The organism is Enterobacter sp. WCHEn045836, from assembly GCF_003965585.1.
GTDB classification, from domain to species: Bacteria; Pseudomonadota; Gammaproteobacteria; order Enterobacterales; family Enterobacteriaceae; genus Enterobacter; species Enterobacter dissolvens.
In genome coordinates this window covers 287,600-397,625 of sequence record NZ_RXPT01000002.1, presented here as the reverse complement: position 1 = coordinate 397,625, position 110,026 = coordinate 287,600, and the positions used below count along the sequence as shown (strand labels likewise).

Sequence of the window (110,026 nt, the reverse complement as noted above, 5' to 3'; positions counted from 1 at the left end):
TTCTGTAGAGGGTCTGGCCGGTGAAGAAAATGCCAGCTCCACACTGAGACTATGCTTATCACCAGCATGGTACACATCCCGGCGACAAAGGATTTCCACTTTTTAACCGGAACAGGCATTGTCGACAGCACTTCTACATTCGGCTGTTGTTCCTGTTGCGCAACGTAAACCCACTTCACTGCACTCTCTGACATATCTTCATCTGGTCCACCAGCAAAGTCTCTCTTGGATGCTGTCGTATCATTCATAACGGTGGCAGGCAACACGATACCCGGCTGAATATTTGACCCGGTGCTGGTAATACCATCGCAGCTTTCCAGCCGGAGAGCACTGTTGTGCATCAGGGTACGCAATGTATCGAGCTGGCTCAGATGCTTAAGCTCTAGACGCTGCAGTACCTCTCCTAGTCCGGTAAGCAGTTGCTCCGCCCGGTACAGCTGGCTGAGGTCACTGTAATTCAGCGGGAGCGAACGCATTCGTTGCTGCAGGCGCTGACTAAGACTGCTGAGGATTTCCATCCGGGCATGGACTTGCTGCGGCCACAGTGCCTCCCACTGATGACTTATCAGGGCCTCGAGTATCGTCAGCCCTTCATTGAGCCCGAATAAACCGGCCAATTGTGTACGCGCAAGCGTATACCAGGCTACCGTTTGCAGTTCCACACCGTTCTGCTCAAACAGTGAGAGACAGAGTTTTTCCGCATAACGCCAGTTCACATCGGGGCGAGCCGGATGTGTCAGCTTACTCAGCTCATCGCGCAGGGCAGCATAATCCGGTAGCGTGCGCGGGTCGCCGCCGGTTTTGATTTTACGCGGGGTGATGTTATTCATGACCAGTTGTCCATTTGACGAATAAGGAGCTGTTGAAAGTTATTGCTTATGCGGCTTCGCTTTCTGCATATTCGAGACTCTGCAGATACTGTAGCGCCACCGGATCAGCGATATATTCAACCTGCCCGTGATGACGCTCAACCTCATCGATAATTTTACTGAGTTCAACCCGGAAAAACTCCTTACGCAGGTTGATTCGGTTAATCCGGTAGCTTTCCAGATGGTCATGCAGTATCTTTTCAAGCGCAGGGGCGTCATCGCAGGAAATCATGGCGTGGACGTCAAAATCAAACGGCACAGCTGCCCCGCTCAGTTCTTTCACGCGCTCCATAGGCTCCAGCCGTCGGGTCATAACGATTTTGAAGACGTTTTCACCGAAGGAGCCAATATTCGAAATCACATACACGTGTCCCTGCTTCGTGAGCTGAGCCATGGATTTGGCGCGTTCATACTGCTGATGCACGTCCTGGATTTTCTGCTCCAGCTCCAGACGCTGTCTTTCCAGCTCTTTCCGGTGCGCACCTTCAGCGGCGAGCAGAGCTTCTTCCAGTAAAAGCTGCTGCTCAGCAAGGCGTTGCTCCTCCTCTTCCGCTTCGCGTTGCTGCTGCTCCAGCTCATCCTGACGCTGCTTTTCTTCCCGCATTTGACGCTTGAGCTCAGCCTGATATTCTTTTTCTTCCTGCGCTTTTTCCAGCAAGGCGACCTTATCCAGAAACTGCTGTTTTACGCCTTCCCAGTCGGCATTATCTTCCAGCTCCAGAAAGGTGATTTTCTCGCTGATGGCCGCGTAAGCGTCTCTCTCCTTCCTGAGCTGGTCGTACTTGCTTTGCCAGTTATTCACCGTAGTGCCGGAAAGCAGGGTTTTGACTTTGAATTTATAAGCGGAGTCCACAATACGCTGCAGTGCCCGGGAGGCTTTATTTCTGGCATTGCGAAACTCATCCCACTGACCGGAAAGCTGCCTCTTTTCCTGATACAGGCCACGAGCCACTTCAGTACTGACCGTTTCTTCCAGGGCTTTCTCTTTCCGGGCCAGGTCAGACGCAGCCTGTTCGAGCTCCGCGGTTTTCTTCCGGAAGCCCCGATAAATGAAAACCCGTATTATTAATGCAACGGCTATCAGTAAGCCAAAGAACAGACCGATAACTCCGGCCGGATTCGACACAGATTCAATAAATCGCTCATTAATATTGATTAATGCTCTTACCGCGACATAAATACCCCAGGCAATGACGCCAATAATAACCAGGATAATACCCGCAGTACTGTCATCTTTTTTTCTTCGCGTCATCTTTTATATCCTGCCACTGTCAATTCAAATACTATAAAAAAGAGTGAGGGCGCATTTAAGAATGAAACCCTCTCTCTTCAAATGGGGAGCGCAGACTATATCATAAGCTCACAGCACGCATTCGCTCATCACTATTAAGTCCGTACCCCATACTATTTGACAGCCAGCTTAATTTTATCGACAATTTCCTCACTAACGCCTGTTAATATTGCCTTGTTGGCTTCATCACCCCAGGAATTACCGATGACATACAAAGAATATGGCCCTGGCTCAGCTTTTTCATTTAGCTTACAGTTAATGATAAATATTTGTTCGTCTCCTTCCCTGGTAAATAGAACTTCTATTCTGCCTAATTCAATTGTGTCACCACCAGGATTTTCTATAACAACTCTCAAATCCCCATAAAAGTAAGCATCCCCATCCATTCTGCACTGAACAGGGAGTTCAAATTCCGTCCCCTGACTTATTTCCTCTGGAGCAACAAGATTTTTAGTCAACTTTACAAACCGCGCAGCCGTATCCGGGAGAACGGTAAATACTACTTGATTGACAATGCTATCATCCCCCGGGGAGAATATATCAATTTCATAGGACTCCCTGGAAGTAAGGGTATCATTAACCTGTAAAGACAGTACATACGGACCAATATCCATATTTGTCGGAAGAGCAATATCGAGCTCCAGTGAATATTGTTGCCCCGGCCCCATACCGACCTGAGAGTGACTATGGGTAAATGGATAACGCCTGTTTAATTCATCCAATAGAATTAAAGTTAATACTCCATCTGGATTAAATATCAACTCTTCCCCGATGTTTTTTACAACAAGTGTTGTTCTGAAACTGCTCTCCCCCCTAATTCCTGACGAAGGTACATCCAAAGATTTCATAAGTCTGGCATTACAAGAAGAACGTATAATGTTCCTGACTTTTACCAGCCTGGTATTTTCAGCATTCGTGTCATCGAAAGGGAGTATTTCCCATGATAGCTCAGATAAACTCCCGGCATTGTCATAAATCGCTGCAAGATGATAATTACCCACCTCAAATTCTTTCGAAAGAGAAACGTCAATAACTATTTTTTTAACCTCATTACTGCCCATGGATATATAATGACGCTCACTCACCTTATGTAGAATGTTCCCATAACCATCAATAAAGCATAAAATCACCCCACCTGAAACGTTTCCATCCGACTGGTTTGAAATATGAATTTCAGCCTCTCCCTCCCATCCGGGATGCAGATTATCTTCAATACCAATTTGCGAACATATAAAAATACCTGAGACTGACACTTTCCGGCGATGAGTCAACCGTAATGGCTGTCTGTCAACATATCGCCATTCGGTATTATCTTTAGTATTCTTAGCCATAAAGTAAAGAAATAACTCACCAAATCCATAACCATCCGGAATTGACTCATTAAACCTGATAAAGACTTCACCCTGAGAGGATATTTTCTCTGTGGAAACAACAGCGAATACATCAAATACTGCTGACCAGTCTCTTGTCACAACATAGTTGGCCGGATTTAAATTCACCCCCAAACCCAATTCACCTAAAAAGTCACATGAACTTGTATTTTTGAAGTTTGCATTAACTTCTACAGGTTCACCATAGATAATGTCTTCAGAAAACTGAGAGTGTTCCACCAGAGAAAGATAATCTGGCTCCCGGGGTTTGACATTAAACCCTGCAATCATATCGATGGAATAAGCAATATCAAAAATATCGAAGTAACCATCACCATTACCGCCCCAGCCAAAGTTAAAGTAGACAAAACCGTCAATGTCAATACCACATGCAATAAAGTAATGAGTGGTTTTAGTCCCCGACTTGGCACCACCAACGGTAACTGGTCTTTTCTTTCTCAGGGAGTTATTTATTAATGCTAATAACTCCTCTTTTGTCACAGTTTCGTTACCTGTTTTACTAAAAGTAAAAAGCAAGTCTTCAATATCATACCCAAAATACTCATGCATTTTTTTATAATATATATTAGCATCAGTCGCAGTCTCAAAATAATCAAATTTAATATTCATGGATGCACCAATGTGGTACATCAAGTCAGCCACGCGTTTTAAAGACTCCTCCGTCGTATTCTCATCAACAACCTGAGGCATTTTGTCCCACTCGTAAGTTATTTCAGGCAGGTTTATCTCAGGAATATTTATAACATTCCCCTCTGAGTCGTTGTATGAATACTCAGTAGTTGCTTTCAGGCCGTGCAGGGGATGTCGGTAGTAATACGCTATTTGTGCTAACCCAGCAGGAACGCACCCTGAAACCATACCTCTCTTCGGTAATGATTGCCCGTACTGGTTCCATTTTGTTTCTATCAGTGGTGATATAGGCTCGAATTTATGATTCGTTTCACAACGATTATTCAAAGACACTGCATGATTGTTAGCTGCAGATATAATACTCTCAATCACCGGGTTGCTTTTGAAACTACCACACTGAGAGTACCCTATCACTCTGAAAGATGAATTATCATCCACAACAATTAAAAAACCCGATGGTACAACATCAAAAATAACAACATTGCCTTTACGCTCCAGAAAAACCACGTCTTCTGAAGATAATTTACCCTTCACGTAATCAGTTGCGAATCTGGATATTGCATCGATATGCGTCATATTAAACCTCATTGATTAGACAATAAAAACCTTTATATTAGCAAGAACTTTACATATAACTACCAGTTTGTAACCGCCGACATTGACAACGTAGTAACACCCAAAGACTCTGCCTCCTTTAAAAACCTCCTGAAAATAAAAAATGGCTATCCCCCATAGATTTTCCCGTGTGCAAATATCTCATCCTACACATTGCCCTTTATATTAATATTCCCCTGAACAAATCGGTAAATGAGTGTATCCGGGCTTGCTGGCCATATAGAGGGGAGCGCATGTGGGATGTCGGGGTTGGGTACTGACCGGTTCGTCGTTTTCTGCAGCACGTTGCAGTTTCTGCTTTTTCGCAGTACTCACCTTTTTCGTCTGCGTTTTTCGGGTGGAAGTGGATGGTTTTACCCGATTGCTGGCTTCTGAGGAACCATACCCGGAACAGAATCGTTTCGACTGACTCAGACTCCCGTCATTACAGACAAAGCGGCCATCAGATGTGCAGTGCGCTATACCGCCTTTTGAACCTGAGCAGGGCTGCCTTCCACGCGCCGCATCGGCTTGTGCCGTAAACAGTATCCCTGAGACCAGAAGAAAGATTAATTTTCTCATTTCCATATCCGTAATTTATTTCGTAATTTTGTGGCTCGGTTCTCCGTCAGCCATTAACTGTTTCGCCAGGTAATTATGCAATGACTGACAGGCAAAGAAATATATAACTATTGCTCATTCCAGTTGCACTATGGAATGAGCGCCAGAATCAAACCAAAAAAAGTGCTCTCATCAAAAACCTGTCCAGAGGGGGATAAAGCACCAGGCGGAACAAAGGTCCAGTTGTTCACCGTGGCTGACCGCATAAATAATCGACCCAGAGGCGTCACGAGTCCTCCATTATGGAAGGTCACCTCCACGCACCCGGTTACACCCTGACCATAAAGGAATGCCGGCACAAATTTTACGGACCGGTCGTCGATACGCAGAACGAGGGCGGTAATATCAAAACATCCCCTCTCAACCAGCAGGTCCGTAACGGGTGTATTGTGTGTCTCCGCATTCAGTCCGGTACCCACCAGCCACGCGTCCATTTGCTCCTGAAGCTGTGCCATTCGGAGGCGAAACTCAGCAACATCAGCCTGAGTCTTGCTGACGGATGAAACCGGAGCAGACTGTCTCGTCTGCAATTTTTCGAGAAACTGTGATTTTACTGACATGGTGTTAGCTGGCCTTACAGACGGGTTGTGGTGTCGAGATAATGCTGTTGCTTCAGGTGTCTCAGCATCACTCGTCCCTCGGGCATAAACTCGGTGCCATAGCGTACGAGACCAATGCCCTTCAGCTCGGCATCAATGGCGTAACGCAATTCGCCGGGGACGTTCTGCTCCAGCAGGACGACAGTAATTTTTTTCAGACGCGGTTCATATTTGAGCAGGACAGCAAACAGGGTGCCCATCAGCTCATGTGCGGTGCCGGGCATGCCCTGCAGTATTTTTGTCATATCGGGCAGGCCATAGTCCGGCAGATGCGCAAGCGTCCCGGCTCGACAGTTGAGGATGCGCTGCATGTTATCGAGCACGGACAAAATCACCTGATTTTGTTCACTGACCTGATGGAGATCGAGGCCGCCGGTGAAGTTGCCGGTCAGCATTTCATACAGTGAAGGTGTGTTGTGTCCCTGGGGCATCAGTCGTCCTTGAGAGGCTGCAGTGTCAGATGATTGTTACCGGCTTCCAGAACGCGCGGCTTATCCGGGTCAAGTTCTTCACGCCCCATCACCAGCTTCCAGGTGTTATTGACCATATCCGGGTGACGGAACAGACCCACCACCGCCACAAACCGTGCATCGGCTTCCATCGGCATATTCAGGTTCGCATCTCCACCCGGCTTCACCACCACTTCACGGCTTGCCAGCAGGTCAGCTTTCAGGATGGTCTCCCCGTCTTTCAGCAACTGCTGGTAGACCGTTTTGTCGAAGATTTTGCGGTCTTTCAGCTGGTAGACACGGATAATCACCGGCTCAGACAGCGAGTTACTCTCGCGGGAATCGGTGTTCAGCGCTTCACGGGCGGTGAAATCCAGGTGCAGCACCTTAATTTTTTTGTAGAACACGGCGTTAAATGCTGATTTGGTGCCATCGGTGATGCTTTGCGTCACTCCGCAGCCCGCCAGACTGAATGCCAGCAGGGGTAACAGCCAGCGCGCAGTTTTAGTTAAACTTGTACGTAACACGTCGGTTTCCTTGTTGTGGTGTCGCAGGCTCCAGCCCAGTGTAATAACCCAGTTCGGTCGTAAAGGTCTCAGGGATATCCTTCAGGAGATCATCCCCCTCCACACCCAGTACGCCGTTCATGCCCAGCCAGAAAGGACCATTGCCGAGTGGTGGAGCGGCCAGCAGTCGGGTCCGGGTAGTCAGGGTGATTTTTGCCTTAAAGCGCCAGCCCAGATAGACACGCAGCATCACGAGAAAGTCCTGATACAGCAGACCATCAGGTTTCCAGCCCTGCGATTCCTGTTCGTTATCGGTGGACAGGGCAATCAGCAACTGACTGTTAGCATCCATAGCTTCTTCACCCAGCGGCGTGTTGCCATCCAGAAGAAAATCGTCATCACCATAAAAGCCCAGCGGCTGACTGACCTCCACCGGCCGCAGGCAGTACGGGCTAACCTGTACGGTGGTATCCGGTGCCAGCAGACTCACCAGCGCCTGCATCCCCTCCTGGGTTTTACCTGGCTGCTGCAGTACGCCAAGCAGCGACAGAAAGCGCGATACCGGCGTGGCGATGTGCTCTGCGGTGCCCGGAATGCCCAGCCCCACCAGACCCAGCAACGACTGAGAAATGCTGTCGGTGCCGCCGGGCTCAAACGTGGCCGGGTAGGAATATTTTCGCCAGATGCGATAAAACTGCGTCAGGATGCGGTGGCTGAAGATATCCAGAAAGCCCTGTAGCGCCTCATGCCCTTCCCGACGCTGGGTGATGTCGTCGAGATAGGCGGTCGGTAGCGGCGAATCCACGCCGTACATGCCCATAAACGTGGCGCGGATGAGCGGTGGTTTACTGTCACCCTCTTCGTCATACTCCACGGCTTTGAGTTCGCTCGCCGGGAAGCCCATCCCGGGGTGTGGCGCAAAGCGCACCGGGTCATCCGCCGGATGACTGGTAGAGCCCATCAGTGGCCTGCCCGGGTTACGCTTCTCCAGCAACTGACATAAACGGTAAAAGTTGATGCGGTGAAGATCAGCCTCCAGCCGCGGGGTCAGCCGGGAATACGGCGGTTGTGCTTCTCTTCCCATTCCAGGCGTTCTCCGGTCGGTTGCAGGATGATAATCAGGCGGTTAAACAGATAGATATCGGTATACAGCGCAAAGAAACGGCTCAGCATCTCACCAAAAAGGCAGATGTCGCCGCGTCCGGCAAAGCCGTGGCTGTCCAGCGTCACTTCAATCTGCACGCCGCGCACCAGGTAGCCCTGCTCGAAGCGCTCGGTTTCACTGTGCTTCACATCAATGATGGCTTCCAGACGACGGCGGTTCATCTCGCTGTCGGTCCACTCGTAAAGCGCCAGGGTTCCGCGTAACACTTCCGCATTGTCCATCATCGACAGGAAGCCGCTGCCAAGATGACTCAGCACGCGCCAGTGGAAACGGTCCTGCGCCGGGGGATAACAGGGTAACGTCGGCGCACACAGATTATGCACAGCGATGCTGGTCGAGGTGGTTTTCATTACCGTATCAAGCACGGTGCTCTGCAGTGCACGGCGAGGTAGCTGTCCGTTGGTGCCCGTGAGCGTCAGCGACAGGCTTTCATCCTCCGGCACCGTATGGTTATCAAACGCTTCGCCGCCGAGGATAAGCCAGGTGTTATGAAGCCCGGACGGACCGCGGCGCACGCGGGTGTGGTAGTAATATTCCGGCGCTTCATGACGCATCATTCCGCCTTTGTGACGGAAGCTGGAGAACGGCACGTAGGTATGCTGGCTCGATGACATCACAGAATCGACAGCGTATATCTCGGTATGGCCATCCTGTACGCGCATCGGGCGCAGCATGTATTCGGTCTGCAGGGAGTTGAGCGTCAGCGGGTCGGATTCCAGCGGGAACAGGTTAATCACCGGCACACAGTTCAGGCGCAGATGCTTTTCGGTAAAGCTGAAGTCGTGCTCCCAGCGCTCCGCCAGTACCACGTCGATTTCAAACCAGGGGAGCTCAGCCGGAAAGACCACGGTCTCCAGCCCACGCAGTCCCGTGAACATGAATTTCTCACGAAAGGTGAAGTACTCCAGCAGCAGCTGGTAGCCGCTAAAGCTACTGCTTCCCTTCGGCCACAGGTCATCATCATCGCCAAAACCCAGCGCGGTGAAATACCCTTCGAGCGGTCTTCTGTCCGTGTCGCCCGGCATCCGCAGCCAGAGACGCGCAGTGTTTATGGTAAAGGCTTCATGCATGGCGCAGGCCAGCGGGGCGTCTGCATTGAAGTAGAACGGGATCTGACTGAGATCGACACGACTCCAGTCGGCAAGATGGCTGCAGTTAAAGCGCAGCGTGATGACCGAGCGACCATCCGGATCGGTTGCCAGACGCGCACTTTCAAGTGACAGCGGCTGAAGTGTGATCTCTTTGGTGGTCGTATACCGGCAGCGAGTGCCCTTCTCACCGATCGGCCGCGAGTTCACCTCGAAACCTTTGACAATGCGCATCTGCTCTTTCATCTCACGCCAGTCAGGGGTGAACTCCACCACCGACATCGACGGAATGGTGCGCAGGTAATGCGGCCACAGCAGGCTGACCAGCCCTTCAGTCAGCTCAGGCAGATCATCATCGAGCTTTTCACGCAGCCGGCCCATCAGGAAGGCAAAGCCCTCAAACAACCGCTCCACGTACGGGTCACGCGCCCCCGCTTTATCGAGATTGAGCATTGCCGCCTGCTCGGGGTGAGCACGGGCAAACTCTTCGCCGGCTTCCAGCAGATAGCGCATTTCAGCGTCATAATAACGCAGGGTTAAATCATCCATATTTATTCTGCTTAGTAAATTGCTGCGTGTTAAACACTGAAGCAGACTCCGGGAGTCTGGTACGGGTAATCATAGAGTTAAGAGAACCATCAATGCTGAGTACAAAGGGATGGTTTTATGGCATATTTTTTAGCCATACTAGGCATCCAACCCGAAGGAATCCCCTGGCATTCTGTGTAACCTTTATGCATTAAAGATGTTGTGTATTTTTCTTGAAAGATAAACATTCCCAGGACAGTTAACCCTAAGATGACAAACGTGGTTTTCAGTAATTTTTCACCTGATGCAATGGTTATCAGCTTCCCGGTAAAAAAAACAGGAAAAATCATCGCCAATAACGGTGAGAAAAAAAGAAAAATGCGGCAGCAAAAGTTACCCAAAAAGAGAAGTTAACGACATCGGGGTAAGAAAGGTATTCACGCAACTTAAAAATACCGAGATATGAAATCCCGATGGAAACCACCAGGAAAAACATCACCCCACAAAATGCGATGACTCGTTGTTTAAAAGGATACATTGTATTTACTTGTCACTTACATTGCACAAAGACGAATCACGGACATAACGAGTTGCCGTTCCAGGCATCCATCCTGACGGGATGCCACTACACCGAAGATATCCTTTTTTTACCAGAACTGTTGGGTAAAAAACTGAATACATAACCCCAACAATTACTAAAGCAATACAACCCCATTTTAAATATATCACATAGGCATCCATCGTTTTGAATGCATATTCTTTACCTTTTAATAAAAGCAAAATGAAATATATAAATGGAAAGATCATTACCACAGGTAAAGCGATAAAAGAAACTGACAACCACGAAAAAACGATGTTATCACCAAACGAAAAATACTCATTAAACGTATCGTTCCCAAGGTAAACACAAAGACTACACAACCCCAGTATGAGCAACATGGCTAAAATAGGCCGAACCTTTGTTTCAAACATCAATACAACCTCCGCTGGATACTCATTAAATCATTTCTGATATAACGTTGAATCTGCTCAACAACAACTTCTCTACCCTTTTTGAGCATACTCTCTGCGAACATTGCGCCAAGATCAATCAAGTCTCTTTCAGTATCTTTAATTTTTTCTCTGGCTTTATTCGCGAATTCCTGTTGCGCAGACTCGATGTAAGCAACAATTTTGTCTGTAAAACCGAATTTATCATCGAGAGCATTAAGAGTAATTGAGGCAACGGCACCGACAACCACAACAATAGCCAGGTTCGCAACTATCCATGGTGTAACCAAAACCAATCCAACACCCCATACTATCGCTGAACCAATTCCAATCTTCACCATATCTGTTGCGAGACTACCAATAAACTCGGCCAGAGATGTCTCGTCATTCATCAAGAAATCAACAGTTCGATAAGCTGCAGCCACATAAAATGTTAATCTGGCACCTTCAATAATTGTTTTGGCAAGCCCATACTTACCGATTCCTATATCTACGATCTGAGGGTTTTTTGCAGCAAAAACTGGTGCATTCAGAATCTTGCGAATCCCCGGATATCCACTTATCTTTATCAGTTCAGTACCCTTATGATTGACATACACTGTAGCCTTTATGCCAAAGCTTCCAAGTTGGCTAACAAGCATTGATGTCGTAACAACATCTTTTATATTTAAACCATAATTGATGACGATTTGTGCTGGTTCATTTTGGGTAATATCAACCCATCCATGTTTCCAAGCTCCCCAGGATGATAGTATTTCAAACACTTCTGGAAGTGTAAGTAGCATCAGATCTTGGTTATTTTGCCTCATTAGTGATCTTAACTTTTCATCAGGGAAATCATGTGTATTTATTAGCACAGGATAATCAGGCACAAACCCTGTCGGCTTTTGCTCACCGGTCAGATAACCTGGCAATTCAGGAGAAGCCTGCGTCGGAGCCGCTGTAAAGCCTGCTGCCGATTCTCCAGAGGAAGATCCACTGCTCTTCTCGTACGTATCATCCATCATTGATGGAATAAACTTCGCCTTGCAGGGGCAGGTACTGTAGCTGTCGAGGGTTCCGGCCATTCGCCGGTCATGAATGGTATCGTTGTCGATGCCACCGGCTATCTTGAATAGCCCGGCATGTTTACCACATGTCACACTGTCCTGTTCCCGGGCTGCAGGTTTATCAAACAGAGTGTGATCCTCTGCGCCCGTGGTGATTTTCCCGCCGCAGGTCGTCTTGTCGCCCTGCACCAGGTAAAAGCCTTCTGCTGCCATATTTTCCCCTTTAGCTGAATTCTGTCCGGGTTATCCGCAAAGCACTGCACTGCTGGCCGGATCGAGCGCAATCAGACCGGACAGAAGCAAATCCATCTCGGGCTGAAGTCGTGATTTATCGGTTTCACTGCGCGTGGCTTTCATGCGCAGCAGTCTGAGGCGACGTGATTTCACTTCAAACAACAGTGCAGGAGTCCACTGTGTGAGGGTGATTGACTGTGCCGCACCATCGAGCTCACCCAGCAAATGCAGCGCCAGTTCATTCTTACCTTTCTGCTCGGCCACACGGGCCATCAGCAAACGCAGCAGCCATTTGTCTTTCGCGGAATCCGCACCCGGGCGCGTCTGGAGCCAGTGGAGTGTGGCGTCCAGACCGTCAGTGTCCGCTTTCTCCAGCGCTTCCGGCTCAAGAGCCAGAATATCGTTATTATCCCCACTGTCGGCACTGACTGGCTCATCCCGCCAGCCGGACATCTCGTCCAGCACGCTCTGGTTTATCCAGTTCAGCGTAACCTCATCGGCAAACGGCGTACCGTCATTAAAGGCCAGGGTTTCAAGCCCGGTAAGGCGACGCAGCAGCCCTTTCAGGTCGGCGGCGATGATATCAGCCAGCACATCCTGTCCCGATTTCATCAGGGCCTGGTGGATATACCACTGCAAATCCAGCCAGAGGTGATTGGCGCCACGCGAGAAGGTGCTGTCCGCCTGCTCCAGTATCTCCAGCCAGCTCTGCTGCAGATACAGGCGTTTGAGCATGGCCCGCTGATCAGCGCGCGGCGGTTCGATGCGCGTTTTCCCCTCGGCATCCGGTGCCGGAATAGCACTCAGTGTGTCATGACGCAGGCTTTTCATCAGCCGGTGTGCGGCAAGCCAGCCATCGGGTTGATCACGCAAATATCCTGTCAGTGTACGGGCCTGGGCCAGCAAATCCTGACCGGAGGTAATGCGACTCAAAACTGGCGCGTCAGGCTCCGTCATGTGCGTGGAGGTCTGTGACTGTGCCTTGTTACCGGCGTTCTGTGGCACCACAGCATCCACACCACCGGCTTTCATCAGGCGAGATTCCAGCGCGCTGTACAAAGCATTCAGCTCTGGGCGTGACGCTTCCGGCTCAGTCTCCTGACTGTCGCGAATAAGCAGCAGCGCACCGGCAGTGCGCAGTGCATCGTCGCGTACCACTTCCGGCCAGAGTGACAGGCTGTCCAGCACACGGGAGCCTGCGAGCCACTCCAGCGCCGGTTTACGGCTCCGCTCACGCTGAGGATGAAGCTGCGTTCCATAGCGCTGTAGCAATCCCGCCAGCAGTTCAAGCCCTTCGGCAAATCCGGTTTCCCCGTCCTGATGCAAACGCGCCCAGCAGTAGTAGGTGGCGATCCGGATATCTTTGGCAGTGCTGGTCAGCAGTTTTTCGGCAAGCGTGCAAATCAGCCCGGTATCGATGCCGGAAAGCTTATTGACCTCCTCCCGGATACGCTGAAAATCGTCGTCATAGCCAGGGTCTTCTCCGGCAGGACTGGTGTCACTTACCGGAGCAAGCCAGGCCTGCCAGTTTTCCGTGCGTGTCTGCGCCTGTTGCCGCACCTGCGTGTCGTCAGCCTGACAGGCCAAAACCAGATTCTGCAGTGTGCTCATTATTCGACTCCATCCATGTCACTTTTTCCGGCGCTGGCCATCAGCGCCTGAGCCGTGGCTGCGCTGTCGACATTGAATATCTGATCCGGCAGCGTGAAACCGCGCAGATCCAGCAGCGCCAGCGGACCTTTTCCGAGTTGTGAGCGCAATACCCACTGCAGGGTGCGACCGTCCGGGGCAGTGAAGCTCATCATCCACTGGCTGCGGTCAAGCTGCTGGCGCTTGCCCTGGTCCAGCCAGCGAATAAAGCCCCAGGTCCCGCTGTAATCCCCGAACAGGCGCGCACCGGCGTTGACTGTAGTCCAGGTCAGCATCGTCCCCGGCTTGTAAGTCTCTCCCGGCCAGCGGAAGCTCTGCCAGTCAGCCATCTGATTGAAGTAGTGCAACGGCTGGCCATCAATGGTCAGCTGTGTTTCGACAACCTGCGGCACAGGGCGCGCCTGCAGCTCAAAGCTGATGCCCTGGCTTCCGTCGGTGAACAGAATGTCCGACAGCTGGCTCAGTTGATTAATCGCCCGCAGGAAAGCCGGGTTAAAACTCAGCCCCTGGCTGTTGACCTTATCCGGTACCCACTGGCTGCCCTCTTTGTGCAGCACCCCGCTAAGCTCAGTCGTCAGGAAGCGTTCAATACGTCCGCTGTCGTTGCGCAAAAACTCGGCCAGCATTGGCAGGGAGGCATCATTTTTACTCGCCGCAAACGGGAAACGTCCGTCAAAGGCGGTGTGCCAGTTCGCCACAACCGACCGGCTCCATTTGTCATTCAGACTCGCCGCCGAAGGCTGAAGCACCGTCTCCCAGGCCTGGGTCAGTGGCTGCACAAACATCGTGCTGCCAAAACCGCTCCACTCTTCGCCAAGGCTTGCCGAAATCAGACTGCCGTACTGTTGGGTGTCGGTCAGATCCACACTTTTGCCCTGGAATACGGTCTGCGCCAGGGTCTGCATCATCTCCTGCGGATCAGAAGCACTGGCTACCTGTTGCAGACGCAGACGCACGCGGGTGATGCGGGTCAGGTAGGTCTGCAGGCTCAGGGAATTGTCAGCCGACATGACGTTGCTGCCTTTATTTTTCCCCATCAGCGTCAGCAGTGGACCAAAGGTTTCATCGAGCGGTCCCTGCGGCCCTGACGCAGACTGGTCAATCGCAGGTTTGTCTTTCCCGCCTACGAGATCTTTAGCCGATTTGATGATGGAATCCGAAAGGCCTTCGCTTTGCTGGCCGGTCTGCCCCTGCCAGGCGAGGGTATTCATCAGGGCAATCAGTGGCGACTGACGGACATCACTCATCAGCGTCAGCTGGTCAGTCACATCAGCAATGTTGTTTGCCGGATTCCAGTGCAGGCTGTTGAGGAAGCTCAGCCAGCTGCCGGCAAAGTCGGTGAAGTAACGTTGCGTCAGACGTGCTTTCAGGGCTTCCGGCGACAGGTCTGAGGAAACAGCTTTCCGGCTGTCGCTCAGCACCCAGTCAATTTCATCCCGGCGGGAATTTGCGGCCTTTTCGATAGCCTGCTGAATGCCCCCTTCCCACGCCTGGCGGGTAAACATGCCGGGCACCACTTCCTCGGTGGTGAACAGTCGCCGCGCATCGGTACCGCCGGTCATGTCTTCCAGAGACACATCGGCGAAGTTACGACGCACGGATTTGAGCATGTTCTCATACAGAGTGCTTTCAGCATTACGCCGCCCGATTTGCTGCAACAACACCTGACGGCTCTGGCTCACCAGCTGCGCATCCGGCGTGATTTTCCACTGTGGCTGTTTTGGCAGTTCGGAAATGTAGAAGGCCCACAAATCCGGTGACATGCTTTGCCACAGGCCGGTTGAAATGCCCATCCGCGTCGGCTGCACGGCTTTCATGGTCTGAGCGTAATACACACCATCGGCTTCATCCGGACGGGCCATCATCAGCCAGGCCTTCAGCTGGTCATAGCCCGGCTTCGCCAGCTGTGCACGCTGGTCGCTGCCGGGAGCGGAGCCTGCCAGCTCGCTGAGCTTCTGCGTCAGGGCGGCATTTGCCGGGTCGCGGATCAGGCGGTTGTTCGCCACGCCGTACCAGGGCAGCATCGCGTCGAGCAGTTGCTGATTATGGTCCAGACCGAAGCGCTGATACCATGGCGCGCCTTCCTGAATTCGGTGCTGCAGGCGGCCGGCGTCATTACGCAGCGTATGCAGAGCCGTCAGCTGATAATCCGATACGGAGGGATGCTCCACCAGAGCATGCGCCTGCTGCGCCACAGAGACAATCTGCAGGCGGTTGACCGCAAACGACAGCAGCGTCCCCGCCCCCCAGACACCGATAATGGCCATCAGCGTCCAGGCCAGCGTCTGTTCCCACGCCATACCGACACGGCGGCCACGCACGCGGGTACAGTCATCCACAATGCCCTGCCAGGTTATCGGCAGGGTCAGCGCATGGCGTTGTGATTCCGGGATATATTTCTCAGTGTCGGCAGGTGAAGCACCGGCTGTTTCTCCTGCGGTAGCGGCGGGTTTATTCTCCGGCAGGCTGAACATCAGGCCTCGCAGCGGAACGCGCTGCTGAGAGGCAGCCAGCCATGGCACCAGTTGCTGAGCCCAGCGGGCGATGCCGCCGTCTTTAAGGTGCTGGCCCAGGCGCAGCAGGAAGTCGTGGCCATTGTTCTCAGCGACTTGACTCACGCCCTGCGTTCGCAGGGCCGGCAGCATCAGCTCAAGCTGGCGGGTAATATCGTCGGGCTTAGCACGCAGTGGGAAACTGGCCCCGACCGGCTGCTCAGTACGTTTTGCCTGCGACCAGGTGCTGTCGCACAGCTGCCACAGCCAGACCGGGGCGGAATAACGGAGCAGTTCGCTGATTTTTTCCAGTCCGCGTAAATCGTTGTCACTGATTTGTGGGGTCAGATTAAGCGACTGCGGCATGACGCGGACAATACCGTCCAGTGGACGCCCGCGACGCAGTTTACGCAGCGCGGCGTATTTTTCCTTATCGGGCTCAGCAGTCAGACTGCCGCCATAAATCAGAACGGTACGGTTACCTTCAAGCCACTGGTTTTCCTGCAGGCCAGGTACCAGCAGTTCGATTGCCGCCTCATCGCCAGTGATTAACAGCAGACGGGTTTTACGACGCCAGTAAAGGCCAATACGGGAGCGGAGATGTCCCCGGATCTTGTTACACATGACCACCGCAGGGTGAACAGGCGCTTTATCATTTTCCCGCTTCTTTTTCTCATCATCACCGTTGGTGTTGTCGACAAGCGAATTAAACTCCTGTTTGCCGGCATTGCATACCGCCGCCAGAAGCACTACGGATACGATAAGGGCGCAGCCTGAAATACATCCGCCGGCAATAAGCCAGTAAATTTGCTGCTGACTTCCGTCTTCAATCCCGGCTATATCCGGATGCTTCCAGACCATGAAAGTCATAACGGCTAACAGCAAAAAGAAAATCAATGCGACAGCAAGATAGCGGCCTTCCGTAGTCTTCGGTGCTAAAGGTAGCTTCACGGATCCATCTCCTGTCGGGAAGCAATCGGGGTAATGAGCGTGCTCCACAGCACATTCTGTGTGGTATCACCGCAAATAATCATCTGTGGTAACTGAGTTTGTCGGGCGATTTCGGTGGCGGCAGCGATAGCCAGCCAGGGGGCCGCGGCACCGGCATGTCCCATAGATGTATCGAGCGAAATGACGGCCTCGTCCTCTACAGACTGCGCAGGGTGCACATTCTGGCACTCAATAACTTCTGCACGCTGCTCACCTGTCAGCCCGGCAAGCCATAAATTTTTGACGATGCTTTCTTTGAGAGGGACGTTATAGGCGGCCATGTTCATCCCCTCCCTCAGCTCACCGGTTGGAGCAGCATCTGGTCGGTGCAGCAGCGCGAGAGGTTCGAGTGTTTCCTGGGTCAGGCGATTACCAAGAAGCAGAGCAACGGCAGCTTCAGCAGTATTGTTTGAAACAACCGGATCAATCTGGAGGCCAACAATCAATAACATCGCATCATCTTTAATGCGGTGATCCAGCCAGTGGTTGACTACCCCCGGCCCATTGCTGTCTGTGTATTCAAGCGAGCAGGCTATGCCACTCTCCTGCCAGGCTTCCTGCCAGATATCTCTGATAGCAGGGAATGACAGAGATGACGAGACATCGAGGATGACAACAAGCGAAGCGGTCTCCGGAAACTGGTGAACTGGAAGTTCAGCAATCAGCTCTGAAAACAGGCGTGAGATAACCAATCCAGGAGTATCTTCCGGTTCTGTCAGGATACGGCTCAGCCTCCGGCTTTCTTCGCCATTCCAGTCCGACTGCGAAATGATAATGCTGTGGTTATTGAGCATTTCAACTGCAACAGAAACTTGTTCATTTGCCAGATGGGCCGTAATAAATGTCGTATTCAACACCTGAAGCGCACGACGTGCCCTACGGGTCTCACCTAAGATCCATTGCTCCCGACGTCGGTCAAAACCATTCGCTTTACTGTCTTGTAATGACCACGCCCACATGCGAATAATGAAACTAACAGTCCATATAACGACGGGTGTGCCTATGGCAATTAACCAAAAGTGCCGGGTATCAATGTAGCGTCCGAATATGCGCATGAGGATCACGCTAATGACCAACATTGCTGCCAGGACGGCAAACCAGCGCGATACTTTTGGATGATCTGGACGTGGATAACAATCAGGAAGATGTTTAAGGGAATACAACATTAATTATCTCGATATGAAAATACCACAAACGAATTTTTTGATTATGAGTAATGCTCATCGCAATAAAAATCAGTCAATAATGAGTTGCCAAAGCGTCTACTCAGTAGAAACCTTGGACAAAACCCTTTTAGGGAAGTGGTTCAGGCATTCAGGGCTTACAGTTACATTAAAATGGCTAACGTGACCTATATTACTAATATACATAGCACTTACATCAGGCGATCCATCTTTAGCAAAATCACGATAACCCCCCCCCTCCAACCCCGCGATTAGATTTACTTAAATATATAACTTCGTCAGTTTGGTTGCCATTTTCCATACTATATATGGTCAAGGAATCTAATTTTAAAAGGGCGCCATTAAAAATATATGCATGCCCATCGATAGCTAACCTGTCGTCACCCCAAGAATAATTTGCTTCACTGGCACTTGTTACAAGGAGGTAAGAATTATCTTCACTCGCTTTAGCACTCATGCTTTGATAAACATCAGAAATAGCATCAATGGGAATCACAGCACACATTGATACAGATTCTTTGTCAGCGTTATCATTAGCAAGGCAATAAGTTGCCGGCAAAATAATCAATAGACCACACGAAATCGAGTTTGATATCGACCTGCTAAATGTGAAAGAATAATTGATTGTCCATTTCATGATTCACCCCTTCCAGTTAACAGTAATCACCGACCCTCAGCCATCTATACTAATATTTAATTTCCTCAAGCGTTTTGAGTCGAATATAGCATGATTTGTGGGTATTGCCGTCATAAATAACATTAACCATACTATCCCTCTCAACTCTGATATTGACAAACTCATCCCCGCATGATGGCTTTATCTCTTTGAATTGTTTATCACCAGGGAAAAAGACAAATAACCTATATATTTTATAAGTTCCCATCCCCTCATCCATGTGCCAAATACTAAAATCCCTATAACCATCATGGTTGTAATCTTCAAATGATATGTGGTTTTTTTATCAGATGAAACATCAATTCTTTCTATATTAACCTGTTTACCTGCATCTAAAACGGATACTAACAACGAATCATTATCAACCAGCAAAATCTCTGCAGAAAGCTTTTTTCCATTATTAACATCTAAAATGCAATTATCACATCCAATTGCAATCTTTGTAAAAATGCACAGGAAGAAAAAAATATATTTCATGATAGTATCATTAGGGATATTGAGTAATTATCCAGCAGGGCTTAGACGGGCTGTGGCTTAAGGATATCTATTAAATTCCCAAGAGCTATTTTTCTTGCACGTTTCAAAGTTATTATCATCCGTAGGATCAAATTCTGACCCAACTGGCTTCAAATTTCCATTTGCAAGATTTAAAAACAACCCCTGATTGGTTCCGATATAAGCGAGATCCTTTCCTTTTATAAAATCAATGCTAAAAACACCTTCACTCACACTCTTTTCAATTTTTTTATATCTGTGATCCAAATCTACAAGAATCACATTTGTATCCTGAGGATTGCCCTCATTAATTATTTTCGGCTTACCCCAGAGAATTATTTTATCACCGCTACATTTAACACTATAGCCATTGATAACAGTATCAAACTTAAGAGTCTTTGTATGATTGTTAATGTCAACGGTTATTGAGTCAGTACCATTTAATGTAACTCCTGATGCATATGCATTAAATGAAATAAAAAATCCGGCAATTGTTGAAATAATAAGATTCATTAGTTAGTCCATCAAAATATGAGAGATTCTAGTGGTTTCTTTCCAACGACGTTCTTCGTCAGTATACGCACCATTAATAGCTTTGGTTACAACCTTGGAGTGTTCATGTGAAACATCAAACTCCACAATTTTCGCATTTATTGGACGAAAACCAGCGGTACGAGCACCGGCAATCCAGTACCACGCCCCAGCGTCAATACAGTTGTATGGGGAAATGGATAGAAGCTGTGGGTCGTCAATAGCAGGAGCTTTGCTCAAATTAACAGGTCTCCACCATCCATTTATAAATCCTTCATAGTTCATAGGGTATTTCTCTAAGTCAATCCATCCCCTATAACCCCAGTATTTACTATAATTTTCGCGGCCTGTAAGCTGTTTCATCCCCCGACCTCTAAATTTCGGACCATCTCCTGGCTCAATATTTCCAAGTCGTCCATTAAGATAATCAAGATAGCCTCCAGGCGGAGGGTTATAGTACCCATTTATCTCAGAAGCAAAACTTGAATGAGTAGGATTTCGTGAAAAACTTGCTGCCCCTTCAATCATTAGCGATAACATCCCTGACTCAATTGCACCCTGCCCAAAAAAATGTGATTTTCTTGTCGGTGTGGTAATGAAGTATTTTTCAAGGCAACGGTTGATGATCTCTCTATATTTTTCTCTAACCTCCTTTGGAGACGTGCCTATCTTTTGCAACGCCTTAAGAGGGTAGAGGTTATCTGGATAGACCTTTTCTAATTCTTCTGCTGAAAGCCAATTACATTTCCGAAATAATGTAATAAACGCTCTGGGGTCAAAATGCCATACCCTGTTTTTAGGGACATCACCACTTATGCACAGAGCTCGAGCATGATCTAGTAATTTAACCCAAGAGTCGTTATCTAATGGAGGATCAACAGTTTCATTTTTCTCCTGCAACCATCCAAGTCGCTGCTCTAGCGTATTTTGATCCCATTCAAAGGGGAATCGACAAATTAATCGGCTTCTGCATTCATTTTTTGAATTTAGTACAATGTTTGAATTGCACTGGCTATCCATATCTGAATCATCTGTTACTAAAATCCAGCCCAGCCAATGGGGGAAATCCGCATCGCTATATTTTTTTACCGAATCTGATGCGACATTTATGAAACCGCACCCACCAGGATAATTCACCTTCAGCCAGTAGTTATTGCTTTTATCGGACAAAGGCTTACTTTCAGAATTTATAACACGGCCAAACCTGAGTAATTCATAGCCTGATGAAATGGAATCTGGATGCCCTTTAAGGGCATATTCATACATATTGTTTTCATTCAAACCGCTGGTATCATTAATAGGCTCGCCAACGATATCAAACTGCCCATCTTCTTTAGCATTCTGCCTAGTGGTTATTACACGCATCTCTCCTTTAGTTTCGATAGTTACAAATAGCTCAGAACTATTAGTGTATATTGGTGTACTTTCGTCAACGACAGTAACACCATCTATGCTTTTGCCATTATAAAAAGAGGTGCCTGACGGAATGTAGAAATGAATATCACCAAAACATACATCAACCCTTCCATTTTTTGATGTATCAAGGTGCGGTTGTGATCTTCCAGTGATTTTTTCTATATACTGGTCTTCACAGTATATTTGCACGTGTGTAGCATTCACGCCATCGACCATGCCGGTTGTGCCTAATGAATCTTTTCTTCCGACCACTCCCCCAACAGAAAGTGTATTCGATATGAAATTCAAATGCATATACATTGAAAAAAACGTGATTTTACCGTTTTCCCCAGAACCGATTTCAGTTTCATGTTTTATAACAATACAACCATTATCCGTATAACCATTATAATTCAAAGGTTCTTTCTTTGTTTTTTCTTTTTCGGCAGGCTCTCTAATGAACACTATAGTCCCATCAGCTATCGCACGTAACATTTCTGGAGGATGACTCGAATCATTATGTTTTATATGTACGCCGCCGTGCCATGATTCTTTCCCATTAATCGGAAACCCACGACTAACATCAACGGGCATCATTTTGCCCACCCATCCTTCATCACTTTCATTTTTGGAATGAGGCCTTAAATATGGAGGACTAATAATCATGTTTAAATCCTTTATGAAAATGTAAACTTGCCAGATGGAGTATTTTGCTCTGGAGTTAATGCAGGCACAGCTTCTTTATTATTGGCTTTATCCTTTCGTCCATAATGCCCTGCTTTTGTTCTGTACTCACCCAACGTGGCTGATTCAATAGCATTACCATCTAAAGTGATGTAGCTTCCTCCACCATTCAGGGTCAGCTTCTTCTTCGCGATGATTTTGATTTCATCTTCAGTACTGACGATACTAATTTCCTTACGAGCAAGCAGAGCCATCAGGTCGTTCTGCGCCTGTACCTGCACCGGCCCCTGGTTCGCGATGAGCTTGATCCCCAGCTTACGAACAAACACGCTCAGGGCATTACCTACCCCGACGAACAGATTTTTCACCACGCTGACGTCGGCATTTTTACCGGCCGTAGCTATCAGGTTCTGCCCGGCTGATACCTGCAGATGTTGTCCGCTGGTCAGCGCCATTCCATCCGGTGCACTGAGCAGCAGCACTGATTTTTTGAGGTCTGTCAGCTGCTGTTCCAGCAGTTTGATTTGCGCCTGGAGATCGGCCGGGTTCGCGGTTGCCTTCTGCGCATCATCCGAGATAGACGTCATCTGCTCCCGGGCATCACCCAGATTGCTGACCGCTGGCTGCATCTCCAGCACCTGACCCTGTGCTTTCGTCTGGCCATCAGCGCTGATGAACATCCCTTTCTGTGCCCGGATGGCTCCCCAGCTGTCGGTTCTGAGCTCAAAACCCTCACCGCGCTTCTGCTTCTCAGCATCCACTAAATGTCCGAGATTCAGCTGACTCTTGCCGCCGTACTCCGTGGAGACCTTGATATGCTCCTGGTCGCGGCTGTCATCAAGGCGGATTTTGTTGTTCGCCGGGGTGCGCAAGACGTTACGTTTGTAGTTTCGGATAGTGACATGGTCACCGTGCGCCGAGTCGTGAAGTACGCCAGAAATGTACGGTCTGTCCGGGTTACCGTCCTCGAAACCAATCGCCACTTCGGTGCCTGCCAGCAGCGGCAGATGCAGACCGTAGGTGTCACCGGCATACGGACGGGACTGGCGCACCCACAGGCTCTCGAACCCGGTTTCCCAGTTATCACGGTCAAACAGCATGTTGACGCGATAGCGGCCGTCTTTATCGATGTGGCCGTAGGTGTCGTTCTCGGTGGTGCTCGTGACGCGTGCCGGCAATGTGCCGGCCATCACCGGACGTGAGCCAGGCTCAGGACGGAAACTAAAATCAGTGCTGTCCGGGATGCCGTCGAAGTTGACGCCAAAGTCTTCATCCCGTCTCGCATGGCTGTGCATCGCCGTGACGACCACGCCCTGAGCAAACACATCTGCCACTTCGTACCCACCGGTGACTTTCATTACCTGACCCGGAGAGAGGGTCGGGCAGCTGGTGATGGCGCGGGTCTGCGTCTGGCCATTCAGATAACGCTCATGACGAATGCGGGCAAAAAAGGCCCCGGACTCCGGGGCCGGATTGCGGTCATAGGTACTACCCGGTGTCAGATAGTTATCCGCATAGTGATAGGCATCACCGTAGGTGGTGGCATCCCCGCGGGTCGCATCGACCTGGGTGTTCATGTCATCCGTGGCCTGGCGGTAGTTGTAATCACGGGTGCTGACCTGCTTTTGCACCACGTTATGATGGCTCTCCATGCCCCATACCGAGTCCACACCGTCCGAATGCTGTCCTGATGGCGGAACAGAGGGCAGCGTCAGGCCTTTTTCATACCCCTCCTGACCGTCGTAAAACTCCACCACGTCGATGTTCAGGCGCGTATCAGTGGTAAAGCGGAACCAGATACCGACCTCACCCAGCAGGCGGGTAATAAAGTGCAGGTCATCCTCGCCGTACTGCATCACCTGTTCACGACGCGGGTACTCTTTTGAGAGTGAGAACAGAAAATCCTGACCGCGCATGTTGTGACGCTCGCGCAGAATTTTTTCAACGATTTGTGGGACCGACATGTCCTGATAAATGGCGTTCTGGTGCGAACGATCGAGCAGCGCCAGGCGTGGCTGCAGCGTCAGGGCATAATGGGTTTCATCTTTTGAGGTGTTGAGACGTTCAAAGCCGCTCACCACTCCCTGAAGAGTTCGCGCGGCCTGCTGCATTTTGATGCCGTAACCCTGGTCCACCGGGGCCTGCAGCGTCAGGGAGGCTGCTTTCACCAGCATCATTTCTTTGCTGATGGCATGGTCAGCGCTTGTGAATTCAATACGGTAACTGAACGGCGTGCTCAGAGCTTCATCGCCTTCAAACGCCAGTACATCGAGCTCTGCGTCACATCCCTTCACTGACAACTGGTGATGGTTGTGGCTGAATCTGATCGGGGGATTGTTGCTCATGCGTGCACTCCTTGTGTACGGTCAAACTCCAGCCCGATACCCTCTTCCTCACTCCAGCTAAGGCATAGCGACTGTGGTTTCTGTTTCACAGCCATGTGGGTCAGCAGCTGTTGACTCAGCACCGGCAGAATTTGTTGATTGAGCAGACTGTCGACGTTACGTGCACCGGTGTCCGGCAGCAGGCAGGCGACAGTCAGCGCGTCATACAGGTTTTCATCAATGTGCGTGCTCAGGCCGTAGTGGCGATGTAAGCGCTTGCTGACCTGCGCGAGTTTCATCTCCACGATGGTACGCATGGCTGCTTCTGCCAGTGGGCGGTAAATTACGGTCTGGAAGCGGGCCAGCAGCGCCGGCTGGAAGTGGTCACGCAATATCGGACGCAGCAGTTCGTGCAGATCTGCCTCGGTGGCTTCCGGCTGCTCATCAAGCAACTGCATCAGGTGGTCGCTGCCGAGGTTCGAGGTCATCAGAATAACGGTGTTACGGAAGTCAATTTCACGCCCTTCGCCGTCGCGCATAAAGCCGCGGTCAAAGACCTGATAGAACAGGTTCATCACGTCGCGGTGAGCTTTCTCCACTTCATCCAGCAGCACCACGCTGTACGGGCGCTTGCGCACGGCTTCGGTGAGAATACCGCCCTGACCGTAGCCGACGTAGCCCGGCGGGGAACCTTTGAGCTGGGAAACAGTGTGCGGCTCCTGGTACTCGGACAGGTTGATGGTAATCAGCGATTTTTCACCGCCATACAGCACGTCCGCCAGCGCCAGTGCGGTTTCGGTCTTACCGACGCCGCTCGGGCCGACCAGCAGGAACACACCCTGCGGGCCGTTCTCGGACGTCAGCCCGGTTTTGGCCGCGCGCAGGCGCTGGGCGATAGCCTCAAGAGAAACATCCTGACCGACGACACGCTGGCCGATTTCATTTTCCAGGGTCAGCAGTTCGGTCTGTTCGTCTTTCATCAGGGAAGAGAGCGGCACGCCGGTCCAGTCGGCAATCACGTTGGCAACCGTGCGGGTGTCCACATCCACCTGAACCAGCACGTCGCCCTGTTGTGCCTGTTCGAGCTGCTGCTGCAGGTCGGAAATCTCCGCCTGCTGGCTGATGTCCTGGCGGCTGGTCATCAGCTGCTGCGCCAGCGCCTTTTCAGTGCTGAAACGCGATTCCTGCTCCGCAATACGCGCTTCCAGTTCAGTCCGCTGCTGCTCAATGGCACCCAGGCAGTCACCATGGCGGTTGCTGCCGGCGGCGATATCTTCCAGCAGTGCCTGTTCTTCCAGTTCCAGCGCGGTCAATTGTGCTTTCAGGCGCACAATCTGTTCCGGCACGGTATCAAGGCTCATGCGCACACGTGCCGCGGCGGTATCCAGCAGGTCAACGGCCTTGTCCGGCAGCTGGCGTCCGGTCAGATAGCGGCGGGACAGCGTGACGGCAGCACGTACCGCATCATCGGTGATATGGACGTTGTGGTGTTCGGCATAGCGGGATTTGAGGCCACGCAGCATCAGACACGCGGTGTCGTCGTCCGGCTCGTCGACCTTCACCATCTGGAAGCGACGTTCCAGCGCGGCATCGCGCTCGAAGTACTGTTTGTACTCGCTCCAGGTGGTCGCGGCGATGGTACGCAGTTCGCCGCGCGCCAGTGCCGGTTTCAGCAGATTGGCCGCATCTGCGCCACCTGCCTGGTTACCTGCACCGATAATGGTGTGGGCTTCGTCGATAAACAGCAAAATCGGGGTGGGCGACTGCTGTACAGCATCGATGACGTTTTTCAGGCGCTGTTCAAATTCACCCTTAACCCCTGCACCCGCCTGCAGCAGGCCGAGGTCAAGGATACGCAGGATGACTGGCTTGAGCGATTCAGGCACGTTGCCCTCTGCAATACGCAGCGCCAGACCTTCGACCAGCGCAGTTTTACCGACGCCCGGTTCACCGACCAGAATTGGGTTGTTCTTGCGACGGCGCGAGAGAATGTCCACCATCTGACGAATTTCAGTATCACGACCAAAGACCGGATCGATTTTGCCTTCTCTGGCTTTGGCGGTGACATCGAGCGTGAATTTATCCAGCGCATTCTGCAGGGCCGGGGTCAGTTCCCCCTCTTTCAGTTCTGCACCCACCGGACGGCCAACAAACTCCACGTCACTGCCATGCTCCTGGGCCAGTTCAGCCTCAAACTGCAGCTCCGGGCGTTCATCAGATTGTGCATTCAGCAGCGGACGCAGGCGGGAGAGTTGGCTCATCCCGAGCGTCAGCAGTGGCCACAGACCGTCGCAGTGAGCAAGTCGTGGGTTTTCCGTCAGCGCCATCAGCAGGTGTACACTGCGGATATTTTCCTCTCCGGCAAGTGAGGCCTGCATCCAGGCTTCCTGCATCAGTTTCTGAATATCTGCGGACAGCTGCGGGCGGCGGCGTACCGAACGCGGTTGATTATCCAGCCAGCCGAGCAAATCCTGCCACAGTGCATCCATATCCCACTCGTAGCGGCGTGCCAGCACTGTCAGGTCACCTTCCCCCTGTTCGAGCAGCTTCAGCAGCCAGTGCTCCGGCAAAATTTCCGCATGGGCACGGGTCTGGCAGAGCGAAGCCGCCCCTTCCATCGCACGGGCACAGTAAGGGTTCAGACGTCGCAACAGGATGGCTGGATTTTCCATGAATCTCTCTCTTTGTCGGTTCCTGGACACGCTACCGCCCATCGCTGTTTCCCGTGAAGGGGACCAAAGCGCATACGGTCGGGCTGGCAGTTTGTGGGTTTCTTTGCTGAAAGCCCGTTTCATACAGGCACTCAGCAAAAAACTGCGGACAGGAAACCCCGTCCGCATCGGGCTTACGCGGTGGCGCGTTCGTTCCAGGAATCGGAATGAATGATGTTGCCGTCTTTGTAGGTCCAGGTGATTTTTTCGTAACGCAGTTCAATGCGCTCAAGGTGGTTGTGCTTCTCTTTAGAAGGATCCTTGATGTCATACATTTCAGGATTCACTTTCACCACTTTCACGTTTTCCAGTTTGGTGTTGAAGTACTCCACTTCCTGGCCCGCGTCGTTGATTTTGTACCACTTGAATTCCGCAGACTTGAGGGTCTGACCGGTGGTCACAGCCTTGTACAGGTACGGGCTGGACGAGTCGATTTCCTTGGTGAACAGGAACGGGGTGTGGATACGGGTACCGGTCAGCTTGCCGGTGTTGTTGTCAGTCGGGATGTACAGGTTATGCTCCTGAGCGACAACTTCGATGCTGCCTTCACGATCCTGAACGTCCACAGAACCTTTGATGTCCGCGCCGCCGTCGTCTTTCAGCCAAAGATAAACAGGAATTGCCATGGAATTACTCTCCATTGTGTTGTGATGCGCCATCATCCTGCGATGACGCCTGGGTGTGGCCCGGTATCTGACAGGCATTGGCCTGCGGTACCAGACTGATTTCGACACGGCGGTTGAGCGCGCGCCCATCCGGGGTGTCATTGGTTGCGATCGGACGGCTCTCGCCATAGCCCTGCACCGCAAAACAGCTTTCCGGTACATCACCGGTATCACGCATCCAGTTGCGCACCGCTTCGGCACGCCTGAGTGAAAGCGTCTGGTTAAGTTTTGGATTGCCGGTGTTGTCGGTATGCCCGGCGACCACAATCAGCCAGCCTGGCTTCGCTTTGATACCGACCAGTGAGTTGACAAGCCATTTGGTGGAGCCAGCCTTCAGCACGGATTTGCCGGAATCGAACAGCGACATGCTGTCGAGGCGGACAATTTTCGGTACCGGTTCAGGTTTCGGCTGTGGTTTAGGTGGTGGCGGTGGAGGCACGTACGAACGGATCGCATCCAGCACAGGCATTCGCAGACGCTCCCCCTGATACAGACCAAGGCCCATACGCGCCGGTACGCCATTGCGCGCCCGGTCATCCAGCTCTGCCGCATCGTCACGCAGGACAGCAACGGCATCGGCTTTGGGTCCGAAATCATGCATCGGGATACGGTCATAGCGGGCAATATCGAAGCTCACACGCTGCAGCAACTGGTGATTGTTCCAGCCACTGCTGAGCAGCGCAGCAATGGCCGCCAGCGTGAAAATCCCGAGAGCACAACGGAAGGTTCGCCCACGTGGCGTCAGGCCTCGCCCTTCGGGCAGCAGTGGCAGGATAAAATCCGGGAAGGGGGAGATAACCGTACTGTCCGTTCCAACCGGCTGCCAGCCCGCCACCTGCTGCATCGCAGTGTGACGGCAAAGCCATGCAGTCCAGGCAGATGTGGCCAGACTCCCGGCAAGGATCGGCCCCATTCCCCACAGCACCGCTGTAGGTGCAATGACAGGAACGTCGGGGTTCTCATCCATAAAGACAGCCTGGACATGCTGATGGAACCAGCTCATCAGGCTGTTCATCAGCACCTGTTGCTGCATCGAAGGCGCCCCGCCGGTGGTGACCCATGCCGCGATTGAGGCAGGTGCAGAAGACTCACGCCAGACCCTCACCCCTTCCCCAGGGATAGCCGCCTGCCACAACATGTCATTCGTCATCGCACTGCCAACCTGACCATTCAGAACCAGCGGCACAGAATGACTTGTTTCTTTTCGCAATCGGCTGATTTGCCAACGCAAAGCCAGCAGACGACTTGTCAGGACTTCGCTATCGATGTGTTTCTGAGGACAGACGCTGACCATCACCGACAGCTGACAACCCCAGTCAGGGCGCAACTCCAGTACCTGGCGAGCAACCTGCTCCAGATCCTGATGATCCTCCACGCGGATCCAGCATCCCTGCGTGACAGTGAGCACCGGTGACTGCTGCATACATGCCAGCGGCAGATCGCCACAGACCAGCACCACGGGCTGACGGTAAGTGGCTTCAGGGAGGTCATCCAGACGCAGGGTGGCGTCATGCCCCGAACGACGAAAGGCGACAGTCCAGAGCACCAGGATTAGCCCCAGCAACGCCAGCAGAGCGAGCACAGAAACCAAGCGGTTGCCCGGCAGGAAACCCATGCAGACCACAGCACTCAGCAGGGCGGCCCACAGCGCAAGCCCGCGCTGTTGTGCGGGACTCATTTCACGGCTCCCGGCAGCAAGGTCAGCAGTGTCTGATCCAGCCAGTGGCTCAGTCCCCACCACAGCGCAGCAACCACCACCACGCTCAGGCCAATTCGCACGGGCCATGACGCCAGCCAGCCGCCCATTCCACGCCCGGTACGACTTTCCGCCAGGACAGGATGGGTTTGTGGATAGCTGAACGGCGCGACATATTCACTGAGTGCGTTGATGAGTTTCTGGCGCTCCGGGTCGTTCAGAGAACGGAAACTGCCGAGGAAACCCAGCATCATGACCCGCTGAAAGCAGGTCACAATGGCGAGGTCAGGCGCCGGTTCGCGCAGCACATCGCGCATCCGATCGCACAGCGTATCACCGGCGTCCATGGTGCCGAGGAAGTGTCCCTGCAGGGGAATGTCATACCACTGCACGCAGGCATCATCCTCCACACCGCGACCTTTGACGGCTTCATCAAGCAGCGCACACTGTGCAGTGAGAATATGCTGACAGATGGCTTCATCGAGTTCGCTCGCTTTCAGCTCACGCTGCACACGCTCAACATCAGCAATGCAGCGTTCCCACAACGTGCGCCCTTCTCCATCCTGAAACGTCGGACCGTGACGCAGGCTTATCACCTGCAGCCAAGTGTCCTGCAGCAGGGCATCAATATCAATGGACGCGGCCGGGCCGCGTTTGCGCTCACTCATGTTCTCAGTACCGCAAAGAGTTCAAGTTCAGGCTCGCCGAGCATGCCCGGAACGTAAAACATACAGGTGCCGCCCTGAAGCATTTCGCTGGCAAGAGGATGAGAGACATCGAGGCTGAAATACTGGTTTTCCAGACGCAGTGGAATGGCGGCCGGCACGTGACGCAGCGGCGTCAGCGGCACACCCACCCGTGAAGAATTGACGATACTCCTGACATGATCCGGACTGCCGACCTTGCACTGGCGCGGGAACTGCTCCTGCAGCTGTGCCACCGGCATCGGTGAACGTACGGAGAGGTAGTAATCCGCCCCTTCGCGCAGACGTGGGTCATGCAGACGGGCCTGCCAGAAGTGAAGCCGGGCATCATGCTCAAGCTCGATCGCTACCACCCGCGACGGCAGGCTGGCTTCCAGCAGGTCGCCCAGCAGGTCAAAGAGTGGCGGGAAGACGTTATTCAGCTGCTCATGCTGCCAGACAGGAATGGCACTCACCTGGTGTTCCAGCGAGAAGGTCAGCAGGCTGCCCGCAAGGCGTGCCAGCTCCGGGTACAGACGCTCCGGTGGACTTTGCGGGTAATGCTGAAACTGCCCGAGCACGGGTTCTGCGCTGTTCAGGGCATTGAGCAGCCAGAACAGAGACACATCTGCCACGGCAAAATCCGCCATGCGCTCGTTACTTTCGCGACGCATGTCCATCAGGCGACTCAGACGGGCACGCAGTTGCGTCATCAGCTGTTCCAGCTGGGTCACCAGCCAGCGACTGCCCTGCAGAGCCAGCAGTGGCGGAAGAAAGGTTTCATCGAGTGCCCAGCTCCCCTGCGAATCCTGCTGCAGACGGGCGACCGGACAGGTCAGGTAATCACTGTTGTTCTGATGGGCGAAACGCAGCGTCAGCTCGGGCTGCATCACCGCAATCTGGCGGGTATCGTCCCCAAAGGTATTGCGGACATCCCGCCAGTGCTGGCGATAACGCACAGGGCGCTCGGCCACTTCATCAGGTTTAAGGCAGTTGCCGCCATTTGCCCGCAGTAGCGGCAGCGCCAGAACCACCACCACTTCATGTGATTCGCCCTCAAGCGCCAGCACCGGCGGCAGGGAGTCGGCATTATCCGTGTCTATAAGCGTGCCATCGGGGAAACGGATGTGCAGATGACGGGCCTGCAGGCGGCCCAGTTTCAGCGCATCCGGTTCGAAAGTGGCCTCAATCATTCCCCAGGGATGGGAGAGTCCCAATCGGGCAATGCATTCCGCGGACCAGGCCGCATACGCGGCCTGTTGCTGGAAGTGCTGGGGAGAGACCATAACGCCCCTGCCCCATAACGGTTGTTCCGTTCTCATTGGCTTCCTGCCTTAGCTTATGATTTCGCCTTCGGCATCTGGGAAACCAGTGACAGATTGACGTCCATCCCTTCCACCTGGAAGTGCGGGATCGCATACAGCTTCACACGGAAGAAGCCCGGGTTGTCCTCAATGTCTTCCACCACCACTCTGGCGTCACGCAGCGGGTGAGAGGCCTGCAGCTCGTCGCCCGGGTCGGTCATTTCGGTCACCAGACTGCGAACCCAGGTATTGAGCTCAAGCTCCAGCAGACGACGGTCTTTGGTTGTGCCGATATTTTCACGCTGAATCAGCTTCAGGTAGTGTGCAATACGCGATAGCAGGAAAATATACGGCAGACGCGCATTGATACGGCTGTTGGCCGTGGCATCCGCTGTGTCATACAGGGCCGGCTTCTGGGTGGAGTTAGCGCTGAAGAAGCAGGAATAATCTCTGTTTTTATAGTAACTTAATGGAATAAAGCCCAGGTTCGCAAACTCAAACTCACGGGTTTCCGGGATCATCACTTCTGACGGGATCTTCACCTGATTGCCGGTACCCAGATCGTACAGATGAATAGGCAGGTCCTGCACGGCACCACCGGCCTGTGGGCCACGAATTTGTACACACCAGCCGTTGTTGATGAAGCTGCGAACCATGTTGGATGCAAAGGCGAAGGATGCGTTAGTCCACAGGTATTTATCGTGATCCGGGCCTTTGACTTCTTCCACGTAGTTAAAGCTGCGTACGGGCACGGTATCCGGGCCATATGGCAGGCGACCCAGCACACGTGGCATTACCAGACCGATATAGCGGGCATCGTCCGTCTCACGGAAGGATTTCCACTTGATGTACTCCGCACGGTCGAAGTAGTTACCAATGTCCTTGATGGCCGCAACTTCCTCCATCGAATCCTTGAGGAAAAATTTCGGGCCGGCAGAGCCGATAAACGGCATATGCGCTGCGGCAGACACTTTTGAAATGTTGCGCAGCAGGGCAACATCCTGCGCAGACGCATCAAATTCGTAAGCGGAAATCAGCGCGGCAATCGGCTCACCGCCCGGGGTGTCATACTCATCAATATATGTATGTTTATACAGTCCACTCTGGATAATTTCCGGACTGTCTTCGAAGTCCTGACGCAGGTCTTCTTTTGACATATCCAGCAACTCAACCTTCACGTTCTGACGGAAATCGGTTTTGTCGACCAGGGATTTCACGCCGCGCCACAGGCTCTCCACCGCATGGAATTCTTCGCTGTGCATTACCGCGTCCAGCTGACGGCTAATCTGGTAGTCCAGCTCTGCGATATGGTGGTCAATCAGATTTTTGTCGAGTTTTTCAACTTTTGAGCCCGATTTTGTCAGACACTCCAGGAACACCTGCATCCCCGCAGTTAAACGTTCATCCGCAGTCGCATCCGACATCGCCTGTGCGTCCTGCCAGATGTCCAGCGCACTCAGCTCAGAGACCGGGTTCAGGTTGATTTTTTCAAACAGGGACGCATAAACCCCACCTGCCGCAGGACGTTCCAGCACCACGCTTTCGCCACCAGCCGCATTCTCATTTTTTACAGACATCAGCATCTTCCTTTTTAATCCGTTAAATCATCGTGACCGTTATGGCTGTTTTGGGGCCAGGGCTGAGAGTTCGGCTCGGAGTTCTGCACTTAACGCAGGGTCGAGCAGAATTTTTTCCAGCTCCTTTCGGAAAGCCTGATTGTCCAGCAGGTTCGCTTTTAAATCGCGAAGCAGATTGCGCATGGAAAGCATTGCCTTCAACTGAGGGATTTGCCGGGAGACCTGCTCCGGGGTGAAATCCTTCATGCTCCGGAAGGTCAGTGAAACACTATTTTCGCTGCCGTCATCAGCCAGCGTGTTTTTAACGGTCAGACTGACTTTTGGGGAATATTCGGCCAACACTGAGTCGAAATTATTTTTATTCAAATCAACTTTTTTACGCTCAGACAAGGGGGCTGACTCCTGGCCATGACTGAAGTCGCCTGCTATGAGCAATTTCAGGGGGAGCTCCGTTTTCTTGCTCGCGCCCCCCGTATGCAAATCAAGTTTTAAATTAATACGCGCTTTAGGGATTTCGGACTGAAAGGAAGAGTTAGACATGGCTGTCCCTGTTCTATGGAGTAATAGAAACGGTCAATGCCAGTGAGAAATAAATAAGAAAAAATTACCCTGCCAGAACAACTTTCCGGTTCGCGTCATCCGACGTAAATAAAAATCCCGGAGATAAAAGCGGGCGTATTCCATCCACCAGCATGCCGACACTGTATTTTTGAGTGTTTGTCTGAAATGAAAAATTTCGGATAAAACCCAATAGCCGGAGTGTAGGAACGTTTCCTGCCTGATCGGAAATGAAAAAATGTAACAATATTTTACATTTTCATTTTTTAACAATTTAAGATCATCTTTATGATTTATAAGAACTTTCTCGCATAAACCTTTCAGGCCTTATGCGATAAGGGTGTGCAGCAAATGATCGATTTAGCTTAGGGGAAGGTTTTGTACAAAATACAATCAAATACGTGAAATATCTGATTTTGTACTTTTATCAAAAATGAGAAGCAGGACGTGACTGAGCAAGTGAAAAATTGACGACATTTTCAGGTTTTCATCATTTCTTATTATTCACTTAAACGGGGCTTATTTGTTTTCGTCAGAATAAAGGAAATTTCACGACAGCCCTTTACACATGCCTCAATACCAGGAGGTGAGCACGATCTGGATACCTGCCATTCAGGGAATTTCAGATTAACTGATGCGTTGAGAATATTTGTCCTATTGCTCAGGTTGTAATGAGATCCGGTTCAACTCCACCATGACCGACGGTAGGACATGGGCCTGAAAAACCTCTGTACATGCTGACAGGTTGCCCGTCACCAGAAATTCCACCGGTGTAACCAGTTTGCCCTCTTCCGAAAATCCACAGGTCAGAGCCGACTTCCTTACCAGCAGTGCATTCGTATTGATGTATTCCTGAACTAAAAGAGCTTCATTGCCCCAGTCTTCGTCACTCACCGCTGCATTGACCCAGCCCTGCGATTTAAGCTGTTCAATGGCATACGTCAGCCGGTACAAATCCGACTGTGCAGACACAGGTCCGGTGCACGAAGACCAGAGATATTCCAGACGACTGGATAAGCTTGCGGCAAGACCTTTCTGGCGCCCCAGCACCACCAGACTCTCAATATCGGATGCGATTGCACGCGTAAACCGTTTTTGCTTATACGCCACCGTTAACCAGCGCAGTAAAAATGCGTGCGTGCTGAGTGGCGACAACGCATGACCATCCTGCTGTACGGTACGTAAGGCGACAAGCGCACACCATGCAAAATGCGCCAGTGCCGTGACAGTTTGTTCCGGGGGTAGGGTATCGTGGGTTTTCTTCATTCAGGGATTATATCGGCGCAGCAGAGATCGGGGAAGTCCGGGATAAGGTGCGTATTTTCAGACCTGAATTAACTGTCATCTCCTTTGTTTACAGAGACCATTACTTTCACGGACAAACCACACCCGTTCTGGCTGTCATCACGGGAGATACCATTTCATTCACCCTGGTCTGTAGCTGACTGAATGGCTGTGAAAATGAACATCTTTCTGTGCGACTGATAATGAAAGACGCCATACTGGTGACGTTGCTATCAGTACCCGTCACCGTGCGCCATGCCTCTCTGAGTATCACGCTCATCTCCTGCTGTACGACCTTATCGCGCCAGGCCCCCAGCGTATCAAGATTCATCAGCAGCACAATTTTACACTCTGGTGCACTGACAGACTCCCACAGCCAGCGCAGTACTGTGGGAGGTGAATGACGGCGTGCCTGCTGACACTGGCGCGAATATTGGCCGGTCCGCTGCCAGACTTCGGTGTGAAAACGCAGAATCAATGACCGGTATTCACTCATGGCTTCACGATACGGCAATTTCAGCGTAAAGCTGAATGCTACCAGTCGCGGGTAATGGTCAACGGCCTGTTGCAGAAATGCGCGAATGTTCGCTGTACCGACAGTATTACTGCCCGATGCAACTGGTGAATAATTGCTCATAATATATTTTCCCGATATTGAAGGAAGAATTACTGATTCGTATACAGCAGGAGTGTCAGTCAAACAGGGCTGCCTCTTGTACCTGCGCAGATAAAAGATGCCTGAATCGCTTTTATATAAATGTTGATGATTATGCAGTCAGACACCTGAGCAGGAATGTTCGTCTGGCTACTGGTTAATGTCCCTTCAACAGGTCTACTTCCTCACTCGCTTTTGCTTACCATTTTGCTTTATCCTGATGCGTATGTTCCTGATACCGTAAATTGAGTAATTACAATGAGTAATCTTAACAACTACCCTGTTGAAATTTTTCCTGGAAAGTTACGTGATGTTATTGAAACGCTGCATGAGGATACCCTTATCCCCATAGAAATGATTGGTAGCACGGCGCTGGCGGCGTTATCTCTGGCTTTACAACCTCTTCTTGATGTGGCCTCTCCTTATGGAAATAAAAAATCTGAACCCTGCTCGCTTTATTTTCTGACACTCGCAAAATCTGGTGAAGGGAAAAGCCCCCTCCGTGAATTGCTTATGTCCCCTTTCGATGAATTTGCTTCTGAGATGCATGAGGAATATGAAAAATTTCTCGATGTCTATAAAAAAGATTATGCTATATGGTCATCAAAAGAAAAGGCACTAAATCGTAATTATCAGAAAGCAGTAAAAAATGGGGGGGAAGGTGATATTGAGGAGCTTCTTCTGCGTGAACATCAGGCCGCTGAACCGAAAAAGCCAAGGGCCTTTGAAATGTTTTATGAAGATGCCACACCGGAAGGTATCATTAAGGGGCTGAGTGAATATCCGTATGCTGGCGTATTTGCAGATGAAGCCATTACTTTCTTTACAGGCCAGCTAAAAAACAATCTGGGATTACTTAACAAAATATGGAAAAACGAACCCCTTCAAGTCTCCCGAAAAAAAGAAGGTACTCTACGCATTAATGCATACCTGACCTTTCTTCTAATGGTTCAGCCCGAAGTATTCGAAGAGTATCTGGAACGACATGGGAAAAAAGCCATATCCAGCGGTTTCCTTGCACGTTTCTTATTTACGGAAACAGTGAGCACTATAGGTCAACGAAGAATAACACTGAACCAGGAGAAATCAAGACATGCACTTGATGCCCTCTTTGAAGTCATTCATAAATTACTGAAAGCTCAAAAAGAACACTTTTATGATACCAGTAAATCCAAAAAAACACTGGTATTAACTGACGATGCCAGATCGCTTTTCGCTGAAAAGATAAATCAGTATCAGTTACAAATAGCCCAAAACCAGTGCTGGGAGCATATTCCGGAATTTGTGTCTAAAGCAGGTAGCCATGCAATACGTATGGCTGCCATTTTTGAATATGATTCTGATAAAAACATTTCAGAGCAATGCCTAAAGAAAGCATTTATTATTACTGAATGGTATCTTAATCAAGCCGCTAAATATTTTTACAAAATGAGTGCGCAATATCAGCTTCAGCAGGATGTGTACCTGTTATTCGACTGGATAAAAAACCGTTTTATTAATCCGACAGGGGTAATGAAAACAATAAATCCACAAACGGGCCAAACCATTGATGTAAAGCTACAACCCTGGCAGCCGTTTTCAAAAAATGAACTGGAGACACACGGCCCCGCCAGACTCAGAAGAGTTGAGAATCTGACACCTGTTCTTAACCAGCTTATCCAGTTGGGACTGATTGCCACAATATGCTATCCACCAAGTCGGGCACTTTATATTGCCATGGCAGGAACTGATATGAATGGTCATATTTATGCGAGCAGGCCATTTTTTTCCAGTTTCATGCCTGTGGATTACAAAAATAATGCCTCACCACCACTAAGTGGTTATGATTTCACCAGGTTACAATGGTGACAATTGTTGATTTATTGTTACCGCGATAGGTAGTCGGTCTGGAACGTCACCAGGGATAAAGTATGTTCACTTCGTAGCTTCAGGCAGGAAAAAACAAACACCATATTCAACACGCGCGCTAAAGCTGCTAAAATCACTGTATTAGCAGCTTTAGCTGTTGATTATGAAAAATAAAAACAATTAATTTGAACGCATTTCATACAGACGTAAACTTTTAGTCCAGTTCCCACAACTCGCCTCATGTGAACGCATTTCACTCAAATGTTAAATTATTTTCAATGAATCCCCGATGTATTAGTCAACAGACCGGATATTCTGAGTCATTAACAATTTGTATAGCCACTTACAGAATGACGAGCGGGATTATTGCCAAAAAGAGAATTCACATTGCCGCATATTTATATGCAACAAGCTATGAGCGAGACTGATTTATACGTTTCTCAATCCAGCTCTCGACTTCACTCTTTAGCCAGCGTGAGCTGCGACCCAGTTTAATTGGCTTTGGAAATAAACCATCCTGAATTAATTTATAAAACCACTTGTCACTGCACCCGGTATATTCCGTAATGAATGCCATATCGACCATTTTATCAATGAGCAGGCTGCGGGTGGTTGTATCTGTCATGATGACTTCTCTCTGTCTTAAGGGAATGAAAGACAGGAGCACCAGAAAGGATCTATTTATCATTAATCTGGTACTCCGCCATAACATTCCTTTCGCCAGTAGAAAAATACTTATGATTTAATCAGTACTGACTGCAGCCAAAGTTACGCTGGCTGTCTGAATTATCTTTGCTGTACTCCTTGGCCAGATAGTTAAGCCTGTCAGTGACATTTGATAACTGGGCAGTAAAGTCACTATGGTTTCTACTCAGGTGGTAGTAACAACTGGCAGGAAACTCTACCAGGGGATAATATTGCTGATGATTAACCGCAGTATTCAGTCCCAGAGCCCGTACCCAGGCCTCCATAATCATCAGGGCCAGATTGTGAGTATATTCTCCGTCCGTGCTGGTATAGCTTCCTGGATAAGCATACACTTCACGATTAAAGAGCAAGGCCACGTGATAATGCTTTTTACCGTACTCATTAAATTCCCTTGCCCAGATATGACGGACACGACAAGGGTGAATCCGTTTACCTGTATGTTGTTTTTTCAGTAGGTCAGCCTCAATCTGAGCTTTGAGGGAAACAATAAAACGGGTGACTATACCTGAATCGTGCTTATATGAGCCTGTTTCAATCTCAGGCAAACGAAGGTCTACCCTCAGGACCATTACACGGGGATAATCATTCAGGGCTTTAGTGATAGTATCCTGAATACGCTTAGCATAGTTATGGTTCAGTTTACCGTAGCTGTTGGTATTAATGCTCATGAGGAAATTACCTTGTGTTAGTGAGTTTGTTCAATAGGATATACACAGACAGTAATAAATTACTTTCTGTTCTGCAGAGTAATATCAGGAAGTGATTAAGTACGAATGTGTGTTACTGGTACCACGACAGGTATAGTCTTGTTGATTGATCATATTTATTGAATTGGTTTGTTATCTGGTATTACTGATATAACCGTTACTCTGTCTGATAAACTTATTGATATAATCATACAAACTCCAACAACTGTGTCTATATTAATATATTACCAACCCGACAAGCATTGACGTATTTTTATAAGAAAATACAATAGAAGAAGGACACACTTAAAAAACGTATTTTCACATCAGATAACTGCTTGCTTTTACTCTCAAGTTAGCACTCCTGTCACATATAATACCCAGCATAAAAACTGGTCTGTTACCTCTGCTCTGTCATACTCTAAACTGTCCTTTCAACAGGAACAGTTCGTCTCCCTCAAAAATTACATTCAAAAAAATTTCAGACCTATATTACCCCTGTGAGAACGGCAGCAGAAATGCTGCTGTTTTGCTATTTCACTCACGGAGGTTAATGTGTCCGATAAAACTGAACAGGGTCTTGATGCCCTGAAGCAACAGCTGTCTCTCCTGCCCGAAACTCTCTCCCGCACAATACTGAACCGCATCCGTCAGCACATCCATTATGAGCCAGTCATCGGCATCATGGGTAAAACAGGGAGTGGAAAAAGTTCGCTCTGCAATGCCCTCTTTCAGCAGCCCCTCAGCCCGGTCAGCGATGTCCAGGGCTGTACCCGTGAACCGCTTCGCTTCACGCTCGATATTGGCGGGCGCCGCATGACGCTGGTCGATTTGCCCGGTTCAGGCGAATCTCTGGACTATGACCGTGAATACCGGCAGCTGTATAAGGAGCAGTTACCGACGCTGGATCTTATCCTCTGGGTGATGAAAGCGGATGACCGGGCCTGTGCCACGGATGAAGCGTTCCACCAGTTTCTGCTCAAATGCGGTGTCTCACCGGGCAGCATTGTCTTCGTTATTAACCAGGCCGACAAGGCGGAACCCTCGCTGGAATGGGACAGGGCAGCATGCCAGCCCTCCACCGGCCAGCTGCTGACGCTGACCGCCCGAAGCGCAGCTATCTCACGGCAGTTCTCCTGTCCTTATCCGGTGCATGCGGTGTCAGCCAAAACCGGCTACAACCTGGCCCGTCTGGTCGAAACCATTATATTTGCCCTGCCACCGGAAGCCAGCAGCGGCGTGTTTCGTCAGGTCAGGGAAGAGCACCAGACTGCGGAGGCAGAGAGTACCGCCCGACAGGATTTTGGCGATCTGCTGGGTGAGTTGTTCAGCCGGATAGTGGATGCCATTCCGCTGCCAAAGCCGGTCCGTGAAGCGCTGGGAACAATCCGCGACGGCATTGTGAATGCCGCTTCTGCGCTGTGGCACTTACTTTTTTGAGGAGGTGGAAAATGATACTCAGGAAGCTGACACGGCTCCTGTTGCGCATGCTGCTGCGCTATATCCGAAGACAGATTGTAACCCGGCTCCTGGATTACTGCCGGCGCGCAGGCTGGCCTGAGAAAGAGATCCACAGCGTCCGTTGTGCCCTCGTCATTCTGTTTCGCCTCTTACTGCGTTTGCTCAGATCGAGATTAATAAAACGCCATACTACAGCCACCTTCAGCCCTGACAACGCGTCCTGCTGACCGGCTTTATGACAGGGTATGACCACCTGCAGCTCACTCACTGAACAATGTGAAATTATCCACGTATATTCAGTCAGTTAACGCGGGAAAAAAATTTCATCTTTTCTGCCGCTCACTCTCATCACTGGTCATAACCTGTCCACCCTATCCTGCATAATAACCGCATGAGTTATCTCAGTATTTTCCATTCACGGAGGGTATATGCGCGCGACGGACTCTGCGCACCGACACGACAGGCTGGCCCTCAGGCTGTCAGTTATTATCAGCCGGCTTCTTGCCGGTGAATCTCTTTCACTGAAAGCGCTGTCCGGTGAATTTGGCGTATCTGAACGCACCCTGCGCCGGGATTTTTCTCAGCGTCTGCTGCATCTGGATCTGAGCGGCGATAACGGCTGCTGGCGGCTACGGACGAACCCGATGCGCGATCATACTCCTGGTGCGCTGGCATTCGCCCGCAACACCGGAATAGCCCGCCTCATTCCCTCACAGAGCCGCCAGTTGTTGCATCTGCTGATGGATGAAAACGGCACATCGCCGTGTCTGATAGGCCATGTACAGCAGCCAGCGGGGATCCTCCCGGACTGCTTTCAGCGGCTTGCTGAAGGTATTTACCATCACCGGATGGTCAGCCTGCTGGTTAAGGGGATTCGTCACGACCACCTTGAGCCCTACCGGCTGATTTTCTCACAGGCGTGCTGGTATCTGGTGGCCAGCCAGTATGGCGCGATACGGGTATTCAGGGTTGAGGAGGTAACGTCGGTCTCCCTGTCTGAACGCTCTTTCCACCGGCGCAGTGAGACCAGCGCACTCATTGTGGATGCGGACTTCATCAATGCCCTTCCGCATTTTCACTTTATCAGCAACGTCATTCACACCTTCCGGGAGCATTCTCCCGAACCTCAGACCAGACCAAAAGGAGTTAAAACATGAAATACGGTAAAGCCCTGCTGCTCAGCGCAGGAATGATGCTGGCATCGCTGTCGGCCGTAAATGCCGCTACGCCCGACGCGCTTATACAGGCACACCACCAGCGCTGCGGAAAGCCCGTCTTCTATGCGCAGACTGCTAACCACAAAAAGGAGGTTGAAATTTGCATCATCTCCCCGTCGGTATCGTACTCATTCGGCAGGACCGGTGCAGAACATAAGGAAATGGACATTACCGTACCGGCAAACACCACCACGTATGCATACCAGAGCAATCAGGTAATCAGGCTGCAGGAATTCACCGTCCGGAACGGCGACACCTCATACCTGGTATCTGCCGGGACAAACGATGAAGGCAGACCGTTCGCGTCCCTGGACGTTTACAAGGGAACACCTGAGACGGGTAAGCATCTGGCGGAAATCCGGCTCGACCCGGATACGGTGGTGAACAACATCAGCCATGCACTTGAACAGGAAGGCGTGGCGCAATCGGACAGCCTCTGAGCAGAGGTGTCTTAACGTATGGATATTAACACAATGATTAATAAGCAATTAAAAATGACGATGGCTTCCAGGAGCGTATTACTGGCCGTCACGCTGCTGTCAGCGCTGGCCCTGAGCGGCTGTGGTGACAAAAACGAACGTGAGTTTATCCGGGGTTGTAAGTCCGGTGGCGGGACAACCGCGGTCTGCGGCTGTATCTGGGATGAGCTGAAAACGAAATATACCCACGGGGAACTGGAGAAAATGAACCAGCAGTACGGCTATGTACCCCCGCATTTTATGGACAACATGCTGAGCGCCGCTCAGCAGTGCAGACAATGAGGACTGAACAGAATGCCGCTAGTTATTAAATATTTCGCAATTGCCTTCGGCATCGCGCTTGCTGTTGTCCTGTTTAACGTAATCGGGAATACGGGCGAAATCCGCAGTTTCGGGCAGGGAATGGGGTATCTGTTCTGGATGACGCTTGGCCCGGGAGCCGGTATGACCATCGGCGCGTTCCTGCGCCTGTGGCTGATGCCGGACAGCGTCTATACCACCGGTGGAATGGGCGGCCTTTTAAAAGCCCGACTGTTCTGGCTTGCGGGTCCTCAGTGTATCGGCTGGCTGGCCGGTCTGATGACGGTTGGTAAACAGCTGATGTAGTGCCTTACGCGAATAAACCCACCTTAATACCATACAAGAATGGTATTAATTTAATTATCGTCATAAAGGAAAGATTCTCATGTTTAAACATGTTCTGACCGCCGCGCTGCTCATTATGAGCATCAGCGCCTCTGCCCTGGCTGACACTGCCCCTCTGTCCGTAAATTCACAGGGAACGTATCTGATTAATAATCCGAATCTCCCCGTCTGGCAGCTCACCCTGACCAGCCTGGAAAACGACATCACCATAGAGTCACTCACGCTCAACCGGGGCAACTGCCTGATTTCCATCGCGGGCCGGGGTAAAAATATGAACAAACGTCTGGGCTACGGGCAGACATTCTCTTTCACCACACCGAGTAACAGTAACTTCACTCAATGTCGCCCACTGGAGCTGACAGTCCAGACCAGCAAGGGACCGTACACCTTTAACTGGCAGTAAGGGCAACCGCCTGCTCTGCACTCAATATCTGAATTCATTCTCTGATAAGGAAATTATCCCATGACCGACATCACTGCCCTCAGCCAGCGGCTGAATACCCCGACGCTTCATTTTGTCCTGCTCAGCATGGCCACCTGCGGCGTCTGGCCCCTGCTATGGCTCTATAAAAAGCAGGATATCATCAGCGACACCACGGGCCACCCGCTATACGGAAACCTGTTTATTATCTGGCTGACCGTCTGCTTCGGGCTCAGCCGCCAGCTGGGTGCTATGGCAGCGCCTGACCCGTACGGCTATGACTCAACCGGCGATATCCTGCTGGCCATCAGCGGGCTGCTCTCAGTGGCCAGCGGAGTGATGTATGTGGTCTGGGCCTTTAAGGCGAGAACGGCTCTGCGTCACTATGCGCTGAACACGTTTCGCTTTGACCTGAAGATGAACGCCTTTTATACCGTGCTGTTTAACGTCTTCTACATCACGTACTGCATCAATGACATGCAGCAGGCGCTGGCGAAGCACCAGATTATTCACGGCACTACTGCATCATCCAGCGAACCCGCGCCGATCGGGGCAGAACAGACGAACCAGCCCTGACAACTGCCACCACACCGGTATTACACACCACCGACGCCCTGCTCATCCAAGCGGGGCGTTTTCTTTTGTCTCTCAGAAAGGAAATTTCCATGCGCTTAGCCAGCCGTTTTGGCGCTGCCAGCCTCGTGCGCCGCGACCGTCCGTTGACCCGCGATGAACTGGCGCACTATGTGCCCAGCGTCTTCAGCGAAGAAAAACATGAATCCCGCAGCGAGCGTTACACGTACATCCCGACCATCACCCTGCTGGATAACCTGCAGCGGGAAGGCTTCCAGCCGTTCTTTGCCTGCCAGACCCGCGTGCGCGACCTGAATAAACGCGACCACACAAAGCACATGCTGCGCCTCAGGCGTGAAGGCCAGATTACCGGCAAACAGGTCCCCGAAATCATTCTGCTTAACAGTCACGACGGCTCCAGCTCATACCAGATGCTGCCGGGCTTGTTTCGCTTTGTCTGCCAGAACGGGCTTGTCTGCGGCGAAACCTTTGGTGAAGTGCGCGTGCCGCATAAAGGCAATGTGGTGGAGAAGGTCATTGAAGGGGCTTATGAGGTGCTGGGGATATTTGACCGGGTGGAAGAGAAGCGGGATGCGATGCAGTCGCTGTTACTCCCGCCACCGGCACAGCAGGCTTTTGCAAAAGCCGCGCTGACGTACCGCTTTGGTGAAGAGCACCAGCCGGTGACGGCATCCCAGATACTGACGCCCCGCCGCCATGAAGACCGTCAGGACGACCTGTGGTCAGTTTTCAATCGTTGCCAGGAGAACCTGCTGAAAGGCGGTCTGCCAGGACATACCGCCAGAGGCAAACGCAGCCATACCCGCGCGGTTAAAAGCATAGACGGCGACGTTAAGCTCAACCGGGCGCTCTGGGTAATGGCAGAAGAACTGCAGCAGGCGCTGAGCTGATGCCACCGCTGCCTGATAACGCCCGCCAGACCCCCCTTTATCCGACCGCTCTGGAAAACAATCCCTGCAGCCGCTCCATCTCCGATGACGACCTGTGCGCCTGGTGCTCGCACCTTCTTTACCGACCCGGTGAACTCAGCCTGTGCAGCTTAAGCCTCCCGGAGGGGCACTGGCCGTCACGCTGTGATGAGGATGGCTATTCGCAGTCCTGCCCGTCACTCCGGCTTAACCAGCATCCCCAACCCGATAAATAAACAAGGAAAAACCAGCATGAACGACATTATTAACCTTAACGATACCCTCCCGTTACCGCCACAACCTGCCAGTTCTTCGCCAGCGCTGACCGCCACCCTCGTACAGGACGAGCAGCGGATCAGCTTCTGGCCGCAGCACTTCGGCAGTATCCCACAGTGGATAACTCTGGAGCCGCTTATCTTCGCCTGGATGGACCGCTTCTGCGCAGACTACAGCGGGGGTATCTGGGATTTTTATACACTGAATAACGGCGGTGCGTTTATGGCCCCGGAATCGGAGAACAATGAGCCCTGGCCGTTGTTCAACACCCTGAACGGCAATGGTGGTGAGCTCAGTGCTGAAGCTGCCGGAGTTGCCGTCTGTCTGATGACGTACAGCCATCACGCTATGCGCACCGAATGCGACGCCATGACGGAGCACTACTACCACCTGCGGGACTACGCGCTTAACCACGCGGAATGCAACGCCATCATGCACATCATCGACTGAGGTCAGTTGCTATGGAACAACAGTTACCACTGTTTGCCCGTGAATTAGCCCCTGCCGACCAGCAGGCGGTCAGGGAAGCCTTAACCCTGCTGGAGGGTCAGCTACGTGAGCCCGGCACGTCATTTACTTCCAGCCATGCTGTCCGCGACTGGCTGCGCCTGCAGCTCGCGGCACTGGAAAGAGAAGCACTCTCGGTTCTCTGGCTCGACAATCAGCATCGCCTGCTGGCCCACGACACGCTGTTCCTCGGGACGATTAACAGCATCACCGTCCATCCGCGTGAGGTCGTTAAATCCGGACTGAAAAATAATGCCGCCGCAGCGGTTCTGGCTCATAACCATCCGTCGGGAGAGGCAGAACCCAGCCAGGCCGACAGGTTAATTACAGAACGCCTGAAACAGGCGCTGGACCTGGTTGATATCCGCCTGCTGGACCATCTGGTGGTCGGCGGGATGGATATTGTCTCTTTTGCCGAACGCGGCTGGCTGTAAGGAGAATAGCGATGAAAATCATCAGCAAACGCCAGGCAATGACGATTTACCGTCAGCATCCTCAGTCCCGCCTGTTTCGCTTCTGTACCGGAAGATATAAGTGGCCCGGAAGCATCTGCCACTATACCGGCCGGGAGGTACAGGATATCGCCGGCGTGCTGGCCGTATTCGCTGAGCGTCGCCAGGACCGCAATGGCCCGTATGTCGTATTGCGCAGCGTTACCCTGAATTAACACACAGTTAAGGATTACTTAAATGCAGAACACAACACCTGTAGCAAACCATGATATTGCCGAACCCTGGTGGGGACTTAAACCCACCGTCACGCCGAGCTTTGGCGCACGGCTGGTACAGGAAGGCAACCGGCTGCATTATCTGGCTGACCGCGCCAGTATCACCGGAGCCTTCAGTGATGCGGATTTACACCATCTCGATCAGGCGTTTCCGGTACTGCTCAAACAGCTCGAGTTAATGCTGGTTTCCGGTGAACTCAATCCCCGCAATCAGCATAGTGTCACGTTGTATGCTAAAGGGCTGACCTGCGATGCAGATACCCTCGGCAGTTGCGGTTATGTCTATATTGCGATTTATCCGACGCAACCTGTAGCACGGCCAGGAGGTTAATAGCCATGCCGCACACCTGTAAAATCAGCGAGGTTATTGAACTGTTGCAACAGCATCAACATGACGACTTCGTTTTATGTTCACTCTGGTACGAAGACGATGTACACAATGTGAATGACTCTGTTACGACAGAAGCGGCCAGAGCGGCATTACGCCATGCTGCCAGCCATCACGACGCAGAACAGGGTATTAACTGGTTCACACTGGAGGCCGCACTTGACGCCATCCGGCAGTAAGTGCTTTCCCTGAAAAACACCGTAACGCACCGGCCTCTTTCACCGTCATACGTCCCCTGCCACCAACGCCTTAATTACTTAACAGAGATCACCTTTATGCAAACCTTACCCACCATCCCAACGCGGAAGGTACCGTCACGCCCGTCACCAGTAGAAATCTGGCAGCAACTTCTTACGTATCTGCTGGAAAGGCATTACGGCCTTTCGCTTAACGACACACAGTTTGGCAACGACGGTGTCATTCAGCAGCATATTGACGCCGGGATTTCACTGGCAGATGCACTCAATTTTCTCGTTGAAAAATCTGAACTGGTACGAATTGATCGTCCCGGTTTCTCCATTCAACATCAGTCTCCGTTCATCAGCGCTATTGACATACTCCGGGCCAGAAAGGCCACCGGCCTGATGCAACGTACCGGCTATAAAGCGGTGACTTGCGCCATCAGTGGACGGTCTTCCGGAGGGCCACAATGAAACTGTCCCTCACAGTGGAAGCCGATGCTATCAACGTACTGGCCCTTAACATGGGCCGGATCGCCGTTGATATCGATGGTATTGAACTGGCCAATCTAATAGATGTGGTCTGTGATAACGGTTACTCGCTTCGTATTGCTGATGCCCCCGGAAAGCTGGTCGTGGAAGATCCGCTTCCGCCCTTAGCCCACGTTAACGGGATCCAGTGCAGTACCGCACATATAACCGAGGCCGATAACACTCTGCTGTTTACCCTTTCGCATCAGTACGAAGACTTTGGTGAAAGCGAATGGATTATGTACACCGGCTCCGGCTATCTGTTGCGCCTGGATGCGTGGTCATTTCCGGTGTTGCGGCTAAAACGCCTCGGTCTGTCAAAAGCCTGCCGCCGGTTAGTGGTGACGCTTATGCGTCGCTACGCCACTGGTATTGTTCATCTGGATGCCTTTGGCGAAGTACTGCCCGGCTTTACCACTTTTGACTGGTAACCCCATCGCGATTACCACAAGGTTCTCACATGCCGGAATTAACCACTGAAACTGCCCTTAACATTCTGATTAGCTGGCTGCAGGACAACATCTATTGTGACAGCGAGATTATCTTCGACAACGACGAAGACAACACCGACTCAGCAAAGTTGTTACCCTGGATTGGGCAGGCACGAAATGATGCTCGTAACCTCCGTCATCTCCAGCTTCTGCAACAGACCAGAACTGATTAGCCATCTGACAATACTCATCACCCACATACAAGCGCCAGCCCTTACCGGCTGGCGTTTCGCTTTATATAAAGGAAATTACTGATGTCAGAACTAACTCTCACCGAACCCGTAGTATTAACCAACCATACCGATGTGATTTGCTCCACCAGTATTGAACATCTATTCACAGGTCAAGATTCTGGACTACAACAGACAGGAACACTGATTCGTCAGCTTGATAAGTTTCACGAGGGAACCCATTCAGTGATGGTGATACAGTGGACGCTGGGCAATAAGACAAGGGTGCTACCCCATAATAGAGGTAGCAACATTTGATCTGTTCCGATTCTGAAGCCCGGAATAGTGATACTAAAGAATACTGAAGCTCATCGTCCGTGGGTAAAGAACCTCCCCCCCAGCAATCAACAAAGTTAAAATTTTTTTGGATATTCTACGGGTAAGTACATGATGCATTTTTAAAAACACACTACAGTTTTAGCTTAGGCTCTGATTGTGTTTTAACTAATAACATAATAAATACGCTGCACTTTTTCTTTTTTTGATGAGTTCAACTTATGAACAAAAGTATTGACTTTGTCTCATTTAAATGAGACAAATGAACAAACAGTTATGGTGGAAAAGGGCTATGAGTGAATCATTACTGTGTAATAAAGACATCAGTGAACTGGTAAAGGCCAGGCTTAAGACCCACAAATGGACGCTCAGAGATTGTGTTAATGCCTATAATTCACGTCGTAAAAACGACACCTCGCTGCAAGAAGCTCCGGAGCTTAACAAAGATTTCCTGCTGCGAATCAAGAATAATAATTTCGAAGTAACTAACTTACGTGTCTTAAAATTATGCGATTTTTTTAATATCCCGGTGAGTGTGAGTGGGCCCAGACGTGTTTTTCAGAAAGAATTTGCTCGCGTTGAAGCATTAGCCGAAGGCGATCCGGCATTACGTTTAAGAATTAGTGCGCTACTGATGAACATTGCGGATCTTGCAGAACAAATGGACAGGACTGACAAATGAAAGAACATTTCAGAGTTGCTGAACTTTTTGCCGGTGCCGGATTAATGGGGGGGGGGTTTCATGCAGCAGGATTTAAAAGCATATTTGCCGCTGAACTTGATTCCAGAGCAGTGGCCACTTATAACAATAATCTCTCTCCGGTTGCGGAAGTACATGATGTCACCGTTGTCCGGGAAGGGTTGGAATATGATGTACTTGTCGCTGGCCCACCCTGCCAGGGATTCAGTACTCTAGGACGTCGGGACCCTAAAGATGTAAGAAACGCACTTTCCCTGACCGTGTACGAATGGGCTAAAGCACACCATCCCAAAATGGTGGTGATTGAAAATGTCCCTCAGTTTCTTGAGTCAGACTACTGGCAAAAATTACACTGTCTTTTCACCGGTGATGGTTATGAATGCGTGACCTGGATACTGAACGCAAGTGACTATGGCGTGGCGCAACATCGGCGCAGAAGTTTTACCATCTTTTCCCGTATTGGCCTGCCAGAATGTCCGCACCCACTTCCGGGGAAACTGACAGTTCGGGATGCGTTCTCAGGTCTCAGTTCGGTTCCAGATGGTGAAAACTACCATATATCACCCGAGCCAACTGAAATTGGTTTGGCAAGGATGAAGCTCATTCCTCCCCATGGAGACAAGCGTGATATTATGCGTAATGCGCCAGAATTGTGTCCACCAAGCTGGATGAGAATGGGTAATCAGGCAGTAGATGTATGGGGACGAATGGACTGGAACAAACCGGCTAATACTTTACGGTGTTCGTTCCAGTCCGCTTCAAAGGGGCGTTATCTGCACCCCGAGCAACACCGGGTCATTTCAATTCGCGAAGGAGCAAGGCTGCAGGGGATTCCGGACAACTGGGTATTTTCAGGTGACCGGAGTTCAATAGCGCGTCAAATTGGTAATGGTGTACCAGTGCCGCTTGCTCGCGCTGTCGCGGATGCAATAGGAAAGGTCTTAGCTACGCAACACCATTAATACCTGTTCAGGAGGAGAAGCCTGACTTACTCCTCCTCTTGCTCCTCTTTCAGCAGTGCGTCTATACCTGCTTCATGCGCCTGTTTCGCAGAGATGACAAGTTCAAGCAAATCAATAACATTTACTGAAGAACTGGCGCCGAAATTACTCATCGCGAAAATCAAGTCCTGCTGCCCATCCCCCTTCGAATCGGGAGAAGGTTTTTTGCCGATCAAATAACCCACTACTTCAATCTTACGATCATGGAATTTAGTTCGTAGATGTTGATCGGTTTTTCGTATGTAACGAGTTAATTGTTCGAGATGATCTTTTACCAGATCAATCCCCGGTGACTTGAGTTCAACAATGATCACTTTCTCACAGGCGATGCTGTTCGCCGCAACATAAACCAAATCGGGTCGTGTTTCGTCATCCGTAACTCTCGCATTGTCGTCGATTTCAAGCACACGATTGAGCTCACGGCAGACATCCCCCATAGGACGATCGCTTGTCAGAAAGTTCGAATAGGTAACGTCAACTAGCCAGGGGTTTTCTTTGAGCAGAAGATGGAGTTCCTTTTCAAATCCTTTGTTTTTACGTGTTGTATTACCCTCATCATGCAGTTTCTGCAGAGCGTTAATCGCTTTATTACGTCCGCGGTACAGTTTCAGCAGATCGCTTCGCTCCATGCGTGTCAAATCTGCCATCGAATTCGCCAATTCACGGATACTCCCCGGATTGGTTTCGAGTTCTATCAGACGTGTGAGCACTTCGCTGGAGTTTACAGCCTGGAGCAGGATAGGAGCCATTTCCATGTAAATGTCACTTTTAACACCATGTTCTTTTCCAATCACCTTGAGAATTTCTTTTGCAGCTCTCTGAGATTTACCGTTAAGTGAATGGATAGGGACAAGGATCCTTTTGGTGTATTCGTCCTCTTCAATCGCTTTGGTAATGACCACATCCCTATATTTCGAATGTTCACCCAGAGCTGTTTTCATCAATTCTGTCACCTGGCGGGACAGTGCAGCAACGACAGGATTATCCTTATTAAGCCCTTCGCGACTGGTGACGATGAAATCGTGTTCGTATTCATCAACGGAGTCAGCGAGGACGATACATTCCATGTAGTCCTGCGCATGGAAGTTATGTACACCTGAGTGAAGGTCCAACAAGCTTGGGCCATGGGCAAGCCTGCCATGTGCATAAATTCTTGCCCCACGTCGTTCTGCAGGCAGACTGGCTCTTTTTCGCGAGGTTTGTGCATCGGTGCCGTGATCTTTGGGGCGAGCCCGAAAACGAATGATGTATTGAAACTCAATAGAGCTTTCTTCATCGTCAGAATCGATGGCAACTTTACCTATACCCATGTTTGCCAGGCTGGCTCCTGGCGGATAGGTATACTCCCAGTCAATCTCTTCTTCTTGTACCGGTGTGCCATTAATTTTGATACAGAACCCCTGATCGAGGATACAGAAGGTTCTCGCTAACGTCGCATTGATGGTATCAGGAGATGATTTCATTGAATCACATCTCAGGTTACTGAGTTCTACCTCAGTAAAATGTTCATCCACTGGCAGGTCTTCGACATATACAGCCTCAAAGGAGTTGTTACTTAAGTCAGTGGTGCTTTTTATCTTCGAATAATCCATTTCAAAGCTAGTTGAATATGTCTGACCCTGACGTTTACTAGTAATGCGAATATGTTCAGCTGCACCAAAGCCAGCAAGTTTGCCCACGCCTTTTCGCCCCATCACTTTTCTGCGTCCTGACTCGCTGGTCTGCAGCGTTTGTTGGCCTTTGTCATCTATGCGACGGTTTCGGGTGATAGCCAGAAAGCAGTTCTGAATTTCATGCGCATCCATACCGTGACCATCATCGCAAATTCGGATAGTGATATCCGAAGGGAGTGGGTCATAGACGGCTGAAGCATTTTTGCGTGTTCCGGCATTCTTCTCAGCGCGAGCATTCGCACGAACGATGTTTTTTGCTGAGTTGATACGTTCAAAATCCATATGGATTTCTACGTTTTCTGCATCAGCATCATAGGCATTCGCAACAAACTCGGCGAGGCATTTTGCAACAGATGAGTACATATTGTGCCCCATCGTTTCCAGCATGCCTGAGTGAATGCGCAGAGAGAAGGCCTCGGGTCTTGTCTCCAACGGAAGCTTTTCAGTTATTGTGTTTGCTGGCAATTTTGCCCCAGTCGGAAAACGAGGATTTAACGGCAAGAGATTCTCAGGCATATGAACTCCATGTACGGGTTGTGCATAATCAAATATTTATATAAAGCACATTCAAGTGAACGTACTGTAATCAAAATCATACTGCCCGGAGGAGGTGTTAGAACTACAATGTGAGAAAACAGACCAGACAAAGAGCCATGGCTGGCGATTTCAGAAAAACAGGAAAGAGCCTGATTTACCCCGGGTTTTGTTTTTATCAGAATCGCGCAGTTTACCTGAACAAGTCAACTCCCATAAATCAATCGAACTGATGGCTTGTTAGTGTCCACGCTGATACAACGTTATAAAATCAATATTTTTACATCTGGATGCAGCGGGTGACCTGGTGTCTGGTTTTATTACCTTCACAGTAATCACTATGAGGACAAAATATTTGCATTTAAGTACTTTCAAAAGAGGACAGCGCAAATCACTTTTAAACGCTCTGAACTGGTCGAGAGACTGAACGCGCCACTACCCGGTAATACTGGCATTCAGATAGCAGCCCGGATGATTTACCAAGCTGCACAAGGGAAATATTATTACCTGCGAAGATTTCAACAAGCCACTTGCCAGGCAGGCCTACTTATGGTCAGAATAATACCGGCATCCCCGGTGATTTTCTTCTGGTGGTTTGTTACTGGATGCTGTAACGCACCGGGAGCGTCACCATCCATAAGACGACCATTGAAGCCTCAGCACTTCACCCTGAGGCGAGTATTCCCTTCTTGTCACAGATTCGAGTTTCCGATGCATACCAGACGGGAACGAGGGTACAAATGAGGGTACAAATATCACCACATCAGAAATTACCAATAAATAACAATGAAATACATAAAAACATCGATTCCGAGTCCGGCACCACTCATTTATAACCCTCGCTTCGGCGGGGGTTTTTGCTTTCTGAGTCAGCAAAGTAGTTACCGCCCTTTTCTTTCCTCCATCCTCCGCTTCCCGGTGGTACGCAATTGGCGTGTTTACCGTCACACAGAAACAGATAAACCTGACCTTCACCGATCTGTTCAAGTATTGTAAAGCACATATCAACCCCACAAAGCCCAACAGAGTGGCGTCACGTATCCGTGAAGTGACTTCTGCTTCAGACCACGTAACCACATTGCTACTATATAGTGCGTTGGTACGCATGGCTGTCATGGGGAGTCGTTTATCAGTCTAAGCAGTGGCCGGTAAAGCAATGGAGAGAAATTACAATGGATGCAGCATTACTTAACATGATGCACTCAGGTGGAAGAAATAAAGCCTGGGCGGAAACTATGGTGAATATGGAAGCCAGGAAGCTGGTAAATACAGCCAACACTCTGTCGGCTTTTCATCTCAGCGATAGTCTGACTCGAATGAAGTTTATTCAGGAAATTCGTGACCTCATAGAACAACAGTTTACGTTAGCTCGTCGGGCTAAATCAGATGAAGAATGCATGGAATGCGTTAAAGTTCTGAGAGAAGAAAACTGTAACCTCCTGGAACAAGCTCGTTTATTACGAACGCGGGCAGCCAAACTTTACGCTAAAGTCGAGTTCATCCGAGAGAATAACAAAATTGTTGGATATGTGATCTCGGCAGTCAGTGTTGTGCTGGCCGGTGCTGAAATAGCTGCGGGGCTTACCCTCATTGGCACTATGACCCCTCTCGGGGTTCTTGCTGGTGCGATACTGGTTACTGACGGGGCAAACAGCATCAGTAAAGAAGTTGCTCGCTACGCAACTCACAACACGACCAGTGAAGGGCTGGTCGCGAATGCCGCGATGTCTACAGCTGAGTTTATGGGCTTTAGTCGTGAGAATGGGTTAGGCGTCTACAAATCAATCTCACTGGCCGCTAATGCGTACACCATTTTTGGCTTGTTACGGCGACCTGGTACCTGGCGACTGTTTCGATATCTGCCTGCTGACTATTACCGAAAGGTAAGCACACTGAGCCGCCCGCAGCTAACAATGAAAATAGCTGGTTATGGCGTGAAAGCTAAGATTGTTTTTGATCTGTTGTCCGTCAGCGATCCGTCCCAGAATTAGTCAGCATTTTACGATAACGCCAGGATTTGTAGCCAAGTTTTGCTGGCGTTATATACCAGATAAAAGGTAGTAAAATCAATAACGTGATCGCAAGTGTCAGACTTGTATCCTGAGATGCAAGTAAAAGAGTTAAAGCCAGTATGATGAAGGCAATAATAGTTATCCACTTCATTGCCTTAAAACGATTGGCCAGATCATGCGTTACGCTATCAAACGAACCACCGTAATTCTCAATATTGTTTTTTAGCTTTTGAAGATCTTGTTTGCTAAAACCTGATTTTAAAAGTGCTTCTTCGCTGGTCATTCTGTTATCAGTCCCATAACTCACTGAACCTGGGACGAAGTTTAACTTAATTTGACGGATAAATCGCTACCTGACGATATTCGTCAAATTTATATTTATATCAACTCGTTGAACATATCTTAGAGTATACGCTCGAAAACTGACATCTACCCGGTACAAAAAACGTGCAGGACAGCGCGAGCTAGCGGGCCTTACAGCCTGGCGACCGGGAGCAGGCAGTGAAGCTTAACGCTGCTGCTGCCTATTCTTCTATCCACGACTCCCGGACCACTGTGTCAGCAGCGCATGCAGTTTAGCCGGCTCCAGAGGCTTGCGTAGCACCATGTACCCTTCCTGCTCCGCCTCCAGCAGAACCGGCGAATTAAATTCGCCGCTGACCATCGCGCCGCTCATGTCCGGCAGACGTTCAAAAAGCGCTTTCAGGATGTCGAAGCCGCTTTCACCGGATCGCAGACGCTGGTCGCACAATACGGCAAACGGCGTAAAGCCATCGTCGATGATAGCGAACGCTTCTTCAGCGGAGGCCGCACAGCGCACGTTGATTCCCCAGATGCTCATCAGGCTCTCCCAGGCAGACGTCACCAGCGGGTCGTCATCAACGACCAGACAGGAACCGTGCAGCGGCGTATAGCGTACCGGCGTGGCGATGTGGTCATAGGCGGGCCGCATCTCCGGCGCGCTCTCGTCGCCAGCATATTGGGTGAAGCGCATCCAGAAGCGTGAACCTTTACCTTCAATGGATTGCATCCCGTACTTCACCTTCATCAGCTTGGCACAGCGGGCAACTACGGCCAGACCCAGCCCGTGTCCTGCACTGTCGATCTTCCAGGCCAGTTCGGGGCGGTAGTAAGGTGAGAAGATTTTACCTTTCTCGTCATCGGCAATACCAACACCCGTGTCCCACACCTCCACCATACACCCGTCACCGCGCGGTCGAATGGCGACCAGCACGCCGCCCTGTAGCGTGTAGCGGAGGGCATTTTGAATCAGGTTAATCAGGGATTGTCGCACCAGCAGCGGATCGCCCATCACGTAGATGCGGCGTTTAGGCCGCCAGGTGCGCAGCCTGAGTGCGCGGCTGTTGGCCTCTTCGCGAAACAGCGTGATCACCGAGTCGAGCAGCGCGCCAATGTCCACTCTGGCAGGGGCAGTAAGCACATTCCCGGATTCAATCTTGCTGAGGTCAAGGAGGGAATTGAACATCAAATGCACCGAGCGGACGCTCTGCTGCAGATCAAGCAGCTGGGGTGTGAGACTGTCGTCCCGGTTTCGGTGGATAATCGCTTCGATCAGAAACCCCATGGCGTGTACCGGCTGACGCAGGTCGTGGCTGGCGGTCGTCAGGAACTGATTTTTATCCAGCAGCGCCTGCTCGGCTTCCTCTTTGGCCTGGCGAAACTGTTCTGCCAGGCGTGAGCTTTTTTCCTCAAGCAGCGCCTGCTGAATGAAGAACGCGTGCGACGTTAACGCATGGCGGTAAATGGCGAAGCCGTACAGCAGGTTCAACATCAGCACAATGAACATCAGATCGTCCAGCCGCCAGATAATGCCAAGGTTCAGTACCCCCCAGGAGGCGAAGAAAAAGCACGTAAAGGTGCTGATGACCGGCGTCAGATGCGTCGCATTGGCGGCAACGATGGCGGCAATACTGATATTCAGGAGCAGGAAAAAGTCAAAGTTCTGCGTCTGCGGAGTAATTAAATAGAGAGATGAAATCCCCAGCCCGTGAATTAAAGCGATCTTATTTATACGTGGCAGCCAGCGGCGCAGGACATCCGCTTCATCATGCTCTTTCGCTTCGCGCTGGTAGCGTCGGTGCAATATTCGGATCGCCACGGCACATAGCAGGTAAATAATTATCCAGGTAATGGTTGGGCCGAGTTCGTCGCCCAGCAAATTAATCCAGATGGCGAAAGGAATGCCGACGAAAGGGACAGCGCTGAAGCTGAACACCAGCCGCAAAAAGGTATTGTTTAGCAAACGGATCTGCGCGGGAGGAGAGATGCCAGCGTTCTGTAAGCTCTGTAAAAATCTCATTCCGACTGTTCCCGTTTGCCATGCAGAAGCGTGATGGCTTCGACCCGACTGTTAACGCCTATCTTTTTCAATATATTGCTGATGTGTTCTTTGACTGTAGGCTCAGAAATAGAAAGTTGCGCGGCGATTCTTTTATTTGGCAGGCCGCGCATAATCATATTTAACACGTCTATTTGGCGCGGCGTTAAGTTAAATTTACTTAACTTCTCATTATTCGATTCAACGGAAAATTCGTTTCCCTCAGGAAACCAGGTGAGATTATCAGTGAGGGCAAAAACGGCCCGCGAAAAAATTTCAGGTGGCTCGCTTTTCAATACGAAACCGTGCCCACCGGCGGCGTGAACTTTCTGCCAGATATCATTATTATCATCCCCGCTAACCACCAGGAGCCTTACCTGTGGGTAAAGTTGTTTGACTTCTTTGAGTAATTTCAACGCGGTTCCGGACGAGAGCCAAAAATCGATTACCAGCAAACGTGGCGGGCCATTATCCCTAATTTGACGGTAGCAATCATCCTCATTCGTCACCACACTCGCCTGCTTAAATCGGCAATGTGTAATCAGAAAATTGGCGATGCCGCTTGCTACCAATGGATGGTCATCAACGACCAACGCATAATTCTGCCCCAAAGGATCCTCCTTTTACCTTCGCATATTAGAGAGTACGGATGAATTATTATCTACCCACCCTACTTTAGGAGGGTTTTTTCGATTAGGAAAGGGAAATATATTATTCGCTGATTTGAGTAATAGAAAACATAAATACAATCAGCGAAATTAACTGATTGGATATAAAGGATAATTTATGAAAAAGCCACTACTCTTTTTAACCGTTACGTTGATGCTAGCCGGTTGTTCCACGCTGAAAACCGATCAGGCCATTCCACTCCTGCAGGCGGAAACCGCTAAAATGCTGGGGCTGGGCTCATCGGATGAAATAACCGTGACCAATGTTAATGGCGCCCAACCGGATGCACTGGGAGGGCAAAAGCTGTCTTATCGCGCGACAACGGAAAAAGGCCGTATTTTCGATTGCTCATCGATGATGATGCCAGGGATTTTAGGATCCGCCCCGACGCTGAGCGCGCCAACCTGTACACCTGTGGTCACCCATAAATAATTAACTTCACATCAAAAGGCGTACACATATTACGCCTTTAACTTTTTCTGTCGTATCTGATTTTTCATTTAAAACCGATTTTCCAGACATCACGCTAATGAGTACGGAGATAACCCGTGAATAACTCTACATCGCATTCTTTAGCGGTTAAGACGCCGCTTTCCAGACTTTACCTCGCTCTATTTTCCGCGCCGCTGTTACTGCTTTCACCTGCCGATTTCGCACGTGCAGCCGATGCCATTTTTGATGGTGACACGCGTATTACCGAAACGCTGGGTTACACCGGAGACGTTTACGTTGGACGCAATCAACGCGGAAACCTGCTGATCGATAATGGCAAAATCACCGCTTATAACATCAATATCGGTCGGCTGTTCAACGGCCAAATTTATGAAAGCGTGGTCACGGTCCGTGGGCCAAACGCTGAGCTTAAGGCGGTGAACGATCAGTACGTCCTGCGCGGCGACCTGAATCTTGGCCTCGGCACCCTGCGAGTCGAAGAGGGCGCGCTGGCGAGTGCAAAAGAGATCGTTGTCGGCACCACCCGCGGCTACGACAGCCACCTTATCGCCACGGGTGCCGGCTCTCGCGTGACCAGTAATTTTCTTAGCGTAGGCCCCGATCTGGGCGCACGCTCCACGCTGGCGATTGAAGATGGCGCGGCGCTCGATACCACCTACGATGCGCGCATCGGCAATGGTACCGGGCCGGATGAAACCGACACGCTGAGCCCGAAAGCCACCGTCACGGGGAGCGGCTCACAGTGGAATGTTGGCCGTACGCTGACGCTGAATGGCGACCTGGACGTGCTGAACGGCGGAGCGGTTAACGTGGGCGGCGTGCAGGTGGCGGGCGTCTCCGGGGCAGGGAAAACCGCCGAGCTGGTTATTGCGGGCAAAGACTCGCGCTTTACCAGCGACAGCAGCGTTAGCGTGGGCGATTATGGCAATGGCGTGCTGTCGGTTATTGACGGCGGTTCATTTTCCGCCGGCAGCAATGCGCTGATTGTAGGGACATCGGGCTCCGGTTCGAACCGGGGGGCGCTCATCATCGGCAGCCGCGGCAACATGGATACCGGCACGGGTATAACTGAGCCAACGCTTGGTACGGCAGGCGGCGCGGGTACCCTCGATGCGAAGACAGCAATCAGCCTGCGCGGCGGGCTGTTCGGCAGCTATGTCTACTTCAACCATACCGACGAAAACTACGTCTTCAGCAACAAGATGAGTGGCGAAGGTGAGGTGATCAATACCTCCGGGCAGACAACGCTGAACGGCGATCTTTCAGCGCTTCAGGCGAACGTGACCGCACGCGGTGGCAAAGTCATTATTGCCAGCAACATCAACACCCAGCCAGAAGACGATATTTTTGAGATTCAGACCCTTAGTGCTGAGAACGGCGGTACGCTGATCCTCAACGCGACGGCGGGTTCAGACGTCAGCAATGGGCTGGGTTACAGCAGCGCCGCGTCAATCAAGGCCGGTGGCACGCTGGGCGGCAACGGTACGCTGGGCCAGACCGAGATCCTGTCCGGTGGGCATATCTCACCAGGGGATGGCGATATCGGCACGCTGACGCTGAAACGCTATCTGAATTTTGTGGGCGAGTCTTTCTATGACGTTGATATCGCGGGAGATGGCCGCAGCGACCAACTGCTGGTATCGGGCAAAACCACCATCAGCGATCTGGCTAAAGTACAGGTCACCGCGCTGGATCCGCAAACCAGCTATAAAACGGGACAAAGCTATCGCATTTTAACTTCCGACGGGGGCATTGACGGTCAGTTCGCCGGAGCAATATCCAAATCCGCCTTCCTGGACGTGGCGCTCAAGCAGAGCACTAACGCCGTCGATCTGACCATCGCGCAGAAAGAGACCGGCGGCGAAAACCCGGGCGGTGAGAATCCAGGAGGAGAAAACCCTGGAGGCGAAAACCCGGGCGGTGAGAATCCGGGCGGTGAAAACCCCGGCGGAGAAAATCCTGGCAGCGGCAAGCCAGGGATTTTCCAGACCGTGGCCAGGAGCAGCAACCAGTGGAATACCGCCGGGGCGCTCTCCACGCTGACGCAAAGCGGCCCGTCGCTTGCGCTGTATAACTCGCTGCTGGTGCTGAGCGCGCCGGAAGCGCGCGAAGCGTTCAACCAGCTCTCCGGTGAAGTGTATCCCTCGATGCAATCCAACCTGATCGCCGGCAGCACGCAGGTGTTTAACGTGTTAAACCAGCGGATGCAGCGCGCGTTTGATAACGACAGCCTGCCGATACCACCGCTAGCAATGTCGCTGGTGCAGCAGCCGGAGCCGCAAAACAATGGCGTCTGGGGCCAGACCTTCGGCTCCTGGAGCCGAAACAGCGGCGACGGTAACGTGGGCAAGCTGGACGGCAACACCACCGGTTTCCTGCTGGGGGCAGATCGCAAGCTGGCGGACCATAACGTGCGTGTCGGTGGCTACTTCGGCTACAGCCGCGGGGATTACGACGTCGACAGCCGTCGTTCCTCAACGGATACCGACAACTATCACCTCGGCCTGTATGCAGCGGGTCAACAGGATGCGTTCTCCCTTCGCGGCGCGCTGGGTTACACCTGGCACAAGATCGAAGGCGAGCGCAACGTTGATTTCAGCGGCTTCTCGGATCGGCTGAAGTCAGATTACGACGCCAACTCGCTGCTGGCGTTCACCGAAGCGGGTTACCGTTTCGGCCAGCCAGAGATGAATGTCGAGCCCTTTGTTAACCTCTCCTGGATCCGACTGCATACCGACAGTTTCAGAGAGGACGGCGGTGCCGCCGCGCTGAGCGTACGTAATGAAACCATGAACACCTTCTATTCCACCCTCGGGGTGCGCGGTGTGACCGCGTTGCCGAAGAACGTTAACCTCTACGGTTCGTTGGGCTGGCAGCACGCCTATGGCGATAAGAATACCTCTTCGCGCATGGCGTTTGCGGGCAGCGACGCGTTCATTACTCAGGGTCAGGCCGTGGATGAGGACGTGATGGTGGGTGATATCGGCGTGAGCGTGCAGCTGTCGCGTGCTGCGACGCTGGATGTGGGCTATCAGGGGCAATATGGTGCCGATACCCGCGTCAACTCGGTTAACGCTAATCTGCGCTGGTCGTTCTGATTGATATCAACGCTGAAGTGCCGGGTTGCGCTACGTCGACCCGGCCCTCGTGGCGGTTTTTTTTTGGTTTATGACCCAATCAGGGATCGTTCCCATCTCCATCCAGCAGTTTGTTTTTAAAGATAAACAAACACGCCTCGTTAAAATTCTCCGCCCCCAGCCGTTCAGAGAGCGCCGTTCGCGTGCGGTAGAGACTTTTAATCGAGGTGTTCAGTTCCTCCGCCACCTCTTCCATTGACATGCCCGCCCTGAGCAGCCGCAGCATAATCGCTTCATGGGTACTCAGCCGTAAGTTAAGCAGCCATTTGGTTGTCAGACGCCTGCCTTTCATATTCAGCACCAGATTAAACAACGACGCCATGTCAGCCACCGGAAGCGCAGTATTCATAAACATCTTCATGCTGAGCTGATTCTCCTCCCGGTGCCGCATATCGAGCATCACGCAGCCGATTGTTTTTCTCGTTCTGGCCGGATGGCGTATCAGATAATCATACAGACGGAGCGGTGAACGACTGTCAATCAGCACAGAATATTCATCTGCACTGTTATCAAATATCTTTCTGTCAATCGAATCCAGCAGGATTATATCCGGAAAAAATATCCTCATTCCCCTGACGAGGTAGCGATCCTGTGTCACTAACACTATTGAAGTTGCCACTAACCATCCCTTTTAGATTAAAGCAAGAACGACCCTTCAGAAAGAAGACGCCTTCGTTTTATAGCGCTTTTATATGAACGATAAATGTATTCTGGCTTTGATCATCCCTCGACACACACATTGATTTGCAAGACTTCCCATAGACTATCACTCAATGTCTGCTATTAATTATAAGTAAAAAACAATCGCAGAAAAGTCACCTCTCAAGATATTAAGAATTTTTGTCACGAAACTTCCCAAACATGCACCGGAAAGTACTTTAATTTATGCAGCAAAGGCGCATTAAAAATATAAACAAAAACGTCACAATAAAAATAAATACATTATATATCAAAGCATTACAAATATAATATCCATTCAAAATAATCATAAAAATCACCTGAATACAGAATTATCTCAAAACAACAAGCCGGCTTTTCAACATATTTATCCGTCAACATATCAGGTGTACATTACCTTTCACCCGGTCCATGACGATAAGGATCCATAATTACCTTTAAGTAAGTACCTCATAACGTAACTGCATTCACATTTTACGCTCTCATTTATGGCCTTTAACACTACGTATAAAGGCGGCCGTGTTGCGCAATGGATTTATGATAAACAAATGGCAAATAGATATGGAAAGATCACTTCGCTTCAATACTTTATTCTTTTACCGCGCCCCAAAATTATTGTGTCTGCTATTACTGTTTCCCATTCTGGTTCAGGCTGCCGAATCCGTATATGACCAACAGATTCAGCAGGCGCGTAATGGTAATTACACTTCGTTTCTCCATTACCTGCAGCGTTATCAACAACAGCATGCCCTGACGCCTGAACAAGTTGCAGACTGGCTGCAGGTTGCCTCCTGGGCAGGACGCGATGACGAGGTTATTCAGGTATGGTTGCGTTATAACGTCTATATGCCACTCCCCGCCCGTGGCGTTGCCGCAGCCGCGCAATCCTGGAGAAATCAAAAGCAGTGGCAACCTGCGCTCGCACTCTGGAAACAGGCCTGTAGCCTTGCACCGGAACATGACGACTACCGTGTCGGGTATATCAAAACGCTGGCCGATGCCCGCATGGATCAACTGGCCCTGCAGGAAGCGCAAAAGCGGGTAACAGCGCACCCCAGCCAGATAAACCTGGAGACGCTCGCCTATGTGTACTTACGCCAGGGGAAAAGCTGGGATCGTCTATTAGCGGACACCCGCGCCCTGAAGAGCGCCCCCGAGAATCAAGCACTGCTCAGCGCGCTCATCGACGACCTGAACGATAACCGGGTCAGTACGCCTGCCCTGCGGCTGTCACAGGGTATTGCTCTGCCTCCGGCACAACAACGCCAGCTTGAACTTAACGCCGCCGCCGAACAGGTACGCCTGGCTGATGTGCCTGGCCGTACGGAAAAAGAGCGCCTGCGTCTGGCGCAAGCCGCACTGAATCGCTATGACGCTCTGCTTGCCCGCTGGCAACACGAACCGCAGGCGGCAGAAGATATCATTCGCGCCCGCGTCGACCGCCTTGGTGCGTTGTATGCGCAGGGTGATTATCCGCAGGTGATCGCTGAATATCACGCGCTGACGTCAGCGCACCATCCGGTGCCGGGCTGGGCAATCGGCTGGGTCATCTCCGCGTATCTGCAGGAGCAAAACGCCGATGCAGCCCTGGCACTCCTGCAAAAGTATCCTGACTATGCGCGTAACCCGCAGGACGAACAGCATCAGCTTTTCTATGCCTGGCTGGATACCGGGCAGTATCAGGCCGCCCGTCAGTATGTCGAGCGGATAACCCGTCACGCCTCCTGGACCCGCTACGATTTCGGTTCGCCAACCGCCCAACCCAACGATCAATGGCTTATCGGCCAGTCGCTCACGTTTCAGTATTTGCTGGCAACAAATGCCCTGCCGGAAGCCGGAGCACTGGCGCACCGTCTGGCCGCCACGGCGCCCGGCAATCAGGGGCTACAGATTGATTATGCCGCCCTGCTTCAGGCCCGCGGCCTGTCACGTGCGGCAGAGCAAAAGCTCAAAATGGCGGAAGTACTGGAGCCCTCAAATACAGAGCTGGAGAAGCAGCAGGCTTACGTCGCGATGGATCTGCAGGAGTGGCGACAAATGGAACTCCTGACCGACGATCTGCTCGTCCGTGCGCCACGCGATCGCAGCGTCCAGCGCCTGGACAGGCTCAGAAATGTACATCATATGTCTGAACTGCGTCTGAACGCAGGCAAGGGATTGCACTCCGACAACCCGGTCAGCGGGACTCACGATCTGAACTGGGACGCCACGCTCTATGGTCCACCAGTCGCCGATAACTGGCGACTGTTTGGCGGCACCCGCTTTGCAGAAGGCAAGTTTGACAAAGGTAAAGGCACCAGCCGCCATCTCGTTGGTGGCGTCGAATGGCGGTCCCGGGATATCTGGCTTGAAGCGGAGCTCTCCGGCAACCGTTATCACGGCACCAGCACACCTGGCGCTCGCCTCTCCGGTCAGTACAGTCTGAACGATCGCTGGCAATCTGGCGGCAGCCTTGAACGGGTATCACGCACCACGCCGTTGCGGGCGTTACGCAATGGGATCCGTGCAGACCGCGCGGAAGGCTGGGTGCGCTGGTATCAGAACGAGCGTCGCGAGTATCAACTCAGCGCCGCAGTCAGCCATTTTTCCGACCATAACCGCCGACAGGAGTACACCCTCACCGGCAAGGAGCGGCTCTGGCAAACGCCGACCCTGACGCTGGATCTTGAACCGGGCATCTCCGCCAGCACGAATAGCCTGCGGGATACGCTCTATTACAACCCCGAGCGGGATCTGTCCGCGACGGCTGCGTTGTCCGTCGATCATCAGCTGTACCGCTATTACGACACCCTCTGGAGCCAGCAGCTGGTCGCCGGAGCCGGAGGTTACTGGCAGAAAAATCAGTCCGCCGGCGCCATCACGCTGCTCGGCTACGGGCAACGCGTTCAATGGAACAACGTCGTCGATACCGGCGTGATGTTGAACTGGGATAAGCGCCCTTACGACGGTAAACGAGAAAGCAATCTCTCCGTCACCTTCGATGCGACTTTACGGTTTTAAGGATGAATATGTTGAACATTCGTTTTCGTGTGGGCCTGCTCATCATCGGCTGGTTATGCCTCAGCGCGAGCGTCTGCGCACAGGCCCTTTCGTTTGTTTCGCCCCACGAGAGACCTCAGCCGGAAGCCAGTAAACCCTGGCCAAAGAATCAGTTTCTCGTGCTGGCCTACCACGATGTGGAAGATGATGCCGCCGATCAGCGCTACCTCTCCGTACGGACCAGCGCTTTAAACGAGCAGATAAGCTGGCTTGTGCATAACGGGTATAACGCCATCAGCGTGCAGGATATTCTGGATGCCCATGACGGTAAAAAAACGCTGCCGCCGAAAGCCTTTCTGCTCAGTTTTGACGACGGATACAGCAGCTTTTACACCCGCGTCTGGCCGCTGCTCCAGGCCTGGAATGTGCCGGCGCTGTGGGCTCCGGTCGGCAGTTGGGTGGATACGCCAGCACAGCAAAAAGTGAATTTTGGCGGTCTGATGACCCCCCGCGATCGCTTCGCGACGTGGGACATGGTGCGCGAGTTAAGCCAGTCCCCGCTGATTGAGATTGGTTCACATACCTGGGCCTCACATTACGGCATACCGGCCAATCCGCAGGGAAGCCGCGAACCGGCCATTGCCAGCCGCTTTTACGATAACGCGACAGGGCGCTACGAAACTGACCAGCAGTTCAGCCAGCGCATCGGCGATGACGTACGGAAAGTCACCGAAAAAATCGCGCAGGTGACGGGCAAAGCGCCGCGCGCCTGGGTGTGGCCTTATGGCGCTGCCAACGGCACGTCGCTCGCCATTGCCAGACAGCAGGGTTATCAGCTGGCCTTTACCCTTGAGGACGGGCTGGCAGACGTGCGTCACCTCGACAACATCCCGCGCCTGTTGATCTCCGGGAACCCTTCGCTCAAATCTTTTGCCAGCAGCATCGCGCAGATCCAGGAGACCGATCCTGTGCGCGTCATGCACGTGGATCTGGACTACGTTTATGATCCCGATCCGGCTCAGCAGACCAAAAATATCAACATGCTGATCCAGCGGGTCTATGACATGAAAATCAGCCATGTTTTCCTGCAGGCGTTTTCTGATCCCCTCGGCAACGGCACGATTAAGGCGCTCTATTTCCCCAACCGCCAGCTGCCCGTGCGTGCCGATCTCTTCAACTTTGTCGCCTGGCAACTGCAAACCCGCGCGGGCGTAAAAGTCTACGCGTGGATGCCGGTTCTCTCGTTCGATCTCTCCCCTGCCCTGCCGCGCGTGCAGCGCCGGGATCGTCAAACGGGCCAGGTGCGCGTCGCCACCGAGCCCTATACCCGACTTTCGCCGTGGGACCCACAGGTTCGCCAGCAGGTGACCGAAATCTATGAAGACCTGGCCCGCTATGCCAGCTTCAACGGCATCTTGTTCCATGACGATGCGGTGCTCACGGACGTGGACGACGCCGGGCAGCAGACGACGCGTCAGAAAAGCCAGACGCTGATCGGGTTTACCCACGCCCTGAGCCTGGCGGTGAAGCACATCCGTGGCCCGCAGATAAAAACCGCGCGCAATATGTTCGCCCTGCCAATCCTCGACCCGGCGAGCGAAGCGTGGTTTGCGCAAAATCTTGATGACTTCCTGGCGGAGTATGACTGGACGGTGCCAATGGCCATGCCGCTGATGGAGTCCGTCCCGGCTGACGAGAGCAACGCCTGGCTAACGCGTCTGGTTAAGACCGTCGCCGAACGCCCCGGCGCGCTGAATAAAACCATTTTTGAGCTGCAGGCCCGTGACTGGGCGCAGACACCGCAACGCGCCGTACCCGACAGTCGTCTGGTGGAGTGGATGCGCGTGCTCCAGCTTAACGGCAGCAAACATTACGGTTACTACCCCGACGATTTCATCCATAACCAACCTGATATGTCCCGTATCAGGCCTGAATTCTCTTCGTACTGGTATCCTGACAATGACTGATCGCCTTATTGCCTTCTCAATTTTATGCCTGGTATTCGGGTTGCCATTAGGCGTGGCCGCCCTCTTTACCGGCGAACTGATTCTGGATTTTGTCTTCTTCTGGCCCCTGTTCATGTCCGTGTTCTGGATCACCGGGGGGCTCTATTTCTGGTTTCAGCTTGAACGACACTGGTCATGGAACAGAAAAACGCCTGCCCCGACGTTAGAGGGCGATCCGTTAATTTCGATTCTCATTCCCTGTTTCAATGAGGAGCGAAACGCCCGGGAGACGATCGGTGCCGCGCTGGCCCAGCGTTACCCGAATATTGAGGTTATCGCCATCAACGATGGTTCGTCAGATAACACCGCGCAGGTGCTGCAACAGCTGGCGCAGGAGCAGCCGCGTCTGCGCGTCATCCATCTGGCGGAGAATCAGGGGAAAGCCGTGGCGCTGAAAGCGGGCGCAGCGGCGGCCCGGGGGGATCTTCTGGTCTGTATTGATGGCGATGCCCTGCTCGATCGCGATACCGCCGCTTATCTGGTTGCCCCGCTGATCCACTATCCCCACGTGGGCGCCGTGACCGGGAACCCGCGTATTCGTACGCGCTCCACGTTAATTGGCCGCATTCAGGTGGGCGAATTCTCCTCCATCATTGGGCTCATCAAACGCACGCAGCGGATCTATGGCCGGGTCTTTACCGTCTCAGGCGTCATTGCGGCCTTTCGCCGTCAGGCGCTGGCGGACGTGGGCTACTGGAGCCCGGATATGATCACCGAAGATATCGACATCAGCTGGAAGCTTCAGCTTCGCCACTGGGATATCTTTTTCGAACCGCGCGCGCTGTGCTGGATCCTGATGCCGGAGACGTTAAAAGGGCTGTGGAAACAGCGCCTGCGCTGGGCCCAGGGCGGCGCGGAGGTGTTCCTGGTCAATCTTCGCAAGATCGTGCGCTGGGAACATCATCGCATGTGGCCGCTGTTTTTAGAGTACGCCCTGTCAACGCTGTGGGCGTTCGCGTATGCGGTGACGGTGCTGTTATTTATCATCAGCACCCTCACGCCGCTTCCGGCAAATCTGACCGTCACGAGCCTGTTCCCGCCGGAATTCACCGGACTCCTGTTGGGGATCATGTGTGTGCTGCAGTTCCTCGTCAGTTTGTACATTGAGCGACGTTATGAACGCAACGTGGCGAGTTCGCTCTTCTGGATCATCTGGTTTCCGATGGTGTACTGGATGATCGGCCTGTTCACCACCCTCGTCGCCTTCCCGAAGGTCATGCTTAAACGCCAGCGCTCACGCGCGCGCTGGATCAGTCCGGACAGAGGAAAAGGGAGCATTCAATGAACGAGAATACGTTAATCCTGACTGAACATCGGCTGGTGCCCCGGCTTTTTGATGCAGCGTTAACCCTGCTGGCCTGGGGTGGATTTCTGTTTTTCCTCTATGCCAACCTGTGGATGCAGATAACCAACGAGAGCGACTACCGCTGGGGAGTCATTATTGCCTCCTTTAAGACGGTGCTGATCTATTTGCTGATTGCCGCGCTCAACGGCTGGTTGCTGATTCTGTGGTATCAATATAATCGCCGCCGCGCGCATGCGAGACGACATCGCCGCGCAGCATCGCTTAAGCACGACGAGCTGGCCCGCAGCTTTAACGTGACGCCGCAAATCATCTCAGAGATGAGTCAGTACAATTTACTGACGGTCTATCATGACCAGATTGGACGCATAATTGATTTGAAAATCAGTCAGCAGGACGAGGAATAAGGCTCAGACATCCGCAGGTTCTTCCTGCGGATGCTGTTTCTGCGGGTCACTCTCAGCGCTTATACTGTGGCTGCATAGCGTCACAGGCGAGCTGACGTTTGCGTTGATATTGCGCCAGTAACGCTCTCTGACTTTTACCTTTATTATCGTAAAAAAGCGCGCCGCCTTCGTTAAGCACCTCGTAACACGCCTGGATCGACTGAGTAATGTACTCAATCCTTTTCAGGGTCAGTGGCGTACAGCTTTGCCCATGTAAATCATCCTCGACATCCAGAACGTGTGAGCGAAACGCCTCAATGGTGAAACCGCGCTGCAGGCTTTGATTATCACGCAGTGCCTGTTGCCAGCGGGTAATAATCGCATCCAGCCAGACGAGCACCGCCGCATCCGCGCCTTGCGACGCCAGTTTTTCTCTTTTATGGCGATAATGCTTCAGGGCCACTGTTTTCAGGGCATGATACTGCGACAGTTGCACGGCTTCAGGCTGATTTTCTTCGAGCAGCCTTCCGAAGAAAAAGCGGGTTTCAAAACGCTCGCAGGCGTGAAAGAGGGGATCCTGCAGGCCATTGCTGTTGTAGCTCTGCAGAGGCTGGAAAGGATACATATACCCGAAATCGAATAACCAGAGATGTCCGTTATCCATAAGAAGATTGCCGGGACACAAATCCCACTCCATAAGACCGGCCTCTTCGCATGCCATTAGCGTTGATAAAACCTGTTCAAACAGATCTTCATCGACCTTTTCTGGCGAGTGGCCCGGCAGCCAGGGCGAGAGAATAATCCCCTGGCGAAAGTTGGCATAAATCGTCGGTACGATGTGATCGAATCGTCCCGCCCACAACGGATCGTTTTTGAGCCGGGTGAAATCAGCCCGTCTCTGTACTTCATTGAGGAACGAGGTCTGGCCATCGGTATTTCGCACCAGCGCCTCGTGTCGTTTCTGCTTGAGGGTGTAGTGTCTGCCCTCAATACACAGATGCAGGACCTGAGCGGTAAGGCCGCCATCAAAGCATTCAACGACGCAGGGATCGGAAGACGAAAGCTGCATTAATTTCTCAGGGGCCATCGGGCAATGGCGGCTGTCACCGACAACAATATTCTCTGCTGAGGCAATAAAAGAGAGCTGGGCTTGCTGGCGGGCATGGGTGAAAGTGTTCATATGCTGTCCATCAGGTTGAGGGTCATCATCAGCCTGGCCTGGCCGCAGCCAGAAATCTTCCTCCGTGAGGCAGGATTTGAGGGAGGAACCTGAGGGTGGAGAAAGACAAAGAAAAGCCTCCGCAAGCGATCCTTGCGAAGGCTCGGTTACTGCCTGGTTACTTATCCTTGACCACAATCAGCGGTTCAATATCGCTCTCTTTTTTCACCACCAGCGTTTGATCCCCACGCAGACAGGTGCCGCCGTAATTCCCGCCCACGGTAAAGGTACAGACCTGGATATATTTGCCATCCACCTTCGGCAAACACCACAGCTGCTGGTAGATATTCTTGCGATCGACAAACTTGCCGCTGGATTTATCCAGCAGTTCATCCTGGGCGCTGATCAGATCGATATTACTGCCGCAACGTCCGGCGATCGGTTTGACGGCATAACCGGTCTGCTTCAGCAGGTCGTTAACCTCAAAATCGGTATCAAGCAGGTAGCGGTGGTTCGGGAACAGCTGCCACAGCACCGGCAGGATCGCCTTATTGCCTGGGATCACAGTCCACAGCGGTTCGAAGACCAGCACTTCCGGGCGCAGCAGCACGTCAATCAGCCGTACTTCGCCTGCCGGGTGACCGGTGCGGATCGGCACGGCAGCGTACTCGGTTTCGCTGACCTCCCGGATCTGCTCGATTGCCGTTTCCCACGCCCAGGTTTTCCACACGCAGTTGACGTGGCGACCTTCGTCGTCGATCAACTGCCCGGCGGCATCCCAGCTCAGCGCGCCGAGACCGTGCAGAATTTTGGTGTCAAACCCGGCCTGCAGCAGCGAGCGCTGAATGAAGAGCGCGTGGTAGTCCTCTTCGACATCGTTGTCCTGCATGATGTGCACGAACGGACGCGCATGGCTGTGTTTCCACGCCCCGGTCAGTTCCTCCAGCAAACCTTCTGCCGGGTTGTGCCCATTGCCGCGATAGCCGTGTTTAACCCACTCTTCCAGAATTAAGCCGCCCTCGGTGTGGCAGGAGGCGGAATCAGCATTGTACTCGTAAACCTTAATGCCGCGCTCATCCATACAGAAATCCATACGACCGGTGATCATATGGTGCCGACGCCACTGCCAGGAGAGACGCAGGCGCGGCCAGAGGATTTTGGGAATGTCGAAAAGCGCCAGTAAGTTGTCATCTTTCAGCACTTTGTCGGTGGCGTGCAGATACATCAGATGCAGTTCATTGGTCGCTTTAATCAACTCCTGTTCGGCGCTTTCGGTAATCGTGAAATAGTGGCAGGGATCGTGATTAATAACGTGGCCGTTGGCACGGATGTAGGCCTGCTGCAGGGCGTCATTTTCGTTGAGCCATTTTCCGTCGTATTGACGTTTATTCTTCAACCGCGCACCGCTGATTTTCAGCAGTTCGCCGTCAGGTTCGGGCTGGGGAATGCTGTGCTCCGTGTCGTCCGTCTGGATCATCCAGCCAAGGATTTCGGTATCGCTGAAGGTGTCATGAAGCGTGTAACAGCCGTTCTCAACGGTCATGCGCAGCTCACGGGTCCACTGCTGTCCGAGCAGGAGCGGAGAGTGAATTACATTCTGCTCGGCAATGCGGACCTTGCCCTCCAAAAGCTGGGTGATTACCGCGACATGGCCGGTTTCATGGAACTCGCCGCCCTTTTGCCAGATGAGGAGCGCCCCGGCCTGCGGCGCGCGTTTCGAGCCGTTGGCAAAAGCCTGTAACGGCAGAATATTATCGTTCACCACCTGGCGCAAAAAGCGCAGGGAGAAGATCTCCCACGCCATCCCGACGTCGGTAAACACGAAGCCATAGTTGAGGAACAGGAAACGGCGGGCGAACTCCACACACTGCCACTTGTGGCCCATGTATTCGTTGCCGATATAGCTGCGGAAATCCGCGTCTTGCGGGTACTTACGCGGGTCCAGACTGCCGTAATTTGAAGAGTAAATCGCCACGCCACCGGGCGCATAGCCTAACAACGTCCCGAATGGCGCATCACTGCTTAACTTTCCTTTACGCATGTATCCAACCTAAAACAGGCAGGCGGCAATTTTTTGAAGGGTTGTCGTCGTCTGCACGTTGTAATTAACCTGACAGAGGTGGGGTTATCATACACCTCCCCTGACCTTTGCGCTCAGTTCGTTAAACGGTCTATTCATCTCCTGCTACACTGCCTCAACACATCACAAAAAAGGCAGGCCAACATGTCAGACGAAAATACCTATCAGCCACCCAAAGTGTGGGAATGGAAAAAGAACGGCGGCGGGGCGTTCGCCAACATCAACCGTCCTGTTTCTGGTGCCACGCATGAAAAAGAACTGCCCGTCGGTTCGCACCCGCTGCAGCTATACTCCCTGGGTACACCGAACGGCCAGAAAGTGACGATCATGCTCGAAGAGCTGCTGGCGCTGGGCGTAACAGGCGCGGAGTACGACGCGTGGCTGATCCGCATCGGCGAAGGCGATCAGTTCTCCAGTGGCTTTGTTGAGGTGAACCCGAACTCGAAAATACCGGCGCTTCGTGACCACTCCACCACCCCGCCAACACGCGTATTTGAATCCGGCAACATCCTGCTCTATCTGGCAGAGAAGTTCGGGCATTTCCTGCCAAAAGATCCGGCTGGCCGCACGGAAACGCTGAACTGGCTGTTCTGGCTGCAGGGCGCGGCCCCATTCCTCGGTGGCGGTTTCGGCCATTTCTACAACTATGCGCCGGTGAAGATCGAGTACGCGATTGACCGCTTCACGATGGAAGCCAAACGCCTGTTCGACGTGCTGGATAAACAGCTCGCCCGTGGCCGCTACGTGGCGGGTGAAGAATACACCATCGCCGATATGGCGGTCTGGCCGTGGTTTGGCTGCGTGGCGCTGGGCAGCGTCTACAACGCCGCCGAGTTCCTGGATGCAGAGAAATACACTAACGTGCAGCGCTGGGCGAAAGACGTAGCGAACCGCCCTGCCGTGAAGCGTGGACGGATTGTGAATCGCACCAACGGTGAGCTTAACGAGCAACTCCACGAACGCCACGCGGCGAGCGACTTCGAGACCAAAACCGAAGATAAGCGTCAGGCATGATGCACTGCCGGGCGGGTAACCGCCCGGCCAGGCAAATCCTTGCCCAGGGCATGATTAGCTTAAGGGATGGGCCGGTATTACTGGCTCTATGCGGACGTTTTTCTCCAGCCAGACGGCGAGAAGCGACGTTTCAACCGACAGCAGTCACAAAGGATTTGTTATGAAATCAATCAATACAGCGCTGGTGATCAGCATCCTCCTTTTTTCTACCTCAGGCATGGCGATGGACAAAACCGCCGCCGGTGCGGTAGCCGGCGCGGCGATTGGTGAAGCGACGCACTGATAAATGCCGTAGCTCTGCATTTCAAACCGATATGATAAAGAAACCCAGCTATTACGCTGGTTTTTTTTCTTCTCTCGGTTCCGTTTGAGAAACGGGAAGTATTGCCGCGATCGTGACGGGTAGCCCCCTGCTTGCGGTCTCCTCATGTACGGAACTTTCTCCGGAAAGTTGTCATCGTTCATGCTCCGTAATTTCTTTTATTTTGCTTACGCTGGCCACCTGGGGATTATTGGTCTGATACAGTATACTTTCGCCTGATTAGGGAGGACGTGATGGCTATCAGTGAGAAAGACCTGCTTGAGGCAGGTTTCAGCAAAAGCGAAGTAGACAATTTACAGGGCCGACTCGCAGCAGCCGGCGGTACAATGCAGCATCTCATCGATGCGCTCTCACGGCGCTTCCTGGTTTCGGTATGGGTCACGGTCGCGCTGGTTTTGGTTATGCTGGTCACCCTTATCACCGGCAGCCAGACACACATTCTTTCCGGGGGCATGAGTTCCCTTGTTGTCCTGATCATTGCCTGGGTGACCTTTCCACCAGTTCTGGGCTGGAAAGCATTCCGCCTGCAAAAGACTATTTCCCGACAGGCTCGATAGTCAGTAAATCAAGCGCCACTTTGGCTTTAACACCCCATCCCGCAATTTTAAGCGCCATCGCGGGCCGTGGCGTGTCGGATACTTTCCTGACGAAATCGGGCCTGGTCCAGTACCACAGCCGTTGTGCTTCGGGTTTCAGCCTCAGACCATACGCGCCGTAGACTTCACTGAAAAGCGTGACAGCCTTATAGGTCCCCAGCCCCTGCTGCCGGCTGAAGCCCAGGAATTCTGCGACTTCCATCGAACCGTCAGCGAAAATTCCCTCCGTTTGCTTATCACCGAGGAGGTTGTGTGCGGCCTCACGTGAAATAGTGTTAAGCCCGTTAACAACAATCACGGCACCGGCCACCACGCCCACCGGCGTCATGGAGGACATCATAACAATCCCGCCAAAGATAGCCGCTCCGGCCACCACCACATCAACAGCCGAGATGATGTAGCCCACAATTTTGTTCTCGTCCCGGACAACCTTGACCTCGGCATAGAGTTTTGCATAGCCGGTTTTGAGGGAACGGGACTGTTCAAGCAGACTGGTATTCTCAGCACGCAATGCCTGCAGGCAGGCCATACAGTCATCATCCGTTTTTGCCCGGCGAGCGGCCTCAAACTGGGCCATGATGAATGCCCTTATCTCATCCACAAACTGAATGCGGATAAAACCATCCTGAAGATGCATAGCCGCTACCGTGTTGGCCGTATTAACCAGTGTCCTGGCCTCCAGATTGATCATGGTTTCCGCCCAGACTCGGGGGTTCTGACCGGGTAAAAGCAACGTGTCCATTTTATCGCCTCGCTGATCTGTTTCAGAAAGCATATTCCCGAAACGATTTTTGACAACAAAAATGGGAATTACCTCGGCAATCTTGCAGAACTAACCGATGCTGCATTGTGGCATGGACGCGCGAGGTGAAGACAAAAGGCTCCGTTTGGAAAACGGAGCCCTACTCTGAACTATATACAAGCCCGTTCAAACACCCGACGTGCCGCGGGCGTTAACCCTGACATATGAATACAGGCGTGCACCATGCCCGCTAACCGTTCACAGCGTACAGGCACCCCCGCCTCCTCAAGCCGCAGCGCATATTGCTCCGCCTCATCGCGCAGGGGATCATATTCACAACTCAGGATGGTTGCTGGCGGTAACCCTCTCAGCGAGACCATATGCAGCGGCTCGGCATACGGATGTCGACGTTCTGCCAGATAGTTTTCCCAGCAAAACACCATCGCATCACGCGTTAAATAATACCCTTCAGCAAATTCACGGTAGCTTTCGCTCGACATTCCGCGGCTTAACGCCGGGTACAGCAGCAACTGATGCTCAATGTGAGGTCCGCTGCGATCCCGGGCCAGCAGAGTTGCCGCTGCAGCAAGATTGCCGCCTGCACTGTCGCCGCCCACCGCCAGACGGCTGGCATCAATGCCTAAAAGCGCGGCATGATCGCTGACCCAGCAGAGCGCCTGATAAACATCTTCTAACGGTCGCGGGAAGGGATACTCTGGTGCCAGCCGGTAATCCACCGAGAGTATTTTCCGACCGGTGGCATTCGCCAGTGCCTGACAGGGCCGATCGTACAGCGTCAGCGAGCCCAGACACCAGCCACCGCCGTGAGCAAACAGCATCGCAGGCTGCGCCATTTCCGTGTTTGAGGCGGCGGGGGTATAAACACGAAGGGCAATGGCGTAACCATCATCGGCGATGATTACGTAATCCTGCATGTCATCGCGTAATTCAGCTTCTCCCTGCAGCCGCAGCAAATCCGCTTCAGTCGCGGCTCGCATTTCGGCTAACGAGGCAGGTTGCGGCGCGCCCGATGACGCAGCCAGAAAATCAGCAATATGCGGATCAAGCGGCATAGTGAGTGCCCTCAGCCAGAAACGGCACGATCAGCTCAATAAACGCCTCATGACACTCTTCGGTAATAAAATGCCCGCAGTCGGCCACCGTCTCGCCACGCAGATCGAGGGCATTGCCCTCCAGAGTTATCAACGGTGCATCACGCGTGGCGTGTTCAGCCCCCACCGTTAACACCGGCATGGTTAAAGGCGTTTGCGCACGGCGCTGGTTCTGCCGGATAGTTTCCGGGATAGCGCGATAATAGTCGAAGCCGGCACGCAATCCGCCGGGAGTCGAATAGGCGGTGATATACACCTCTGCAGCGACCCGTTCACGACGATGCGACCAGCGGTCGAAAATATAGCTGAGATACTGTGATTCACGTCCGCTGGTCAGGGTTTCAGGTAAATCCGCCAGCTGATTAAACATGAAGTGCCAGAGAAAGATGTTCTCTTCCGGTGCGACAAAAATCGGTGGTGGCGGTGCCAGTCCAGGGATAACCGCTTCTGTCAGCACAAGCCGTTCTATCGCCTGAGGAAAATCGCTCGCCATGGCATAGCCAACCCACATACCGATATCGTGGCCCACAATGCGGTAATGCGAATGCCCCAGTTGTGCCATCATCGTATGCAGCGTGGCACCGACACGTCCGGTGTCATAGCCGTCGCGGGGTTTGTCTGATTCACCCATGCCCGGAGGATCAACCGCTATCGCCTTAAAACCCGCCGCTGCCAGCGCGCACATAACATAGCGCCAGGTATACCAGGTCTGCGGCCAGCCAGGTATCAGTAAGACCGGTTGACCTTTTCCCGCCACGACGCAGTGGATGCGCTGGCCGTTTACTTTCGTATAGACGTGTTCTGCCCTGAGATCCGCAGGCAGGATCTCACTGAATTGTTGTTCCATGGGGACTCCCTGTAATGTCGCGGCTTAGCGAATGCCGAGTAAGGCGTTGATTTGCTGAGGGTTAACCGGCGCACCGGCGAAATCATCGAAGACTTTATCGGTGATGTGGATAATGTGGTCGCGGATGAATGCAGCCCCTTCTCGGGCACCATCCAGCGGGTTTTTCAGGCAGCACTCCCATTCAAGCGTTGCCCAGCCGGCATAATCGTATTGGGTCAGTTTCGAAAAGATAGCGTTGAAATCCACCTGCCCGTCACCCAGTGAGCGAAAGCGTCCTGCCCGGTCAATCCAAGACTGGTAGCCACCATAAATCCCCTGACGACCGGTCGGATTAAATTCAGCGTCTTTCACGTGGAACATGGTGATCACGTCCTTATAGATATCAATAAACTCCAGGTAGTTAAGCTGCTGGAGCACCATGTGGCTGGGGTCAAAAAGCACCCGGCAGCGGGGATGCTCGTTTACCCGCTGATAAAACATTTCAAACGACACGCCATCGTGCAGATCTTCACTGGGGTGGATCTCATAGCAGAGATTAATCCCGTGCTCATCACAGGCGTTGAGCACCGGCATCCAGCGTCTGGCCAGTTCGTCAAAGGCGGTTTTAATTAACCCTTCCGGACGCTGCGGGAATGGGAACAGGTAGGGCCACGCCAGCGAGCCAGAGAAGCTACCCAGATCGCTGAGGCCCAGCCGGGCGGAAGCCTTGACCGCCATCAGCAGCTGTTGCCGCGCCCATTCGCCGCGGGCGTGCGAATTGCCGTGTACTTCCGGTGGCGCAAAGCTGTCGCATAAGCTGTCGTAAGCGGGATGTACCGCCATCAGCTGGCCGAAGATATGGCTGGTCAGTTCACTCACCACCAGGCCATGTTCCGCCAGCATGCCGGTCAGATCGTCGCAGTAGGTCTGGCTTTCTGCCGCCGTCGCCACGTCAAACAGACGGCGATCCCATGCCGGGATTTGCAGGGCGCTAAACCCCGTTTCCGCCGCCCACCGGGCTATCGCAGGCAAACTATTGAATGGGGCCGCATCATCACTGAACTGAGCAAGATGGAGAGAGGGACCTTTGAGGGTTTTCATCGTATACTCCTATTGTTTGTCGATTGACAAACAATAGGAGTAAAGCCGGATAACCGCAAGCGAAAATTATAAATTCGTTGGTAATCCAGAGGATTTAAGCGATCCTGTTTCACTGAATTCAGGAGCAACCGGAGCAACAAAATGGCAGGCAGACCGCGCCAGTTCGATCGTGATCAGGCGCTTATCAAAGCGCGCAACCTGTTCTGGCGACAGGGTTATGAAGGCACCTCAATGTCGGATCTGGTGGCAGAGCTGGGCATTGCGTCGGCGCGTATTTATAAGGCGTTCGGTTCAAAAGAGCAGCTCTTTCGGGAAGCCATTGCCGATTATGAAAAACAGGAAGGCGGCTTTGCGGACCGGGCCTTAGCCACCGGGAGCAACGTGCGGGAGACAATCCAGACGCTGCTGATGGATGCCGTACACCTGTACTGTCATCCGGATTTACCGCAAGGATGCATGGTGGTCGCCTCCGCAGCCAGCGTCAGTGCGGAAAATGAGACGATCAAAACCTGGCTGGCACAGCATCGCCTGCAGCGCACACAGCAGATCATCGACCATCTGCGTCAGGCCGTGCATAACGGTGAACTGCCGGACACCACCGATGCAGACAGCCTGGGAGACTTTTTTGCCATCTTCTTACACGGTTTGTCGGTACAGGCCCGGGATGGCGTTCCGCCATCGCGATTGCAGGCGGCGGTTAACCAGGCCCTTAGCGTGCTGCCACCTTCCTGAGTGCAATCCCGTGAAAGGCCGCACGAGGCGGCCTTTGCGCGTTATGCCGTGAGGCGGAATTTCTGCACCGAACGCTGAAGCTCTTCAGTCTGACGCTCAAGCGCCGCTGCCGCGGCGGAGACCTGCTCCACCAGCGAGGCGTTTTGCTGGGTCACACCGTCCATCTGCGTAATGGCAACCCCGACCTGGGAAATGCCCTTGCTTTGTTCCTCAGAGGCTGACGCAATCTGCTTCATGATGGTGGTCACTTCCGTCACATCGCGCAGAATCGCTTCCATCGTGGTTCCCGTGTCGTTCACCAGTTGAGCCCCCTGCTCGACGCGAGCAACGGAATCGGCAATCAGCCCTTCAATCTCTTTCGCCGCGTTGGCGCTGCGGCTGGCCAGATTACGCACCTCACCTGCCACCACGGCAAAGCCACGGCCTTGCTCACCCGCACGCGCCGCTTCCACTGCTGCGTTGAGCGCCAGGATATTGGTCTGGAAGGCGATACTGTTAATCACGGTGGTGATTTCAGCAATTTTCTTCGAGCTGTCGGAAATACCGCTCATGGTGGTCACCACCTCCTCCACCAGCGAGCCACCGCGGCTGGCCGTGGTCGATGCCACATCGGCCAGCTGGCTTGCCTGACGTGCGCTTTCGGCGTTCAGCTTCACCGTGGCAGTGAGTTGCTCCATGCTGGCCGCCGTCTCTTCCAGCGCGGCAGCCTGCTCTTCGGTACGGGAGGAGAGATCGTTGTTACCGCTGGAGATCTCCGTCGCCCCGCGCCAGATATTTTCACTGCCCGCGCGGATCGTGCTGACCGCTTCACGCAGGCTGTCCTGCATAGCGCTCAGCAAGGGAACCAGCTGTCCCACACAGTTGCGGCCAAACGGTTCAATGGGCTGGCTGAGATCGCCCTGCGCAATCTGGCGGAACTGCTGACGTATTCTGTCCAGCGGTTTCACCAGCATCGCCACCAGGTAACGGTCGCTGAACAGCAGGATCAGCAGGCCAATTACGGTGGCGGCGATAATCACCGTGCGGGTCATGCTGGTCAGGTCGTCCACCACCACGCGCGTGCTGTCGAGCGTTTTCGCGGCAGCGTTATTGAACGCCTCAGCCGCCGACCCGAACGCGCGGCTCAGCGGTGGCGTGACGTTGTTGGCCTGCTGGCGATAGCCGTCCAGCGCGCCCAGCTTCGCCTGCTGCATTTGTGGCGTGACGCCCTGTTCAAGCAACGCCTGCCAGGTGCCGATCACCCGGGAAGAGACCTGCTCATCCATCGGGCCGGGTGAGATTGCTTTCATCTCAGCCAGTTTCTTGCCCATGTTATCCAGCGCCTGTTGCGCGGAGGCCAGATCCGGCGTACCGCCGGCGGCTTTGGCTTCCATCGCGCGGCTCAAACGGGTAACAAAGCGAAAATACTGATCGTTGCCCTGGCTAAGAATGGTCATCTGTTTGACCAGCTGGCGATCGACTTCATTGCCATCAGAAACACGGGACAGGGACCAGGTGCTGTACAACCCGACGCCTGCCCACATTAAACAAAAGATCCCCAGGATCGTCAGCATGACGAAACGTATCGTGAAATTACGGAGCATATTCATAAATCTTCCTTGCCGTGAGGGTGAATTCGCCCAGAGGCGAGTGCTTCTCTCGTTATCGGCAGGAAATGGGGAAATTATAACCTTTTGTGATTATTTTTGATTAGCGTGGCTTCACAGGTACCACAGCACTGGTTAACGCTTAACCCTCATTTCAGGCGCGACATCGCTTAACAACAGGATTTGTGATTTGATAATCAGAGAATGAAAACGTTGTTTCGAAAATTCATCGATAAGAAAGGAGACATCATGTCCTGGCACCCTAACCCCGGCCGCTATGAAAATATGCAGTACCGCTACTGCGGAAAAAGCGGCCTGCGCCTGCCTGCGCTGTCGCTCGGTCTGTGGCACAGCTTCGGCCACGTTCAGCCGCTCGATACCCAGCGTGCGCTGCTGCGTAAAGCCTTCGACCTCGGCATTACCCATTTCGATCTTGCCAATAACTACGGCCCGCTTGCGGGTAGCGCGGAAGAGAACTTTGGTCGCCTGCTGCAGGAGGATTTTGCCGCTTATCGCGACGAGCTGATTATCTCCACCAAAGCGGGTTACGAAATGTGGCCGGGACCGTATGGCTCGGGCGGCTCGCGCAAATATCTGCTCGCCAGCCTCGACCAGAGCCTGAAGCGTATGGGTCTGGAATATGTGGATATTTTCTATTCCCATCGCGTGGACGAGAACACGCCGATGGAAGAGACCGCTGCCGCGCTGGCCCATGCGGTGCAAAGCGGTAAAGCGCTGTATGTCGGAATTTCGTCCTATTCAACGGCGCGCACGCAGAAAATGGCTGACCTGCTTCGCGAATGGAAAATCCCGCTGCTCATCCATCAGCCGTCGTACAACCTGCTTAACCGCTGGGTGGATAAAACCGGCCTGCTGGAGACGCTAAAGCAAAACGGTACCGGCTGTATTGCGTTTACCCCGCTGGCGCAGGGGTTGCTGACCGGAAAATACCTCAACGGTATTCCTGAAGGTTCACGGATGCAGCGCGAGGGGAACAAGGTGCGCGGACTGACGCAGAAGATGCTGACCGACGCCAATCTGAACAGTCTGCGCTTGCTCAATGAGATGGCGCAGGCACGTGGACAGACAATGGCGCAGATGGCGCTGAGCTGGCTGCTGAAAGATGAGCGCGTAACGTCCGTGCTGATTGGCGCGAGCCGCCCGGAACAGCTGGAAGAGAACGTTCTGGCCCTGAAAAACCTGCGCTTTACGGACGATGAGCTGATACGCATTGATCAGCATGTTGCGGATGGAGAGTTGAATTTGTGGCAGGCGTCGTCGGATAAATAGTGCGGTCTGCTGCCCTCTCCCCAGCCCTCTCCCACAGGGAGAGGGTGGTTAAGAAGGAAATTACTTCTTGCTGATCTTATCCAGATACCCCATCACAAACGCCGAAAGCACAAACGTCAGATGGATAATGACATACCACATCAGTTTGTTGTCCGGGACATTCTTTGCGTCCATGAACACGCGTAACAGGTGGATGGATGAGATCGCCACAATCGAGGCGGCCACTTTATTCTTCAGCGACGTGGCATCCATTTTGCCCAGCCAGCTCAGCTTTTCTTTCCGCGCGTCGATATCAAGCTGGGAGACAAAATTCTCATAGCCAGAGAACATCACCATCACCAGTAAGCCCCCCACCAGCGTCATATCCACCAGTGACAGCAGAACCAGAATCAAATCTGCTTCGGCAATGGAAAAGATGTTCGGCAGAACATGCAAGATTTCCTGGAAGAACTTAATCGTGAGCGCGATCAGCGCCAGCGAAAGGCCAAAATAGACGGGTGCCAGTATCCAGCGCGAGGCGTACATAGCGTTTTCAAAGAAGCGTTCCATAAAGTCCTGTCTGCAAACGAAACCAGCACTCAGTATATCGCAACGGCGCTGACTGTTTGCAACAACTAACCATTAGACGTTGTTGGGATCCACCTCAGGGCGCGCATACTCCGGCCAGACCAGCACCACCAGCTCCGGGTAGGCTTCCAGGCTGAACTCGCGAAAGCACTGACGCAGGTTTAATACGTCTAAATCGGAATACGAGACCTTCTCACCATTCAGACAGCGCTTTTTGATATTGTCATAATATTTATAGACCGCTGAATTCAGGTCACTGCAGCGGCGCTGCGCTTCAAACAGGCCTGGCGTGTCATTAATTTCCGACATTTTCATCCGCTTAATTGTCGCGTGCAAAAAGTCGATATATTCATGGTTCACCCGCCAGTACCAAACCGGCGTCACGGAGTTCATCAAAACAGAGAAATGGTCTTCACCTTCCTCTTTAGTCATCAGTTCAGGCTGTGGGGATTCACTGGTGTCTTTCGACTCTTTCGTTTTATTGAACTCTTGCATCAATAAAAGAACACCAGCGGTCAGTAATAGTAATGTTATGACCGTAAAAAAGATGCTGTTCATGGGTTGGCTCCATTTTTTTTGATTTTAAAATTGCCTCATGATATTGTCAACGAAACTCACGCCTTTATCTTCCCCACCTTGTTGAAATTAAAGGAAATTAAAAAATGTTGCCCGACTATCTCGTCCCGGCTAAGTACCACATCACGCCTGTGGAACAGCAACCGACGGAAGCAGAAAAAGAGGCTAATTTCACTCAGGGAAAAAGAAAGCTCGCTGATTTTGAGCCTGACATATTAATTGGTGTTTCCCGTAGCGGCAAATCCCGTAATATGTTGCTGGAAGAGCACGATCGTCATATAAAGGATCGCTTATTTCGCGCCATCAAAATTGAAGCCTTTGTCCACCTGTTGAATGACCTGCAGGCAGAAGGCGAAATAGATGCCCAGAAACTAAGTCAAATAATGGCCGAAAAGACCAAAGAAATAAATGAAGCGGGCAATGAAATTTGGCTTAATCTAATTACGCGAGAAAAAAACAACCCTATTTTTTATAACCTGGGGGAAGATTAATGTGAAAGACGTTAAAGATAACGATGTCTATTTGACTTTAGATGACAAAAAAAGTGACGAATTTATCTTAAAGCAAAATCTCGAGGCTTTGCGTAACACCAAAAACGCCGAGATGACGCGTATTACCCAGGATCTGGTTTCCATTCCGGCGACGCTGGTGCGCCTGAAGTGGCAGAACCGCCGCGAGATTTATCCCTTACAGGTCAAGGAAGAGATTTACGGCGCCGTGATGAATGCCATCATCGAACAGCGACCCGAACTGAAAGAGAAGCTTCTGGGGCGTCTGGAGGCCATTTACCAGTATCTGCTGGCCAGAGAAACCGCGACCCTGCGCCTGACGCGCAAACTCTCTGACGGCGAGTACCGCACGTCAAACGTCACCTGTGTCGCGCTCGATGAAGACGCACTGGCAACCCCCGCTACCGCACCGACGACGAACAAACACGAATAACCCGACAGGCATAAAAAAAGCCGGCTTTCGCCAGCTTCTTCGTCATTTCGCGGCCGCTTTCTCTTCGCCGACCAGCCCTATCTTCAGATATCCCGCCTGATGCAGCGTATCCATGACTTTCATCATGGTCTCGTAATCAACGGTTTTATCCGCACGGAAGAAGACCGTCGTGTCTTTCTTACCGCCAGTGAGTTGATCCAGCGCGGGGATGACAGAGTCCGCCGTTACCGGGTCGTTCCCGAGGAACATCGATTTATCCGCTTTCACTGACAGATAGATAGGTTTTTCCGGGCGCGGCTGCGGCTGGCTGGACGAGGCCGGCAGGTTTACCTTCACGTCGACCGTCGCCAGCGGCGCAGCCACCATGAAGATAATCAGCAGAACCAGCATAACGTCGATAAACGGCGTTACGTTGATTTCATGCATTTCGCCGTTGTCGTCCAGATTTTCATTAAGACGCATTGCCATAATTCATTAACCTACGCGCAGTTTAGACGCCGCGTGCACCGGTTTAACGGCGCTGGCATTCAGATCAAGATCGCGGCTTTGCAGCAGCAGAACCTGTGCGGCGACGTCACCGAGCGTGGCTTTATAGCTGCCAATCATTCGCGCGAAGACGTTATAGATAACCACCGCCGGGATCGCCGCAACCAGACCGATAGCCGTCGCCAGCAGCGCTTCGGCGATACCCGGAGCAACCACCGCCAGGTTCGTCGTTTGGGTTTGTGCAATCCCGATAAAGCTGTTCATGATGCCCCAGACCGTACCGAACAGACCGACGAACGGCGAGATCGCCCCGATGGTCGCCAGATAACCATTGCCCCGGCCCATATGACGGCCCACGGCGGCGACACGGCGCTCCAGACGGAAGCCGGTACGTTCTTTAATGCCTTCGTTATCTTCACTGCCTGCGGAGAGTTCCAGCTCGTTTTGCGCTTCGTTAACTAACAGGGTGGTCAGGCTTTTCGCGTGGAAGGATGAAGTCATATCAGCCGCCTGATCCAGAGAGCGGGCTTCGGCCAGCTGCTGCTGCTCCCGCTTGAGGCGGCGCTTCTGAGAAATCAGCTCGGCGCTCTTGCCAAAGAAGATAGCCCACGTGATCACGGACGCCAGAATCAGGCCGATCATCACAATCTTAACCACGATGTCAGCATGATGATACATGCCCCAAACGGAGAGATCCGTCTGCATCAAATTATTACCCACTCTGTATCTCCAGGACGCAAATCACAAAATCTGAACGTAATAATATCAAAACATCGTCGAATTGATAGTCGTTCTCATTACTATTTACATAGTGCCGCAATTTTCGCTCACATTCCTTGCGCTTACGCAGTAAAAATTTCTTATGCGCTTTTTTGCTAATATTTTCTGCTTATTCGATAAGCATCCGGGTGCAGATTTTTACAATCGTGGTAGTCTGGACGTCCAGACGTATAAAAAACAGGGTTAGCGAACATGACAAAGAAGCATCTTGATACCACGCTGGTACAGGCCGGACGCAGCAAAAAATATACGCAGGGAGCGGTGAACAGCGTGATTCAACGAGCCTCCTCGCTGGTGTTTGATACCGTCGAGGACAAAAAAAACGCCACGCGCAACCGCGCCAAAGGAGGGTTGTTTTACGGCCGTCGTGGCACGCTAACCCATTTCTCACTGCAGGAAGCCATGTGCGAGCTGGAAGGCGGCGCAGGCTGCGCGCTGTTTCCGTGCGGCGCGGCGGCGGTCGCCAACACCATTCTGGCGTTCGTGGAACAGGGCGACCATATTCTGATGACCAACACCGCCTACGAGCCCAGCCAGGATTTCTGCACCAAGATCCTCACCCGCCTCGGCGTGACCACCGACTGGTTCGACCCGCTGATTGGCGAGGGCATCGCAGAGCTTATTCAGCCCAACACGCGCATCGTGTTCCTGGAATCGCCAGGTTCAATCACCATGGAAGTGCACGACGTGCCGGCCATTGTGAAGGCCGTGCGCAGCAAAGCGCCGGAGGCGATTATCATGATCGACAACACCTGGGCGGCGGGCGTGCTGTTTAAAGCGCTGGAATTCGATATTGATATCTCCATTCAGGCGGCGACCAAGTATCTGATTGGCCACTCTGACGGGATGATCGGCACGGCCGTTTCTAACGCCCGCTGCTGGGATCAGCTACGGGAAAATGCCTACCTGATGGGGCAAATGGTCGATGCCGATACCGCCTACATGACCAGCCGCGGCATCCGTACCCTGGGCGTGCGCCTGCGTCAGCATCATGAAAGCAGCCTGAAGATAGCCGAGTGGCTGGCGCAGCACCCGCAGGTTGAGCGCGTCAACCATCCGGCACTGCCGGGCAGTAAAGGGCATGAATTCTGGCAACGAGACTTTACGGGTAGCAGCGGTTTGTTCTCATTCGTTCTAAAAAAACGGCTGAATAATGACGAGCTGGCAAGCTATCTGGATAATTTTACCCTCTTCAGCATGGCCTACTCCTGGGGCGGGTTTGAATCCCTGATCCTGCCTAACCAGCCAGAGCAGATTGCGGCCCTGCGCCCCGGCGGTGATGTGGACTTCAGCGGCACCCTGATTCGACTGCATATTGGTTTAGAAAACGCGGACGATTTAATTGCCGATTTAGCAGCAGGGTTTGCGCGTATCGTGTAGAGTGCTGGCAAACATGTACTCCATGGATGCTTTTGTGGACACTGCCACCAGAAAAGTCTGCATTAGTTGCGCCCGCGATCAACCCTGTCGGGCAAATTAGGGAGTACAATAGCTCTATATCTGCTGTTCCACAGGAAAGTCCATGGCTGTTATTCAAGATATTATCGCGGCGCTCTGGCAACACGACTTTGCCGCACTGACCGATCCTCACGTTGTAGGTATCGTCTATTTCGTGATGTTCGCGACCCTGTTCCTCGAAAATGGATTACTGCCAGCCTCATTTTTACCCGGTGACAGCCTGCTTTTGCTTGCAGGGGCGCTAATCGGTAAAGGTGTCATGGACTTCACGCCGACCATGGTGATCCTCACCTCCGCGGCAAGCCTGGGCTGCTGGCTGAGCTATCTGCAGGGCCGCTGGCTCGGCAACACGCGCGTCGTGAAAGGCTGGCTGGCGCAGCTACCGCATAAATACCATCAGCGTGCGACCTGCATGTTTGACAGGCACGGCCTGCTGGCGTTGCTGGCCGGGCGTTTTCTGGCCTTTGTTCGCACCCTCCTGCCCACCATGGCGGGCATTTCCGGCCTGTCGAACCGCCGCTTCCAGTTCTTTAACTGGCTGAGCGCGTTGTTATGGGTGGGTGTCGTTACCACTCTCGGCTACGCGCTGAACATGATCCCGTTTGTGAAGCACCATGAAGACCAGGTAATGACCTTCCTGATGGTGCTGCCGATGTTCCTGCTGGTGGCTGGACTGGTGGGAACGATTGCGGTGGTGATTAAGAAGAAATACTGCAGTGCATAAATAAAAGCCGGGTGGCGCTTCGCTAACCCGGCCTACGTTTGCCGTCAGACTCCCTGCATGGTTCGGATGCGTGACGCATCTTCTCCCGGCGTGACGCCGAAGTAGCGCTTAAACTCCCGACTAAATTGCGATGCACTTTCATACCCGACCCGCATCGCCGCCGCGCTGGCCTTCATGCCGTCGTGGATCATCAACATACGAGCCTTATGCAGCCGGTAGGTTTTGAGGTACTGCAGCGGCGAGGTGCTGGTCACCGACTTAAAGTTGTGGTGAAACGCCGAGACGCTCATGTTCGCTTCCGCCGCCAGCTGGTCAACGCTGAGGTTTTCCGTGTACTGGCTTTCAATGCGCTTAAGTACGCGGCTTATCAGGCTGAAGTGGGTCTGCCGACTGACCAGCGCCAGTAATGCCCCGCCCCCCGGCCCCAGCAGCACATGATAGAGAATTTCGCGGATGATTTGCTTGCCCAGAATACGCGCATCCAGCGGCCTCTCCATCACGTCCAGCAGACGCTCAATGGCACAGAGGATCTCCTCTGATAGCGTGGCTGAGTTAATGCCGCTCGCCGCCATCGACGGCTGGAAAAGCTCGTCTTCGCCAATCTCCATCAGCAGCTCCTGAAGCTGAAGAATATCGACATTCACGCGGATCCCCGCCAGCGGAACCGCCTCTGTCGCGAAGGTTTCACATTCGAAGGGTAAAGGTACTGTCAGCAGCAGATATTCATTGGTGTCATAACGGAACACGCGTTCATTGATATAACCAATTTTATGGCCGGAAAAGAGAAAAACGATGCCCGGCTGATACATCACCGGCGTCCGCGTTCCCGGCTGCGTCCCGTAGAGCAAGCGAATATCCGGCAGCAGTTCGCCTGGGTTATTTTGCTTATCAATCAGTCTTTTAATCTGCGAAGTGAGCTGAAGACAGATGGCTTCACGGTTCATTTAGCGTTACTCCGGGTACGGTTTGCGACCCTCACAGTCTGCGCATTTTCCTGACGTTTCTCCAGTGCTCTGTAGAAATGGGCAAGACATCGGCAGGAATGTGCATTGAGAGGATATCCCCGGGCAGCCAAAATGTGCAGCATCAGGTAGCCATCCGCGCCGCCACGATTTTTCACCCACGATAGGGAACGAGCCATGAATAATTTTAATCTCCACACCCCAACCCGCATCCTGTTTGGTAAAGGCGCTATCGCCGATCTGCGTGCACAGATCCCCGCTGACGCCCGCGTGCTGATCACCTACGGTGGCGGCAGCGTGAAAAAAACCGGCGTGCTGGATCAGGTTTACAGCGCACTGGAAGGGCTGGACGTGCGCGAGTTTGGCGGTATCGAGCCAAACCCCTCTTATGAAACGCTGATGAACGCGGTGAAAATCGCCCGCGAAGAAAACATCACCTTCCTGCTGGCTGTCGGCGGGGGTTCCGTGCTGGACGGCACGAAGTTCATCGCCGCGGCAGCACACTACGCCGACGGTATCGACCCCTGGCATATCCTGGAAACCCGCGGCAGCGACATTAAAAGCGCGATCCCGATGGGCTCCGTGCTGACCCTGCCAGCCACCGGTTCTGAATCCAACAAAGGCGCGGTGATCTCCCGTAAAACCACCGGAGACAAACAGGCCTTTATGAACGAGCACGTTCAGCCGGTATTCGCGATCCTCGATCCGGTGTACACCTACACCCTGCCCGCGCGTCAGGTCGCGAACGGCGTGGTCGACGCCTTTGTTCACACCGTTGAGCAGTACGTGACTTACCCGGTGGATGCCAAAATTCAGGACCGCTTCGCGGAAGGTATTCTGCTGACGCTTGTCGAAGACGGTCCGAAAGCGCTGAAAGAGCCGGAAAACTACGACGTGCGAGCCAACGTAATGTGGGCTGCAACGCAGGCGCTGAACGGACTGATTGGCGCAGGCGTGCCGCAGGACTGGGCAACCCACATGCTGGGCCATGAACTGACGGCGATGCACGGGCTGGATCACGCCCAGACGCTGGCGGTGGTTCTGCCTGCCCTGTGGAACGAAAAACGTGATACCAAACGCGCCAAACTGCTGCAGTACGCGGAACGTGTCTGGAACATCACCGAAGGTTCTGACGACGCGCGTATCGATGCGGCAATCGAAGCGACCCGCAACTTCTTTGAAGGCCTGGGCGTGCCAACGCGTCTGTCCGGCTATGGTCTGGATGGCAGCTCTATCCCTGCCCTGCTGGCTAAACTGGAAGAACACGGTATGACTCAGCTGGGCGAACACGGCGACATTACGCTGGACGTTAGCCGTCGTATCTACGAGGCGGCGCGCTAAGCGTTTTTGGCATCCTGCCTTTCGTTTTTTGACATTTCGTCCAGACTTAATGCACACCCCATCGCCGGAGTCCCCCTCCGGCGATGCGCACCTGAAGGAGGAAAAATGGCAAACCAAACCGTAATCAAGCTGCAGGACGGCAACGTGATGCCCCAGTTGGGGCTAGGTGTATGGAAAGCCGGTAACGACGAGGTCGTCTCCGCCATTCATAAAGCACTGGAAGTCGGCTATCGGTCCATTGATACCGCCGCCGCCTACAAAAACGAGGACGGCGTGGGGAAAGCACTGGCCAGCGCCGGTATGCCCCGCGACGACCTTTTTATCACCACCAAACTGTGGAACGACGACCAAAAGCGCCCGCGCGAAGCGCTGCAGGAGAGCCTGGAGAAACTCCAGCTCGATTTCGTCGATCTGTATCTGATGCACTGGCCGGTTCCGGCTATCGACCATTATGTTGATGCCTGGAAAGGGATGATTGAACTGCAGAAGGAGGGGCTGGTGAAAAGCGTCGGCGTCTGTAACTTCCAGGTTCATCACCTGCAGCGCCTGATTGACGAGACAGGCGTTGCGCCGGTCATTAACCAGATTGAGCTGCACCCGCTAATGCAGCAGCGTCAGCTTCACGCCTGGAACGCCACGCACAAAATCCAGACCGAGTCCTGGAGCCCGCTGGCTCAGGGCGGTGAAGGGGTATTCGACCAGAAAATTATTCGCGATCTGGCGGATAAATATGGCAAAACCCCGGCGCAGATTGTCATTCGCTGGCATCTGGACAACGGCCTGGTGGTGATCCCGAAATCGGTCACGCCATCGCGCATCGCCGAGAACTTCGACGTCTGGGATTTCCGCCTGGATAAAGAGGAGCTGGGTGAGATTGCGAAGCTGGATAAAGGTAAACGTTTAGGCCCGGATCCGGATCAGTTTGGTGGGTAATACCTAAAATGAGCCCGGTCTTACGCTGGGCTCATTTTTATCTATAAACCGGACTGACATCTCGCTTCTCCGGGAAGGTCAGGCAATGTGCAAATAACGTTAAACGCTTTTTTCCCGTCAAGTTCATGTGGTCCACCGAGACCGCCGCCTGCTTCTGCTTCATATTCCTTTCCGTCGACACTTATCTGGAACGGGGTGTGATAAATCCAGTCCATCGGACCTATTGGCAGAAAAAAGATCCACTCATGCTGGCTCTGAAAAGCAAAACGACCGTTGTCGTCAGAAAGCGTTTGCTCCCTCTCTAATGTTATTTTAGCGCCCGGGACTGGCTTACCTGCGCTGTCGATTAGACGTCCTTCCACTTCTGGCTGTGTCTGGCGGTGCATTACACAACCGCTTAACGTCAGGCCAATCAGCATCGCTCTCGTTAACTTCTTTATTTTCATTTTGGGCCTCCTGCCCTTATGCAGAAAAAAGCCGGGTGGCGGCTGCGCCTTACCCGGCCTACGCACTGACCTGTAGGCCCGGTAAGCGCCAGCGCCACCGGGCATTGTTACAGGTTTAGCCGGTCTTACGTTTTACGTTCTTCTTCGTTCCCGCAACACCGTTCGAACGCTGATGCACAATCGGCGTGTGCTTGGTCAGCGCCGGGCGCGTATGGCGGTTCTGGCGACGCGCTTCACGCATCTCATCCAGCGTTGGTGCCGGCACCAGACAGTCGCGACGCGAGCCAATCAGATGCTTTTTCCCCATCTCTTCCAGCGCCTGGCGGATCAGCGGCCAGTTGGCCGGATCGTGGTAGCGCAGCAGCGCTTTGTGCAGACGACGCTGTTTGTCCCCTTTCGGCACCACCACGTCTTCACTCTTGTAACCAATTTTACTCAGCGGGTTTTTGCCGGTGTAGTACATGGTTGTGGAGTTGGCGAGCGGTGACGGATAGAAGTTCTGTACCTGATCCAGACGGAAGCGACGCTGTTTCAGCCACAGCGCCAGGTTCACCATGTCTTCATCGCGCGTCCCCGGATGGGCAGAGATGAAGTATGGGATCAGGTACTGCTCTTTCCCGGCCTGCTTCGAGTAGGTATCGAACAACTGTTTAAAGCGATCGTAGCTGCCCATGCCCGGCTTCATCATTTTCGACAGCGGACCTTCTTCGGTGTGCTCCGGCGCAATCTTCAGATACCCGCCGACGTGGTGCGTCGCCAGCTCTTTGATGTAGCGCGGATCTTCCACGGCGATGTCGTAACGTACCCCGGAGGCAATCAGGATCTTTTTGATGCCCTTCAGGTCACGCGCGCGGCGATAGAGGTTGATCGTCGGCTCATGGTTGGTGTCCATATGCTCGCAAATGCTTGGATAGACACAGGAGAGACGACGACAGGTTTGCTCCGCGCGCGGCGATTTACAGCGCAGCATGTACATGTTGGCGGTCGGGCCACCGAGGTCGGAAATCACGCCGGTAAAGCCAGGCACGGAATCACGAATGGCCTCGATCTCGTTGATGATCGAATCTTCAGAGCGACTCTGAATAATGCGCCCCTCGTGCTCGGTAATGGAGCAGAAGGAGCAGCCGCCGAAGCAGCCGCGCATGATGTTGATCGAGAAGCGGATCATCTCATACGCCGGGATACGGGCGTTGCCGTACGCCGGGTGCGGCACGCGTTTGTACGGCAGTGCAAAGACGCTGTCCATCTCTTCGGTGGAGAGCGGGATCGCCGGCGGGTTGATCCAGATAAAACGCTCGCCGTGCTTCTGCATCAACGCACGCGCGCAGCCGGGGTTGGTTTCATGGTGCAGAATACGCGACGCATGGGCGTAAAGCACCTTGTCGGCTTTTACCTTCTCGTAGGACGGCAGCAGCACATAGGTCTTTTCCCACGGTTTCGGGCGCGGCGGCTGCACGACGATAGCCTTCGCTTCCGCTTTTTTTGGCTCTACCGGCTTGTTATCGGCGCACGGCAGATCTTCGCCATACGGGTGCGGGATAGGATCGATTTTGCCAGGCATATCAATGATACGGGAATCCACCCCGCGCCAGCCCGGCAGCGCCTCTTTCACCATGATGGCGGTATTACGCACGTCGCGGATACTGCTCACCGGCTCGCCCTGCGACAGACGGTGCGCCACTTCCACCAGCGGACGCTCGCCGTTACCGTAAATCAGCATATCGGCTTTGGAATCAACCAGCACCGAGCGGCGCACGGTATCAGACCAGTAATCGTAGTGCGCGGTACGGCGCAGGCTCGCCTCAATGCCGCCCAGGATCACCGGCACGTCTTTCCAGGCTTCTTTGCAGCGTTGGGTGTAGACCAGCGTGGCGCGGTCCGGACGTTTGCCCGCCACGTTATCCGGGGTATAGGCGTCGTCATGGCGCAGCTTGCGATCGGCGGTATAGCGGTTGATCATCGAGTCCATGTTGCCGGCGGTCACGCCGAAGAACAGGTTCGGTTTACCCAGACGCATAAAGTCGTCTTTGCTGTTCCAGTCCGGCTGGGAGATGATCCCCACACGGAAGCCCTGCGCTTCAAGCATACGGCCACAGATGGCCATACCGAAGCTCGGGTGGTCAACGTAGGCATCGCCCGTGACCAGAATGATATCGCAGCTATCCCAGCCCAGTTGGTCCATCTCTTCCCGGGACATCGGCAGGAACGGCGCCGGTCCAAAGCAGGCCGCCCAGTACTGGGGCCACGAGAAAAGGTCACGATCCGGCTGGATCAGGGAAATTGCGCTCATAATGCTTCCGAAGAAAAAATAGACAAAAGGAGCCGGATTATACGCTGTTCATCCGCCAGATTTGAAGAAAAGGATGCAGGAAGCAGACAGATATTCATGGAAGCCGCTAAAATACCGCGCCCTGATATTTTTGGATCATAATATTCACTATATTTTCCGGTGAGTTGCCCCGGAAAGGTGTTCTGGCGCGGAGTGCTTTTGTGAAGTTCAACGATTCGTTACATGTCTCCCAGCTGCGGGTTGTGCTTCACCTCTGCGGGTTTCTGGTCCTGCTGTACAGCCTGTCGATGTTACCGCCGATGGTTATCGCGCTGCTGAATAAAGAGCGAACCTACTTTGCCTTTTTGACCACCTTTTTAACCTTTTTCACCCTCGGCGGACTGACCTGGCGGGCAACCCGTCACGCCGGTATACAGCTGCGCACCCGCGACGGCTTCGTGATTATCGTCCTGTTCTGGCTGCTGTTCTCATTCATTAGCGCCATGCCGCTCTGGATGGATGATGGTCTGCAACTCTCCTTCGCTGATGCACTTTTTGAAGGCGTTTCCGGGATCACCACCACGGGCGCAACGGTGATTGGCGACGTCAGCGCCCTGCCCAAATCGTATCTGTATTATCGCGCGCAGCTCAATTTCATCGGCGGGCTGGGCGTCATCGTGCTGGCCGTCGCGGTCCTGCCGCTGTTGGGCATCGGGGGTATGAAGCTGTACCAGTCAGAGATGCCCGGGCCGTTTAAGGAGGAGCGTCTGACGCCCCGGCTTGCCGATACCGCACGCACGCTGTGGGTCACCTATCTGGCGCTGGGCATCACCTGCACGCTGGCATACTGGCTGGCGGGAATGCCCTTCTTTGATGCCGTTTGTCACGGGCTCTCCACCGTCTCCCTGGGCGGCTTTTCAACCCGCAGTGAGAGCATCGGTTTTTATGACAGCCACGCGATTGAGCTTGTCGCCGGGGTGTTTTCGTTGCTCTCGGCGTTCAACTTTACGCTCTGGTATATCGCCCTTGTCAGACGCACCCTGAAGCCGATTCGCCGCAGCCCGGAGGTGAGATTCTTTCTGAGCGCCGCCGCGGTGATTATCGTCATCACCGCCTGGCAGGTCTGGCACGCGGGGATGTACAACGCCACCGATAGTCTGGTGCATGCGTTCTTTCTTGCCAGCTCAATGATGACCGATAACGGCCTTTCAACGGCCGATTATGCCCACTGGCCAGCCCACACCATTTTCCTGCTGTTGAGCGCCAGTTTCTTTGGCGGCTGCGTGGGATCAACCTGCGGTGGGATCAAGGCCCTGCGTTTTCTGATGATGTTCAAACAGAGCATACAGGAGATGAATCAACTGGCGCATCCGCGGGCGCTGTTGAGCATCAAGGTTGGCAACAGCGTGGTGAATGAGCGCGTCCTGCGTTCGGTATGGAGCTTCTTCTTTCTTTACGTGATGATCACGGGCTTTTTCGTCTGGGCACTCAATCTGATGGGCTATGACCTGTTTACATCATTCGCGACGGTTGCAGCCTGTATCAACAACATGGGGCTGGGTTTTGGCGAAACGGCATCAACCTTCGGGACGTTAAAGGAAGAGGCCAAACTGTTGATGTGTGCGGCGATGATCTTAGGACGTCTGGAAATTTATCCGGTGCTGATCCTGTTCTCGCGCTTTTTCTGGCGGGCATAACGCATTCCCGGCAAGCCGGGAATGGTGTGCTTACGGTGCAGGGTTAACCAGCATCTGCCCCACGGAGCCTCTGTCCATCATCTCCAGCGTCTGGCTGTGGAACAGGAACGGGAAGTGCGGCCACGAAGGTTGACCATAGTAGACGAGCAGTTCGACCTGACCATCCACCCAGACGGTGTCCTTCCAGCCCCTGTCTTCCGGGAACGGCATCGCGCCGTTCACGTTGCGGATCAGGAATGACACCCCTTCAATGTGGAACGACTGCGGCATGTCGGCGCGAACGGTCCAGCGCTCCCAGGTGCCCTGCTGCGCGGTAATGTCGATACGGTTGACATCCCACAGCGCGCCATTGATCCCCGGATCGTCGCCGAGGCTGATATCACGGCTGCGCACCGGCGAACCGCTCATGATCTCCTGCGGCAGCAGGCGCATGGGCAGGCTGTCGGTCACCAGCGGCAGCAGACCGGTTGGGCGCAGGGTCAGCACCAGCGTGGAGACCAGAATGCTCGACGGCTCAAAGAAGCCGCGGATGCGATCCACAATGCTCGCCGCTTCGCCGCAGGTCACAGAGACTTCATCACCGTTGGTCATATCCACGAGGATTTCACGCCGTTCACCCGGCGCAAGCGCCAGCTGTTTCACCGATACCGGCGCGGGTAAAAAGCCCTGATCGCCTGAAATCACGTGCAGCGCCCGGCCATCACTCATCTGCAGCTGATAGCGGCGCGAGTTAGAGGCGTTGAGCAGGCGCAGACGCACCCAACCGCGTGAGACTTCGACATACGGGCTCTGCGCGCCGTTGACCAGCAGCGTGTCACCAACAAAGCCACCGCTGCCCGGCTCGCTGTATTCCGGCGTGCCAAAGTTATCCAGACGCTTGTCCTGGATAATGACCGGGAAATCATCCACACCGTAGTGGTTGGGTATGGGCAGGGATTTACTGACCTCGTCTTCCACCAGCCACATCCCGGCCAGGCCGTTATAAACCTGCTGGGCAGTGCGATTAGGGGTGTTGGCGTGATACCACAGCGTCGCCGCGCTCTGACGGATCGGCAGCACGGGAGCCCAGTCGGCGTTAGGCGACATCATGCGCGCAGCACCGCCAATTAACGGGCCCGGAACCTGCAATCCGCTGATGGTCATGGCGACGTTTTCAGAGGTGCGGTTACTGTAGATCAGCTTAACGTCATCGCCATTCCACACACGAATGGTCGGCCCAAGGTAGCGCCCGTTAATGCCCCAGACTGGCGCACGGGTTCCCTGGGTAAACGACCAGTGGCTTCGCTGTAGCGTCAGGAATAGCGGCTGCCCGCGACGGGATTCAATCAACGGCGGAATGGGCAGCGGCTGTTGCTGCCCGGCGGCGCTGGCTGTCAGCGGCATCGCACCCGCACAAAGGGCGATCCCCGAAGCCTGAATAAACTGACGCCGACTGAGTGACATATAAGCTCCATCTGAAACGACTAACAACGCGGGAATTCGTTTTCCCTTTTAACGCCGGATTAGATCTTCCCGGCGGCTTCTCTCTCTGCGACTTCTTTGTCGAGCTGAGCAATATGCTGAACCATCAGTTCACGGCAGTGCGCTGCCAGCTCACGCACCTGATCTTTACCGTATTTACTGGTATCGACCGGCGGCAGCATCTCGACAATCACCAGCCCGTTGTTCAGGCGGTTAAGATTAATCTTATTCGATGTATTGGAAACACACACGGGAATAATTGGAACGCCCGCCGCAATTGCAGCATGAAACGCACCGGTTTTAAACGGCAGCAGGCCGCGACCGCGGCTGCGCGTCCCTTCCGGGAACATCCAGATAGAGATGCGGCGCTTTTTGAAATGATTCACCACTTCCGCAATGGTGCCGTGCGCTTTTGCGCGGTTATTACGGTCAATCAGCAGGTTACCCGTCAGCCAGTAAAGCTGGCCGAAAAAGGGGATCCACAGCAGGCTCTTTTTACCCACCGTCACGGTTGGCGGCAGAACGATGTTAGAGGCGGTCACCATATCGTAGTTATTTTGATGGTTTGCGATATAGATGGCGTTACCGAAATTCTCCGCCCCTTCCGGCAGACGCTTTTCAACCTTCAGGCCAAACAGCGGCGCAAGACGACCAAACATGTGGCCGAAGGTGGCGACATGCTTCGGGTTACGTGGGCTGAACAGGCAATAGATGCAGCCGAAAACACAGACCAGAATGCAGTAGATAACGGTAAGAATAAGACGAACAATGTATAGCATAGCGACCTCTGAAGCCCTGACAGCTGACAATTATACTTCACCTGTGGCCAGGTAAGGACTTTATTACGAGCGCGTATTGTTAATCGCAACGCACGAATTAACAACGATTTTACGGGAAATTTTATTGGATATCCCCCTCCGGAACAGAGGGGGATCGAAACGCGTTACTCTTCGCTGTCGCCCGCGGTGCTGCGCTCAGGAGAATCGATCTCCACGCGGTCGATACGCTGCAGGCCGCGCATCAGCGAACCGCGGCGTCCGCGCTCGCCCACCACCTTCTGCAACTCTTCCGGACGCAGCTTGATTTTACGCTTGCCGACATGAATGGTCAGCGTGCTCTGCGGCGGCAGAATGAAGAGATGCGCCAGGCCATCTTCACCTTTCGCGGCTTCCGCCGACGGGATGTTGATGATCTTGTTGCCCTTCCCTTTCGACAACTCCGGCAGGTCGCTGACCGGGAACATCAGCATACGGCCCGCGGATGTGATCGCCAGCAACATGTCGCTCTCGTTCTCCACCACCAGCGGCGGCATAACGTGCGCGTTATCCGGCAGGCTGATCATGGCTTTACCGGCACGGTTGCGTGACACGAGGTCGTTAAAGGTACAGATAAAGCCGTAACCTGCATCAGAGGCCAACAGCAGTTTCTGGTCATCGGCTTCCATCAGCATGTGGTCAACCGTCGCCCCCGGCGGCAGCGTCAGCTTGCCGGTCAGCGGTTCGCCCTGACCGCGTGCGGAAGGCAGCGTGATGGGGTCGATGGCGTAACTGCGGCCCGTGGAGTCGATAAACGCCACTGGCTGGTTGCTCTTGCCTTTCACGGCCGCCTTGAAGCTGTCGCCCGCTTTGTAGCTCAGCCCCGGCGCGTCGATATCATGGCCTTTGGCGCTACGCACCCAGCCGCTCTGCGACAGGACAATGGTGACCGGCTCTGAAGGCTGCATGTCATGCTCGTTCATTGCCTTCGCTTCTTCGCGTTCATGCAGCGGAGAGCGGCGGTCGTCGCCGAAGGCATCGGCATCGGCCTGCAACTCTTTCTTCAGCAGGGTGTTCATCTTGCGTTCGGACGCGAGGATCGCCTGCAGCTGATCGCGCTCTTTTTCCAGCTCGTTCTGCTCACCGCGGATCTTCATCTCTTCCAGCTTAGCGAGATGGCGCAGCTTCAGTTCGAGGATCGCTTCAGCCTGGGTTTCACTGATACCAAAGCGCGACATTAACGCGGGCTTCGGCTCGTCCTCGGTACGGATGATCTCAATGACTTCATCGATATTGAGGAACGCGACCAGTAAACCTTCGAGGATATGCAGGCGCTTAAGCACTTTCTCCAGACGGTGGTTCAGACGGCGGCGCACCGTATCGCGACGGAAAGTCAGCCATTCGGAGAGGATCTCCAGCAGGTTTTTCACCGCCGGGCGCCCGTCCAGACCGATCATGTTCAGGTTGATGCGGTAGCTTTTTTCCAGGTCGGTGGTGGCGAACAGGTGGTTCATCACCTGCTCCATGTCCACGCGGTTAGAGCGCGGCACAATCACCAGTCGGGTCGGGTTTTCGTGGTCGGATTCATCGCGCAGGTCGTCCACCATCGGCAGCTTTTTATTGCGCATCTGGGAGGCGATCTGCTCCAGCACCTTGGCACCAGAGACCTGATGCGGCAGGGCGGTAATCACCACGGCGCCGTCCTCTTTGGTCCACACCGCACGCATGCGCACGGAGCCACGGCCGTTCTGGTAGATTTTACGAATTTCCGCACGCGAGGTGATGATCTCCGCTTCGGTCGGGAAGTCCGGTCCCTGCACGATATCCAGCAGCTCATCCACCGAGGTTTTCGGCTGTTCAATCAGGGTAATAGCGGCTTTCGCCACTTCACGCAGGTTGTGCGGCGGGATGTCCGTCGCCATACCGACTGCGATACCGGTGGTACCGTTCAGCAGGATATTCGGCAGACGCGCAGGCAGCATTTTCGGCTCCTGCAGCGTGCCGTCGAAGTTTGGCACCCAGTCCACCGTCCCCTGGCCGAGTTCGCCCAGCAGCACTTCGGCATATTTAGACAGGCGGGATTCGGTATAACGCATCGCCGCGAAGGATTTCGGATCGTCCGGTGCCCCCCAGTTCCCCTGACCGTCCACCAGCGGGTAACGATAAGAGAACGGCTGGGCCATCAGCACCATCGCTTCATAGCAGGCGCTGTCGCCGTGCGGATGGTATTTACCCAGTACGTCACCGACGGTACGGGCGGATTTCTTGAACTTGGCGGTGGCGTTCAGCCCCAGCTCGGACATCGCATAGACGATGCGGCGCTGGACGGGCTTGAGGCCATCACCGATAAACGGCAATGCCCTGTCCATGATGACGTACATGGAGTAGTTCAGGTAGGCGTTTTCCGTGAATTCATGTAGCGCGAGGCGCTCTGCCATATCGCTCATTACGTGTGATTCCTCAACTCAGAAACCGATGGGTTTCAGGCAATATTGCCGCAGATACTACCCTATCTGGCGAGTTGAGTCACAAAGAAAAAGGGCCGGATAAGCGGCCCTTTTTGCGTTATTTATTTAGCTTGATAACCTGCTTCACGTCGATTTCAAACTCATTCCAGTCTTTATCGACCTTACCCTGGAGCTCGACTTTATCCTGCGGAGTCACGGTTACGCCGTTCCAGCGTTTGTGGTCAATCTCTACCACCACCGTTCCGGTGTCATCGCGGAAGGTGTAGCGGTCATCGGACAGGCGTTCGGTGATGTTCCCGCGCAGCTTCACCCAGGCGTCGTCTTTCAGGTCTTTCACTTTAGCGGCCGTGGTCAGGTTAGCGTTGTTATCGACAAAGCCGCCCTGCTGGGTTTGCGTCTGAGCAGGTGTGGCCGATGGGCCCGTAAAACCGCCCTGAGCAGCGAAGACCGGTGCGGTGGTCATCATCATGATAGCAGCCATTGCAGCGAATTTTTTCATATTCATATCTCCCTTTAATGTGGTGTCGCAGTCCATTAAACAGGGTAATCCTTAACAACTTCTTAAGGGGAAAATTTATTTATTTTTACTGTACAGCAGGCGGACCCAGAGGGTTTACTGACGGCATCAAGGAGGGGATATGCGCATTTTACTGGTAGAAGACGACAAGCTGATTGGCGATGGTATCAAAGCAGGCTTGAGCAAAATGGGCTTCAGCGTGGACTGGTTCACCGATGGAAAAACCGGTCAGGCGGCGCTCTGTTCTGCCCCTTACGATGCGGTGGTGCTTGACCTGACGCTACCGGAGATCGACGGTCTGGCGATCCTGCGCGCCTGGCGCGAAAACGGGCGTAGCGAGCCGGTGCTGATCCTGACCGCGCGGGATGCGCTGAATCAGCGCGTTGAGGGGTTACGTCTGGGGGCCGATGATTATCTCTGCAAGCCCTTCGCGCTGATCGAAGTGGCTGCCCGCCTTGAGGCGCTGGTGCGTCGCAGCCACGGTCAGACGCGCAGCGAGTTGCGTCACGGCAAGGTCACCCTCGACCCGACGAGCCTTGTCGCCACGCTGGAGGGGGAAACGCTGACGCTCAAGCCCAAAGAGTTTGCCCTGCTGGAACTCCTGATGCGCAATGCGGGCCGCGTTCTGCCGCGTAAAGCGATCGAAGAGAAGCTCTATACATGGGACGACGACGTCTCCAGTAATGCCGTGGAAGTTCACGTCCATCATCTGCGGCGTAAGCTGGGCAGTGAGTTTATCCGCACCGTTCATGGCATCGGTTATACCCTGGGTGACGCATGAAACTGAGCCTGAAACTCCGTCTGACGCTTCTTTTCCTGCTGCTGTCGCTGACGGCCTGGTTTGCCGCAAGCCTTGTCGCCTGGCAGCAGACGACCCACACGCTCGATAAGCTGTTTGATACCCAGCAGATGCTGTTTGCCAAACGGCTGCTGACGATGGATCTGGATGAGATCCGCGCTCCGGAGCGGATGCGCGAGATGCCAAAAAAAGTGAAGCATGGTCGCCTGGATGACGATGCTCTGGCCTTCGCCATTTACGCCACCGACGGCACGATGATCCTCAATGACGGGGAAAACGGGCGCGACATCCCGTATCACTATCGCCGCGACGGGTTTGATGACGGCAGGCTCAAAGACGACAACGATGAATGGCGTTTCGTCTGGCTGACCTCGCCAGACGGGAAGTACCGCGTGGTGGTTGGTCAGGAGTGGGAATACCGCCAGGAGATGGCGCTGGACGTGGTCAGCTCGCAGCTGACGCCGTGGCTGGTGGCGCTGCCGGTGATGCTGCTGTTGCTTATGGTCCTGCTGAGCCGGGAGCTTAAGCCATTGAAAAAACTGGCGCAGACGTTGCGCCTGCGCTCACCGGATGCCACCGACACCCTGCCGACGCAGGGCGTGCCATCAGAAGTGCGTCCCCTGCTTGACTCACTGAACCATCTCTTTACCCGAACTCAGGAGATGATGACCCGCGAGCGCCGCTTTACCTCTGATGCCGCCCATGAGTTGCGCAGCCCGCTGGCGGCACTGAAGGTACAAACCGACGTGGCGCAACTCTCTCTGGACGATCCGCAGGCGCAGGAAAAAGCGCTCTCGCAACTCCACGCGGGGATCGACCGGGCATCACGGCTGGTGGATCAGCTCCTCACGCTCTCACGTCTGGATTCTCTGGAAAACCTCGACGATGTCGAACCAATAATGATGGCCGATTTACTGCAGTCGGCGGTTCTGGATATCTGGCATCCGGCGCAGCAGGCGGGCATCGACGTTCGCCTGAACATCAACGCCCCGCAGGCTGAACGTACGGGTCAGCCGCTGCTGTTGAGCCTGCTGGTGCGTAACCTGCTGGATAACGCCGTGCGTTACAGCCCACACGGCAGTGTGGTAGACGTCACGCTGGAGGCCCGCGGCTTCACCGTACGCGACAACGGGCCGGGGATCGCCCCCGAGGCGCTGGCCCGGATCGGCGAGCGTTTTTATCGCCCACCCGGTCAGGATGCCACGGGCAGCGGGCTGGGGTTATCGATTGTGAAACGCATTGCTGCGCTGCACGGTATGCGCGTTTCACTGGAGAATGCCGCTGAAGGCGGCGTTGACGTGAAGGTGTGCTGGTAAGGAATTATTGCATTTAACGCAAAAGACTTTGCACATTTTGCTCATTTTACCGCATCGCCCTCGCGCGTAGAATACTCGCCATACTCTCATCGACGAGGACAAATAATGAGCAACATTCTGATTATCAACGGCGCGAAAGAATTCGCCCACTCTAAAGGCCAGTTGAATGACACCCTGACCGAGGTCGCGGACGGCTTCCTGCGCGACGCCGGGCATGATGTTAAGGTTGTGCGCGCAGACAGCCATTACGACGTAAAAGCGGAAGTACAGAACTTCCTGTGGGCTGATGTGGTTATCTGGCAGATGCCTGGCTGGTGGATGGGCGCACCGTGGACCGTGAAAAAATATATGGACGACGTGTTCACTGAGGGCCACGGTTCACTGTATGCCAGCGACGGCCGTACCCGTTCAGACGCGTCTAAAAAATATGGCTCAGGCGGCCTGATTCAGGGTAAGAAATATATGCTCTCCCTGACCTGGAACGCCCCTCTGGAAGCATTCACCGAAAAAGATCAGTTCTTTGAAGGCGTGGGTGTCGACGGCGCGTACCTGCCTTTCCACAAGGCTAATCAGTTCCTGGGCATGGACCCGCTACCGACCTTCATCGTCAACGACGTGATTAAAATGCCGGACGTCCCGCGCTATATCGCAGAATATCGCAAGCATCTGGCTGAAATTTTTGCTTAACTGGTAGCCTGGAATTAGAAGGAGTTAATTATGCTTACCGTTATTGCTGAAATCCGTACGCGTCCTGGCCAACATCACCGCCAGGCGGTGCTGGATCAGTTCGCGAAAATTATCCCAACCGTACTGAAAGAAGAAGGCTGCCACGGCTATGCGCCGATGGTTGACGCCGCAACCAGCGCCAGCTTCCAGGCCACCGCCCCGGACTCGATCATCATGGTTGAGCAGTGGGAAACCGTGGCGCATCTTGAAGCCCACCTGCAGACCGCACATATGAAAGCGTGGAGCGACGCGGTGAAAGGTGACGTGCTGGAGACCCACATCCGTATTCTGGAGCAAGGGGTTTAAGTCTCCCCCTCACCTCGCCCTCTCCAGCGAAGAGAGGGAGAACAGATCCAGCCCGGCAGGCGCTAGCGCTCCGGGCTTTTTTTATCACCTTAAAACCCAACTGCTATGCTTATTCTGACTTCATGATTAACAGGAGGATGGAATGGGTCTTTTTAACTTCGTAAAAGAAGCAGGCGAAAAGCTGTGGGATAACCTGACCGATCATAAAGGTCAAAGCGACAAAATCACCGAGCACCTCAAGAAACTCAACCTTCCCGGCGCGGATAAAGTTCAGGTTAACGTCACCGATGGCAAAGCCAGCGTCACGGGTGACGGACTGACGCAGGAGCAGAAAGAAAAAATTCAGGTCGCCGTCGGCAATATTGCTGGCGTCAGCGAGGTGGAAAACAATATCACCGCCACCGATGCCAAAGATGAAGCCACCTACTACACGGTCAAATCAGGCGATACCCTGAGCGCCATCTCAAAAACCGTGTACGGTGATGCCAACCAGTACAACAAGATTTTTGAGGCGAACCGCCCAATGCTCTCCAGCCCGGACAAAATTTATCCCGGCCAGACGCTGCGTATTCCTAAGGCGTAACCCACAAGTCGGGGGGATGCCCCCGACTTTTTACCTGCACAGCTTCCCGCTCTACGCCAAAAAACGTCAGCCGCTCTTTTTGCCGGGCTTTAACCCTCGATGAAACTCGTTGATGCGCTTCATGGATTTGATGGTGCGCTGCGGCTCGGTGGAGGCAACGGACAAGATAATCATCTCCAGACACAGCAGCACCGTTCCGTGCAGCGGAATTTTGCCTTTTTCTCCACCACGCGGAACGTGGATCACCACACTGGCCTCTTTGCTGAAACGCGAATCGAGGGCATTGGTCAGCAAAATAGTCGGGATCCCCAAACGTTTGGCTTCCCGCAGCGTGGTTTGCCCTTCCCGGTGTGCAGATTTTTGCGCCATCATCACCAGCACATCGCCGCGCTGGAGCGCAATCAGCTGTTCGGCAAGGCCTATCCCGGTGCGATTGAGCGGCATGGCGGGTAACCCCATCCGGCTGAACAATCTGGCGGTGTAGTCGGCCAGAATGCCGGAGGCGCCAATCCCAAAGATAGCGACCTGTCTGGCCTGGGCCAGCAATGACACCGCCTGCGCCATCGCATAGCGGTTGTGCGGTTGCGACAAAACCTCGCAGGTGTGCTGATGCCCTTCAAGCACAAAATCGATGCTCGCGTTAACATCACTGGTGAGCGTATTTACCGTCGAGGAGATCTTTTCGCTCGAGGTGACCACCGGACCAAACCACTGCTCCAGCGTCTGCTTCAGATCGCGCAGCCCGGCAAAGCCCAGCGCCTGGATCGCGCGCACCACGGTGGCGTCCGAGGTTTTAAGCAGCGTGGCGATTTCCATTGCCGTCTGCTCCATCACCGCTTCCCGGTTCTCGTTGATGTAGCGTGCCACCTGCTGCAGGCGTGGCGTTAACTGATGCCCCCGTGAGCGGAGGCGCTCGCCGTAAACATCGACCCGCGCTTTGTCTTTACGGATCACTGTGATGCCTCCGGCAGCGGTCGTCCGGCAATCTGCGACTGCACCTGCGCAACCATCAGCCCTAAAGAGGCGAAGGAATTCGAAATGGCCTCTTCACGTGAAATCAGCACATAGTGCCCGGTCCGGCAGGCATTGAGGAACTGGCACCAGCCCGGCATCACCGCCTCCATCGCCGCCAGCTCGTCCTGCGGTTTGCCCCCGGTGTCTCCGCGCCAGGTGGCAAAGACAAAATCGGCGTCCAGCTCCGGCAGACGTTCGGCGCTGACGTCAATCCGTCCCCCTTCCGGGATGCTCTCAATCAGCGGCGGGAAGGTAAAGCCGGCATCACGCAGCACGCGACCTAAAGAGTGGTAGCTGTGCATGGCGTTGATTTTTCCCTGGTTGGCCTGAATCACCGACACGGTGATTTTGCGCGTATCGATGGTCGCCTTCAGCGCCCTGATTTGTTCCTGATAGCGGCGTTCCAGTATTTTCAGCCGCGCCTGCGTACCGGTGAGCTGCGCCAGCTTGCGGTAGATCTCCGGCGCACCGCCATCGAGATGGTCTATACTCACCGTCGGGGCTATCTTCTCCAGCTGTTCCACCGGCGTGTTGCGGGTGGGTTCAGTGATGATCAGATCGGGTTTGGCGGCGGCAATGGCTTCAATGTCGATATCCGCCGTGCCGATAAATTTGATACTGGAATTATCAAAATCGATGCCCGTCAGCATGCCGCTGGCGCGCAGAAAATGGCTGCCATCCGGGCGCGTGCGGCCATGGCTGGCGACGGGCGGTACGCCAAGCTCTATCAGCGGAATGGTGATATCCAGATCATGCAGCGAGACGATCCGCTTCGGATGAAGCGGCACCACCACCTTGCGTCCCAGATCGTCAGTGAACGTCTGCGTCGGCTCCGCCGCACTTACCGCAAACCCAACCAGCAACAGCATCGAAAAAAGTACGCGCATCATAATCCTCTAAAATCTGTCCCGACGCTGCCAGAGCAGCAGCAGGAAAAACGGTCCGCCAATCAGTGAAATCACAATCCCCGCCGGCAACTGCAGCGGCAGGAATGCCAGACGCCCGACGCTATCGGCCAGCAGCACCAGTAGCGCGCCCAGCACGGCACTGCCCGTCAGCAACGCGGTTTGTCCACCGCGCAGCACCAGACGCGCCATATGCGGCGCAATCAGCCCCACAAAACCAATACTGCCCACGCAGGAGACGCAGGCCGCCGTTAACACTACCGGAGCCAGAACGCGCAGCAGCGCTAATCGTGAGGTGCGAACCCCAAGCCCCGTCGCGGTATGGTTACCCAGCAATGCCACGTCAGCCGCGCGGGCAGTAAAGAGCAGCAGCGCAAACGCAGGGGCAGCCCAGGCTGCGGCGATACCGAGCAGCGTCCAGTTTGCCGCATGCAGGCTCCCCGCCAGCCACAGCATCGCCGTCTGCACATCGCGTACATCGGCGGTGGTCATAAAGATCCCCATTGCCGCAGAGAAGGCCCATGACACGCCAATCCCAATAAGAATAAAACGTGGACGCGAGATATCGCGGGCCAGTGCCACCACCAGCAGCGCGGTAATGAGCCCACCGGCCATCCCGAACAGCGGACGCCAGGCCAGACCCAACGCAGGAAACTGAAAAATCAGCAGCAGCACCGCCGCGCTGCAGCCCTCTTTCACGCCGATCAGCCCCGGATCGGCCAGGCCATTGCGGGTGATGGACTGCATCGCCGCCCCCGCCATGCCCAGCATCGCGCCGCTTAAGACCGCCATCAGCAGCCGTGGCAGGCGAATATCCATCACGATATAGCGCGCATTCGCCTCCAGGCCTGGCTCAGTGAGCAGCGCGCGTCCGATAGCGGAAGCGGGTATGGGAAGCGAACCGTGCGTCAGGCCAAACCCCAGCAGGAGAACGCTCACAAGGACGATAAGCGCAACGCATGCCATAGCCCCCGGGCGCACCAGCCTGGAAAAGGGCCCGACACGCCATGCGCGAAGTCCGGCCCGGTTCATTTGAACATCCTCGACGCCATCAGGATAAAGAGAGGGGCGCCCACCAGCGCGGTCACAATCCCGGTGGCCAGCTCATACGGCATAAACAGCGTACGGGCCGCGATATCCGCCAGCAGCAAAACCAACGCCCCGCACAGGGCGGAAAGCGGCACCATCACACGTAAGTCCACCGACACCAGACGGCGGATCAGCTGTGGCACGACCAGGCCAATAAAACCAATCGGCCCGGCAATGGAGACGGCTGCGCCGCAAAGCAGCGCAATCGCCAGCAGGGCCAAAAGGCGGGTTTTCAACAGCGACACGCCCAGCCCCTGCGCCATCCGGTCACCCAGGGCCAGCATATTAAGCGAAGGCGACAACCAGAGCGCCAGAGCGAACCCCACCGCGGCAACCCAGGATGCGCTATGGATGGTCTGCACGTTGAGCCCGGCCAAATCCCCCGCCAGCCAGGTGCGCATGGCAAGCAGCGTCTGTTCGTCCAGAATCAGCACCGTGGCGGTAATCGACGAGGCAAACGCCGACATCGCCACGCCGCATAAGGTGATTTTCATCGGCGTGAGTCCGGTACGCCCTGAGGAGGAGAACGTCAGCACCAGCAAAAACAGCGCGGCAGCACCAACAGCGGCAATCAGCGGGCGGCCAAACGGCAAGGTAAACCCGAGCGCGCTGGTCAGCACCACAGCCAGCGCCGCCCCCGCATTCAGCCCCAGAATATGCGGCTCGCCCAGCGGGTTACGAATAACCGACTGTAACAACACGCCCGCCACGCCGAGTGCGGCCCCGGTGGCCATGGCGGCAGCCAGCCGTATCAGGCGTAATCTGACAATCACGTTATGATCGAAATTACGCGGGTCGAAATGAAGCAAGGCCTGCACCACCGTCTGGGGAGCAATGACACGCGCACCAACACCCAGGTGGGCAATCGCGCCCATCATCAGCAGCAAGGCAAACAGCAGGAAAGCCAGTGACGTTCGGATCATGATTTTTCTGCGACCTGGCGAAACGGCATAAAGAACGGCTTACCGGTCAGCGGATTAACCGACATATGGACGTCGACATCAAACACCGCTTTGATGAGCTCCGGCGTGCAGACATCACCTTCGTGCAGCACGCCCTGCACTTTCCCCTGGCGTAAGAAGACCAGCGAGTCACCGTAGTTTACGGCGAAGTTGAGATCGTGAAGCACCACCACTACCGTACGACCATGCTGGCGGGTCAGGGTATGCAGCAACTCGAGGATTTCTACCTGATAGCGAAGATCGAGAAAGGTTGTCGGTTCATCCAGCAGGATATACGGCGTTTGCTGCGCCAGGGCCATGGCGATCCAGCAGCGCTGACGCTGGCCGCCGGAGAGGCTTTCGACGGGCAAATGTGCAAACTCTACCGTACCGGTCAGGTGCAGGGCCTCATCAACGGCCTGCTCGTCCTCGTCGCTCCACTGGCGCATAAAATTTTGCCAGGGAAAACGGCCGCGTGAAACCAGTTCAAATACGGTCAGTCCTTCCGGCAGCAGCGGAGATTGCGGCAGGATACCGAGCTGCCGGGCGTCCGCTTTGGTCGGTTGCTCGTGAATGGCTTTGCCATCGAGCAGCGCGGCGCCGCCAAGCGGCTGCAACAGACGCGCAAGGGTGCTCAGCAGTGTGGATTTTCCACAGCCGTTCGCCCCCACCAGCACGGTCATTTTCTGCCGGGGGATTGCAAGGGAGATATCATCGACGATGATTTTTTTCTGATAGCCCGCGGAGAGGTTCTCCAGAACCAACCCCGGCTTATGCGTGTTGTGCGCCACGTGAATGCCAACTTAATAAAAAATCTAACAAATAAAAATAAAACTCATTCTCTTTTGAGAGTTTGCCGCTGCACCATGTAGTAGTCAAGGGGATAAATACCCTGGTAAAGCCAGGGTTAAATAACAGGTACTACAGCAACAACGTTGTTTTTAACATCATTATTTTCATCACGTTATCCACCTCCTTTTCGCATCAGAACGGGCACCTTCAGGCTGTAGCCGATTTTTGCTTTTTTCCATTTACTACTACATTCCTGCATGATTGAATGATTCTCAATTACATGTTCGATGCCACACGGTTAACGAGCAGACAATTAAGGGCAATGACTCACACATTCTTCCGCGCCCCTTCATGCGTGGGATATTTTTGGGAAAACAGATGTAATGGCTACGTTCACACATTGTCTCTCTGGGGTAAAAGGGCGCGCGCTCTTTTCACTGCTGTTTATGGCACCGCTGGTGCAGGCAGCCGACACCACAACGGCTAAAGACGGCGAAACGCTGACCGTCACCGCCGATCCTAATGCCGTGGCCGAGGCCACAAACGGCTATCAGCCGCTGAACACCTCCACCGCCACGCTAACCAATATGCCGATGCTGGATATTCCGCAGGTGGTGAATACCGTCAGTGATAAAGTGCTGGAAGATCAGCACGCAACTTCACTTGATGAAGCGCTTTATAACGTCAGCAACGTGGTGCAGACCAACACCCTGGGCGGTACGCAGGATGCGTTTGTACGCCGGGGTTTTGGCGCGAACCGCGACGGGTCAATAATGACCAACGGCCTGCGCACCGTGCTGCCGCGCAGCTTTAATGCCGCGACCGGGCGCGTGGAAGTGCTGAAAGGCCCGGCCTCAACGCTGTATGGCATTCTCGATCCTGGCGGCCTGATCAATGTGGTTACCAAACGCCCGGAAACCACCTTCGGCGGCTCGATATCTGCCACCTCCTCCAGCTTTGGCGGCGGCACCGGGCAGGTTGATGTCACCGGCCCGATTGACGGCACACGACTGGCGTATCGCCTGACGGGCGAGTATCAGGACGAAGATTACTGGCGTAATTTTGGCAACGAGCGCAGCACCTTTATCGCCCCGTCGCTGACCTGGTTTGGGGATGATGCCACCGTGACCGTGCTCTATTCGCATCGCGACTATAAGACGCCGTTCGATCGCGGAACCATCTTCGATCTCAACACCAAACAGCCGGTAAACGTGGATCGTAAAACCCGCTTTGACGAGCCGTTTAACGTTACTGATGGTCAGTCCGATCTGGCGCAGCTGAACGCGGAATACCGTCTTAACAGCCAATGGACCGCGAAGTTTGACTACAGTTTCAGCCAGGATAAATACAGCGATAACCAGGCGCGCGTGATGGCCTATGACGCCAAAACGGGTAACCTGACCCGTCGCGTGGATGCAACTCAGGGATCGACTCAGCGCATGCACAGCACGCGTGCGGATCTGCAGGGGAACGTGGATATCGCGGGCTTTTACAATGAGATCCTGACCGGCGTGTCGTATGAGAATTACGATCTGCTGCGTACGGACATGATGCGCTGTAAGAACGTTAAAGACTTCAATATCTACCATCCTACCTACGGCAAGCTCGGCAAATGTACCACCGTCTCCGCCGCTGACAGCGACCAGACGCTCAAGCAGGAAAGCTACTCCGCCTACGCCCAGGACGCCCTGTACCTCACCGATAAATGGATTGCCGTTGCCGGGCTGCGCTATCAGTATTACACCCAGTATGCAGGCAAGGGTCGCCCGTTCAATGTGAATACCGACAGCCGCGACGAACAGTGGACACCGAAGCTGGGGCTGGTCTACAAGCTCACGCCATCCGTCTCGCTGTTTGCTAACTATTCCCAGACGTTTATGCCGCAATCGTCCATTGCGAGCTACATTGGTGACCTGCCGCCGGAAACGTCAAATGCTTACGAAGTGGGGGCTAAATTTGACCTGTTCGATGGCATTACCGCCAACATCGCGCTGTTTGATATTCACAAGCGCAACGTGCTGTACAACGAAAGCGTGGGCGGTGAAACCATCGCTAAAACCGCTGGCCGCGTACGCTCGCAGGGTGTGGAGGTGGATCTTGCCGGGTCACTGACTGAGAATACCAATATTATCGCCAGTTACGGTTACACCGATGCGAAAGTGCTGGAAGATCCAGACTATGCGGGTAAGCCCCTGCCGAACGTGCCGCGTCATACCGGTTCCCTGTTCCTGACTTACGACATTCATAACGTGATCGGCGGCAATACCCTGACCCTTGGCGGCGGTGGGCACGGCGTGAGCCGTCGTTCAGCGACCAACGGTGCGGATTATTATTTGCCGGGTTACTTTGTTGCCGATGCCTTTGCAGCCTACAAAATGAAGCTGCAGTATCCGGTGACGCTGCAGGTGAACGTGAAGAACCTGTTTGATAAAACCTACTATACCTCGTCCATTGCGACCAATAACCTGGGCAACCAGATTGGCGATCCGCGCGAAGTGCAGTTTACGGTGAAGATGGAGTTTTGATATAAAAAAGCCCGGTGGCGCTAGCGCTTACCGGGCCTACGATCGCTATGGCTGAGGCATCAGGCCTCAATATCCGCCATATCGCCTTT

General features: G+C 53.3%; 105 protein-coding genes and 1 pseudogene (1 of these 106 only partly in view). 46 read left to right on the top strand and 60 right to left on the bottom strand.

Going from position 1 to position 110,026, the window contains the following annotated elements; translation table 11 throughout:
* From EKN38_RS04310 to tssF, 9 genes are all read right to left on the bottom strand, one after another.
* On the bottom strand, positions 1-830 hold an 830-nt coding region (locus tag EKN38_RS04310; protein ID WP_185812829.1), incomplete at its 3' end, for a type VI secretion system ImpA family N-terminal domain-containing protein.
* 46 nt (positions 831-876) lie between these two features.
* The gene (locus EKN38_RS04305; protein ID WP_126521746.1) at positions 877-2,121 is read right to left on the bottom strand and encodes a GIY-YIG nuclease family protein; all 1,245 of its coding nucleotides are present in this window, start codon (positions 2,119-2,121) and stop codon (positions 877-879) included.
* Between the two features lie 152 nt (positions 2,122-2,273).
* A complete protein-coding gene (locus EKN38_RS04300; protein ID WP_185812828.1) occupies positions 2,274-4,757 on the bottom strand; it encodes a C10 family peptidase in 2,484 nt (827 codons plus the stop codon).
* Between the two features lie 204 nt (positions 4,758-4,961).
* Complete coding sequence (locus EKN38_RS26205; protein WP_126521742.1) at positions 4,962-5,357, bottom strand: hypothetical protein; 396 nt, start codon at positions 5,355-5,357, stop codon at positions 4,962-4,964.
* Between the two features lie 128 nt (positions 5,358-5,485).
* Positions 5,486-5,956, bottom strand: a complete 471-nt coding sequence (locus EKN38_RS04290) for a hypothetical protein (protein ID WP_126521740.1) — start codon at positions 5,954-5,956, stop codon at positions 5,486-5,488.
* Between the two features lie 14 nt (positions 5,957-5,970).
* Positions 5,971-6,426 carry a type VI secretion system baseplate subunit TssE gene (tssE, locus tag EKN38_RS04285; RefSeq protein WP_126521738.1) on the bottom strand — a complete coding sequence of 152 codons (456 nt, stop codon included), beginning with the start codon at positions 6,424-6,426 and terminating at the stop codon, positions 5,971-5,973.
* Positions 6,426-6,971 (bottom strand): type VI secretion system lipoprotein TssJ, encoded by a 546-nt coding sequence (gene tssJ, locus EKN38_RS04280; protein ID WP_126521736.1) that lies wholly within the window; start codon positions 6,969-6,971, stop codon positions 6,426-6,428. The genes tssE and tssJ overlap by 1 nt, the downstream gene beginning before the upstream one ends.
* Positions 6,949-8,034, bottom strand: coding sequence for a type VI secretion system baseplate subunit TssG (gene tssG, locus EKN38_RS04275; protein WP_126521734.1), 1,086 nt, complete (start codon positions 8,032-8,034; stop codon positions 6,949-6,951). Before tssG ends, tssJ begins: the two co-directional genes overlap by 23 nt.
* Complete coding sequence (gene tssF / locus EKN38_RS04270) at positions 7,998-9,752, bottom strand: type VI secretion system baseplate subunit TssF (protein WP_126521732.1); 1,755 nt, start codon at positions 9,750-9,752, stop codon at positions 7,998-8,000. Before tssF ends, tssG begins: the two co-directional genes overlap by 37 nt.
* Positions 9,753-10,001: 249 nt before the next feature.
* Between tssF and EKN38_RS25700 the strand changes: the two genes are divergently transcribed.
* Positions 10,002-10,145 (top strand): hypothetical protein, encoded by a 144-nt coding sequence (locus EKN38_RS25700; RefSeq protein WP_185812827.1) that lies wholly within the window; start codon positions 10,002-10,004, stop codon positions 10,143-10,145.
* Positions 10,146-10,274: 129 nt separating this feature from the next.
* Here EKN38_RS25700 and EKN38_RS04260 read toward each other — a convergent pair whose 3' ends face one another.
* The 20 genes from EKN38_RS04260 to EKN38_RS04170 all read right to left on the bottom strand — a co-directional run bounded on the left by EKN38_RS04260 (position 10,275) and on the right by EKN38_RS04170 (position 35,540).
* Complete coding sequence (locus EKN38_RS04260) at positions 10,275-10,703, bottom strand: DUF1240 domain-containing protein (RefSeq protein ID WP_126521730.1); 429 nt, start codon at positions 10,701-10,703, stop codon at positions 10,275-10,277.
* The gene (locus EKN38_RS04255) at positions 10,703-11,983 is read right to left on the bottom strand and encodes a PAAR domain-containing protein (RefSeq protein WP_126521728.1); all 1,281 of its coding nucleotides are present in this window, start codon (positions 11,981-11,983) and stop codon (positions 10,703-10,705) included. Before EKN38_RS04255 ends, EKN38_RS04260 begins: the two co-directional genes overlap by 1 nt.
* A 30-nt stretch (positions 11,984-12,013) precedes the next feature.
* On the bottom strand, positions 12,014-13,615 hold the full coding sequence (gene tssA / locus EKN38_RS04250; protein WP_126521727.1) for a type VI secretion system protein TssA: 1,602 nt from the start codon (positions 13,613-13,615) through the stop codon (positions 12,014-12,016).
* Entirely contained in the window at positions 13,615-17,097 is a 3,483-nt protein-coding gene (locus EKN38_RS04245; protein ID WP_126521725.1) for an ImcF-related family protein, read from the bottom strand. Before EKN38_RS04245 ends, tssA begins: the two co-directional genes overlap by 1 nt.
* A complete protein-coding gene (locus EKN38_RS04240; RefSeq protein WP_126521723.1) occupies positions 17,094-18,302 on the bottom strand; it encodes a hypothetical protein in 1,209 nt (402 codons plus the stop codon). Before EKN38_RS04240 ends, EKN38_RS04245 begins: the two co-directional genes overlap by 4 nt.
* A 238-nt stretch (positions 18,303-18,540) precedes the next feature.
* Positions 18,541-18,957, bottom strand: a complete 417-nt coding sequence (locus EKN38_RS04235; protein ID WP_126521721.1) for a hypothetical protein — start codon at positions 18,955-18,957, stop codon at positions 18,541-18,543.
* Positions 18,958-19,006: 49 nt separating this feature from the next.
* Entirely contained in the window at positions 19,007-19,216 is a 210-nt protein-coding gene (locus EKN38_RS26200) for a hypothetical protein (RefSeq protein WP_409449466.1), read from the bottom strand.
* Positions 19,138-19,473, bottom strand: a complete 336-nt coding sequence (locus EKN38_RS25695; protein WP_185812826.1) for a hypothetical protein — start codon at positions 19,471-19,473, stop codon at positions 19,138-19,140. Before EKN38_RS25695 ends, EKN38_RS26200 begins: the two co-directional genes overlap by 79 nt.
* A gap of 57 nt (positions 19,474-19,530) precedes the next feature.
* The gene (locus tag EKN38_RS04225) at positions 19,531-20,004 is read right to left on the bottom strand and encodes a hypothetical protein (protein WP_126521719.1); all 474 of its coding nucleotides are present in this window, start codon (positions 20,002-20,004) and stop codon (positions 19,531-19,533) included.
* A gap of 3 nt (positions 20,005-20,007) precedes the next feature.
* Positions 20,008-22,083, bottom strand: coding sequence for a M23 family metallopeptidase (locus EKN38_RS04220; RefSeq protein WP_260480536.1), 2,076 nt, complete (start codon positions 22,081-22,083; stop codon positions 20,008-20,010).
* Positions 22,084-22,094: 11 nt separating this feature from the next.
* Positions 22,095-24,446, bottom strand: a complete 2,352-nt coding sequence (locus EKN38_RS04215) for a type VI secretion system Vgr family protein (RefSeq protein WP_126521717.1) — start codon at positions 24,444-24,446, stop codon at positions 22,095-22,097.
* Positions 24,443-27,097: a type VI secretion system ATPase TssH gene (tssH, locus tag EKN38_RS04210; RefSeq protein WP_126521715.1), complete on the bottom strand. Its 2,655-nt coding sequence runs from the start codon at positions 27,095-27,097 to the stop codon at positions 24,443-24,445. Before tssH ends, EKN38_RS04215 begins: the two co-directional genes overlap by 4 nt.
* Before the next feature lie 173 nt (positions 27,098-27,270).
* Complete coding sequence (gene hcp, locus EKN38_RS04205) at positions 27,271-27,762, bottom strand: type VI secretion system effector Hcp (protein ID WP_024558534.1); 492 nt, start codon at positions 27,760-27,762, stop codon at positions 27,271-27,273.
* 4 nt (positions 27,763-27,766) lie between these two features.
* Positions 27,767-29,479, bottom strand: coding sequence for an OmpA family protein (locus EKN38_RS04200; RefSeq protein WP_126521713.1), 1,713 nt, complete (start codon positions 29,477-29,479; stop codon positions 27,767-27,769).
* Positions 29,476-30,165, bottom strand: coding sequence for a type VI secretion system protein TssL, short form (gene tssL, locus EKN38_RS04195; RefSeq protein WP_126521711.1), 690 nt, complete (start codon positions 30,163-30,165; stop codon positions 29,476-29,478). The genes EKN38_RS04200 and tssL overlap by 4 nt, the downstream gene beginning before the upstream one ends.
* Entirely contained in the window at positions 30,162-31,502 is a 1,341-nt protein-coding gene (gene tssK / locus EKN38_RS04190; protein ID WP_126521709.1) for a type VI secretion system baseplate subunit TssK, read from the bottom strand. The genes tssL and tssK overlap by 4 nt, the downstream gene beginning before the upstream one ends.
* A 17-nt stretch (positions 31,503-31,519) precedes the next feature.
* Positions 31,520-33,067 carry a type VI secretion system contractile sheath large subunit gene (gene tssC, locus EKN38_RS04185; protein ID WP_126521707.1) on the bottom strand — a complete coding sequence of 516 codons (1,548 nt, stop codon included), beginning with the start codon at positions 33,065-33,067 and terminating at the stop codon, positions 31,520-31,522.
* A 33-nt stretch (positions 33,068-33,100) separates the two neighbouring features.
* Positions 33,101-33,601, bottom strand: coding sequence for a type VI secretion system contractile sheath small subunit (gene tssB / locus EKN38_RS04180; protein ID WP_126521705.1), 501 nt, complete (start codon positions 33,599-33,601; stop codon positions 33,101-33,103).
* Positions 33,602-34,273: 672 nt separating this feature from the next.
* On the bottom strand, positions 34,274-34,885 hold the full coding sequence (locus tag EKN38_RS04175; protein ID WP_126521703.1) for a DUF2913 family protein: 612 nt from the start codon (positions 34,883-34,885) through the stop codon (positions 34,274-34,276).
* A 106-nt stretch (positions 34,886-34,991) separates the two neighbouring features.
* Complete coding sequence (locus tag EKN38_RS04170) at positions 34,992-35,540, bottom strand: inovirus-type Gp2 protein (RefSeq protein WP_126521701.1); 549 nt, start codon at positions 35,538-35,540, stop codon at positions 34,992-34,994.
* Positions 35,541-35,816: 276 nt separating this feature from the next.
* Between EKN38_RS04170 and EKN38_RS04165 the strand changes: the two genes are divergently transcribed.
* Positions 35,817-37,406, top strand: a complete 1,590-nt coding sequence (locus EKN38_RS04165) for a YfjI family protein (RefSeq protein ID WP_126521699.1) — start codon at positions 35,817-35,819, stop codon at positions 37,404-37,406.
* 412 nt (positions 37,407-37,818) lie between these two features.
* On the opposite strand, the gene EKN38_RS04160 is transcribed toward EKN38_RS04165, so the two are convergent.
* Both EKN38_RS04160 and EKN38_RS04155 read right to left on the bottom strand, forming a co-directional pair.
* On the bottom strand, positions 37,819-38,031 hold the full coding sequence (locus EKN38_RS04160) for an AlpA family transcriptional regulator (RefSeq protein WP_126521697.1): 213 nt from the start codon (positions 38,029-38,031) through the stop codon (positions 37,819-37,821).
* Positions 38,032-38,152: 121 nt separating this feature from the next.
* A complete protein-coding gene (locus EKN38_RS04155) occupies positions 38,153-38,782 on the bottom strand; it encodes an inovirus Gp2 family protein (RefSeq protein WP_126521695.1) in 630 nt (209 codons plus the stop codon).
* 573 nt (positions 38,783-39,355) lie between these two features.
* Between EKN38_RS04155 and EKN38_RS04150 the strand changes: the two genes are divergently transcribed.
* From EKN38_RS04150 to EKN38_RS04055, 19 genes are all read left to right on the top strand, one after another.
* Positions 39,356-40,240 (top strand): GTPase family protein, encoded by an 885-nt coding sequence (locus EKN38_RS04150; RefSeq protein WP_126521693.1) that lies wholly within the window; start codon positions 39,356-39,358, stop codon positions 40,238-40,240.
* A 449-nt stretch (positions 40,241-40,689) separates the two neighbouring features.
* The gene (locus tag EKN38_RS04145) at positions 40,690-41,418 is read left to right on the top strand and encodes a YafY family protein (protein ID WP_126521691.1); all 729 of its coding nucleotides are present in this window, start codon (positions 40,690-40,692) and stop codon (positions 41,416-41,418) included.
* Positions 41,415-41,918, top strand: a complete 504-nt coding sequence (locus EKN38_RS25935) for a hypothetical protein (RefSeq protein WP_260480535.1) — start codon at positions 41,415-41,417, stop codon at positions 41,916-41,918. Before EKN38_RS04145 ends, EKN38_RS25935 begins: the two co-directional genes overlap by 4 nt.
* Before the next feature lie 18 nt (positions 41,919-41,936).
* Entirely contained in the window at positions 41,937-42,239 is a 303-nt protein-coding gene (locus tag EKN38_RS04135) for a hypothetical protein (RefSeq protein WP_260480534.1), read from the top strand.
* A gap of 12 nt (positions 42,240-42,251) precedes the next feature.
* The gene (locus EKN38_RS04130) at positions 42,252-42,563 is read left to right on the top strand and encodes a hypothetical protein (protein ID WP_126521689.1); all 312 of its coding nucleotides are present in this window, start codon (positions 42,252-42,254) and stop codon (positions 42,561-42,563) included.
* Between the two features lie 79 nt (positions 42,564-42,642).
* On the top strand, positions 42,643-43,005 hold the full coding sequence (locus EKN38_RS04125) for a hypothetical protein (RefSeq protein ID WP_126521687.1): 363 nt from the start codon (positions 42,643-42,645) through the stop codon (positions 43,003-43,005).
* 60 nt (positions 43,006-43,065) lie between these two features.
* Positions 43,066-43,599 carry a DUF4234 domain-containing protein gene (locus EKN38_RS04120; RefSeq protein WP_126521685.1) on the top strand — a complete coding sequence of 178 codons (534 nt, stop codon included), beginning with the start codon at positions 43,066-43,068 and terminating at the stop codon, positions 43,597-43,599.
* An 89-nt stretch (positions 43,600-43,688) separates the two neighbouring features.
* The gene (locus EKN38_RS04115) at positions 43,689-44,507 is read left to right on the top strand and encodes a DUF932 domain-containing protein (RefSeq protein WP_126521683.1); all 819 of its coding nucleotides are present in this window, start codon (positions 43,689-43,691) and stop codon (positions 44,505-44,507) included.
* On the top strand, positions 44,507-44,761 hold the full coding sequence (locus tag EKN38_RS04110) for a hypothetical protein (RefSeq protein ID WP_126521681.1): 255 nt from the start codon (positions 44,507-44,509) through the stop codon (positions 44,759-44,761). The genes EKN38_RS04115 and EKN38_RS04110 overlap by 1 nt, the downstream gene beginning before the upstream one ends.
* A gap of 16 nt (positions 44,762-44,777) precedes the next feature.
* On the top strand, positions 44,778-45,251 hold the full coding sequence (locus EKN38_RS04105) for an antirestriction protein (protein ID WP_126521679.1): 474 nt from the start codon (positions 44,778-44,780) through the stop codon (positions 45,249-45,251).
* 11 nt (positions 45,252-45,262) lie between these two features.
* A complete protein-coding gene (radC, locus tag EKN38_RS04100; RefSeq protein WP_126521677.1) occupies positions 45,263-45,742 on the top strand; it encodes a RadC family protein in 480 nt (159 codons plus the stop codon).
* Positions 45,743-45,753: 11 nt separating this feature from the next.
* Positions 45,754-45,975 (top strand): DUF987 domain-containing protein, encoded by a 222-nt coding sequence (locus EKN38_RS04095; RefSeq protein ID WP_126521675.1) that lies wholly within the window; start codon positions 45,754-45,756, stop codon positions 45,973-45,975.
* Positions 45,976-45,997: 22 nt separating this feature from the next.
* Positions 45,998-46,366, top strand: coding sequence for a type IV toxin-antitoxin system YeeU family antitoxin (locus tag EKN38_RS04090; RefSeq protein ID WP_126521673.1), 369 nt, complete (start codon positions 45,998-46,000; stop codon positions 46,364-46,366).
* A gap of 5 nt (positions 46,367-46,371) precedes the next feature.
* Positions 46,372-46,602 (top strand): hypothetical protein, encoded by a 231-nt coding sequence (locus EKN38_RS04085; protein WP_126521671.1) that lies wholly within the window; start codon positions 46,372-46,374, stop codon positions 46,600-46,602.
* Positions 46,603-46,698: 96 nt separating this feature from the next.
* On the top strand, positions 46,699-47,076 hold the full coding sequence (locus EKN38_RS04080) for a TA system toxin CbtA family protein (protein ID WP_126521669.1): 378 nt from the start codon (positions 46,699-46,701) through the stop codon (positions 47,074-47,076).
* A complete protein-coding gene (locus tag EKN38_RS04075) occupies positions 47,073-47,564 on the top strand; it encodes a DUF5983 family protein (protein ID WP_126521667.1) in 492 nt (163 codons plus the stop codon). Before EKN38_RS04080 ends, EKN38_RS04075 begins: the two co-directional genes overlap by 4 nt.
* A 29-nt stretch (positions 47,565-47,593) precedes the next feature.
* Positions 47,594-47,797 (top strand): DUF957 domain-containing protein, encoded by a 204-nt coding sequence (locus tag EKN38_RS04070; RefSeq protein WP_126521665.1) that lies wholly within the window; start codon positions 47,594-47,596, stop codon positions 47,795-47,797.
* Between the two features lie 625 nt (positions 47,798-48,422).
* Positions 48,423-48,812 carry a hypothetical protein gene (locus EKN38_RS04060; protein WP_126521661.1) on the top strand — a complete coding sequence of 130 codons (390 nt, stop codon included), beginning with the start codon at positions 48,423-48,425 and terminating at the stop codon, positions 48,810-48,812.
* The gene (locus EKN38_RS04055; protein WP_126521659.1) at positions 48,809-49,792 is read left to right on the top strand and encodes a DNA cytosine methyltransferase; all 984 of its coding nucleotides are present in this window, start codon (positions 48,809-48,811) and stop codon (positions 49,790-49,792) included. Before EKN38_RS04060 ends, EKN38_RS04055 begins: the two co-directional genes overlap by 4 nt.
* A 26-nt stretch (positions 49,793-49,818) precedes the next feature.
* On the opposite strand, the gene EKN38_RS04050 is transcribed toward EKN38_RS04055, so the two are convergent.
* The gene (locus EKN38_RS04050; protein ID WP_126521657.1) at positions 49,819-52,020 is read right to left on the bottom strand and encodes an ATP-binding protein; all 2,202 of its coding nucleotides are present in this window, start codon (positions 52,018-52,020) and stop codon (positions 49,819-49,821) included.
* A gap of 1,190 nt (positions 52,021-53,210) precedes the next feature.
* Between EKN38_RS04050 and EKN38_RS04040 the strand changes: the two genes are divergently transcribed.
* Entirely contained in the window at positions 53,211-54,029 is an 819-nt protein-coding gene (locus EKN38_RS04040) for a DUF4225 domain-containing protein (protein ID WP_014833243.1), read from the top strand.
* On the opposite strand, the gene EKN38_RS04035 is transcribed toward EKN38_RS04040, so the two are convergent.
* From EKN38_RS04035 to EKN38_RS04025, 3 genes are all read right to left on the bottom strand, one after another.
* Positions 54,007-54,333, bottom strand: a complete 327-nt coding sequence (locus tag EKN38_RS04035; RefSeq protein ID WP_014833244.1) for a hypothetical protein — start codon at positions 54,331-54,333, stop codon at positions 54,007-54,009. The two genes, EKN38_RS04040 and EKN38_RS04035, sit on opposite strands and share 23 nt — an antisense overlap.
* Before the next feature lie 249 nt (positions 54,334-54,582).
* Complete coding sequence (locus EKN38_RS04030; protein WP_014833245.1) at positions 54,583-56,370, bottom strand: hybrid sensor histidine kinase/response regulator; 1,788 nt, start codon at positions 56,368-56,370, stop codon at positions 54,583-54,585.
* Positions 56,367-56,999, bottom strand: a complete 633-nt coding sequence (locus tag EKN38_RS04025; RefSeq protein WP_014833246.1) for a LuxR C-terminal-related transcriptional regulator — start codon at positions 56,997-56,999, stop codon at positions 56,367-56,369. The genes EKN38_RS04030 and EKN38_RS04025 overlap by 4 nt, the downstream gene beginning before the upstream one ends.
* A gap of 175 nt (positions 57,000-57,174) precedes the next feature.
* On the opposite strand from EKN38_RS04025, the gene EKN38_RS04020 reads away from it, so the two are divergent.
* Together EKN38_RS04020 and EKN38_RS04015 are read left to right on the top strand one after the other, a co-directional pair.
* A complete protein-coding gene (locus EKN38_RS04020) occupies positions 57,175-57,489 on the top strand; it encodes a lipoprotein (protein WP_013098694.1) in 315 nt (104 codons plus the stop codon).
* A 116-nt stretch (positions 57,490-57,605) separates the two neighbouring features.
* Positions 57,606-60,608: an autotransporter domain-containing protein gene (locus EKN38_RS04015; protein WP_014833247.1), complete on the top strand. Its 3,003-nt coding sequence runs from the start codon at positions 57,606-57,608 to the stop codon at positions 60,606-60,608.
* Between the two features lie 79 nt (positions 60,609-60,687).
* Here the strand turns inward: EKN38_RS04015 and EKN38_RS04010 are convergent, their stop codons facing one another.
* Positions 60,688-61,215 carry a LuxR C-terminal-related transcriptional regulator gene (locus tag EKN38_RS04010; protein WP_014833248.1) on the bottom strand — a complete coding sequence of 176 codons (528 nt, stop codon included), beginning with the start codon at positions 61,213-61,215 and terminating at the stop codon, positions 60,688-60,690.
* A gap of 671 nt (positions 61,216-61,886) precedes the next feature.
* Between EKN38_RS04010 and pgaA the strand changes: the two genes are divergently transcribed.
* The 4 genes from pgaA to pgaD are packed head-to-tail and all read left to right on the top strand — an operon-like array spanning position 61,887 to position 68,020.
* Positions 61,887-64,325, top strand: coding sequence for a poly-beta-1,6 N-acetyl-D-glucosamine export porin PgaA (gene pgaA, locus EKN38_RS04005; protein WP_014833249.1), 2,439 nt, complete (start codon positions 61,887-61,889; stop codon positions 64,323-64,325).
* Between the two features lie 8 nt (positions 64,326-64,333).
* Entirely contained in the window at positions 64,334-66,271 is a 1,938-nt protein-coding gene (gene pgaB, locus EKN38_RS04000) for a poly-beta-1,6-N-acetyl-D-glucosamine N-deacetylase PgaB (RefSeq protein WP_014833250.1), read from the top strand.
* Positions 66,264-67,595: a poly-beta-1,6-N-acetyl-D-glucosamine synthase gene (pgaC, locus tag EKN38_RS03995; RefSeq protein ID WP_014833251.1), complete on the top strand. Its 1,332-nt coding sequence runs from the start codon at positions 66,264-66,266 to the stop codon at positions 67,593-67,595. The genes pgaB and pgaC overlap by 8 nt, the downstream gene beginning before the upstream one ends.
* Positions 67,592-68,020, top strand: a complete 429-nt coding sequence (pgaD, locus tag EKN38_RS03990) for a poly-beta-1,6-N-acetyl-D-glucosamine biosynthesis protein PgaD (RefSeq protein WP_014833252.1) — start codon at positions 67,592-67,594, stop codon at positions 68,018-68,020. The genes pgaC and pgaD overlap by 4 nt, the downstream gene beginning before the upstream one ends.
* 52 nt (positions 68,021-68,072) lie before the next feature.
* Here the strand turns inward: pgaD and EKN38_RS03985 are convergent, their stop codons facing one another.
* Positions 68,073-69,179: a phosphotransferase gene (locus EKN38_RS03985; protein WP_014833253.1), complete on the bottom strand. Its 1,107-nt coding sequence runs from the start codon at positions 69,177-69,179 to the stop codon at positions 68,073-68,075.
* 157 nt (positions 69,180-69,336) lie between these two features.
* Positions 69,337-71,199 carry a bifunctional glutathionylspermidine amidase/synthase gene (gene gss / locus EKN38_RS03980; RefSeq protein WP_014833254.1) on the bottom strand — a complete coding sequence of 621 codons (1,863 nt, stop codon included), beginning with the start codon at positions 71,197-71,199 and terminating at the stop codon, positions 69,337-69,339.
* A 183-nt stretch (positions 71,200-71,382) separates the two neighbouring features.
* On the opposite strand from gss, the gene yghU reads away from it, so the two are divergent.
* The 3 genes and pseudogenes from yghU (at position 71,383) to EKN38_RS03960 (ending at position 73,131) form a co-directional block, all read left to right on the top strand.
* Positions 71,383-72,252, top strand: a complete 870-nt coding sequence (gene yghU / locus EKN38_RS03975) for a glutathione-dependent disulfide-bond oxidoreductase (protein WP_014833255.1) — start codon at positions 71,383-71,385, stop codon at positions 72,250-72,252.
* 160 nt (positions 72,253-72,412) lie between these two features.
* Positions 72,413-72,529 (top strand): annotated as a pseudogene (locus EKN38_RS03970) (glycine zipper family protein); the annotation flags it as partial.
* Between the two features lie 278 nt (positions 72,530-72,807).
* Positions 72,808-73,131 carry a hypothetical protein gene (locus tag EKN38_RS03960; RefSeq protein ID WP_014833257.1) on the top strand — a complete coding sequence of 108 codons (324 nt, stop codon included), beginning with the start codon at positions 72,808-72,810 and terminating at the stop codon, positions 73,129-73,131.
* On the opposite strand, the gene EKN38_RS03955 is transcribed toward EKN38_RS03960, so the two are convergent.
* The 4 genes from EKN38_RS03955 to EKN38_RS03940 form a co-directional block, all read right to left on the bottom strand.
* On the bottom strand, positions 73,109-73,912 hold the full coding sequence (locus EKN38_RS03955) for a DUF4225 domain-containing protein (RefSeq protein WP_043951696.1): 804 nt from the start codon (positions 73,910-73,912) through the stop codon (positions 73,109-73,111). The two genes, EKN38_RS03960 and EKN38_RS03955, sit on opposite strands and share 23 nt — an antisense overlap.
* 170 nt (positions 73,913-74,082) lie before the next feature.
* Positions 74,083-74,985 carry an alpha/beta hydrolase gene (locus EKN38_RS03950; RefSeq protein ID WP_126521655.1) on the bottom strand — a complete coding sequence of 301 codons (903 nt, stop codon included), beginning with the start codon at positions 74,983-74,985 and terminating at the stop codon, positions 74,083-74,085.
* A complete protein-coding gene (locus tag EKN38_RS03945; RefSeq protein WP_014833260.1) occupies positions 74,975-75,871 on the bottom strand; it encodes an alpha/beta fold hydrolase in 897 nt (298 codons plus the stop codon). The genes EKN38_RS03950 and EKN38_RS03945 overlap by 11 nt, the downstream gene beginning before the upstream one ends.
* A 24-nt stretch (positions 75,872-75,895) precedes the next feature.
* Positions 75,896-76,951 carry a sugar phosphate isomerase/epimerase family protein gene (locus EKN38_RS03940; protein ID WP_014833261.1) on the bottom strand — a complete coding sequence of 352 codons (1,056 nt, stop codon included), beginning with the start codon at positions 76,949-76,951 and terminating at the stop codon, positions 75,896-75,898.
* A gap of 141 nt (positions 76,952-77,092) precedes the next feature.
* Here EKN38_RS03940 and EKN38_RS03935 point away from each other — a divergent pair, with 141 nt between their 5' ends.
* Positions 77,093-77,683 (top strand): TetR/AcrR family transcriptional regulator, encoded by a 591-nt coding sequence (locus EKN38_RS03935; RefSeq protein ID WP_014833262.1) that lies wholly within the window; start codon positions 77,093-77,095, stop codon positions 77,681-77,683.
* Positions 77,684-77,724: 41 nt separating this feature from the next.
* Here the strand turns inward: EKN38_RS03935 and EKN38_RS03930 are convergent, their stop codons facing one another.
* Entirely contained in the window at positions 77,725-79,272 is a 1,548-nt protein-coding gene (locus tag EKN38_RS03930; RefSeq protein ID WP_014833263.1) for a methyl-accepting chemotaxis protein, read from the bottom strand.
* 246 nt (positions 79,273-79,518) lie between these two features.
* Here EKN38_RS03930 and EKN38_RS03925 point away from each other — a divergent pair, with 246 nt between their 5' ends.
* Positions 79,519-80,559 carry an aldo/keto reductase gene (locus EKN38_RS03925; RefSeq protein ID WP_126521653.1) on the top strand — a complete coding sequence of 347 codons (1,041 nt, stop codon included), beginning with the start codon at positions 79,519-79,521 and terminating at the stop codon, positions 80,557-80,559.
* 60 nt (positions 80,560-80,619) lie between these two features.
* Here the strand turns inward: EKN38_RS03925 and EKN38_RS03920 are convergent, their stop codons facing one another.
* Both EKN38_RS03920 and EKN38_RS03915 read right to left on the bottom strand, forming a co-directional pair.
* Positions 80,620-81,108, bottom strand: coding sequence for a TIGR00645 family protein (locus tag EKN38_RS03920; RefSeq protein ID WP_013098707.1), 489 nt, complete (start codon positions 81,106-81,108; stop codon positions 80,620-80,622).
* A gap of 72 nt (positions 81,109-81,180) precedes the next feature.
* Complete coding sequence (locus EKN38_RS03915; protein ID WP_014833265.1) at positions 81,181-81,684, bottom strand: ESA_00282 family adhesion-associated protein; 504 nt, start codon at positions 81,682-81,684, stop codon at positions 81,181-81,183.
* Between the two features lie 104 nt (positions 81,685-81,788).
* Here EKN38_RS03915 and EKN38_RS03910 point away from each other — a divergent pair, with 104 nt between their 5' ends.
* Together EKN38_RS03910 and EKN38_RS03905 are read left to right on the top strand one after the other, a co-directional pair.
* Entirely contained in the window at positions 81,789-82,193 is a 405-nt protein-coding gene (locus EKN38_RS03910) for a hypothetical protein (RefSeq protein WP_013098709.1), read from the top strand.
* Position 82,194: 1 nt separating this feature from the next.
* Positions 82,195-82,644, top strand: coding sequence for a cytoplasmic protein (locus EKN38_RS03905; RefSeq protein ID WP_126521651.1), 450 nt, complete (start codon positions 82,195-82,197; stop codon positions 82,642-82,644).
* Positions 82,645-82,686: 42 nt separating this feature from the next.
* Here the strand turns inward: EKN38_RS03905 and exbD are convergent, their stop codons facing one another.
* Positions 82,687-83,112 carry a TonB system transport protein ExbD gene (gene exbD, locus EKN38_RS03900; protein WP_014833267.1) on the bottom strand — a complete coding sequence of 142 codons (426 nt, stop codon included), beginning with the start codon at positions 83,110-83,112 and terminating at the stop codon, positions 82,687-82,689.
* A 6-nt stretch (positions 83,113-83,118) separates the two neighbouring features.
* Positions 83,119-83,850: a tol-pal system-associated acyl-CoA thioesterase gene (exbB, locus tag EKN38_RS03895; protein WP_014833268.1), complete on the bottom strand. Its 732-nt coding sequence runs from the start codon at positions 83,848-83,850 to the stop codon at positions 83,119-83,121.
* 252 nt (positions 83,851-84,102) lie between these two features.
* Here exbB and metC point away from each other — a divergent pair, with 252 nt between their 5' ends.
* Both metC and yghB read left to right on the top strand, forming a co-directional pair.
* Complete coding sequence (metC, locus tag EKN38_RS03890) at positions 84,103-85,290, top strand: cystathionine beta-lyase (protein WP_014833269.1); 1,188 nt, start codon at positions 84,103-84,105, stop codon at positions 85,288-85,290.
* Between the two features lie 142 nt (positions 85,291-85,432).
* Positions 85,433-86,092 carry a DedA family general envelope maintenance protein YghB gene (gene yghB / locus EKN38_RS03885; RefSeq protein ID WP_014833270.1) on the top strand — a complete coding sequence of 220 codons (660 nt, stop codon included), beginning with the start codon at positions 85,433-85,435 and terminating at the stop codon, positions 86,090-86,092.
* 44 nt (positions 86,093-86,136) lie between these two features.
* Here yghB and EKN38_RS03880 read toward each other — a convergent pair whose 3' ends face one another.
* Positions 86,137-87,036 carry an AraC family transcriptional regulator gene (locus EKN38_RS03880; protein ID WP_014833271.1) on the bottom strand — a complete coding sequence of 300 codons (900 nt, stop codon included), beginning with the start codon at positions 87,034-87,036 and terminating at the stop codon, positions 86,137-86,139.
* A 195-nt stretch (positions 87,037-87,231) separates the two neighbouring features.
* Here EKN38_RS03880 and yqhD point away from each other — a divergent pair, with 195 nt between their 5' ends.
* Together yqhD and dkgA are read left to right on the top strand one after the other, a co-directional pair.
* On the top strand, positions 87,232-88,395 hold the full coding sequence (gene yqhD / locus EKN38_RS03875; RefSeq protein ID WP_014833272.1) for an alcohol dehydrogenase: 1,164 nt from the start codon (positions 87,232-87,234) through the stop codon (positions 88,393-88,395).
* 105 nt (positions 88,396-88,500) lie between these two features.
* Positions 88,501-89,328 (top strand): 2,5-didehydrogluconate reductase DkgA, encoded by an 828-nt coding sequence (gene dkgA, locus EKN38_RS03870; RefSeq protein ID WP_014833273.1) that lies wholly within the window; start codon positions 88,501-88,503, stop codon positions 89,326-89,328.
* A gap of 41 nt (positions 89,329-89,369) precedes the next feature.
* On the opposite strand, the gene EKN38_RS03865 is transcribed toward dkgA, so the two are convergent.
* Together EKN38_RS03865 and EKN38_RS03860 are read right to left on the bottom strand one after the other, a co-directional pair.
* Entirely contained in the window at positions 89,370-89,774 is a 405-nt protein-coding gene (locus EKN38_RS03865) for a carboxypeptidase-like regulatory domain-containing protein (protein WP_014833274.1), read from the bottom strand.
* Between the two features lie 115 nt (positions 89,775-89,889).
* Complete coding sequence (locus EKN38_RS03860) at positions 89,890-92,064, bottom strand: YgiQ family radical SAM protein (RefSeq protein ID WP_126521649.1); 2,175 nt, start codon at positions 92,062-92,064, stop codon at positions 89,890-89,892.
* A 200-nt stretch (positions 92,065-92,264) separates the two neighbouring features.
* Here EKN38_RS03860 and EKN38_RS03855 point away from each other — a divergent pair, with 200 nt between their 5' ends.
* A complete protein-coding gene (locus EKN38_RS03855; RefSeq protein ID WP_014833275.1) occupies positions 92,265-93,740 on the top strand; it encodes a TrkH family potassium uptake protein in 1,476 nt (491 codons plus the stop codon).
* Between the two features lie 30 nt (positions 93,741-93,770).
* On the opposite strand, the gene ftsP is transcribed toward EKN38_RS03855, so the two are convergent.
* The 4 genes from ftsP to EKN38_RS03835 all read right to left on the bottom strand — a co-directional run bounded on the left by ftsP (position 93,771) and on the right by EKN38_RS03835 (position 98,923).
* On the bottom strand, positions 93,771-95,183 hold the full coding sequence (ftsP, locus tag EKN38_RS03850; protein ID WP_014833276.1) for a cell division protein FtsP: 1,413 nt from the start codon (positions 95,181-95,183) through the stop codon (positions 93,771-93,773).
* Between the two features lie 59 nt (positions 95,184-95,242).
* Positions 95,243-95,980: a 1-acylglycerol-3-phosphate O-acyltransferase gene (gene plsC, locus EKN38_RS03845; RefSeq protein ID WP_013098722.1), complete on the bottom strand. Its 738-nt coding sequence runs from the start codon at positions 95,978-95,980 to the stop codon at positions 95,243-95,245.
* Between the two features lie 164 nt (positions 95,981-96,144).
* Complete coding sequence (parC, locus tag EKN38_RS03840; protein WP_014833277.1) at positions 96,145-98,403, bottom strand: DNA topoisomerase IV subunit A; 2,259 nt, start codon at positions 98,401-98,403, stop codon at positions 96,145-96,147.
* Between the two features lie 118 nt (positions 98,404-98,521).
* Positions 98,522-98,923, bottom strand: coding sequence for a YgiW/YdeI family stress tolerance OB fold protein (locus EKN38_RS03835; protein ID WP_014833278.1), 402 nt, complete (start codon positions 98,921-98,923; stop codon positions 98,522-98,524).
* A gap of 139 nt (positions 98,924-99,062) precedes the next feature.
* On the opposite strand from EKN38_RS03835, the gene qseB reads away from it, so the two are divergent.
* From qseB to lysM, 5 genes are all read left to right on the top strand, one after another.
* Positions 99,063-99,722, top strand: coding sequence for a quorum sensing response regulator transcription factor QseB (gene qseB / locus EKN38_RS03830; protein ID WP_014833279.1), 660 nt, complete (start codon positions 99,063-99,065; stop codon positions 99,720-99,722).
* Positions 99,719-101,056 (top strand): quorum sensing histidine kinase QseC, encoded by a 1,338-nt coding sequence (qseC, locus tag EKN38_RS03825; protein WP_014833280.1) that lies wholly within the window; start codon positions 99,719-99,721, stop codon positions 101,054-101,056. Before qseB ends, qseC begins: the two co-directional genes overlap by 4 nt.
* Before the next feature lie 105 nt (positions 101,057-101,161).
* Positions 101,162-101,743 (top strand): NAD(P)H-dependent oxidoreductase, encoded by a 582-nt coding sequence (locus EKN38_RS03820; protein ID WP_014833281.1) that lies wholly within the window; start codon positions 101,162-101,164, stop codon positions 101,741-101,743.
* A gap of 30 nt (positions 101,744-101,773) precedes the next feature.
* The gene (locus EKN38_RS03815) at positions 101,774-102,088 is read left to right on the top strand and encodes a putative quinol monooxygenase (protein ID WP_014833282.1); all 315 of its coding nucleotides are present in this window, start codon (positions 101,774-101,776) and stop codon (positions 102,086-102,088) included.
* A 142-nt stretch (positions 102,089-102,230) separates the two neighbouring features.
* A complete protein-coding gene (lysM, locus tag EKN38_RS03810; RefSeq protein ID WP_046888649.1) occupies positions 102,231-102,671 on the top strand; it encodes a peptidoglycan-binding protein LysM in 441 nt (146 codons plus the stop codon).
* A 66-nt stretch (positions 102,672-102,737) separates the two neighbouring features.
* Here lysM and EKN38_RS03805 read toward each other — a convergent pair whose 3' ends face one another.
* From EKN38_RS03805 to EKN38_RS03785, 5 genes are read right to left on the bottom strand one after another with little or no spacing between them, the layout of a single operon-like run.
* A complete protein-coding gene (locus EKN38_RS03805; protein WP_014833284.1) occupies positions 102,738-103,625 on the bottom strand; it encodes a MurR/RpiR family transcriptional regulator in 888 nt (295 codons plus the stop codon).
* A complete protein-coding gene (locus tag EKN38_RS03800) occupies positions 103,622-104,572 on the bottom strand; it encodes an iron-siderophore ABC transporter substrate-binding protein (RefSeq protein WP_014833285.1) in 951 nt (316 codons plus the stop codon). The genes EKN38_RS03805 and EKN38_RS03800 overlap by 4 nt, the downstream gene beginning before the upstream one ends.
* A 9-nt stretch (positions 104,573-104,581) precedes the next feature.
* Complete coding sequence (locus EKN38_RS03795) at positions 104,582-105,622, bottom strand: iron ABC transporter permease (RefSeq protein ID WP_126521647.1); 1,041 nt, start codon at positions 105,620-105,622, stop codon at positions 104,582-104,584.
* Positions 105,619-106,602 (bottom strand): FecCD family ABC transporter permease, encoded by a 984-nt coding sequence (locus tag EKN38_RS03790; RefSeq protein ID WP_014833287.1) that lies wholly within the window; start codon positions 106,600-106,602, stop codon positions 105,619-105,621. Before EKN38_RS03790 ends, EKN38_RS03795 begins: the two co-directional genes overlap by 4 nt.
* Complete coding sequence (locus EKN38_RS03785; protein WP_126521645.1) at positions 106,599-107,411, bottom strand: ABC transporter ATP-binding protein; 813 nt, start codon at positions 107,409-107,411, stop codon at positions 106,599-106,601. The genes EKN38_RS03790 and EKN38_RS03785 overlap by 4 nt, the downstream gene beginning before the upstream one ends.
* Before the next feature lie 384 nt (positions 107,412-107,795).
* Here EKN38_RS03785 and EKN38_RS03780 point away from each other — a divergent pair, with 384 nt between their 5' ends.
* Positions 107,796-109,937 (top strand): TonB-dependent siderophore receptor, encoded by a 2,142-nt coding sequence (locus EKN38_RS03780; protein WP_014833289.1) that lies wholly within the window; start codon positions 107,796-107,798, stop codon positions 109,935-109,937.
* Between the two features lie 59 nt (positions 109,938-109,996).
* On the opposite strand, the gene parE is transcribed toward EKN38_RS03780, so the two are convergent.
* On the bottom strand, positions 109,997-110,026 hold the 3' end of the coding sequence (parE, locus tag EKN38_RS03775) for a DNA topoisomerase IV subunit B (protein ID WP_014833290.1). The gene runs 1,863 nt beyond the window's last position; 30 of the gene's 1,893 nt are visible here — the last part of the coding sequence; its start codon lies beyond the right edge, outside the window — the gene reads right to left on this strand; the stop codon is at positions 109,997-109,999.

Bases quoted from the DNA above. Each gene is read 5' to 3' on its own strand.
- EKN38_RS04305 (WP_126521746.1), bottom strand. From the start codon at position 2,121: ATGACGCGAAGAAAAAAAGATGACAGTACTGCGGGTATTATCCTGGTT.
- EKN38_RS04300 (WP_185812828.1), bottom strand. From the start codon at position 4,757: ATGACGCATATCGATGCAATATCCAGATTCGCAACTGATTACGTGAAG.
- EKN38_RS26205 (WP_126521742.1), bottom strand. From the start codon at position 5,357: ATGAGAAAATTAATCTTTCTTCTGGTCTCAGGGATACTGTTTACGGCA.
- EKN38_RS04290 (WP_126521740.1), bottom strand. From the start codon at position 5,956: ATGTCAGTAAAATCACAGTTTCTCGAAAAATTGCAGACGAGACAGTCT.
- tssE (WP_126521738.1), bottom strand. From the start codon at position 6,426: ATGCCCCAGGGACACAACACACCTTCACTGTATGAAATGCTGACCGGC.
- tssG (WP_126521734.1), bottom strand. From the start codon at position 8,034: ATGGGAAGAGAAGCACAACCGCCGTATTCCCGGCTGACCCCGCGGCTG.
- tssF (WP_126521732.1), bottom strand. From the start codon at position 9,752: ATGGATGATTTAACCCTGCGTTATTATGACGCTGAAATGCGCTATCTG.
- EKN38_RS25700 (WP_185812827.1), top strand. From the start codon at position 10,002: ATGACAAACGTGGTTTTCAGTAATTTTTCACCTGATGCAATGGTTATC.
- EKN38_RS04260 (WP_126521730.1), bottom strand. From the start codon at position 10,703: ATGTTTGAAACAAAGGTTCGGCCTATTTTAGCCATGTTGCTCATACTG.
- EKN38_RS04255 (WP_126521728.1), bottom strand. From the start codon at position 11,983: ATGGCAGCAGAAGGCTTTTACCTGGTGCAGGGCGACAAGACGACCTGC.
- tssA (WP_126521727.1), bottom strand. From the start codon at position 13,615: ATGAGCACACTGCAGAATCTGGTTTTGGCCTGTCAGGCTGACGACACG.
- EKN38_RS04240 (WP_126521723.1), bottom strand. From the start codon at position 18,302: ATGTTGTATTCCCTTAAACATCTTCCTGATTGTTATCCACGTCCAGAT.
- EKN38_RS04235 (WP_126521721.1), bottom strand. From the start codon at position 18,957: ATGAAATGGACAATCAATTATTCTTTCACATTTAGCAGGTCGATATCA.
- EKN38_RS26200 (WP_409449466.1), bottom strand. From the start codon at position 19,216: ATGGATGAGGGGATGGGAACTTATAAAATATATAGGTTATTTGTCTTT.
- EKN38_RS25695 (WP_185812826.1), bottom strand. From the start codon at position 19,473: ATGAAATATATTTTTTTCTTCCTGTGCATTTTTACAAAGATTGCAATT.
- EKN38_RS04225 (WP_126521719.1), bottom strand. From the start codon at position 20,004: ATGAATCTTATTATTTCAACAATTGCCGGATTTTTTATTTCATTTAAT.
- EKN38_RS04220 (WP_260480536.1), bottom strand. From the start codon at position 22,083: ATGATTATTAGTCCTCCATATTTAAGGCCTCATTCCAAAAATGAAAGT.
- EKN38_RS04215 (WP_126521717.1), bottom strand. From the start codon at position 24,446: ATGAGCAACAATCCCCCGATCAGATTCAGCCACAACCATCACCAGTTG.
- tssH (WP_126521715.1), bottom strand. From the start codon at position 27,097: ATGGAAAATCCAGCCATCCTGTTGCGACGTCTGAACCCTTACTGTGCC.
- hcp (WP_024558534.1), bottom strand. From the start codon at position 27,762: ATGGCAATTCCTGTTTATCTTTGGCTGAAAGACGACGGCGGCGCGGAC.
- EKN38_RS04200 (WP_126521713.1), bottom strand. From the start codon at position 29,479: ATGAGTCCCGCACAACAGCGCGGGCTTGCGCTGTGGGCCGCCCTGCTG.
- tssL (WP_126521711.1), bottom strand. From the start codon at position 30,165: ATGAGTGAGCGCAAACGCGGCCCGGCCGCGTCCATTGATATTGATGCC.
- tssK (WP_126521709.1), bottom strand. From the start codon at position 31,502: ATGAGAACGGAACAACCGTTATGGGGCAGGGGCGTTATGGTCTCTCCC.
- tssC (WP_126521707.1), bottom strand. From the start codon at position 33,067: ATGCTGATGTCTGTAAAAAATGAGAATGCGGCTGGTGGCGAAAGCGTG.
- tssB (WP_126521705.1), bottom strand. From the start codon at position 33,601: ATGTCTAACTCTTCCTTTCAGTCCGAAATCCCTAAAGCGCGTATTAAT.
- EKN38_RS04175 (WP_126521703.1), bottom strand. From the start codon at position 34,885: ATGAAGAAAACCCACGATACCCTACCCCCGGAACAAACTGTCACGGCA.
- EKN38_RS04170 (WP_126521701.1), bottom strand. From the start codon at position 35,540: ATGAGCAATTATTCACCAGTTGCATCGGGCAGTAATACTGTCGGTACA.
- EKN38_RS04165 (WP_126521699.1), top strand. From the start codon at position 35,817: ATGAGTAATCTTAACAACTACCCTGTTGAAATTTTTCCTGGAAAGTTA.
- EKN38_RS04160 (WP_126521697.1), bottom strand. From the start codon at position 38,031: ATGACAGATACAACCACCCGCAGCCTGCTCATTGATAAAATGGTCGAT.
- EKN38_RS04155 (WP_126521695.1), bottom strand. From the start codon at position 38,782: ATGAGCATTAATACCAACAGCTACGGTAAACTGAACCATAACTATGCT.
- EKN38_RS04145 (WP_126521691.1), top strand. From the start codon at position 40,690: ATGCGCGCGACGGACTCTGCGCACCGACACGACAGGCTGGCCCTCAGG.
- EKN38_RS25935 (WP_260480535.1), top strand. From the start codon at position 41,415: ATGAAATACGGTAAAGCCCTGCTGCTCAGCGCAGGAATGATGCTGGCA.
- EKN38_RS04135 (WP_260480534.1), top strand. From the start codon at position 41,937: ATGGATATTAACACAATGATTAATAAGCAATTAAAAATGACGATGGCT.
- EKN38_RS04130 (WP_126521689.1), top strand. From the start codon at position 42,252: ATGCCGCTAGTTATTAAATATTTCGCAATTGCCTTCGGCATCGCGCTT.
- EKN38_RS04125 (WP_126521687.1), top strand. From the start codon at position 42,643: ATGTTTAAACATGTTCTGACCGCCGCGCTGCTCATTATGAGCATCAGC.
- EKN38_RS04120 (WP_126521685.1), top strand. From the start codon at position 43,066: ATGACCGACATCACTGCCCTCAGCCAGCGGCTGAATACCCCGACGCTT.
- EKN38_RS04115 (WP_126521683.1), top strand. From the start codon at position 43,689: ATGCGCTTAGCCAGCCGTTTTGGCGCTGCCAGCCTCGTGCGCCGCGAC.
- EKN38_RS04110 (WP_126521681.1), top strand. From the start codon at position 44,507: ATGCCACCGCTGCCTGATAACGCCCGCCAGACCCCCCTTTATCCGACC.
- EKN38_RS04105 (WP_126521679.1), top strand. From the start codon at position 44,778: ATGAACGACATTATTAACCTTAACGATACCCTCCCGTTACCGCCACAA.
- radC (WP_126521677.1), top strand. From the start codon at position 45,263: ATGGAACAACAGTTACCACTGTTTGCCCGTGAATTAGCCCCTGCCGAC.
- EKN38_RS04095 (WP_126521675.1), top strand. From the start codon at position 45,754: ATGAAAATCATCAGCAAACGCCAGGCAATGACGATTTACCGTCAGCAT.
- EKN38_RS04090 (WP_126521673.1), top strand. From the start codon at position 45,998: ATGCAGAACACAACACCTGTAGCAAACCATGATATTGCCGAACCCTGG.
- EKN38_RS04085 (WP_126521671.1), top strand. From the start codon at position 46,372: ATGCCGCACACCTGTAAAATCAGCGAGGTTATTGAACTGTTGCAACAG.
- EKN38_RS04080 (WP_126521669.1), top strand. From the start codon at position 46,699: ATGCAAACCTTACCCACCATCCCAACGCGGAAGGTACCGTCACGCCCG.
- EKN38_RS04075 (WP_126521667.1), top strand. From the start codon at position 47,073: ATGAAACTGTCCCTCACAGTGGAAGCCGATGCTATCAACGTACTGGCC.
- EKN38_RS04070 (WP_126521665.1), top strand. From the start codon at position 47,594: ATGCCGGAATTAACCACTGAAACTGCCCTTAACATTCTGATTAGCTGG.
- EKN38_RS04060 (WP_126521661.1), top strand. From the start codon at position 48,423: ATGAGTGAATCATTACTGTGTAATAAAGACATCAGTGAACTGGTAAAG.
- EKN38_RS04055 (WP_126521659.1), top strand. From the start codon at position 48,809: ATGAAAGAACATTTCAGAGTTGCTGAACTTTTTGCCGGTGCCGGATTA.
- EKN38_RS04050 (WP_126521657.1), bottom strand. From the start codon at position 52,020: ATGCCTGAGAATCTCTTGCCGTTAAATCCTCGTTTTCCGACTGGGGCA.
- EKN38_RS04040 (WP_014833243.1), top strand. From the start codon at position 53,211: ATGGATGCAGCATTACTTAACATGATGCACTCAGGTGGAAGAAATAAA.
- EKN38_RS04035 (WP_014833244.1), bottom strand. From the start codon at position 54,333: ATGACCAGCGAAGAAGCACTTTTAAAATCAGGTTTTAGCAAACAAGAT.
- EKN38_RS04030 (WP_014833245.1), bottom strand. From the start codon at position 56,370: ATGAGATTTTTACAGAGCTTACAGAACGCTGGCATCTCTCCTCCCGCG.
- EKN38_RS04020 (WP_013098694.1), top strand. From the start codon at position 57,175: ATGAAAAAGCCACTACTCTTTTTAACCGTTACGTTGATGCTAGCCGGT.
- EKN38_RS04010 (WP_014833248.1), bottom strand. From the start codon at position 61,215: ATGAGGATATTTTTTCCGGATATAATCCTGCTGGATTCGATTGACAGA.
- pgaA (WP_014833249.1), top strand. From the start codon at position 61,887: ATGGAAAGATCACTTCGCTTCAATACTTTATTCTTTTACCGCGCCCCA.
- pgaB (WP_014833250.1), top strand. From the start codon at position 64,334: ATGTTGAACATTCGTTTTCGTGTGGGCCTGCTCATCATCGGCTGGTTA.
- pgaC (WP_014833251.1), top strand. From the start codon at position 66,264: ATGACTGATCGCCTTATTGCCTTCTCAATTTTATGCCTGGTATTCGGG.
- pgaD (WP_014833252.1), top strand. From the start codon at position 67,592: ATGAACGAGAATACGTTAATCCTGACTGAACATCGGCTGGTGCCCCGG.
- EKN38_RS03985 (WP_014833253.1), bottom strand. From the start codon at position 69,179: ATGAACACTTTCACCCATGCCCGCCAGCAAGCCCAGCTCTCTTTTATT.
- gss (WP_014833254.1), bottom strand. From the start codon at position 71,199: ATGCGTAAAGGAAAGTTAAGCAGTGATGCGCCATTCGGGACGTTGTTA.
- yghU (WP_014833255.1), top strand. From the start codon at position 71,383: ATGTCAGACGAAAATACCTATCAGCCACCCAAAGTGTGGGAATGGAAA.
- EKN38_RS03960 (WP_014833257.1), top strand. From the start codon at position 72,808: ATGGCTATCAGTGAGAAAGACCTGCTTGAGGCAGGTTTCAGCAAAAGC.
- EKN38_RS03955 (WP_043951696.1), bottom strand. From the start codon at position 73,912: ATGGACACGTTGCTTTTACCCGGTCAGAACCCCCGAGTCTGGGCGGAA.
- EKN38_RS03950 (WP_126521655.1), bottom strand. From the start codon at position 74,985: ATGCCGCTTGATCCGCATATTGCTGATTTTCTGGCTGCGTCATCGGGC.
- EKN38_RS03945 (WP_014833260.1), bottom strand. From the start codon at position 75,871: ATGGAACAACAATTCAGTGAGATCCTGCCTGCGGATCTCAGGGCAGAA.
- EKN38_RS03940 (WP_014833261.1), bottom strand. From the start codon at position 76,951: ATGAAAACCCTCAAAGGTCCCTCTCTCCATCTTGCTCAGTTCAGTGAT.
- EKN38_RS03935 (WP_014833262.1), top strand. From the start codon at position 77,093: ATGGCAGGCAGACCGCGCCAGTTCGATCGTGATCAGGCGCTTATCAAA.
- EKN38_RS03930 (WP_014833263.1), bottom strand. From the start codon at position 79,272: ATGAATATGCTCCGTAATTTCACGATACGTTTCGTCATGCTGACGATC.
- EKN38_RS03925 (WP_126521653.1), top strand. From the start codon at position 79,519: ATGTCCTGGCACCCTAACCCCGGCCGCTATGAAAATATGCAGTACCGC.
- EKN38_RS03920 (WP_013098707.1), bottom strand. From the start codon at position 81,108: ATGGAACGCTTCTTTGAAAACGCTATGTACGCCTCGCGCTGGATACTG.
- EKN38_RS03915 (WP_014833265.1), bottom strand. From the start codon at position 81,684: ATGAACAGCATCTTTTTTACGGTCATAACATTACTATTACTGACCGCT.
- EKN38_RS03910 (WP_013098709.1), top strand. From the start codon at position 81,789: ATGTTGCCCGACTATCTCGTCCCGGCTAAGTACCACATCACGCCTGTG.
- exbD (WP_014833267.1), bottom strand. From the start codon at position 83,112: ATGGCAATGCGTCTTAATGAAAATCTGGACGACAACGGCGAAATGCAT.
- metC (WP_014833269.1), top strand. From the start codon at position 84,103: ATGACAAAGAAGCATCTTGATACCACGCTGGTACAGGCCGGACGCAGC.
- yghB (WP_014833270.1), top strand. From the start codon at position 85,433: ATGGCTGTTATTCAAGATATTATCGCGGCGCTCTGGCAACACGACTTT.
- EKN38_RS03880 (WP_014833271.1), bottom strand. From the start codon at position 87,036: ATGAACCGTGAAGCCATCTGTCTTCAGCTCACTTCGCAGATTAAAAGA.
- yqhD (WP_014833272.1), top strand. From the start codon at position 87,232: ATGAATAATTTTAATCTCCACACCCCAACCCGCATCCTGTTTGGTAAA.
- dkgA (WP_014833273.1), top strand. From the start codon at position 88,501: ATGGCAAACCAAACCGTAATCAAGCTGCAGGACGGCAACGTGATGCCC.
- EKN38_RS03865 (WP_014833274.1), bottom strand. From the start codon at position 89,774: ATGAAAATAAAGAAGTTAACGAGAGCGATGCTGATTGGCCTGACGTTA.
- EKN38_RS03860 (WP_126521649.1), bottom strand. From the start codon at position 92,064: ATGAGCGCAATTTCCCTGATCCAGCCGGATCGTGACCTTTTCTCGTGG.
- ftsP (WP_014833276.1), bottom strand. From the start codon at position 95,183: ATGTCACTCAGTCGGCGTCAGTTTATTCAGGCTTCGGGGATCGCCCTT.
- plsC (WP_013098722.1), bottom strand. From the start codon at position 95,980: ATGCTATACATTGTTCGTCTTATTCTTACCGTTATCTACTGCATTCTG.
- parC (WP_014833277.1), bottom strand. From the start codon at position 98,403: ATGAGCGATATGGCAGAGCGCCTCGCGCTACATGAATTCACGGAAAAC.
- EKN38_RS03835 (WP_014833278.1), bottom strand. From the start codon at position 98,923: ATGAAAAAATTCGCTGCAATGGCTGCTATCATGATGATGACCACCGCA.
- qseB (WP_014833279.1), top strand. From the start codon at position 99,063: ATGCGCATTTTACTGGTAGAAGACGACAAGCTGATTGGCGATGGTATC.
- qseC (WP_014833280.1), top strand. From the start codon at position 99,719: ATGAAACTGAGCCTGAAACTCCGTCTGACGCTTCTTTTCCTGCTGCTG.
- EKN38_RS03820 (WP_014833281.1), top strand. From the start codon at position 101,162: ATGAGCAACATTCTGATTATCAACGGCGCGAAAGAATTCGCCCACTCT.
- EKN38_RS03815 (WP_014833282.1), top strand. From the start codon at position 101,774: ATGCTTACCGTTATTGCTGAAATCCGTACGCGTCCTGGCCAACATCAC.
- lysM (WP_046888649.1), top strand. From the start codon at position 102,231: ATGGGTCTTTTTAACTTCGTAAAAGAAGCAGGCGAAAAGCTGTGGGAT.
- EKN38_RS03800 (WP_014833285.1), bottom strand. From the start codon at position 104,572: ATGCGCGTACTTTTTTCGATGCTGTTGCTGGTTGGGTTTGCGGTAAGT.
- EKN38_RS03795 (WP_126521647.1), bottom strand. From the start codon at position 105,622: ATGAACCGGGCCGGACTTCGCGCATGGCGTGTCGGGCCCTTTTCCAGG.
- EKN38_RS03790 (WP_014833287.1), bottom strand. From the start codon at position 106,602: ATGATCCGAACGTCACTGGCTTTCCTGCTGTTTGCCTTGCTGCTGATG.
- EKN38_RS03780 (WP_014833289.1), top strand. From the start codon at position 107,796: ATGGCTACGTTCACACATTGTCTCTCTGGGGTAAAAGGGCGCGCGCTC.